General features: G+C 61.5%; 103 protein-coding genes and 2 tRNA genes. 62 read left to right on the forward strand and 43 right to left on the reverse strand.

Going from position 1 to position 112,366, the window contains the following annotated elements:
- The 5 genes from ftsH to pepT form a co-directional block, all read right to left on the reverse strand.
- A partial coding sequence (gene ftsH, locus BLP10_RS19105; RefSeq protein WP_244510703.1) for an ATP-dependent zinc metalloprotease FtsH occupies positions 1-1,688 on the reverse strand: 1,688 nt, incomplete at its 3' end.
- Positions 1,689-1,730: 42 nt separating this feature from the next.
- Positions 1,731-2,138: a DUF4112 domain-containing protein gene (locus tag BLP10_RS19110; protein ID WP_210183644.1), complete on the reverse strand. Its 408-nt coding sequence runs from the start codon at positions 2,136-2,138 to the stop codon at positions 1,731-1,733.
- Positions 2,139-2,313: 175 nt separating this feature from the next.
- Positions 2,314-2,577 (reverse strand): hypothetical protein, encoded by a 264-nt coding sequence (locus tag BLP10_RS19115; RefSeq protein WP_091138252.1) that lies wholly within the window; start codon positions 2,575-2,577, stop codon positions 2,314-2,316.
- Between the two features lie 130 nt (positions 2,578-2,707).
- Positions 2,708-3,364: a TerC family protein gene (locus BLP10_RS19120; protein ID WP_091138255.1), complete on the reverse strand. Its 657-nt coding sequence runs from the start codon at positions 3,362-3,364 to the stop codon at positions 2,708-2,710.
- A gap of 420 nt (positions 3,365-3,784) precedes the next feature.
- On the reverse strand, positions 3,785-5,020 hold the full coding sequence (pepT, locus tag BLP10_RS19125) for a peptidase T (RefSeq protein ID WP_091138258.1): 1,236 nt from the start codon (positions 5,018-5,020) through the stop codon (positions 3,785-3,787).
- 121 nt (positions 5,021-5,141) lie between these two features.
- Here pepT and BLP10_RS19130 point away from each other — a divergent pair, with 121 nt between their 5' ends.
- Positions 5,142-5,732 (forward strand): IMPACT family protein, encoded by a 591-nt coding sequence (locus BLP10_RS19130; protein WP_091138484.1) that lies wholly within the window; start codon positions 5,142-5,144, stop codon positions 5,730-5,732.
- Between the two features lie 529 nt (positions 5,733-6,261).
- Positions 6,262-7,059: a hypothetical protein gene (locus tag BLP10_RS19135; protein WP_483127773.1), complete on the forward strand. Its 798-nt coding sequence runs from the start codon at positions 6,262-6,264 to the stop codon at positions 7,057-7,059.
- A 106-nt stretch (positions 7,060-7,165) separates the two neighbouring features.
- On the opposite strand, the gene BLP10_RS19140 is transcribed toward BLP10_RS19135, so the two are convergent.
- Positions 7,166-8,806, reverse strand: coding sequence for an ABC transporter permease (locus tag BLP10_RS19140; protein ID WP_175493978.1), 1,641 nt, complete (start codon positions 8,804-8,806; stop codon positions 7,166-7,168).
- Between the two features lie 11 nt (positions 8,807-8,817).
- Positions 8,818-9,891, reverse strand: coding sequence for an ABC transporter ATP-binding protein (locus tag BLP10_RS19145; protein WP_091138266.1), 1,074 nt, complete (start codon positions 9,889-9,891; stop codon positions 8,818-8,820).
- Between the two features lie 111 nt (positions 9,892-10,002).
- Between BLP10_RS19145 and BLP10_RS19150 the strand changes: the two genes are divergently transcribed.
- The 6 genes from BLP10_RS19150 (at position 10,003) to BLP10_RS19175 (ending at position 19,288) form a co-directional block, all read left to right on the forward strand.
- Entirely contained in the window at positions 10,003-10,974 is a 972-nt protein-coding gene (locus BLP10_RS19150; protein WP_139165541.1) for an extracellular solute-binding protein, read from the forward strand.
- Between the two features lie 30 nt (positions 10,975-11,004).
- Positions 11,005-11,997: a hypothetical protein gene (locus BLP10_RS19155; RefSeq protein WP_091138271.1), complete on the forward strand. Its 993-nt coding sequence runs from the start codon at positions 11,005-11,007 to the stop codon at positions 11,995-11,997.
- 225 nt (positions 11,998-12,222) lie between these two features.
- Positions 12,223-14,211 (forward strand): autotransporter assembly complex protein TamA, encoded by a 1,989-nt coding sequence (locus BLP10_RS19160; RefSeq protein WP_244510707.1) that lies wholly within the window; start codon positions 12,223-12,225, stop codon positions 14,209-14,211.
- Complete coding sequence (locus tag BLP10_RS19165) at positions 14,211-18,515, forward strand: translocation/assembly module TamB domain-containing protein (RefSeq protein WP_091138274.1); 4,305 nt, start codon at positions 14,211-14,213, stop codon at positions 18,513-18,515. The genes BLP10_RS19160 and BLP10_RS19165 overlap by 1 nt, the downstream gene beginning before the upstream one ends.
- A gap of 64 nt (positions 18,516-18,579) precedes the next feature.
- Entirely contained in the window at positions 18,580-18,978 is a 399-nt protein-coding gene (locus BLP10_RS19170) for a response regulator (protein ID WP_091138276.1), read from the forward strand.
- 61 nt (positions 18,979-19,039) lie between these two features.
- Positions 19,040-19,288, forward strand: a complete 249-nt coding sequence (locus BLP10_RS19175; protein WP_091138278.1) for a PGPGW domain-containing protein — start codon at positions 19,040-19,042, stop codon at positions 19,286-19,288.
- On the opposite strand, the gene BLP10_RS19180 is transcribed toward BLP10_RS19175, so the two are convergent.
- On the reverse strand, positions 19,285-19,764 hold the full coding sequence (locus BLP10_RS19180; RefSeq protein ID WP_091138488.1) for a YidB family protein: 480 nt from the start codon (positions 19,762-19,764) through the stop codon (positions 19,285-19,287). The genes BLP10_RS19175 and BLP10_RS19180 overlap by 4 nt on opposite strands.
- A 227-nt stretch (positions 19,765-19,991) precedes the next feature.
- Between BLP10_RS19180 and BLP10_RS19185 the strand changes: the two genes are divergently transcribed.
- Together BLP10_RS19185 and BLP10_RS19190 are read left to right on the forward strand one after the other, a co-directional pair.
- On the forward strand, positions 19,992-20,687 hold the full coding sequence (locus tag BLP10_RS19185) for a sigma-70 family RNA polymerase sigma factor (protein WP_244510708.1): 696 nt from the start codon (positions 19,992-19,994) through the stop codon (positions 20,685-20,687).
- Positions 20,688-20,873: 186 nt separating this feature from the next.
- Positions 20,874-21,296, forward strand: coding sequence for a hypothetical protein (locus BLP10_RS19190; RefSeq protein ID WP_091138284.1), 423 nt, complete (start codon positions 20,874-20,876; stop codon positions 21,294-21,296).
- A 15-nt stretch (positions 21,297-21,311) separates the two neighbouring features.
- Here the strand turns inward: BLP10_RS19190 and BLP10_RS19195 are convergent, their stop codons facing one another.
- Positions 21,312-22,475, reverse strand: a complete 1,164-nt coding sequence (locus BLP10_RS19195) for an RtcB family protein (RefSeq protein ID WP_091138286.1) — start codon at positions 22,473-22,475, stop codon at positions 21,312-21,314.
- A gap of 275 nt (positions 22,476-22,750) precedes the next feature.
- On the opposite strand from BLP10_RS19195, the gene BLP10_RS19200 reads away from it, so the two are divergent.
- The 5 genes from BLP10_RS19200 (at position 22,751) to BLP10_RS19220 (ending at position 28,659) form a co-directional block, all read left to right on the forward strand.
- Complete coding sequence (locus BLP10_RS19200) at positions 22,751-24,133, forward strand: M10 family metallopeptidase (RefSeq protein ID WP_175493979.1); 1,383 nt, start codon at positions 22,751-22,753, stop codon at positions 24,131-24,133.
- A gap of 118 nt (positions 24,134-24,251) precedes the next feature.
- Positions 24,252-25,631 (forward strand): M10 family metallopeptidase, encoded by a 1,380-nt coding sequence (locus BLP10_RS19205; RefSeq protein WP_091138291.1) that lies wholly within the window; start codon positions 24,252-24,254, stop codon positions 25,629-25,631.
- A gap of 183 nt (positions 25,632-25,814) precedes the next feature.
- Positions 25,815-27,533, forward strand: coding sequence for an ArnT family glycosyltransferase (locus BLP10_RS19210; protein ID WP_091138490.1), 1,719 nt, complete (start codon positions 25,815-25,817; stop codon positions 27,531-27,533).
- Positions 27,534-27,569: 36 nt separating this feature from the next.
- Entirely contained in the window at positions 27,570-28,301 is a 732-nt protein-coding gene (locus BLP10_RS19215) for a glycosyltransferase family 2 protein (RefSeq protein ID WP_091138293.1), read from the forward strand.
- A 13-nt stretch (positions 28,302-28,314) separates the two neighbouring features.
- Complete coding sequence (locus BLP10_RS19220; RefSeq protein WP_091138295.1) at positions 28,315-28,659, forward strand: lipid-A-disaccharide synthase N-terminal domain-containing protein; 345 nt, start codon at positions 28,315-28,317, stop codon at positions 28,657-28,659.
- Here BLP10_RS19220 and metC read toward each other — a convergent pair.
- The gene (gene metC, locus BLP10_RS19225; protein ID WP_091138492.1) at positions 28,656-29,840 is read right to left on the reverse strand and encodes a cystathionine beta-lyase; all 1,185 of its coding nucleotides are present in this window, start codon (positions 29,838-29,840) and stop codon (positions 28,656-28,658) included. The genes BLP10_RS19220 and metC overlap by 4 nt on opposite strands.
- A gap of 228 nt (positions 29,841-30,068) precedes the next feature.
- On the opposite strand from metC, the gene BLP10_RS19230 reads away from it, so the two are divergent.
- The 4 genes from BLP10_RS19230 to BLP10_RS19245 all read left to right on the forward strand — a co-directional run bounded on the left by BLP10_RS19230 (position 30,069) and on the right by BLP10_RS19245 (position 34,556).
- Entirely contained in the window at positions 30,069-31,088 is a 1,020-nt protein-coding gene (locus BLP10_RS19230; protein WP_091138299.1) for an amino acid ABC transporter substrate-binding protein, read from the forward strand.
- 144 nt (positions 31,089-31,232) lie between these two features.
- Positions 31,233-32,435 (forward strand): amino acid ABC transporter permease, encoded by a 1,203-nt coding sequence (locus BLP10_RS19235; protein WP_244510709.1) that lies wholly within the window; start codon positions 31,233-31,235, stop codon positions 32,433-32,435.
- Positions 32,436-32,443: 8 nt separating this feature from the next.
- Positions 32,444-33,763, forward strand: coding sequence for an amino acid ABC transporter permease (locus tag BLP10_RS19240; protein ID WP_091138303.1), 1,320 nt, complete (start codon positions 32,444-32,446; stop codon positions 33,761-33,763).
- Positions 33,764-33,779: 16 nt separating this feature from the next.
- Positions 33,780-34,556 carry an amino acid ABC transporter ATP-binding protein gene (locus tag BLP10_RS19245; RefSeq protein ID WP_091138306.1) on the forward strand — a complete coding sequence of 259 codons (777 nt, stop codon included), beginning with the start codon at positions 33,780-33,782 and terminating at the stop codon, positions 34,554-34,556.
- A gap of 65 nt (positions 34,557-34,621) precedes the next feature.
- Here the strand turns inward: BLP10_RS19245 and sseA are convergent, their stop codons facing one another.
- The 4 genes from sseA to BLP10_RS19265 all read right to left on the reverse strand — a co-directional run bounded on the left by sseA (position 34,622) and on the right by BLP10_RS19265 (position 37,965).
- Positions 34,622-35,476 carry a 3-mercaptopyruvate sulfurtransferase gene (sseA, locus tag BLP10_RS19250; protein ID WP_091138308.1) on the reverse strand — a complete coding sequence of 285 codons (855 nt, stop codon included), beginning with the start codon at positions 35,474-35,476 and terminating at the stop codon, positions 34,622-34,624.
- Positions 35,477-35,517: 41 nt separating this feature from the next.
- Complete coding sequence (locus BLP10_RS19255) at positions 35,518-36,240, reverse strand: alanyl-tRNA editing protein (protein ID WP_091138494.1); 723 nt, start codon at positions 36,238-36,240, stop codon at positions 35,518-35,520.
- Between the two features lie 68 nt (positions 36,241-36,308).
- Positions 36,309-37,823, reverse strand: coding sequence for a cryptochrome/photolyase family protein (locus tag BLP10_RS19260; protein ID WP_091138310.1), 1,515 nt, complete (start codon positions 37,821-37,823; stop codon positions 36,309-36,311).
- Positions 37,824-37,890: 67 nt separating this feature from the next.
- Positions 37,891-37,965: transfer RNA gene (locus BLP10_RS19265), tRNA-Asn, on the reverse strand.
- 199 nt (positions 37,966-38,164) lie between these two features.
- Between BLP10_RS19265 and BLP10_RS19270 the strand changes: the two genes are divergently transcribed.
- From BLP10_RS19270 to BLP10_RS19290, 5 genes are all read left to right on the forward strand, one after another.
- Positions 38,165-38,238: transfer RNA gene (locus BLP10_RS19270), tRNA-Cys, on the forward strand.
- Between the two features lie 25 nt (positions 38,239-38,263).
- Positions 38,264-38,926, forward strand: coding sequence for a protein-L-isoaspartate O-methyltransferase family protein (locus BLP10_RS19275; RefSeq protein ID WP_091138312.1), 663 nt, complete (start codon positions 38,264-38,266; stop codon positions 38,924-38,926).
- 231 nt (positions 38,927-39,157) lie between these two features.
- On the forward strand, positions 39,158-40,540 hold the full coding sequence (locus BLP10_RS19280) for a TolC family outer membrane protein (RefSeq protein ID WP_091138314.1): 1,383 nt from the start codon (positions 39,158-39,160) through the stop codon (positions 40,538-40,540).
- A 155-nt stretch (positions 40,541-40,695) separates the two neighbouring features.
- On the forward strand, positions 40,696-41,223 hold the full coding sequence (locus BLP10_RS23890) for a DUF2497 domain-containing protein (protein WP_175493980.1): 528 nt from the start codon (positions 40,696-40,698) through the stop codon (positions 41,221-41,223).
- A gap of 191 nt (positions 41,224-41,414) precedes the next feature.
- Entirely contained in the window at positions 41,415-44,123 is a 2,709-nt protein-coding gene (locus tag BLP10_RS19290) for a valine--tRNA ligase (RefSeq protein ID WP_091138319.1), read from the forward strand.
- Between the two features lie 48 nt (positions 44,124-44,171).
- On the opposite strand, the gene BLP10_RS19295 is transcribed toward BLP10_RS19290, so the two are convergent.
- A complete protein-coding gene (locus BLP10_RS19295) occupies positions 44,172-45,518 on the reverse strand; it encodes an Nramp family divalent metal transporter (RefSeq protein ID WP_091138322.1) in 1,347 nt (448 codons plus the stop codon).
- 311 nt (positions 45,519-45,829) lie between these two features.
- On the opposite strand from BLP10_RS19295, the gene BLP10_RS19300 reads away from it, so the two are divergent.
- From BLP10_RS19300 to BLP10_RS19320, 5 genes are all read left to right on the forward strand, one after another.
- Complete coding sequence (locus BLP10_RS19300) at positions 45,830-47,860, forward strand: acetyl/propionyl/methylcrotonyl-CoA carboxylase subunit alpha (RefSeq protein WP_091138324.1); 2,031 nt, start codon at positions 45,830-45,832, stop codon at positions 47,858-47,860.
- 55 nt (positions 47,861-47,915) lie between these two features.
- Positions 47,916-48,353: a DUF1489 family protein gene (locus tag BLP10_RS19305; protein WP_091138327.1), complete on the forward strand. Its 438-nt coding sequence runs from the start codon at positions 47,916-47,918 to the stop codon at positions 48,351-48,353.
- 23 nt (positions 48,354-48,376) lie between these two features.
- Positions 48,377-48,628, forward strand: a complete 252-nt coding sequence (locus BLP10_RS19310; RefSeq protein ID WP_091138330.1) for a hypothetical protein — start codon at positions 48,377-48,379, stop codon at positions 48,626-48,628.
- 80 nt (positions 48,629-48,708) lie between these two features.
- Entirely contained in the window at positions 48,709-49,065 is a 357-nt protein-coding gene (locus tag BLP10_RS19315; RefSeq protein ID WP_091138333.1) for a hypothetical protein, read from the forward strand.
- Between the two features lie 126 nt (positions 49,066-49,191).
- Positions 49,192-49,902 carry a DnaJ domain-containing protein gene (locus tag BLP10_RS19320; RefSeq protein ID WP_091138335.1) on the forward strand — a complete coding sequence of 237 codons (711 nt, stop codon included), beginning with the start codon at positions 49,192-49,194 and terminating at the stop codon, positions 49,900-49,902.
- A 91-nt stretch (positions 49,903-49,993) separates the two neighbouring features.
- On the opposite strand, the gene BLP10_RS19325 is transcribed toward BLP10_RS19320, so the two are convergent.
- The gene (locus BLP10_RS19325) at positions 49,994-51,610 is read right to left on the reverse strand and encodes an SPOR domain-containing protein (protein WP_091138337.1); all 1,617 of its coding nucleotides are present in this window, start codon (positions 51,608-51,610) and stop codon (positions 49,994-49,996) included.
- Positions 51,611-51,865: 255 nt separating this feature from the next.
- On the opposite strand from BLP10_RS19325, the gene BLP10_RS19330 reads away from it, so the two are divergent.
- From BLP10_RS19330 to BLP10_RS19350, 5 genes are all read left to right on the forward strand, one after another.
- On the forward strand, positions 51,866-52,201 hold the full coding sequence (locus BLP10_RS19330) for a phasin family protein (protein WP_091138340.1): 336 nt from the start codon (positions 51,866-51,868) through the stop codon (positions 52,199-52,201).
- 273 nt (positions 52,202-52,474) lie between these two features.
- Positions 52,475-52,867, forward strand: coding sequence for an ATP-dependent Clp protease adapter ClpS (gene clpS / locus BLP10_RS19335; RefSeq protein ID WP_175493981.1), 393 nt, complete (start codon positions 52,475-52,477; stop codon positions 52,865-52,867).
- 31 nt (positions 52,868-52,898) lie between these two features.
- The gene (gene clpA, locus BLP10_RS19340) at positions 52,899-55,361 is read left to right on the forward strand and encodes an ATP-dependent Clp protease ATP-binding subunit ClpA (RefSeq protein WP_091138343.1); all 2,463 of its coding nucleotides are present in this window, start codon (positions 52,899-52,901) and stop codon (positions 55,359-55,361) included.
- Positions 55,358-55,618 (forward strand): hypothetical protein, encoded by a 261-nt coding sequence (locus tag BLP10_RS19345; protein ID WP_091138346.1) that lies wholly within the window; start codon positions 55,358-55,360, stop codon positions 55,616-55,618. Before clpA ends, BLP10_RS19345 begins: the two co-directional genes overlap by 4 nt.
- Positions 55,619-55,781: 163 nt before the next feature.
- Positions 55,782-56,354, forward strand: a complete 573-nt coding sequence (locus BLP10_RS19350) for an NADPH-dependent FMN reductase (protein ID WP_091138348.1) — start codon at positions 55,782-55,784, stop codon at positions 56,352-56,354.
- Between the two features lie 3 nt (positions 56,355-56,357).
- Here the strand turns inward: BLP10_RS19350 and BLP10_RS19355 are convergent, their stop codons facing one another.
- The 3 genes from BLP10_RS19355 to BLP10_RS19365 form a co-directional block, all read right to left on the reverse strand.
- The gene (locus tag BLP10_RS19355) at positions 56,358-57,533 is read right to left on the reverse strand and encodes a GNAT family N-acetyltransferase (RefSeq protein ID WP_091138351.1); all 1,176 of its coding nucleotides are present in this window, start codon (positions 57,531-57,533) and stop codon (positions 56,358-56,360) included.
- Positions 57,534-57,594: 61 nt separating this feature from the next.
- On the reverse strand, positions 57,595-58,347 hold the full coding sequence (locus BLP10_RS19360) for a glycerophosphodiester phosphodiesterase family protein (protein ID WP_091138353.1): 753 nt from the start codon (positions 58,345-58,347) through the stop codon (positions 57,595-57,597).
- Complete coding sequence (locus BLP10_RS19365) at positions 58,344-58,814, reverse strand: RidA family protein (protein ID WP_091138356.1); 471 nt, start codon at positions 58,812-58,814, stop codon at positions 58,344-58,346. The genes BLP10_RS19360 and BLP10_RS19365 overlap by 4 nt, the downstream gene beginning before the upstream one ends.
- Positions 58,815-58,937: 123 nt before the next feature.
- Between BLP10_RS19365 and BLP10_RS19370 the strand changes: the two genes are divergently transcribed.
- A complete protein-coding gene (locus BLP10_RS19370; protein ID WP_091138358.1) occupies positions 58,938-59,774 on the forward strand; it encodes a cell envelope integrity EipB family protein in 837 nt (278 codons plus the stop codon).
- Here BLP10_RS19370 and BLP10_RS19375 read toward each other — a convergent pair.
- Both BLP10_RS19375 and BLP10_RS19380 read right to left on the reverse strand, forming a co-directional pair.
- Positions 59,765-61,042: a DNA polymerase IV gene (locus tag BLP10_RS19375; protein ID WP_091138361.1), complete on the reverse strand. Its 1,278-nt coding sequence runs from the start codon at positions 61,040-61,042 to the stop codon at positions 59,765-59,767. The genes BLP10_RS19370 and BLP10_RS19375 overlap by 10 nt on opposite strands.
- A gap of 11 nt (positions 61,043-61,053) precedes the next feature.
- Positions 61,054-61,323 carry a DUF3572 domain-containing protein gene (locus tag BLP10_RS19380; RefSeq protein ID WP_091138363.1) on the reverse strand — a complete coding sequence of 90 codons (270 nt, stop codon included), beginning with the start codon at positions 61,321-61,323 and terminating at the stop codon, positions 61,054-61,056.
- 120 nt (positions 61,324-61,443) lie between these two features.
- Here BLP10_RS19380 and BLP10_RS19385 point away from each other — a divergent pair, with 120 nt between their 5' ends.
- Positions 61,444-61,827 carry a response regulator gene (locus BLP10_RS19385; RefSeq protein WP_091138365.1) on the forward strand — a complete coding sequence of 128 codons (384 nt, stop codon included), beginning with the start codon at positions 61,444-61,446 and terminating at the stop codon, positions 61,825-61,827.
- 505 nt (positions 61,828-62,332) lie between these two features.
- The gene (locus tag BLP10_RS19395) at positions 62,333-64,174 is read left to right on the forward strand and encodes an adenine deaminase (protein WP_091138370.1); all 1,842 of its coding nucleotides are present in this window, start codon (positions 62,333-62,335) and stop codon (positions 64,172-64,174) included.
- 6 nt (positions 64,175-64,180) lie between these two features.
- On the opposite strand, the gene BLP10_RS19400 is transcribed toward BLP10_RS19395, so the two are convergent.
- From BLP10_RS19400 to BLP10_RS19415, 4 genes are all read right to left on the reverse strand, one after another.
- A complete protein-coding gene (locus BLP10_RS19400; RefSeq protein WP_091138373.1) occupies positions 64,181-64,987 on the reverse strand; it encodes an alpha/beta hydrolase in 807 nt (268 codons plus the stop codon).
- A 29-nt stretch (positions 64,988-65,016) separates the two neighbouring features.
- The gene (locus BLP10_RS19405; protein ID WP_091138376.1) at positions 65,017-66,138 is read right to left on the reverse strand and encodes an FUSC family protein; all 1,122 of its coding nucleotides are present in this window, start codon (positions 66,136-66,138) and stop codon (positions 65,017-65,019) included.
- A 55-nt stretch (positions 66,139-66,193) separates the two neighbouring features.
- Positions 66,194-66,373: a hypothetical protein gene (locus BLP10_RS19410; protein ID WP_091138378.1), complete on the reverse strand. Its 180-nt coding sequence runs from the start codon at positions 66,371-66,373 to the stop codon at positions 66,194-66,196.
- A 71-nt stretch (positions 66,374-66,444) separates the two neighbouring features.
- Entirely contained in the window at positions 66,445-66,819 is a 375-nt protein-coding gene (locus tag BLP10_RS19415) for an SPW repeat domain-containing protein (RefSeq protein ID WP_091138380.1), read from the reverse strand.
- Between the two features lie 99 nt (positions 66,820-66,918).
- Here BLP10_RS19415 and BLP10_RS19420 point away from each other — a divergent pair, with 99 nt between their 5' ends.
- The 3 genes from BLP10_RS19420 (at position 66,919) to BLP10_RS23280 (ending at position 68,726) form a co-directional block, all read left to right on the forward strand.
- A complete protein-coding gene (locus BLP10_RS19420; RefSeq protein ID WP_091138382.1) occupies positions 66,919-67,170 on the forward strand; it encodes a hypothetical protein in 252 nt (83 codons plus the stop codon).
- 139 nt (positions 67,171-67,309) lie between these two features.
- The gene (locus BLP10_RS19425) at positions 67,310-67,945 is read left to right on the forward strand and encodes an SGNH/GDSL hydrolase family protein (protein ID WP_091138385.1); all 636 of its coding nucleotides are present in this window, start codon (positions 67,310-67,312) and stop codon (positions 67,943-67,945) included.
- Positions 67,946-68,174: 229 nt separating this feature from the next.
- On the forward strand, positions 68,175-68,726 hold the full coding sequence (locus tag BLP10_RS23280) for a hypothetical protein (RefSeq protein WP_175493982.1): 552 nt from the start codon (positions 68,175-68,177) through the stop codon (positions 68,724-68,726).
- A gap of 86 nt (positions 68,727-68,812) precedes the next feature.
- Here BLP10_RS23280 and BLP10_RS19435 read toward each other — a convergent pair whose 3' ends face one another.
- Together BLP10_RS19435 and BLP10_RS19440 are read right to left on the reverse strand one after the other, a co-directional pair.
- Positions 68,813-70,189: an FAD-binding oxidoreductase gene (locus BLP10_RS19435; protein WP_091138388.1), complete on the reverse strand. Its 1,377-nt coding sequence runs from the start codon at positions 70,187-70,189 to the stop codon at positions 68,813-68,815.
- Between the two features lie 57 nt (positions 70,190-70,246).
- Positions 70,247-71,446, reverse strand: a complete 1,200-nt coding sequence (locus BLP10_RS19440; protein ID WP_091138390.1) for a mandelate racemase/muconate lactonizing enzyme family protein — start codon at positions 71,444-71,446, stop codon at positions 70,247-70,249.
- A gap of 204 nt (positions 71,447-71,650) precedes the next feature.
- On the opposite strand from BLP10_RS19440, the gene BLP10_RS19445 reads away from it, so the two are divergent.
- The 5 genes from BLP10_RS19445 to BLP10_RS23895 all read left to right on the forward strand — a co-directional run bounded on the left by BLP10_RS19445 (position 71,651) and on the right by BLP10_RS23895 (position 76,230).
- Positions 71,651-72,148, forward strand: coding sequence for a TRAP transporter small permease (locus BLP10_RS19445; protein ID WP_091138393.1), 498 nt, complete (start codon positions 71,651-71,653; stop codon positions 72,146-72,148).
- Entirely contained in the window at positions 72,145-73,428 is a 1,284-nt protein-coding gene (locus tag BLP10_RS19450) for a TRAP transporter large permease subunit (RefSeq protein ID WP_091138396.1), read from the forward strand. The genes BLP10_RS19445 and BLP10_RS19450 overlap by 4 nt, the downstream gene beginning before the upstream one ends.
- 38 nt (positions 73,429-73,466) lie before the next feature.
- A complete protein-coding gene (locus BLP10_RS19455; protein ID WP_091138399.1) occupies positions 73,467-74,477 on the forward strand; it encodes a TRAP transporter substrate-binding protein in 1,011 nt (336 codons plus the stop codon).
- A gap of 98 nt (positions 74,478-74,575) precedes the next feature.
- Positions 74,576-75,556 carry a D-erythronate dehydrogenase gene (gene denD / locus BLP10_RS19460; protein ID WP_091138402.1) on the forward strand — a complete coding sequence of 327 codons (981 nt, stop codon included), beginning with the start codon at positions 74,576-74,578 and terminating at the stop codon, positions 75,554-75,556.
- Positions 75,557-75,759: 203 nt separating this feature from the next.
- Positions 75,760-76,230 (forward strand): HU family DNA-binding protein, encoded by a 471-nt coding sequence (locus BLP10_RS23895; RefSeq protein ID WP_091138404.1) that lies wholly within the window; start codon positions 75,760-75,762, stop codon positions 76,228-76,230.
- A gap of 331 nt (positions 76,231-76,561) precedes the next feature.
- On the opposite strand, the gene rpmG is transcribed toward BLP10_RS23895, so the two are convergent.
- From rpmG to parE, 5 genes are all read right to left on the reverse strand, one after another.
- The gene (rpmG, locus tag BLP10_RS19470) at positions 76,562-76,729 is read right to left on the reverse strand and encodes a 50S ribosomal protein L33 (RefSeq protein WP_091138407.1); all 168 of its coding nucleotides are present in this window, start codon (positions 76,727-76,729) and stop codon (positions 76,562-76,564) included.
- Positions 76,730-76,988: 259 nt separating this feature from the next.
- Positions 76,989-77,714, reverse strand: coding sequence for an NUDIX hydrolase (locus tag BLP10_RS19475; RefSeq protein ID WP_091138411.1), 726 nt, complete (start codon positions 77,712-77,714; stop codon positions 76,989-76,991).
- Complete coding sequence (locus tag BLP10_RS19480; protein ID WP_091138413.1) at positions 77,686-78,171, reverse strand: DUF983 domain-containing protein; 486 nt, start codon at positions 78,169-78,171, stop codon at positions 77,686-77,688. The genes BLP10_RS19475 and BLP10_RS19480 overlap by 29 nt, the downstream gene beginning before the upstream one ends.
- Positions 78,172-78,187: 16 nt before the next feature.
- On the reverse strand, positions 78,188-80,515 hold the full coding sequence (gene rnr, locus BLP10_RS19485; protein ID WP_091138417.1) for a ribonuclease R: 2,328 nt from the start codon (positions 80,513-80,515) through the stop codon (positions 78,188-78,190).
- A 453-nt stretch (positions 80,516-80,968) separates the two neighbouring features.
- Positions 80,969-83,032: a DNA topoisomerase IV subunit B gene (gene parE, locus BLP10_RS19490; protein ID WP_091138420.1), complete on the reverse strand. Its 2,064-nt coding sequence runs from the start codon at positions 83,030-83,032 to the stop codon at positions 80,969-80,971.
- A gap of 248 nt (positions 83,033-83,280) precedes the next feature.
- On the opposite strand from parE, the gene BLP10_RS19495 reads away from it, so the two are divergent.
- On the forward strand, positions 83,281-83,463 hold the full coding sequence (locus BLP10_RS19495; RefSeq protein WP_091138422.1) for a hypothetical protein: 183 nt from the start codon (positions 83,281-83,283) through the stop codon (positions 83,461-83,463).
- Here BLP10_RS19495 and BLP10_RS19500 read toward each other — a convergent pair.
- The 3 genes from BLP10_RS19500 to BLP10_RS19510 all read right to left on the reverse strand — a co-directional run bounded on the left by BLP10_RS19500 (position 83,460) and on the right by BLP10_RS19510 (position 88,452).
- On the reverse strand, positions 83,460-83,960 hold the full coding sequence (locus tag BLP10_RS19500) for an MgtC/SapB family protein (RefSeq protein WP_091138425.1): 501 nt from the start codon (positions 83,958-83,960) through the stop codon (positions 83,460-83,462). The genes BLP10_RS19495 and BLP10_RS19500 overlap by 4 nt on opposite strands.
- Position 83,961: 1 nt before the next feature.
- Positions 83,962-86,673, reverse strand: a complete 2,712-nt coding sequence (topA, locus tag BLP10_RS19505; protein ID WP_091138427.1) for a type I DNA topoisomerase — start codon at positions 86,671-86,673, stop codon at positions 83,962-83,964.
- A 138-nt stretch (positions 86,674-86,811) separates the two neighbouring features.
- Entirely contained in the window at positions 86,812-88,452 is a 1,641-nt protein-coding gene (locus tag BLP10_RS19510) for an isovaleryl-CoA dehydrogenase (RefSeq protein ID WP_091138430.1), read from the reverse strand.
- Positions 88,453-88,559: 107 nt separating this feature from the next.
- Between BLP10_RS19510 and BLP10_RS19515 the strand changes: the two genes are divergently transcribed.
- The 4 genes from BLP10_RS19515 to dprA are packed head-to-tail and all read left to right on the forward strand — an operon-like array spanning position 88,560 to position 92,614.
- Positions 88,560-89,507, forward strand: coding sequence for an aspartate carbamoyltransferase catalytic subunit (locus tag BLP10_RS19515; RefSeq protein WP_091138433.1), 948 nt, complete (start codon positions 88,560-88,562; stop codon positions 89,505-89,507).
- Between the two features lie 8 nt (positions 89,508-89,515).
- Complete coding sequence (locus tag BLP10_RS19520; protein WP_091138436.1) at positions 89,516-90,826, forward strand: dihydroorotase; 1,311 nt, start codon at positions 89,516-89,518, stop codon at positions 90,824-90,826.
- Entirely contained in the window at positions 90,819-91,421 is a 603-nt protein-coding gene (plsY, locus tag BLP10_RS19525; protein ID WP_091138438.1) for a glycerol-3-phosphate 1-O-acyltransferase PlsY, read from the forward strand. Before BLP10_RS19520 ends, plsY begins: the two co-directional genes overlap by 8 nt.
- Positions 91,422-91,426: 5 nt before the next feature.
- Positions 91,427-92,614: a DNA-processing protein DprA gene (gene dprA, locus BLP10_RS19530; protein ID WP_091138440.1), complete on the forward strand. Its 1,188-nt coding sequence runs from the start codon at positions 91,427-91,429 to the stop codon at positions 92,612-92,614.
- Positions 92,615-92,617: 3 nt separating this feature from the next.
- Here the strand turns inward: dprA and BLP10_RS22965 are convergent, their stop codons facing one another.
- Both BLP10_RS22965 and BLP10_RS19535 read right to left on the reverse strand, forming a co-directional pair.
- A complete protein-coding gene (locus BLP10_RS22965; protein ID WP_139165542.1) occupies positions 92,618-92,863 on the reverse strand; it encodes a hypothetical protein in 246 nt (81 codons plus the stop codon).
- Between the two features lie 105 nt (positions 92,864-92,968).
- Positions 92,969-93,895, reverse strand: coding sequence for an AEC family transporter (locus tag BLP10_RS19535; protein ID WP_091138443.1), 927 nt, complete (start codon positions 93,893-93,895; stop codon positions 92,969-92,971).
- Between the two features lie 149 nt (positions 93,896-94,044).
- On the opposite strand from BLP10_RS19535, the gene arfB reads away from it, so the two are divergent.
- Positions 94,045-94,464: an alternative ribosome rescue aminoacyl-tRNA hydrolase ArfB gene (gene arfB, locus BLP10_RS19540; protein ID WP_091138445.1), complete on the forward strand. Its 420-nt coding sequence runs from the start codon at positions 94,045-94,047 to the stop codon at positions 94,462-94,464.
- A 33-nt stretch (positions 94,465-94,497) separates the two neighbouring features.
- On the opposite strand, the gene BLP10_RS19545 is transcribed toward arfB, so the two are convergent.
- The 3 genes from BLP10_RS19545 to epmA all read right to left on the reverse strand — a co-directional run bounded on the left by BLP10_RS19545 (position 94,498) and on the right by epmA (position 97,720).
- Positions 94,498-95,511: a hypothetical protein gene (locus BLP10_RS19545; RefSeq protein WP_091138448.1), complete on the reverse strand. Its 1,014-nt coding sequence runs from the start codon at positions 95,509-95,511 to the stop codon at positions 94,498-94,500.
- 110 nt (positions 95,512-95,621) lie between these two features.
- The gene (locus tag BLP10_RS19550; protein WP_091138451.1) at positions 95,622-96,659 is read right to left on the reverse strand and encodes a lysine-2,3-aminomutase-like protein; all 1,038 of its coding nucleotides are present in this window, start codon (positions 96,657-96,659) and stop codon (positions 95,622-95,624) included.
- Positions 96,656-97,720: an EF-P lysine aminoacylase EpmA gene (gene epmA, locus BLP10_RS19555; protein ID WP_091138454.1), complete on the reverse strand. Its 1,065-nt coding sequence runs from the start codon at positions 97,718-97,720 to the stop codon at positions 96,656-96,658. The genes BLP10_RS19550 and epmA overlap by 4 nt, the downstream gene beginning before the upstream one ends.
- A 141-nt stretch (positions 97,721-97,861) precedes the next feature.
- Between epmA and efp the strand changes: the two genes are divergently transcribed.
- The 5 genes from efp to BLP10_RS19580 all read left to right on the forward strand — a co-directional run bounded on the left by efp (position 97,862) and on the right by BLP10_RS19580 (position 102,638).
- Positions 97,862-98,428, forward strand: coding sequence for an elongation factor P (efp, locus tag BLP10_RS19560; RefSeq protein WP_091138457.1), 567 nt, complete (start codon positions 97,862-97,864; stop codon positions 98,426-98,428).
- Positions 98,429-98,546: 118 nt separating this feature from the next.
- Entirely contained in the window at positions 98,547-99,731 is a 1,185-nt protein-coding gene (locus BLP10_RS19565; protein ID WP_091138459.1) for an aminotransferase, read from the forward strand.
- Between the two features lie 142 nt (positions 99,732-99,873).
- Positions 99,874-100,965, forward strand: coding sequence for a Ppx/GppA phosphatase family protein (locus tag BLP10_RS19570; protein ID WP_091138498.1), 1,092 nt, complete (start codon positions 99,874-99,876; stop codon positions 100,963-100,965).
- Positions 100,962-101,657, forward strand: a complete 696-nt coding sequence (locus BLP10_RS19575) for an RlmE family RNA methyltransferase (RefSeq protein WP_091138461.1) — start codon at positions 100,962-100,964, stop codon at positions 101,655-101,657. The genes BLP10_RS19570 and BLP10_RS19575 overlap by 4 nt, the downstream gene beginning before the upstream one ends.
- 45 nt (positions 101,658-101,702) lie before the next feature.
- Positions 101,703-102,638 carry a Gfo/Idh/MocA family protein gene (locus BLP10_RS19580; protein ID WP_091138463.1) on the forward strand — a complete coding sequence of 312 codons (936 nt, stop codon included), beginning with the start codon at positions 101,703-101,705 and terminating at the stop codon, positions 102,636-102,638.
- A 136-nt stretch (positions 102,639-102,774) separates the two neighbouring features.
- Here the strand turns inward: BLP10_RS19580 and BLP10_RS19585 are convergent, their stop codons facing one another.
- Positions 102,775-103,632, reverse strand: a complete 858-nt coding sequence (locus BLP10_RS19585) for a dienelactone hydrolase family protein (protein ID WP_091138501.1) — start codon at positions 103,630-103,632, stop codon at positions 102,775-102,777.
- Positions 103,633-103,670: 38 nt separating this feature from the next.
- Positions 103,671-105,128 carry an MDR family MFS transporter gene (locus BLP10_RS19590; RefSeq protein WP_091138466.1) on the reverse strand — a complete coding sequence of 486 codons (1,458 nt, stop codon included), beginning with the start codon at positions 105,126-105,128 and terminating at the stop codon, positions 103,671-103,673.
- A gap of 176 nt (positions 105,129-105,304) precedes the next feature.
- On the opposite strand from BLP10_RS19590, the gene guaB reads away from it, so the two are divergent.
- A complete protein-coding gene (gene guaB, locus BLP10_RS19595) occupies positions 105,305-106,798 on the forward strand; it encodes an IMP dehydrogenase (protein ID WP_091138468.1) in 1,494 nt (497 codons plus the stop codon).
- 21 nt (positions 106,799-106,819) lie between these two features.
- A complete protein-coding gene (locus BLP10_RS19600) occupies positions 106,820-107,251 on the forward strand; it encodes an MAPEG family protein (protein WP_091138470.1) in 432 nt (143 codons plus the stop codon).
- Between the two features lie 39 nt (positions 107,252-107,290).
- Here BLP10_RS19600 and BLP10_RS23285 read toward each other — a convergent pair whose 3' ends face one another.
- The gene (locus tag BLP10_RS23285; protein WP_175493983.1) at positions 107,291-107,434 is read right to left on the reverse strand and encodes a hypothetical protein; all 144 of its coding nucleotides are present in this window, start codon (positions 107,432-107,434) and stop codon (positions 107,291-107,293) included.
- A gap of 123 nt (positions 107,435-107,557) precedes the next feature.
- On the opposite strand from BLP10_RS23285, the gene BLP10_RS19605 reads away from it, so the two are divergent.
- From BLP10_RS19605 to BLP10_RS19620, 4 genes are all read left to right on the forward strand, one after another.
- The gene (locus BLP10_RS19605; RefSeq protein ID WP_091138473.1) at positions 107,558-108,853 is read left to right on the forward strand and encodes an RsmB/NOP family class I SAM-dependent RNA methyltransferase; all 1,296 of its coding nucleotides are present in this window, start codon (positions 107,558-107,560) and stop codon (positions 108,851-108,853) included.
- Between the two features lie 131 nt (positions 108,854-108,984).
- Positions 108,985-110,541 (forward strand): glutamine-hydrolyzing GMP synthase, encoded by a 1,557-nt coding sequence (gene guaA, locus BLP10_RS19610; protein WP_091138475.1) that lies wholly within the window; start codon positions 108,985-108,987, stop codon positions 110,539-110,541.
- Positions 110,542-110,544: 3 nt separating this feature from the next.
- The gene (locus BLP10_RS19615; protein ID WP_091138478.1) at positions 110,545-110,892 is read left to right on the forward strand and encodes an ArsC family reductase; all 348 of its coding nucleotides are present in this window, start codon (positions 110,545-110,547) and stop codon (positions 110,890-110,892) included.
- Between the two features lie 230 nt (positions 110,893-111,122).
- Positions 111,123-112,319, forward strand: coding sequence for an IS256 family transposase (locus BLP10_RS19620; protein ID WP_091135019.1), 1,197 nt, complete (start codon positions 111,123-111,125; stop codon positions 112,317-112,319).
- The last annotated feature ends 47 nt before the right edge of the window (positions 112,320-112,366 follow it).

Raw genomic sequence — 112,366 nt, forward strand, 5'->3', positions numbered from 1 at the left:
CCCGTCTCCACCAGACGGCGCACCTCCGAGTCGATCTTCTGCGCGGTCGCCTCCGACACGTTCTGCTGACGCCCCATCTGCATCCCCAGAAACACCTCGTCCTGGTTCTCGCCATAGGCCACCGTGCCAAGCTCAGGGCTGAACCCCCACTTGGTCACCATCATCCGCGCCAGACGCGTCGCCTGCTCAATGTCCGACTGCGCCCCCGACGTCACCTTCTCCTTGCCAAAAATCATCTCCTCGGCAATGCGCCCGCCCATCATGATCGCCAGACGCGACGTCATCTGCTCAAAGCTCATCGACAGCTTGTCGCGCTCCGGCAGCTGCATCACCATGCCCAGCGCCCGCCCGCGCGGAATGATCGTGGCCTTGTGCACCGGATCGGTCGCCGGCACGTTCAGCGCCACGATGGCATGGCCCGCCTCATGGTAGGCCGTCAGGCGCTTCTCGTCGTCGGTCATCACCAGGGTGCGCCGCTCGGCGCCCATCATCACCTTGTCCTTGGCGTCCTCGAACTCCTTCATGGTCACGATGCGCTTGCCGCGCCGCGCCGCCAGAAGCGCCGCCTCGTTGACCAGGTTCATCAGGTCAGCGCCCGAGAAGCCGGGCGTGCCGCGGGCAATCACCTTCAGGTCCACGTCGGGCGCCAGCGGCACCTTGCGCACGTGCACCCGCAGGATCTTCTCGCGACCGGTCACGTCCGGGTTGGGCACCACGATCTGGCGGTCGAAGCGGCCCGGGCGCAGAAGCGCCGGATCGAGCACGTCGGGCCGGTTGGTGGCGGCGATGATGATGATGCCCTCGTTGGCCTCAAAGCCGTCCATCTCGACAAGAAGCTGGTTGAGGGTCTGCTCGCGCTCGTCGTTGCCGCCGCCCAGGCCCGCGCCGCGATGGCGGCCGACCGCGTCGATCTCGTCGATGAAGATGATGCAGGGCGCGTTCTTCTTGGCCTGCTCGAACATGTCGCGCACGCGCGAGGCGCCCACGCCCACGAACATCTCGACGAAGTCGGAGCCGGAGATGGTGAAGAAGGGCACGTTGGCCTCGCCGGCGACCGCGCGGGCGGTGAGCGTCTTGCCGGTGCCGGGCGGGCCGACGAGGAGCACGCCGCGGGGGATGCGCCCGCCGAGGCGCTGGAACTTCTGCGGGTCGCGCAGGAACTCCACCACCTCCTGCAAGTCCTCCTTCGCCTCGTCAATCCCCGCAACATCGTCAAACGTGACAGGAGTTTCCGGCTTAATCAGGCGCGCGCGCGACTTGCCCACGGAGAGCAGGCCGCCGCCTCCGCCCTGCTGGCCCATTGCCTTGCGCGACATCCAGACCACGATACCGATCATCAGCGCGAACGGCAGCAGAGACAGCAGCAGGCTGCCCAGCAGGCTCGGGCGCGGCGGCGGCTCGGCCTTGATAGCGACGCCCTTCTGCTGCAGCTGCGCGATCAGATCTGCGCCTTGCGGGACGTAGGTCGTGACACGAGCGCCGGTCGAGCGCTCAGCCACGACTTCCTGTCCTTGGATCGTAACCGAGCGGATCTCGCCCTGATCCACCGCTGTGACGAAGGCGGAATAGGGAAGCTGCTCAGCCTGGGGTGCCGCCGTGTTCTGGAAATAGAACATCGACAGCATGATCATGACCGCAGCCGCGATCGCAAAAGCGCGAAAATTGGATGCGGTGTTCGGGTTGTTCATCTCTGTACTTTCTGAACGGTCAAGAGAACAGGTGAGTTATCGTCAGCGCTGGATAGGGCTTGCCATGGGGTGCGCCTTGTCCAAATGCCTGCGAAGAAGATCCATGTTGCGCAGATTCGAGCGGTAGAAGGCATCGCCGACCCAGCCTACCACAGGGATTGCACTGATCACGAAGTCGACGCCGACGTGTCCGACCATGCGCAGGAGAGTGGGGAGCGGCACACCGAGACGGCGGGCTTCCCAGATCAGATAGGCCGACATGCCTTTCGAAGTCAGCAGACCTACGCCTGGAACGAGATTCAAAAGTGCGTCCGCGCCGAAGCGGATATTCGTTCCTGGAACGCGAATGGCGCTGTCGAGTAGCCTCGCCAGGGCGTCGAGACGCGCTCGGGTCTCGACGGCACGATAAGACGTGTCTCCCAAGGAGGAGGCGTAAGAGTAAGACGTCACAATCGTCTCCCAGATGCGGAGCCAGCCTTATGCTGCTCCTCAGGTGAGAGAGTCCGACATCGCAGCCTGCTCCAGGCTGCCAGAGGGTCCCGGACCCTGGTACTCCCAAGGTGGGGATGGAACGTTTCAAGTTCAAGATTGATCCGCCATTCTCCAGGGCTGGGAGATCTTGTTCCTAACGATGCTCGATAATGGTGTATTCCGCATCGATCACGCCATCATCTCTCTGGCGCTGCTGTGCTTGGCGCAGTTTGCGGCGGATGTAGAAATGCAGGGCAATTCCGCCGACGAGCATCACGGGAAGCACAATGAAGAGGCCGACCAGCATGATGGCGGTGATAACAAGCGCCGCAAGAACGAAGACGGCGAGCTTGATCATCATGCCCCAAAACTGGCCGAGGCCGGCTCTGGTGTTCCCTGAGGCATAGACGATCCGCATAAAAGGTCTCCTTGGCTCCCGGAATGACGCAATTACCAACATATGTTGACGAAGGTGCCCCACGACAATGGCGAGGAGGGCGGACGGCTCCCTTTCGGGTTCGAAAGGGAGCCGCCATTCGCGTTAAGGCTTACCCGCCGTTAATCAGCGGCCAAACCTCGAGTGCCCCGCGATAGATCATCTCAAGGGACACGTAGAGGATGATGGCGAGGCCGACATAGGCAATCCAACGGTGGCGCTGGAGGAGACGGGCAATGAAGCTTGCCGCAATGCCCATGAGGGCGATGGACAGGATCAGGCCGAAGATCAGCACGTTGGGGTGCTCTCGTGCTGCGCCTGCAACGGCAAGCACGTTGTCCAAGGACATGGACACGTCGGCAACAACGATCTGCCAGGCCGCCTGCGCAAAGGTCTTGCGCGGTGCGGTGCCTGCGATCTTGCCATCCTGATCGATGTCGCGCCCTTCCAGCGCTTCCTCGCCCTGGATCTCTTCAGCGTGGCTGATACGCAACTCACGCCACATCTTCCAGCAGACCCATAGCAGGAGGATGCCGCCCGCGAGCAGCAGGCCCACGATCTGAAGAAGTTGGGTCGTTGCGGCCGCAAAGACGATACGCAGCGCCGTGGCGGCGACGATGCCGATCAGGATGGCTTTGGCGCGCTGCTCCTTGGGCAGGCCAGCGGCTGCCAGACCGATGACGATGGCGTTGTCGCCCGCAAGCACCAGGTCGATCATGATGACCTGGAGAAGGGCGGTTAGGGCTTCCGATGTGAAGAATTCGCTCATGTGGCTCCCATTCTCATGAACAGGGCGCCCCTCATGACCTCTGGATTAACCGCTCCACAATCCACGCAGCATCGCACGACCACTGGCATATCGAGGCAATGGAGATCGCTGTGAGGATTACGGTCGGTTGAGCGTCATGAGCCAGGCCACCCAATTGAATGTCCAGTCCGACATCGCAGCTCGCAGGAGCTGCCAGAGGGGCCCGGCCTGGTACCCACGCTGTAAAGCTGTCGGCGAAAATTCACAAGTCCGTTAGCGAACTTTATTCACTAGCAACTGAAGCTCGCGCCTTCGAAGATCATGCTCTCAATATTCCAGGACCCAACGCCCGATATCGATGCGGCCCATCCCAGATCTGTCGGCTCATGACCCGCGAACAATGTCGGTGCCTCGGGGAGGAGGTGCTAATGCAGGGAGGTCCTATGCACGCTCTTCCCAGAGCTTGGCGAGCTCGACGATGGTGCTCACTGCCTTTTCCATGTCCTGGCTGCTGACGAACTCCAGCGGTGAATGGAAGGCGTGGCCTCCGGCGAAGATGTTGGCGCAGGGCAGGCCCATGAAAGAGAGGCGTGAGCCGTCCGTGCCGCCGCGGATGCTGCCGCGCACGGGCTTCATGCCAGCCCGGCTGATGGCTTCCATCGCATACTCAACGATCTCTGGATGCTGGTCGAGCACCACCTTCATGTTGCGGTACTGCTCTCTGACCCTGAAGGTATAGCTGGAACCGGGATAGCTCTCCATGACGTCCTGGGTGATCTTTTCCAGCAGGGCCTCTTTCGTCTTCAGGCCTTCTTCGGTGAAATCGCGGATGATGAAGCCCAGGTGCGCTTTTTCCATTACACCGGAAGCACTTGTGGGGTGAATGAACCCAACGCGATCTTTCGTCGTTTCAGGCGCCATGTCTTTCGGCAATCGGGCGATGATGTCTCCCGCAATCCTGATAGCGTTTTCCATCTTGCCGTAGGCGAAGCCAGGATGGATCGCGACGCCCTTGAGCGTGATGTCCACCGCATCTGCCGAGAAGCTCTCGTCCTCAATGGTGCCTGCGGTCTCGCCGTCCATCGTGTAGCCGAAATCAGCTCCAAGCTTCTTGAGGTCCACCTTGTCGACCCCACGGCCGATCTCCTCATCCGGGGTGAAGAGAATGCGGATCGCCCCATGCTTGATCTCGGGATTTTTTATCAGGAATTCCGCTGCCGTCACGATCTCGGCAATGCCCGCCTTGTCGTCGGCGCCGAGCAGGGTGGTGCCGTCCGACGTGACGATATCATGGCCGATCAGGTCCTTCAGAACAGGGTGATCGGCAACCCGGATGATTTGAGTGGCATCACCCGGCAGTCGGATGTCGCCGCCCTGGTAATTCCTCACAACCTGCGGCTTCACGTTGGTGCCTGAAAAGTCCGGCGCGGTGTCCATGTGGGCACAGAAGCAGATGACCGGCACATTGTTCTTCGGCGTGTTCGACGGGATGGTCGCATAGACATAGCCGTGTTCGTCGAGATGCGCATCGGAGATGCCGATGCCGATGAGTTCTTCGACCAGAAGGCGGCCAAGATTTTTCTGCTTCTCTGTCGAAGGCTGGCTTGGGGACTCGGCGTCTGACTGCGTGTCGATAACGACATAACGGAGAAAACGGTCGGTGACGGTGGCAGCCATAGGATGTGACCCGATTGATAAAAGCAGGGGGACTTTTAGCGAGGTATGGCTGTCTCGTGAAGCCATTCATCGGAGACTTCGCCACCTTGCTCGGATGGCCCTTAGGGCGCTATGTGGTCACATGTTCACGCTTGAGCGCGCCACATCCCTGGAGCAGATCATCAAGAAAAGCCGGTTTGTCGCCATGGCCGGGCCGATTGCGAGCGAGCAGGCGGCAAAGGCATTCATCGCGGCTCACTCGGATCCCACAGCCAATCATAATTGTTGGGCTTGGCGTGTAGGTCAGGGCTATCGTTCCAGTGACGATGGAGAGCCCAGCGGCACGGCTGGCAAACCGATCCTGCAAGCGATCGACTGGCTTCAGCTTGATAATATTGCCGTTGTGGTAACCCGGTGGTTCGGCGGTATTCTTCTTGGAAGCGGCGGCCTTATCAGGGCTTATGGGGGGACTGCTGCAGCTTGCCTGCGCACGGCGACACTGATTGAGATCGTCGCTGTCCAGGACGCGACCATCGTCACATCGTTTTCCGATCTCGCCCTCGTCAAGGCGCGACTTGGCAATATCGCGGGCGTCCAAATTTCGAGTGAGAGCTTTACGGAAACGGGTTCGATCATCAAGGCGTCATTGCCCGAGTCTGCCGCTCAACAGATCGTTCAAATGCTGACGGATATGACCAGCGGACGAGTTTCCATTTCTCTCAGCGAAAGCTGAAGGTCTGCGCATAGCTTTCGAGTTAAGTAACAGACAAAGTTTTCAAGAAACATAGAGCGCACTAATCCTTGCCTAAAGCTGAGCATTAGACGCTCGAATTTATATGTTATTAAGTTTTAAGTGCTGCTATTCTCATTGATATGTAATAAATTCACTAATACGGAATGATTACTCACGATTGGACAATTTTCGGAACAGTAAATGTCTTTTGGATTTCTTTAGAGCAGGGGTTTGGAAAACCGCTGTCTAAAGGAGAGTGGGTATGAATGTGTCTTCGTTATTGGCAAGACGCAAAGAAGTTCTGTGCGGCGTCGCAGTATTGGCGGCTTTATGCATGCTTCCGCAGCCATCTGAAGCTCAGGCAGGTGGATCGCGGGGCAGTCCGGATGGCGGATCGCGAAGCAGCCCGGATGGAGGCTCTGGAAGCAGTTCGAATGAAGGATCGAGGAGCCGCGGGGGACTTGGTGTTGGAGTTGGCCTTGGCAGCGGCGGGTTGGGTGTTGGTGTCAGCCTCGGCGGCTCTGGCGGCATCAATGCCGGTGTGGGCGCCAATCTCGGTGGGTCCCGAGGTATCGGTGCAGGCGTTGGTGCGTCGGTAGGCGGGTCGAGAGGTGTCAACGCAGGCGTTGGCGCGAGCGTCGGCGGGTCTAGAGGCGTCAATGCTGGTGTCGGCGCCAATGTCGGCGGTTCAAGCGGGGTGAGCGCAATCGGTGGTGCCAGCATCGGCGGATCCGATGGTGTGAATGCAGGTCTCGGCGCCAATGTCGGCGGCTCGAATGGCGTCAATGCAGCGGTTGGTGCCAGTGTTGGCGGATCGCGCGGCGTGAATGCCGGTGTCGGCGCGAATGTCGGTGGATCCGGGGGAGTTACGGCGGGCCTGGGCGCTTCGGTAGGCGGCTCGAATGGTATCAATGCGGGCGTCGGCGCCAATGTCGGCGGCTCAAGCGGAGTTGATGTCGGTGTCGGAGTTGGAATAGGCGGCTCGGGCAATACCGGTGGTGGCGGTACTGGGGGCAATCCAGGGAATGGTAACGGTGGCGGTGTCATCGGGCAGCCCAATACACCTGGTCAGCCGAGCACGCCGGCTCTGCCCGGTATCGATCAGCCTGGCACCCGCCCGCCAACGGGTGTCGTGACCAATCCCATCACGGGACCAGCGCGCAATCCCATCTCCCAGACCCGAGTCGCTGCAGAATGGAACTCGATGAGCGCCCGTGAAAAAGCGCAGCTGCGCAGATCTTGCGCCGGTGTGCTGTCTTCTCCGGCGGGTTTTGAAGCCGACATGGTCGCCCTGTGTCAGTTCGTGAGCCGCGTTTCCTCACGATAATCAGCGGTATGAGCGGAGGCATTGCTTCCGCTCATGCTTTCTGGACCGAGAAAAATGAAGCGCCAAGAGGCGCTTCATCTGATCGTTCGTCTTCATGAGCATAAGGTCATAGAAGCGCGCTCTCCTTCCTGCCAGACAGATGGAATGCCGCATAGACCGCTGCCACTGTCATGGTCAGGAGAATTGTCGAGAGGGCTGATGCGGTACCATATTCGCCGTCCATAACCGAGAGATAGATGCGCACCGGCATGGTGATGGTGCTGCCTACATAAAGCACCAGAGACGACGAAAGCTCATTCATGGCTGTGACGAAGCTCATGAGCGCGCCAGCCATGATGCCCGGCACGATCAGGGGCACCGTCACTTTCAGGAATGCCTTGCCCGGCGAGTAGCCGAGGCTCACAGCTGCATCCTCCAGGTTGGGGCCGACCTGCTTCAACGCAGCCGCCACCGAACGGGCCGAGTAGGGCAGGCGCCGGACGAAAACCGCCATGATGATGATGAGGCCGGTTCCGGTCAGAGCGAGCGGCGGTTCATTGAAGCGGGTGATGAAGGCGATGCCCATGACGATGCCCGGCACCACGTAAGGCACCATGAGAAGGGCATCGAGCGCGCCGGTGGCAATGCCGGGCCTGCGCGAGATCAGGTAGCCGATCAGGGTTCCGGTGATGACGATGGCAACCACCGCGATGGAAGAGAAGATCAGCGTGTTCCAGATCGGGTCGGAAACCGTCGAGATGACGCGCTCGTAGCTCTGGAGGCTCAAACCCGGCTGAAACACCGGACCGCTGGTGCGGCGGAACGAGAACAGTACCACGATAATGGCTGGCAAGGCGCCGATGAGCACGATTGCATAGGCCAGAACGTGAAGGCCAAGCGCTTTGAGCCCATGGGCGCGCTTGCGCTCCGGCTTCTTGATCAGGTTGCTGTGGTAGACGTTCTTGCGAAGAACCCAGCGTTGGCCAAATACGACGATCATCGACAGAATGATCAGCACGATGCTGAGCGCCGAAGCCATTCCGGGGTTGCCGCCCACTTCGCTGCCGTAGAGGTTGAAGGCTTCCGTCGCCAGCACGTTGAAGTCGCGTCCGATGATCCGCGGAGTGCCGAAATCTGCAATCGAAAGAACGAAGGTGAGAAGAGCGCTTGCGGAGATCGCAGGCAGGATCAGCGGGAACGTGATCGTAAACAGGCGCTTCGTTGGAGAGACGCCAAGGCTCTCTGCCGCCTCTTCCACGGAGCGGTTGATCGCTGCGAGTGCTCCCGACGTGATCAGAAAGACGTGCGGGAAGAATTTGAAGGCAAAGACCAGGATAACACCTGCAGCGCCGTAGAGCGGCGGAATGGATATGCCGATGGTTGCGAGCCCCTTGCGCACGACGCCACTCGCGCCGAACAGCACGATCCACGCATAAGCCCCGATGAAGGGTGGTGACACTAGAGCCACCACGGCAAGCGTCTGGATGAGCGCACGGCCGTAGATGTGAAACCGTGTCGTCACGAAAGCGAGAGTCACGCCGAGAATGAGCGCTCCGGCCATGCCGCCGAAGCCGGCAAGGAGCGTATTGCCGATGGCTCGCTGATAAGCCTTTATGGTGGCAATCTGAACATAGTGAGTGAGGGAGAACGCTCCCGTCTCATTATCGATCAGGCTGGCGTGCAGGACCGACGAGAGTGGCCAGATCAACAGCGCAATCAGAATGACCCAGGCCGCGATGAGCACGAAGGTCCAGATGTCGAAGCGCATTCGCCTTTTCATCATGCCTGCCCCGCACCGATCACGTCGCCGTTGGAGCGGAAGAGAACGATCTTCGAAAGCGGCAAGCGCACCTCGACGGGGCGGCCTTCCATCTCGATAAAGTCGTGTTCCGGGTCTGCCACTTGGGCCACCACTTCGCCGACTTCCGTCTTAAGAGTATAATGAGCTTCGCGACCGAGGAAGGTGACCTTCAGGACCTCGCCCTTCAAAGCAATCGCCTCGCTATCGGCGTGTCCCAGCGAAAGCTGGACGTTCTCGGGCCGGATTGCGACTTCCACAGGGCCGGACTCATTGGCCGGGGAGGCGGCGGATTGAGTGCCGACGATCAGGCGTCCGCCTTCGATCCGCCCTGGCAGGAAGTTCATGGTGCCGACGAACGATGCCGCGAACTTGCGCAGCGGCTTGCGGTAGATCTCGAACGGCGTGCCGATCTGCTCCACGTTGCCCTTGTTCATCACGCAGATGCGGTCGGAGACGGCCAGCGCCTCTTCCTGGTCATGAGTGACGTAGATCGTCGTGATGCCAAGCCGCCGCTGGATGTCGCGGATATCCTCCCGCAGTTCGATGCGCAGCTTCGCATCGAGGTTGGACAGCGGCTCGTCCATGAGCAGAAGGGTGGGGCGGATCGCCATGGCGCGAGCAAGGCCGATGCGCTGCTGCTGGCCGCCTGACATCTCGGCCGGAAGGCGATTCTGGTAGCCGTCGAGGCGCACCATCTTGAGGCTTTCAGCCACACGTGCCTCGATTTCGCTCTTGGGAAGGGCGCGTGCCTTCAGGCCGAAAGCAACGTTTTCTGCAACCGTCAGGTGCGGGAAGATGGCATAGTCCTGAAACACCATGCCGATATCGCGCTTGTGCGCGGGCTTATGGTCGATGCGCTCGCCATTCACAACGATCTCGCCCCGATCCTGGTGCTGGAAGCCTGCAATGGTGCGCAGGAGGGTGGTCTTGCCGCAGCCGCTGGGGCCCAGAAGCGTGAAAAACTCTCCTGAGGCGATGTCGAGATCGATGCTCTCCAGGACCCGGACGTCCTTATAGCTCTTTGCCAGCCCCTGGATCTTCAAATCGGCCACACTTGACTCCCTTGTTCGTTACTCTGCCCCTTGGCTGGGCCCGACTTTACAAAAGTTACGGGGTTCAGCAACATGCACTTACCTGGCTAATTAAATCCTTGGGAGGATTAAGTGTTGAAAGTCGGACTAACCGCGGGCGTTCTGCTCGCTTCCTTGACCGTTGCGGCCATGGCCCAGGACAAGAAGGTGGTGGTCTACACCGCCCATAAGGCATCCATCGTGGATGCCCTGGTGCCGAAATTCGAGAAGGAAACCGGTATCAAGGTCGATGTGGTGAAGGCTGGCTCCGGCGACATCATCAAGCGCGTGAAGGCCGAATCCGCCTCCGCGAAGGCCGATGTGATCTGGAGCATCGGCGGCGAGCAGCTCGAGGACAGCAAGGATCTGCTGGCGACCTACACGCCGAAGGATGACGCGGCCCTTCTGCCGAACTACAAGGTCAGCCCCGAGTGGATTCCCTACACCGGCATTCTGCTGGTCATGGCTGTCAACAAGAATGAGCTGAAGCCCAACGAATATCCCAAGACCTGGGCAGAGCTCGGCGATGCCAAGTGGAAGGGCAAGGTCTCATCCGCTCGTGCCGATACGTCCGGCTCCAGCTTCCAGCAGCTCGCGACGGTCCTCATCGGCCATGGCGACAAGGGCTGGGATGTCTACAACAAGATCCTCGCGAACATGAACCTGTCGGATTCGTCGGGCGCAGTTCCGCGCTACGTCAATGACGGCGAGGCGCTCGTGGGCCTGACGCTCGAGGACAACGCCCTCGATTATGTGAAGGGCGGCGGCAATATCGCCATCGTCTATCCTGAGGACGGCTCTTCCACGGTTGCTGACGGCGTCGCGCTCGTGAAGGGAGCGCCCAATGCGGAGAATGGCAAAGTCTTCATCGACTGGCTGCTCTCGAAGCCCGTGCAGGAGCAGCTCGTCTCCGAGATCGGTCGTCGCTCCGTCCGCAAGGATGTCACCGGCACTGGCCTCAAGCCGATGAGCGAGATCAAGCTCGTCGAATACGACATCAAGAAAGTGGCGCAGAACCGCAACGACTGGGTTGCCAAGTGGAAGACGGCTCTGCAGAACCGCTGAGCCGCGACCATTTGAAAGTATCTGCCTGACATGCTGATCGAAGCGTTTTCCGAGGGAAAGGATCCGTCCGCGCCTCATCGTAATGAGGATCAACTCGTAATCCTGCCGGGCCGCGCCTACGCGGTCATCGATGGGGTCACGGATCGCCACGGATCCCGATACGATGGAATGCTCTCCGGTCAGTATGCATCCTTGATCGTCAAGCGCGCGCTCGAGCATAAGCTGAGCGCGCGCGATACGCCTTCCGACGGCCTTGAGATCGTCCGGGCGATGACGGAAGCGATTGCCGACGCCTATCGATCACATGGCATGATCGACAGGGCGCGAGCCGACAGCAATGTGCGCTTCTCGGCTGCGCTCGCCCTTGTGCTTGTTCAGCCTGAAACCCTCGACGTGATCCTGGTTGGCGACAGCGGGGTACGCATCAACGGTGAGCGGACCATCCGGTTCGAGAAGGATCTCGATCTGATCACCTCCATCCTGCGCCGGGAGGCCTGGCCCGTGATCGGGCGGAAGACGTCCGATCCGGAGCAGCAGGAGCAGTTGTCGCGCCGCGTCACATGGCATGGCACGCGTCAGCCGCTCGGCGCCGTGGCCGATACCCTTGACGCGGACGACATGGCGCTCATTGAAAACCGTGCCATTGCCGCCAATCTCGAGACACTGCCCCATGTGGCGAAGGCCGACATCGAAAACCTCGTACGAGGCGGCATCGTCAACTCACAGGGGGGCTATCAGAACAATGCCTCGCTGCAACTCGGCTATCCGTGCCTCGACGGGTTCGACGTGCCGGAACATATGATCATGATCGAACGCCTTCCGCGCTCCGAGGTCAGGACAGTCGAGATCTATTCCGACGGCTATTTCAAGCCTGGGGACGGTTTCGGCGTTGCCGCCTGGGAAAAGGCTTTTGCAGACGCTGAGCGTGAGGATCCAGCAAAGGTCCTGCTTCACCACTCTCCCAAGGGATCGACAGCCTCCCTCTGGGCGGATGACAGAACCTACCTCGCCGTCCGATTCTGATAATTCACACGCCTCTCAAAGACGTTTTCTACAGGAATATCTTGCTCATTCCCGGAAGGACATTCCGGAATCTATGCCCAATCTAAAGCGCCAGCCGGTTCCGCAACGGAAATCCTCGGTGAAGTGTGGCAAAGTTTAGGTTAGCCTGTCCTAGTTTTCGCCCTATTTGGACGCAAAGTCTCGCGGAAGGCAAAGTTTCATTTTTAGTTGGTAGTTAGGATTGTCGTGGCTGATACGAGGTGGTCGGGTACCAGAAAATACGCTTCTCTGGCGATCCTTGCAGGACTTCTGTCCGCTGGAGTATCGATCCCATCTGCCGTCGCATTCGATTTCTTCGGCCTCTTCGGAGGAGGCGATGAGGAGCCTCCGCCACCGAATGCGAGCACTTTGCCATATTCCCTCGATTTCACCGTCGTCGGGAACGACAAGAGCATCGTTCAAACCCTCAAGGACGCCTCGACCCTTCAAACTTTGAAGGGGGAGCCACCGCCGGATGCGGAAGCGCTGGTGCGCCGGGCTGAGGCTGACCTCCCGCGCCTGACCGATGCGCTTTGGGGAGCGGGATACTACAATGCCCGCATTGCCGTGGCGGTTGGGGGTGTTCCTCTTTCGCTCCAGGCGCCGCGCTCTGAGACAGCAATTCGCACGGCGGCAGGCTATCGCGCGCGAGCGCTCGTACCTGTTCAAGTTGTCGTCGATCCTGGCCCGCAATTCGTTCTCCAGAATATCGCCATTCTGAATGCAAGGACCGGCCAGCCGTTTTCGCCTGGGGAATTGCCGCCGCGCATCGTCAAAATAAAGCCTGGCGATCCGGCGCGCGCTGCTGACATCGTTGCCGCTCAGGCGCGTATCGTCGATCATTTCCGTGCGCAGTCGCGGCCTTTCGCCAAAGTGACCGGACAGACACCGGTCGTCGTTCACCCCGCGCGGATCATGGATCTCAGCCTCTCGGTCGACCCGGGCCCGCAGGCCGGGATCGGCGCAATCGCCGTGCGAGGGGCGGAGAACGTCGACCCGGCGGTTGTGCGCTCCTTCATCTATACCGAGCCTGGTGACCCATATTCGCCGGCAGCGCTCGCATCGATGCGCAAATCGATCCTGAATATCGAGGCGCTGTCGTCCGTTCGCATTCGTGAGGGAGAATCCCTCGACGCTTATGGAAACCTGCCGCTCTTCGTCGACATCACCGAGCGCCAGCCGCGCGTCATTGGAGCCTCCGTACAATATTCCACCACCGATGGACCGGCAGTGCGAGCTTACTGGGCGCACCGGAACCTGTTCGGGGGCGCCGAGCGGCTGAGGCTTGAGGGGAGCCTGTTCTACCTCACTGAGGATGGCGGCATCCCGAATGAGGACGACGACAAGAGCTTCGATTGGGATGATCTCGGGGGGCGCTTCACTGCGAGCTTCCTCAAGCCCGCTCTTTGGGGAACCCGGAACGACTTTCTCGCCGATGTCATGGTCGAACGCGACCGCACCGAGAGCTACACGAGCCGCCGTGTCAACGGAACGGCGGCGATCCGCCACCGGTTCAGCGAAACTTTCTCGATCCAGGGCGGTATCGAATACGAGAAGGGGCAGGCTTCCGATATTCTCGGGCAGATCGACTATACCCTTGTCGGACTCCCGCTCTCCGTCACCTACGATTCTACGGATAATACCCTCGATCCCACGCGGGGCATGAAGCTGCTCGCGTCGGTCACACCCTATCCGGAGTTTCTGGGCTCCTCGGTTCCCATGACCATCGCGAAGGGAACGGCCTCGGCCTATTGGTCTCTCGATGAGGAAGCGCGCTACGTGCTTGCAGGCCGTCTCGGCCTCGGCTCCATTATCGGAGCGGATCTCGATGAGATACCGGCCAATCGGCGGTTTTATGCCGGCGGCGGCGGCTCGGTGCGCGGTTTCGGCTATCGGACCTTGAGTCCGAAATTCCTGGGAGAGCCCATCGGCGGGCGCAGCCTGCTCGAGGCGTCGCTCGAAGCGCGCATCAAGATCACCGATACCATCGGCATTGTGCCCTTCGTCGACGCGGGCACGGCCTTCGAGTCGAGCTATCCGGATTTCGACGACACGATCCGCGTCGCGGCAGGGCTGGGGCTGCGTTATTATACGGCAATCGGGCCGATCCGCCTGGATGTGGCAACGCCTATCCGCCGCGAGCCGGGAGACGATCGATCCTTCGCAATCTATGTCGGCATAGGGCAGGCGTTCTGATGATGAAATTGCGCCGCCATCTCACTGTCTTCGCCGTCGCCGTGGTTTTAACCCTCGGCGTTCTCTGGATCGCCGCCGGTTCACCGAGCCAAGCCCAGACCGACCAGGGCGTCCTGGCCAATCTGATCTCGCGCCTGATCTCGACGCCCACCACCCGGGTCAGCATCGGCAGCATCGAAGGAGCCCTGTCTTCGAGTGCGGTGATCCGGGATGTGCGTATTTCGGATCGCAATGGTGTCTGGCTGTCGGTGGACAGGGCGCGCCTCGTATGGACGCGGACCGCGCTGCTGCGCGGCCGGCTTGAGGTCAACGAACTTCAGGTCGATCGTTTGGAATTCCCACGCAAGCCGGAAACTACGGAAGAGGAGGAGGTCGCCGTCTCCGACGAGCCGATCCTTCCCGAGTTGCCGGTCAAAGTGATCGTGGAGAAGTTCTCCCTGCAGGAACTGGCCCTTGGGGAGCCTGTCCTAGGCACGGCTGCGGGGCTTTCGGCGCAGGGTTCGGCCAATCTCGGAGATCCGTCGGAAGGGCTGAAACTCGACTTCGCCGCTCAGCGCCTCGACGCGCCCGGACGCCTGTCGATCAATCTCGATTACGTGCCGCAGACCAACCGTTTGGCCCTCGATCTCACTCATCAGGAGCCGGCAGGGGGCATTGCCGCTCATCTGCTCAATCTGCCAGGTCTTCCGCCTGTCGATCTGAAACTCGCCGGCGCAGGGCCTTTGAATAACTTTGCGGCACGTCTCGATTTTTCGGCTGGTCCAACCATTGGAGCCGCAGGGACGACAATCGTCAATCGATCCGGCGCCACGTACAACATAAACGCCAATCTTGCGGCGCGCATCGAAGGATTGCTGCCTTCGCCCATCGCCCCCGTTTTCCCGGGAACGACCCAACTCGTAGGCAATGTCGCGATCGGAGATGACGGCAGCCTGCGCCTTCAGCCGGTTCGCGTCACCTCGAATGTGGCCAGCTTCGACATGGAGGGTACCGTCAGTGCAAGTCAGGTCCTGGACCTGACGCTTCAGGCGCGCGCTTTGCCAACGGATGGTTTCATGACCCGCGCCGGTGATGCGGAGATCCGTCGCCTGGACTTCGACGGCAGGGTGCTGGGGACCATGACGGCTCCGCGCATCAATGGTTCGGTCGATGCTTCAGGCGTTCGGCTGCCGGAGGGAGCCCTGGACTCCCTGACCGCTCGCATCGCCATGAATCCAGTGAGCGACGTGGCGATCCCCGACCGTTTCTCCTTCACGGTCGATGCGCGAGCAAGCGGTATTCAGCCCACCGATCGGGCGTTGGCCCGCGCATTGGGACAGACCCTGTCGCTGACCGCCAACGGCACCTTCAACCGGGATGGGGTCGCCAATGTCGAAACGGCACGCATTGAGACGTCGACAGCGCAAGCTGGCTTTACCGGCCGGGTCGGTTCGACGGTGCTCGATGGAAATCTCAATGCCAACGTTCCCGCACTGGCAGCTTTCTCCGGCATCACTGGCAGGGCACTGCGCGGTTCAGCCGCCCTCAAGGCGCAGCTCTCGGGCAATCCACGCCGAGCGGATATTGCGGCGGTCGTGGATGCCAGCCTTCAGAACCTCTCGACAGGGACACCGTCCCTCGACGGTCTCCTTGGCCGATCGGTCACGGCCAATGGAATCATGCGCCGGGTTCCAGGCGGTTTCGGGTTCGAGAACTTCCGTATCGACGGGGCGCATCTCGACGCGCGTGCGAATGGCCGCGCCACCCAGACTGCGGCGGACTTGCGGCTCGATATCGATATCGACGAGCTCAGGCGGGTCGATGCGCGGATCGGCGCGGGCCGCGCGAATGTAGCAGCCCATCTGACTGGCTCTCTTGAGAAGCCGGATGTTGCGGCGACCGCGACATTGATGGATGTGCGCGCCCTGGAACGACCTATTCCGCGTCTCGTGCTTACGCTCGATGCAAAGGATGTGACCGGCAGTCTCGATGCTACTCTTGGTCTGGACGGACAGGTGGGCGCCAAGCCTGCAACGGGCAGTCTGCATGTTGCTCGTCCAGCCGATGGTGGGTGGCTGCTGGACCGGCTCGATCTCAATATCGGCTCCGTAGCGCTGGACGGAACTCTCCGTCTGGATGCCAATCAGGTGGCGCAGGGACGGCTCACGCTCTCAGCCACCGATCTAGACGATCTCACGCCGTTGCTGCTCACGAAACTCGATGGCTCAATCGATGCAGACATTGCGCTCAGTGCACCGAATGGCCGTCAGGATGTTTCGGTAACGGCGAGAGGCTCTCGCATTGCTGCCGCTAATGTGGCGGTGCAGAATTTCGATGTGCGGCTTGCCGTATCCGACCTCTACAGTCGCCCCGTGATCGACGGTACGGTTCAGGCGGACACCCTGAGGGCTGCCGGTCAAACCTTCAGGACCGTCCGCCTGACAGCCGCAGGCTCACCCAGCGCATCGCGCATTACCGCCTCCGCAACGGGGCAGGGGTTCGATCTGGACGCGCAGGCGAACGTAGTGCCGGGCGATGCAACGCGCATTGAGCTGGAGAGCTTCACGGCCCGACGCGGAGGACGGCGTCTCGCCTTGGCACAGCCTGCTTCCATCGTGCTGCAGAACGGTAACGCCACCATCAGCGGCCTCGTCATCGCCGCCGATCAGGGACGCGTGGGGGTATCGGGCACTGTGGGCAACAGGTTCGACCTGTCGCTCGACATTCGCAGCCTGCCGTTACAGGTCGCAGAGATTGCGCTTCCCAATCTGGGCCTCGCAGGCACGGTGAACGGAAGCGCTGCCATCCGAGGCGAGACAAGCAATCTGAGCGGGAGCTACGATCTGAGGGCAACTGGCCTCGTCACGCCGGAAACCCGTCAGGCCGGATTGCCGCCTCTCACCGTGACGGCTCAGGGCCGCATTGCCGACCAGCGAGCGACTGTCGATGCGGATGTTTCGGCCGGGCGCTTCGGGACGTTGCAGGTTTCAGGCAGCGTGCCACTCGACACCACTGACGACCTTGCGCTCAAAATATCGGGGCGAACCGATCTCGCCGTGGCGAACTCATTCCTCTCAGCAAGAGGCCAACGCCTGACAGGCAGCGCAACGCTCGACCTGTCGGTTGGAGGCGCTGCGACCGCGCCCAGCATTCAGGGCTCGGTTGCGGTCGCAGGCGGCAGCTTCGTGGATTCATTGCAGGGTGTTCAGCTGAGCGAAATCAACGGGCGGTTTTCCGCGCGCGGAGAGAACCTCGTCATCGAGAGCCTGAGCGCCCGTACGCCCAACGGCGGATCACTGACGGCCAGTGGACAGGTCGAGATTGATCCTGCCGCAGGGCTTCCCGCAGATATTCGCATCACAGGCAGCCGCGCCCAACTCGTTTCCAATGAGACGGTAGATGCGAGCGCCGATCTGGATCTCTCAATCTCCGGCCCTCTCACGAGCAGGCCGCGCGTTGCTGGTCGGGTCGGTATCATCACAATGAACGTTTCCGTGCCCGACCGCCTGCCGACGACCTTGAGGCCATTGCCGAACACACGGCACATCCAGCCACCGCCGGCTGCTGCGGCGCGACTTGCCTTGGCGCGAAGGCAGCAGGCCGCCACCTCGCGCGGTCGTCCGTTCAGTGCCGATCTCGATCTCGTCATCACGGCCCAGAACCGCATCTTCGTCCGTGGGCGAGGGATCAACGCCGAACTTGGGGGCGACCTGCGTCTCCAAGGCACATCGCGGGACCCTGTCGCCATCGGTGCGTTCGAGCTTCGGCGAGGCCGCCTCGACCTCATCGGCCGCCGCATCGACTTCGTGCGCGGACGGTTGGATTTTACGGGCGATCTTACCCCGTCGCTCGATTTCTTGGCCGAGACGCAGGCGGGCGACGTAACGGCCCAGATTGCGGTGACAGGGCCAGCTACACAACCTCAATTCGTGTTCAGCTCGAGCCCCGATCTGCCTCAGGATGAGGTGCTGTCCCGCATCCTCTTCCAGCGACCCTCCGGCGGCCTCTCGGCAGGCCAAGCGCTGCAGCTTGCGCAGACCGTCGCCCAGCTCTCCGGCGGCACCGGCGGCGATGCTTTCGAGAGTCTGCGCCGCTCGCTCGGCGTCGACAGCCTCGACATCACGGTTGGAGCCTCCGGCGATCCTGCCGTCGGCGTATCGCGCTACATCAGCGACAATGTCCGCGTGGGCGTGAGGGCGGGAGCAAGACCGGAAGAAAGCGGTGTGACCGTGGATGTGGATCTGACACGCCGCCTCAAGGCGCAAGGAGCAGTCGATGCGGAGGGCGGAACCTCCGTGGGATTAGGCTTCGAGTTGGAGTACTGAGGCCTAACGGGTCATCCATGAACAGGCGTGGGAACCACAAAATGAGTCATCCGTTTCCCGCTGTATGAAGCCGCGTCGCGAGATCCTGAACAGACCTGTCGTCCTCCTGGTGGAGGACGAATTGCTCTTGCGCCTGACGCAGGTGGAAATCCTGCGGGAAGCGGAATTCTGGGTCGTCGAGGCCCAGGACGCGGATGAAGCCTTCGACCTGCTGAAAAGACGTCCCGACATCAATGTGGTTCTCACAGATGTGAACATGCCGGGCTCTATCGACGGCTTCGAGTTCGCGCGTCTGGTTCGCCAGGGGTGGCCGGATGTGGGCGTGCTCGTGATCTCTGGAAAAGTCGCGCCCGGACCCGGCGATCTGCCGGAAGGAACGCATTTCCTTCAAAAGCCGATCCGGTCCGATGCGCTTGTGGAAGCCCTTAGGCAAGCCATGATCTCAAGGACGCTCGAAGCGTGAGAGTTGAGCCTGAGCGGATCAACGCATTAATGCCCGTCATCATGAAAACGGAGGCGTGTGCATGACAAAGCCGCGGGTTGCCTTCGGCGGACGCCATGTTCCCCTGCCACGCTCTAAAGCTCTGCGAGTCTCATTTGGGATCCTTCTGATCCTGGGGGGTGTCGTGGGTTTCCTGCCGGTGCTCGGCTTCTGGATGGTCCCGCTGGGTATTCTTATCCTGTCCTTCGATCTGCACATCGCGCGCAGGCTGCGCCGCCGCACCATTGTCTGGTGGGAGCGGCGCAAAAGGATCAGGCGCGAAAGCCTTTAGGTCGGCAGGCGTCCATCAGGCGTATATTGATCGACCGCATGAGGCAGATCGCGCGAGAGGCGCTCCAGAATTTCCTCCCTTGAGAGGCCGGTCTGCTGGGTCAGGCTGGCCAGCACATCGGGCCCAATCGCCTGCTCGAGCTGCTGCGGGGCGATCTCCTTGTTCTGACCTGTTCCAACCCATGAATCGGCGACATCGCCTTGTCCATTCTGCCGGAAGTTGTCGAGAAGCTCACCAAGGCCTCCGCTCAGCAGCCCGCCGGCTCCTGCGCCGCCAAGGCCACCAAGCAGCCCACCGAGGCCACCAAGTCCTCCAAGGCTTTCAAGGCCGCCGGTTTGCTGGCCGGGCACTTGCCCAGGCGTTCCTGGCTGCTGCCCGCCACGCAGCATCTCCGCGATTTTATCACGGTTCTGATACCCGGCGATGGCGAGAAGACCCAGAAGGGCCGTCATTGAAGGGAAACCACGGTTGCTCATGTTCATTGCTCCTAATGCCGGAACAGGAACAGCAGGAGCGGCCAAAGGGTTCCGGGACAATGCTTTCGAAGGATTGCGGGCTGCAGGAGAGAAGCCCTGGGGGCACGCCGGTCACCCATGCCCTTAGCCTTTTGTCGCAAAAAAACGCATGGTCGAAATGTCGCCCGGAACTTTACATGGACGCAAGGCGCCCCAGATATCCCGGCATGCCCGATAAGTCCAAAACTATGACCCAAAACACTCCCTCGCCAATCTCAGGTGCGGCCCTGAGCGCTGCCGTTCGTCTCCACCTCGGAAAGCAACTTCGCACGCTTTACGGCGACCCTGCTGAGGATAAGCTTCCGCGCGATCTAGCCAAGCTCGCGGAACGCGTCGCACAGGTCATTCGTGCGCATACCGAGCCGGTCGATCAGGCTTTCGTCGACGGCGTCATGGATGCGCTGCCGAACCTGCGCGCCTTTGCGCTGTCGCTTACCGGAAAGCTCGATCAGGCCGAGGATCTGGTGCAGGACACCGTGCTCAAGGCCCTGACCAAGCAGGAAACATTTGAGGCCGGTACGAACCTGCAGGCGTGGCTCTTCACGATTCTGCGCAACGGCTTCTACTCGACCCACCGCAAGACGAGCCGCGAGGTCGAAGATGGCGACGGCGCACATGCTGCCAGCATGGTCGCGATCCCTGACCAGGAGGACAAACTCGCCCTCCAGGACCTTTCGACCGCGCTGCAGAAGCTGCCGCAGGAGCAGCGCGAGGCGATCATCCTGATCGGTGCTGAAGGCATGTCCTATGAGGATGCGGCGGAAGCACTCGGCGTGAAAGTCGGCACCATCAAGAGCCGCGTGAACCGCGCGCGTAACCGGCTCGCAGAACTGATGGGCGTGGCCGGTGACCGGCTTCACAACAGCAGTCACGCCGACGCCTGATCTCATCGACACATCTCCAACATGCGCCGTGCGAAGGAAGCAGGTTATTCCTCCGCACGGCGCATTCGTATGTGGTGCCTAAAATATCAGCGCATTGAAAAGGCAGGGTTCCGAACTTTCGCAGGTCTTCATGGTTGAGCTGACAGCTGGGGTGCTCTCAAACGCTTCTCTGCCAAGGAGGGGAGCATGGAACACAGACCTCTGTCGGAACTCGGCCATGTCGCCGATCTGAAGCCCTCGCAAGTTCCTCAACTGTCGAAACGAGAGCGGCTTGACCGCTGGGCCGAACTGCTTGAGCAGAAGCCAGACCGCCTTCTCAGGACGCTGGATGAAATCGAGTGGAAGCCGAAAGCCGTACGGCATGCCATGCGAGCCGACGATTCCGCTCTGACGGTCGCCTTCAACGATCCGGTTCTGCGCACGGCGGGTCTCGTAAGCGACAGGTTCGGAGACGCGGTCAACTTCTTCCAGATCTCCGAGCATGATGCGCATATCGTTCTCTGCTCCTGCCATGGCGGCGAGTTCATGCGGTCCGAGGAAGCAGCCAGGCGCGTGCGCGGCATTCGCTCCCCGAGGCTATGGTCGCTTTATTTCGGGTGGTTTCGGTAACGGCCGGGTCCCGGCTTAGTCCTTGTAGGGATCGAACTCGCCGGGGCCTGCCATCGCCACTGCGAAGGGCCGTAGACTATGCTCGATGGCAATCGTATCGCCATGATAGGCGAGTACGTCCGTGAGGCGTCGATAGACCATAGGGCTCTCGTCCACGTCGCCGCCTCTGAGCAGGACGCCCTTTTCACGCAGCCACGCATCCATCTCCTCGCGCGTAAAGCGGGGAGGGCGGGTCCATTCTCCTTGCCGGTTCTTCTTGCCCTTCGCCTCCATGCGTCCGAAGAGGCGGCCTGCTCCGTGAACGGTCGAATAGAGACTGTCGGCGCTTTGCTCGCTTTCGACACCGCGCAGGATGACTGCATTGTCGCCCATGGAGCCGCCCACGAAGCCTCTTTGTCCCGGGAAAGCTGGTGTCGCGCCTTTCCTGACCACCCAATAATCGCGCCCGCCGTGGTTCTCGCGCCAGACGAAGTTGTGATGGTTGTGCACCATGTCCGTGATGGAGCCGCCGATGATCTGTCTCACGCGCTCGACGACCCACTCGCGTCCCGCATAAGCGTAGAGCCCGCCTAACGCGACGCCGGCGAGATAGCTGCGTCCGATCTCGCTGTCCTGGTGGACGACAGCAGGATCGACCTCCATGCCATCCTTTGCGCCTGCCAACTCCAGATGCTTCGTCGTGATCTTGTGGCCTAATCCGCGCGAGCCGAAATGCACGCCGATCCACACGAAGCCTTCCTCGTCCTCGAAGAGATCCACATAATGGTTGCCAGAGCCGACGGTCCCCAATTGCTCGGAGGCCATCTTCCTCAAGTCGCGGACGCCTGCTTCGCCCCACAGCGGCGAGTCGAACAGCTCGTGATCCACTTTCACAGCGTTCTTCTGTCCAATGCCGAAACTGATCGTTCTGCCGATATCGCTGAGGATCTTTCCCGCCTTGCCGGATATGTCCTCGTAACGGGTGTCCAGACGGACGGCCATGTTCCCGCAGGCGATGTCGAAGCCAACCCCGCTGATCGAGATATGCTCCTCATAGGCTACGACGCCGCCGATGGGATGAGCATAGCCGAGATGGCCATCCGCGCAGAGCACCCCCTTGGCCGCGCTGCCGACCTGCATGCAGCGGTTCAGCTGCTTGATCGTCTTGTCGTCGTGCTCGCCGTAAATGCGGATGTTCATTCGATCCCCCAGAAGCCTCTTTCATCAAACCGGATGATAAGGCACCCGTTCCGATGGGGTGCCGCCGGTCTGTCTCGAGAGTTGAATGTTCGAGCTGATTGGGCTGCGGAAGCGGCAAATTTCACAACCTGAGCTATTAAGTTAAGACATTGAGCAAATTTGCTTATTGAGAAGATTATAGGTCTACGGAAAATTCCATTCTACCCCTTATGGATTATAAAATCCGGCTTCCTGCCATGCTCTAAATCAAGGATTCCGCTCACATGAGGACAAGCATGGCAGCTACGATTTCAGTCGCCCGCACGGGCAATCAGGATATTGATGGCATTCTTTCCGGTTCGCGCTGGAGCAGCCCGAACCTCACTTATAGTTTTCCTACAAAAGCATCTTACTACGGCAGCAATTACAGTCTGTCGGACGAGCCGCAGTACAACTTCGGTTCCTTGAACGGCAATCAGTCTCGGGTTGCTCGCGAAGTTTTCGCAACGATCGCTTCCGTGTCCAACCTGACATTCGCTGAAATAGCGGAAACCTCTTCAAGCCATGCCACGATACGGCTTGCGGTTTCGGATCGCGCATCGCCCGCTTGGTCCTATTACCCGGATCCCGGAGAGCAGGGAGGCGATATCTGGTTCAGCCGTTCCAACGGATGGTATGATGCGCCAGTGCTGGGCGGTTATGGCTATTATGCCTTCATCCACGAAATCCTGCACTCCGTTGGCCTGAAACACGGCAACGAGACAACCGGATTCGGCGCGATGACGGCCTCCCGGGACTCCATGGAATTCTCAGCGTTGACCTACAGATCTTATGTAGGCGCCGCCGGACAGTATGTGGAGAATGAAACGTGGGGCTATGCCCAGACGCCGATGATGTACGACATCGCGGCCCTGCAGCATATGTACGGTGCAAATTATACGACCCGTGCCGGCAACACCGTCTATCGGTGGAGTTCTTCGACAGGTCAGGAGTTCATCGATGGGGTCGGACAGAGCCTTCCCGGTGGAAATCGCATCTTCGGTACGATCTGGGACGGCGGCGGAAGCGACACGTACGATCTCTCGAACTACGCCACAAATCTCAGTGTGGATCTTCGCCCCGGAGAATGGTCTCGTTTCTCCACGACGCAGATCGCCAAGCTCGGCGATGGGCAATATGCGCGCGGCAACATCGCGAATGCACTCACCTATCAGGGCGATCTCAGATCTCTGATCGAGAATGCCACTGGAGGAACGGGCAGCGACACGCTCACCGGGAACAGTGTCGCCAACACTTTGAGGGGAGGGGGCGGAAACGACCGGCTCTATGGGCGTGAAGGCAACGATGTGCTCACCGGCGGAGCAGGCAACGACACCTTCTATTTCAACACGAAACCGAATCCGATTTCCAACCTCGATCAGATCACGGACTTTTCTGTTCCCAGCGATACGATCTATCTCGCTAGATCGGCGTTCACGACCCTCACGGCCGGAATGCTCCCGTCGGCAGCTTTCTGGATAGGAAGCCAAGCGCACGATTCCTCCGACCGTATCGTCTACGACACGGCGAAAGGCGGACTTCATTATGATGCGGATGGAAGCGGGACGATCGCATCGGTGCAGTTCGCTCAGCTCACCAAGGGACTGAGCATGACGGCGACTGACTTCATGATCGCTTAAAGGAGAACCTCTGCACGGGGTACTCATCCCGAATGGAACGATGAGTACCCCGTGAGGAATAATTTCAACCGCGGTGCGCAAGCTAAACTTGAGGCCATCCCGATAGGGGAGGTCCAAGATGGCATTGACGGCGGATGTCGCGCCGAGCGGCGATCAGAATGTGGATGCTCTGCTGATGAAGACCCGCTGGGATGCACCGGGCCTCAGCTACAGTTTTCCCGCAAGCTCCGTCTTCTACGGTCAGAATTATGGCGGCAACGAACCGCGCAATGGTTTTGCTCCTCTCAACGAGGCGCAGAGTGCAGCAGCGCGGCAAGCCTTTGCGATGATCGCCTCTGTGGCTAATCTCAACTTCACGGAGATCCATGAGGACACGGTCAGGCAGCCCGAACTAAGGCTCGCAGGCGCCGACATTCCGGGTTCCGCTTGGGCGTATGCCCCGGGTTCTATCAGCATCAATGGCGATGCCTGGTTCAGGGCATCGTCGAGTGCATTCGCCGACATGCGACCTGGCGGCTACGGCTTCTATGTCTTCATGCATGAGATCGGCCATTCCGTCGGCTTGAAACATGGACACGACGTGAACGTGTTCGGGCCCATGACAGCAGACCGGGACTCGATGGAGTTTTCGATCATGACCTACCGCTCCTATGTGGGAGCCTCGGGCAGGATGATGGAAAACGAGCCCTGGGGTTATGCCCAGTCGCTCATGATGTACGACATCGCCGCCCTGCAGCACATGTATGGCGCAAACTACACGACCCATGCCGGCAACACCGTCTACAGGTGGGATGCTATGACGGGCCAAGCGTCGATTGACGGCGTCGCACAGGGCAGCCCCATCGGCAATCGTATTCTCATGACCGTGTGGGACGGCGGCGGCAACGACACCTACGATTTCTCGAACTACGCGGTGAGGCTCACCATAGACCTGCGTCCCGGCTCGTGGACGAGCCTCGACACGGCGCAGATCGCCCAGCTTGGTTACGACCGCCCCGCTCGCGGCAATATAGCCAACAGCTTGCTCCATGACGGGGACCTGCGCTCCATAATCGAGAATGCTCTCGGGGGCTCAGGCAATGACCTTATGATGGGAAACCTCGTGCGGAACGTCCTGAAAGGCGGAAGCGGCAATGACCGCCTCTACGGTTTCGAGGGTAACGACGTTCTGACGGGAGGACGGGGGAGGGACGCGTTCGTCTTCGACACCTCTCCGAGCAAGGCCAACGCCGACCGGATTTCCGATTTTTCGGTCCGAGACGACACGATCTATTTCGATAACGTGGTGTTCACGAAGCTGCCTAAGCCGGGAAAGCTCCCGGCTTCTGCCTTCTGGACCGGGGCGAAGGCCCATGATCGGTCGGACCGCGTCATCTATGACAAGAACAGTGGCGCGCTTTATTACGATCAGGACGGGACGGGCAAGGCAACCAAGGCCTTGGTTGCCTGGCTGGACAAGAAGCTCAAGATCACGGCCGACGACTTCCGGATCATCTGAGAAGTTGGAGGGCGCCGCCGCTTTATGAACCAAACTTTCAGGAGTTGGCTGCTTTATTAGGCCAGGGAAGGTGCGGCAGCAGGCCATTGGCTGCCGATTTGACTTCCCGGTGGGTTTGGGGGACACCACCGCCTTTGCGGGAAAATCCCGCCCCGAATGGTGTCCGCACAAGGCATGTCATCGATGGACGGTTCCGTCGCCCAGCAGAATCTATCCCTGCGCCGCTTTTCCGCCGCGCAACTGGCGAGTTTCGTGGAGCGCAGCCATGCCCGGCTCTGCGCCGTTCTCGTGCTGCTGTCGCTGGCCTGCTTTCTGCCGGGCTTTACATCCCTCCAGCCCATGGATCGGGACGAGCCGCGCTACGCCCAAGCCTCCAAGCAGATGCTGGAAAGCCATGATTTCGTGGATGTCCGCTTCCAGGATGAGGCCCGCTATAAGAAGCCCGTGGGCATCTACTGGATGCAGAGCGCAACCGTTACCATAGGTGAGGTCCTCGGCGTGTCCGAGGCGCGCACCACGATAGCGCTTTATCGACTGCCGTCCCTCTTCGGCGCCATTGCCACGGTTCTTCTGACCTACTGGGCTGCCTTGGCCTTCTTCGGCCGGCGAGGGGCCTTCCTGACGGCTGCACTGATGGCCACCTGCGTCATCCTCATGGTGGAGGCGCGCCTCGCCAAGACGGATGCCATGCTCACGGCCTGCTCCGTGGCAGTCATGGGTGGCCTGGCTCGCGCCTATCTAAGCCGGGGCGCGGGAGTCCTGCCGCGCCGGGCCTTGCTGATCTTTTGGGCTGGCTTTGCCCTCGGCATCCTTATCAAGGGGCCGCTGATCTTGATGTTCGCAGGCCTCACAGCGGGCATTCTCTCCTATAAGGAGCGCTCGAGCCGCTGGCTGCTCACCTTGCGGCCATGGATCGGGCTGGGATTCACATTGGCAGTGGTTCTGCCCTGGTTCATTGCCATTGCCATCAAGAGCGGCGGCGCTTTCTATTCTCAGGCGGTCGGCCACGACATGCTCGGGAAGGTCGGTACAGCCCAGAAATATCATTGGGCCCCGCCCGGCTTCTACCTGCTGTCCTTCTTCGCCACCTTCTGGCCCGGCGCAATCCTGGCCGCGATTGCGGTTCCTTTTGCCTGGATACACCGTAAGGAAGAGCCGGTCGCCTTCGCGCTTGCCTGGATTGTTCCATCCTGGCTCGTCTTCGAGGCTGTGCCGACTAAATTACCGCATTACACCATGCCGCTCTTCCCGGCTGTGGCGATCCTGACAGTTATGGCCATATCCCGCCACTTCGTAGGACCGCACCGCCCCTTGGCGAAGCTGTCGACGGTGCTCATCCCCTTTATTCCGCTGGGGCTCACCGTGGGGCTCTCGGCAGTGAATTGGTCTTTCGACGGCACTCTCCCTTATCGGGCGCTTCCGGCGCTGGTGGCGGCTTCCGTAGTCGCGCTTTATGCCTGGTGGCTGTTCATTCGTAACCGGATGCTGAGCTGCCTCTGGGCGGGGTTCATTTCGTCTGTGTTCCTCGCCATAGGCGTGTTCGGCTTCGCGCAGCTCGATCTGCGATCCCTCAAGATTTCCGACCGGCTAGCCGAGACGGTGAAGAACTTCCCGTCCGGTACAGTCAGCGTCGGCACCCTCGGCTATCGTGAGCCGAGCCTTGTCTTCCTCACGAGCACCAATCTCCGGATGCTCGATACGGGGAGCGATGCTTCTTCCTTCCTGAAGAACAATTCCTGCGCCATCGTCTTCGTCGACAGGCGCTTCGAGACCGATTTCCGTATGGAGAATGAGCGCCTTGGTCTGGCTCCTGCACTCTCGACCCGGATCTCAGGTTTCAATATCAACAGCGGGCGGCGTGTCGACATCGGCGTCTATTCCGATGATTCAGGCTGTCCGTAATTTCCTCAAGAGGTGGCCTGTAAGGGCCCTTGATCGATGAACGACTTAAACCCGGTTCCGCGTCTCAGCGTCGTGGTGCCCGTCAAGAACGAAGCCTTGAACATCCTGCCCCTTGTGGAGGAAATCGAGCGCGCCTGCGCGCCGTTTGCCCCATTCGAGGTGATCTACGTGGATGACGGCTCCACCGATGACACCGTCGAGCGGGTGCTTGCCGCTCGCGCCACGCGGCCCTGGCTTCGTCTTATGCGTCATGAGGCGAGCTGCGGGCAGAGCGCCGCCGTGCGCAGCGGTGTTCATGCCGCGCGGGCCCCGATCATCGCCACCCTCGACGGCGACGGGCAGAACGATCCGGCCTTCATTCCGCAAATGGTGGCGGCGCTCGATGACCCAGATGTTGGCATCGTTGCGGGGCAGCGCCTTGGACGCAAAGGTGCCGCCAAACGCTGGCAGTCGAAAATCGCCAATGGCGTGCGCGGACGGGTCTTGAAGGACGGGACCCGGGACACCGGCTGCGGGCTGAAGGTCTTCCGCCGGGACGTCTATCTACGCCTGCCGTATTTCGACGCCTTGCACCGTTTCATGCCAGCTCTCGTGAAGCGCGAAGGCTATCGCATCGCGCATGTGGATGTGGTCGACCGTCCGCGCCATGCGGGACAGTCCAAGTATGGGCTGTTCGACCGCTTGTGGGTCGGCATTCTTGATCTCGCGGGTGTATGGTGGCTGATCCGCCGTCGCCGCCGCGCGCCTGTTGCCCAAGAAATTCTCTGACGGAACCCCTCTGATGCTGATGCGCCTGTCACACGATATCGGGTTGTATTTCTACGATATCGTCATTGCCCGCTTCGACCTCTGGGCCGCTTTCGGCGTGCTGGCGCAGTTCGTTTTCGGCGCACGCTTCATCGTGCAATGGATCGCCAGCGAGAAAGCCGAAAAGAGCGTCATTCCGATGGGCTTTTGGGTCCTGTCCATTGTGGGGGGGCTCATGACCATGGTCTATGGTTTCGTGCGGCGAGACATCGTCATTATCCTGCCCCAGGTGCTGTCGATCTTCATCTATGTCCGCAACCTCATGCTGATTGCGAAAGAGGCGAAGAAAGCCAAAGCCGAAGCCGAAATGCAGACCTAGTCGGTTTCCCGCAGGCGCTTGAACCCCTCGTCGAGATCGCGCTTCAGGTCCTCGACATCCTCGAGTCCGATATGGAAGCGCAAGGCATGGCCGCCTGGTGCCCATTGGGTGGCCGTCCGGTAGGTTGCGCAGTTGAATGGGATCACGAGACTCTCGAAGCCGCCCCAGGAATAGCCCATCCCGAAGAGCGACAACCCGTCGAGCATGGCAGCGAGCGCCTTGTCGGAACATGGCTTGAGGATGACCGAGAACAGGCCGGACGAGCCCTTGAAATCCCGCTTCCAGATCTCATGGCCCTTGTATGTCGGGAGGGCCGGATGGCGCACCTCGGCGACCTCGGGACGATCGACCAGCCAATGAGCCATCTCCAGGGCCTGCTTCTCATGCTCCCGCAAGCGAAGGGCCATGGTACGCAGCCCTCGCAGACCGAGGAACACGTCTTCCGGGCCGGGGCATGAGGCAACGGCCTCGTAAGCGGCGCGCAGGTCCTTGAAGCAGCGCTCGTTGGCCGAGACGAGGCCGAGCAGCAGGTCCGATCCGCCGCTGAGATACTTGGTGCCGGCCTCAATGGCGATGTCGACGCCGCGCTCGTGAGGTGGGAAGAGCAGGGGAGTCGCCCAGGTATTGTCCATGAGCACGACGGCCCCATGCCGGTGCGCGACCTCGGCGATGGCCGGGATGTCCTGCATCTCAAGCGATTGTGATCCTGGAGCTTCCGTGAAGACAGCAGCCGTGTTGGGGCGCATGAGAGATTCGATTCCCGCCCCGATTGACGGATCGTAATAGGTGGTTTCCACACCAAATTTCTTGAGCATCCCGTTACAGAACTGCCGTGTCGGCAGATAGACCGAATCTGTCATCAGCAGGTGGTCGCCGGCCTTCAGGCAGGACATGAGGGCCAGAGTGACAGCAGCAAGGCCCGATGGCGCAAGCACGGTCCCGGCGGCTCCGGTGATCTCCGTCCAGGCTCGTTCCAGCGCTTCCGTGGTGGGAGTCCCCTTCGTTCCATAGGAATAGCGCCCACGCCGGTGCAGCAGGTCGTCCGCATTCTGGTACAGGACCGTCGATCCGCGATAGATCGGCGTGTTCACGAAACCATGCTGTTCAAAGGGTTCGCGGCCTGCATAGATGAGGCGGGTGCGGGCTGCGAGATCGGTCGGCTTGGAGGGAGGCTTGGACATCGGCTCAGGGCTCTCTGGATGGGGCTTGATCTGAAGCTCCGGCGCACCCGCCGTCAAGCCTCTGGGGAAAAAGCGTTCCATCAACACTTGACCAGTGATCAATCATGGAATGTGATGGATCCCGATGCCGTCATCGACCGATGCGGCGTGGAACGGTCTGACCGTGGCTCGGCTGGGGGAATAAAAGAACAGACGAGCCGAATGGAACTATTGGGAGAATATACCAGCATGAAAAAGGCTCTCATCTCGATTGCCTTCGGCCTGACGGCGAGCTTGCTCGCAACGGGCGCTTCCGCACAGGCAACCCTGAACAGCGTGAAGCAGAAGGGCTTCCTGACTTGCGGCTCGAACACCGGCCTCGCCGGCTTCGGCCTTCCGGACGCCCAGGGCAACTGGACCGGCCTCGACGTCGACCTCTGCCGCGCCATCGCTGCGGCCATCTTCGACGATCCGACCAAGGTGCGCTTCATCCCGCTCGCTGCCAAGGACCGCTTCACCGCGCTCCAGTCGGGCGAAGTGGACGTGCTGTCCCGTAACTCGACGGCGACCATGTCGCGCGACACGCAGCTCGGCCTCGACTTCCCGGCCATCAACTACTACGACGGCCAGGGCTTCATGGTCCGCAAGAAGCTCGGCGTTTCCTCCGCTAAGGAGCTGAACGGCGCTTCGATCTGCACGCAGCAGGGCACCACCACCGAACTCAACCTCGCCGACTACTTCCGTGCCAACAACATGAAGTACGAAGTCGTGGCTTTCGCGACCTCGGACGAAACCTTCAAGGCTTACGACGCCGGCCGCTGCGACGCGTTCACCACCGACGCATCGGGCCTCTACGCCGAGCGTCTTCGCGCTTCGGCTCCGGACGACCATATCGTTCTGCCGGAGATCATCTCGAAGGAGCCGCTTGGCCCGGCAGTCCGTCACGGCGACAACCAGTGGGGCGATATCGTCCGCTGGACGCACAACGCCATGCTGAATGCTGAAGAGCTCGGCGTCACCAAGGCAAATGTCGACCAGATGAAGACCTCCGACAACCCGGAGATCAAGCGTCTGCTCGGCACCGAGGGCAAGTTCGGTGAGGCCGTCGGCCTGACGAACGACTGGGCCGTCCGCATCATCAAGCACGTGGGCAACTACGGCGAAGTGTTCGAGAAGAACGTCGGCGAAGGCTCGCGCCTGAAGATCAAGCGCGGTCAGAACGCTCTCTGGACGAAGGGCGGCCTGCAGTACGGCATTCCGGTTCGTTAATCGGATCATTTGAAGACTGGGAGCGCCCGGAAACCGGGCGCTCCTTTATAACGATAAAAACTGCCGCTCGTTCATGGCAGCGACAATTGCATGAACACGGGGGAGGACGGCCTCAATAAACCAGCCGTCAGAGGATTCAGTTCAGTGCAGACCGTTGTCAGCCAGACATCGCCACCCAAAAAGTCGTTTTTATACGACCCGAAGGTCCGAGGCATTTTCTACCAGGTCCTTCTCGTCGCCATCGTCAGCTACCTTTTCTATGTGGCTGCCACCAACGCCATCGAGAACCTGCAGCGGGCGAAGATCGCCTCCGGGTTCGGCTTTCTTGAAAATACTGCCGGTTTCGATATCAGCCAGTCGCTGATCCAGTTCAGCGCGGCGGGATCGACCTACGGCGATGCCTTTATCGTCGGCTTGCTCAACACGCTCATCGTGTCGGCCATCGGCATCTTCTTCACGACGATCCTCGGATTCCTGATCGGCATTGCCCGCTTGTCCAAGAACTGGATGGTGGCGAAGGTCGCCATGGTCTATGTCGAGGTCCTGCGCAATGTTCCGCTGCTCGTGCAGCTGCTGTTCTGGTACATTGCGGTTCTGGGATCGCTGCCGCATCCCCGCGACTCGATCAACATGGGAGCGGGCTTCTATCTGAACGCGCGCGGCCTATTCATGCCCAGCCCGGTCTATGCTTCGGACATCTGGGCGATCCCGGCCGCACTGCTGATCGGCCTTATCGGCACCTTCCTCTATCGCCGCTGGGCCAAGGCCAAGCAGGAAAAAACCGGCGAGCAGTCGCCCGTTGGGCTCGTGACCCTCGGCCTCGTGCTCGGCCTGCCGATCCTGACCTGGGTCGTGCTCGCCATCGTCGGAGCCAATCCGATCAGTTTCGAGCTGCCGCGTAAGGGCACCTTCAACCTGACGGGCGGCATGCAGATCCTGCCTGAATTCGTGGCGCTGTTGCTTGGCCTCACCACCTATACGGCGGCCTTCATTGCCGAGGTGGTCCGCGCCGGCATCCTGGCCGTTTCGAAGGGGCAGACGGAAGCGGCTGGCTCACTCGGGCTCAAGCCGGGTCAGATACTTCGCCTCGTTGTCATCCCGCAGGCGATGCGCGTCATCGTTCCCCCGTTGACGAGCCAATATCTCAATCTGACGAAGAACTCCTCGCTGGCCGTGGCCATTGGCTATCCTGATCTCGTGCAGGTTTTCATGGGCACCGTGCTCAACCAGACGGGTCAGGCCATCGAAGTCATCGTCATCACCATGGGCGTGTACCTCACGATCAGCCTCGTGACCTCGGCCGTGATGAACATCTACAACCGCCGTGTGGCGATCGTCGAACGATAGGAATTACGATGAGCACCGCCGTCGATATGCCTCGTTTCGTCCGCGCCCAGCAGGTGGAGGCCCTGCCTCCTCCGAGCCTGACGCGCGGCCCCATCGCCTGGGTCAGGGAAAACCTGTTCTCGGGCCCCTTCAACACCGTGCTGACCCTTGTGGTGTTCTACCTCCTCTATGTCAGCGTTCCTCCGCTGGTGAAGTTCCTCTTCATCGATGCGGTCTGGAGCGGCACGGACCGTGCCGTCTGCCGCGCCGACATGGGCGGCAGCGAGAGCGGGGCCTGCTGGGCCTTCATTCGCGACAAGATCAACTATTTCACCTACGGCTCCTACACCGTCTCCGAGCGCTGGAGGGTCAACATCTTCTTCGCCCTTCTGGCGATCGGTGTGGTCTGGTTGTTGTGGCTGAAGGCGCCGCGGCGCGATCTGGGAGCCGTCTATTTCTTCTGGCTGTTCCCGATTGCTTCTTACATCCTGCTGACGGGCGGCAATGCCACCTTCAGCGGACGCTTCTGGCTTGGCTTCCTGATCTTCGGCGCTCTGGTGATCGCGTTCTTCGCCTTCGTCGCTGCGATCCTTAAAGTCTCCCTGCGCCCAGCCCTGATCATCGGCGGCGGCATCGTCGGCGTTGTCGGCGTCACGCTCGCCTTGGTGGATATGGATTTCGGTCTGGCTCACGTGCCGACGTCCCTCTGGGGCGGCATTCTCGTGACGCTGCTTGTGGCGACGGTGGGCATCGTGTTCTCGCTGCCCTTTGGCATCGTGCTTGCGCTCGGACGACGCTCCAAGCTGCCCATCGTGCGGATGGCCTCGGTGATCTTCATCGAGTTCGTGCGCGGCGTGCCGCTCATCACAGTGCTCATCATGGCTAACACCATGCTGCCGCTCTTCCTGCCGGGCGACATCACGGTGGATCGCCTGCTGCGGCCTCTCATCGGCACGGCGCTCTTTGCCTCCGCCTACATGGCAGAGGTCGTTCGCGGTGGCCTTCAGGCCATGCCGAAGGGGCAGTATGAGGGCGCGATGTCCCTGGGCCTCAACTATCCGCAGATGATGATCCTCATCATCCTGCCGCAGGCCCTGCGCATCGTGATCCCGGGCATCGTGAACACCTTCATCGGCCTGTTCAAGGACACGTCCCTCGTGGCGATCGTGGGTATCTTCGATCTCGTGAAGACCATCGAGGCTTCACGCATCGATCCCAACTGGGCCGCCCCCAGCATCGGTCTCACGGGCTACGCCTTCGCAGCCCTGTTCTATTTCATCTTCTGCTTCGGCATGTCGCGTTACTCGCTCGGTGTGGAGCGGCGCCTCGCCTCAGGTCAGAAACGCTAAATTCATGGCAACGACAATGACAGCACAAACCGTTCAGACCGCCGTAATCGACCCGAAGGCCGAATCCGCCATCCAGCTGATCGACGTGCACAAGTGGTATGGCGAGTTCCATGTCCTGCGTGACATCAATCTCAATGTGCGACGCAGCGAGCGCATCGTGATCTGCGGACCTTCAGGTTCCGGCAAGTCCACGATGATCCGCTGCATCAACCGCCTCGAAGAGCACCAGAAAGGGCGCATCATCGTTGACGGTACGGAGCTCACGAACGACCTCAAGCGCATTGACGAAGTGCGCAAGGACGTCGGCATGGTGTTCCAGCACTTCAACCTCTTCCCGCATCTCACGATCCTCGAGAACTGCACGCTCGCGCCGATCTGGGTGAAGAAGATGCCCAAGAAGGAGGCGGAAGAGGTCGCCATGCACTACCTGACTCGGGTGAAGATCCCCGAGCAGGCGAACAAGTATCCCGGCCAGCTCTCCGGTGGTCAGCAGCAGCGCGTGGCGATTGCCCGTTCGCTCTGCATGAGCCCCAAGATCATGCTCTTCGATGAGCCGACCTCCGCGCTCGACCCGGAGATGGTGAAGGAGGTGCTCGACACCATGGTCGGCCTCGCGGAAGAGGGCATGACCATGCTCTGCGTCACTCACGAAATGGGCTTCGCCCGCCAGGTCGCCGACCGGGTGATCTTCATGGATTACGGGCAGATCGTGGAAATGAACACGCCCGACGAGTTCTTCAAGAACCCGCAGCACGAGCGCACGAAGCTCTTCCTGTCCCAGATCCTGCACTAAGCGGACTGACAGACACGCAAAAGGCCCCGGAGATTTCCGGGGCCTTTTCGTTTCATGGGTGCGTATCAGGCTTTCTTCGGGGATCCCGTTCCAAGCGGCAGATCTTCACGCGCTCCCCATTCGGCCCAGGCCCCGTCGTAGATCGCTTTCATCGGATGCCCCGCGACTTCAAGGGCAACCCCCACAATGGCGGCCGAGACGCCCGAGCCGCAGGTGGTGATCACGGGCTTCTCGGGATCGATGCCCGCTTCCTTCAGGGCCTGCTCGATCCCTGCCTTGTCCTTCAGCTTGCCGTCCTCGATGATCGCGCTGAAGGGAAGGTTGAGGCTGCCGGGAATGTGGCCGGAACGAAGCCCCGGGCGTGGCTCAGGCGCTTCGCCGCGGAAGCGGTCCGCAGGACGGGCGTCGACCACCTGTGCGTCCTGTGTGCGAAGCGCGTCCTGAACGGCTGCGGCATCCACGACGGCGTTCGGGTTGAAGGATGGCTTGAAGATCTTCGGTTCCCGTTTTCGCTCCGGGCCTGTCTCGATAGGGCGTCCGCCCGCCTTCCATGCCGGAAAGCCGCCCTCGAGGATCGAGACGCTTCTTGCGCCGAAAGCCTGGAAGGTCCAGCGGACGCGCGGCGCGGAGAAAAGCCCCGCGCCATCGTAGACGACGATGGCGGTGTTCTCGTCGATGCCCATATCGCCGGCGATCTTCGCAAATGCTTCCGGGGTCGGCAGCATATGGGGCAGGGAGGACGAGGTGTCCTTCACCTTGTCAATGTCGAAGCGCAGCGCGCCGGGGATGTGACCGGCGAGGAATTCCGCATCCGGATCGCGGTTCTGCGTCGGCAGATACCAGGAGCCGTCGATGATCACGACGTTCGGATCGTCCAGATGCTCCTGCAACCGTTCGGGCGAGACGAAAAGCTGGGTCATGAGCGTGCTCCTGATGATCTATGTCTTGAAAGATAGGGTTATCAGTCGACGAGGGACAGGCGAACGCGCCGGTTCTGCTTGCCCTTCTTCTCGATGTCGGTAATCGCGACTTGGCCGATCTCGCCTGTGCGTCGCACATGGGTGCCGCCGCAGGGCTGAAGATCGATTCCCTCGATCTCAACCAGCCGAACCCGGCCCGATCCGCGTGGCGGCTTCACGGACATGGTTTTCACGAGGCCGGGATTGGCATCGAGTTCCTCATCCGTGATCCAACGATCCGAGACCGGAGCATCGCGTGCAATCAGTGCGTTGAGCTTGTCGGTCAGTTCGGCCTTGTCGAGGCCGGCATCTGGAATGTCGAAATCGAGCCGTCCGTCGCCGTCGCCGATCGCGCCGCCCGTCACAGGGTAGGGCAACACAACACTCAACAGATGCAGAGCCGTGTGAACTCGCATGAGCTTGAAACGCCGTTCCCAATCGAGCTGCAGCTCCACGCTCTCGCCGGGAGTAAAGGTCGCGGCTTCTTCCGTTCCGACGAGATGGACGATCTGTGACCGATCGGAGCCATACACCGTATTCGTGACTTCAATTCTGTCTCCATTGGAACGCACGATGGCACCCACGTCGCCAGGCTGGCCGCCGCCTTGGGCGTAGAACACGGTGCGCTCGAGAATGACGCCGCCTTCCGGGGTGATGGCAAGAACAATCGCCTTGCAGGAGCGGGCATAGGCATCGTCACGAAACAGGAGAGCTGTAGCTGTCATGGTCATTCCGAAAGGGCGGGGCAGATGCAGTTCTGCGCGAGAAACCCCGATGCTGACGGCAAGCAGCACTACGGGTCAAGTTCCTTGCTGGAGATGGTGTTCCGCAGGCTGCGGAAAGCTGCAAGTGCACGCTCCCGCGCCGGGCCATGGGGGACGACAGGATTGGGATAAGTTTTGCCGAGTTCCACGCCGGCGCTCTTCAGAACGGAAACGGGCGCCTCCCAGGGCTTGTGGATGAAGGCGTTGGGAAGGCCGGAGAGTTCCGGCACATAGGTGCGTACATACGCGCCGTCCGGATCGAATTTCTCGCCCTGCGTGACTGGATTGAAGATACGATAAAAGGGTGCGGAATCCGGCCCCGATCCGGCGATCCACTGCCAGCTGAAGGCATTGTTCGCGGGATCGGCATCCACCAGCGTATCCCAGAACCACGCCTCGCCCTGTCGCCAGTCGATGAGCAGGTGCTTTACCAGGAAGGATGCCACGATCATCCTGACCCGGTTGTGCATCCATCCCGTGCGCCAGAGCTGACGCATGCCCGCATCCACGATGGGATAGCCTGTGCGGCCTTTCCGCCAGGCGCTCAGGGTTCTTGAATCGTCTTCCCATGGAAAATTTTCGAACCGTGGAGCGTGAGATTTTTCCGGCAGGTGTGGATAAGTATGCAAAAGCTGATGGGTGAAATCCCGCCAAATCACCTCGCTCAGATATTTTTGCGCGTCCTGGGACAAATCGGGCCGCTCGCCGACGAGGTGTGTGACTGCGTGCCAGACCTGGCGCGGGCTGATCTCGCCGAATCTGAGGTGCGGCGACAGGCGTGATGTGGCGTCCTGTGCAGGTAGATCCCGCCCCAGGGCGTAGCCGTGCAAATTGCTCTCAAGAAAATTTCGCAGTCTTCGCTGAGCGTTTTGTTCCCCGGGCTTCCATATGGGGGCGAACTCGGAGGCCCAATCGGGATTCGTCGGTCGCAGGCCCAGATCGTCGATATCAATGTGAAGACGTGCGAGCTCTTCAGGCCATGGCCCCCCGGGAATCATTTTCGGAGCCGGGGCGGGCGCTGCAACAGGGCGCGCCATGACGGCTCTGAGATAGGGCGTGAAGACCTGAAAATGCTTGCCGGCTTGGTTGAGCACCTGCCAGGGCTCGTTCAGAAGTCGCCCGCTGAAGCTCTGCACCTTGAGGCCACGGTCTGTCAGGCGCGCCTTGATCGTTGAATCGAGGGCGATTTCGGCAGCCCCGTAACGGCGATTCCAGAAGATCGCAGACGCCCCCGTAATCGATGCCACGGTTTCAAGAGCGTTCAGGGCGGGCGCTTTCAGCAGGAGAAGGCGGGAGCCCACCTCATGCAACGATTCGTCCAATGCCAGGAGCGAGCCGTGAAGCCACCAACGGGCAGCGCCACCCATGTGCCGCAGCCCATCTGCCGATTCTTCCAGGATCGCCAGGCACAAAACCGGCGCGCCTGTTTCTACAGCGGCAGAAAGCGCAGGGTTATCGGTCAGGCGGTAATCGTCTCGAAACCAGACCAGGACAGGGGCGGGCACGCGCAATTCTCCTAGGAACGCTGCCGAGCTATGCAGCATGAAAACGCCTAGGCGCCAAGGAGGGCGTCTGCGAGAATAAGCCTGAGTTTCTGAGAGATGGGAAAGTTGGCTCCGGCGGTAGGATTCGAACCTACGACCAACGGATTAACAGTCCGCTGCGCTACCGCTGCGCCACGCCGGAATAAGCCATACCTTCGGGAGACTTGCGCCTCTCTTCGCCGGGCTGTCTGAGCAGCTCTCGTCGGCGACGGTGCGTGGCATATAACACGAGTTTTGCAGGGTGCAAGCCCCTTTCGTAAGCGATCCGACAAAACAGGCAGTTGCTCTTTGGAAAAGCCCTTGCTATGCAGCAGCCGCCGCGTTCGCGGCACGCCCCGGATGGCCTCGTGGCGGAGTGGTTACGCAGAGGACTGCAAATCCTTGCACCCCGGTTCGATTCCGGGCGAGGCCTCCAAGTCGAATTTCTAAAGGCAATCTTCATGGTCGATTTCTCGCAAGCGCGCCGGATGATGGTTGATAGCCAGCTGCGCACTTTCGATGTGAACGACATCCCCCTGCTCGACGCCATGGATAGCGTGCCGCGCGAGATGTTCGTTCTCCCGGGCCGTGAAGAGCTTGCCTATATCGATCAGAATATCCTGGTCAGCGACGGTGCAACGCGCCGCTTCATGCTCTCGCCCATGAACCTCGGCCGTATGATCCAGGCTCTTGAGGTCAATGCCGGTGAGAAGGCCCTGGATGTGGCCTCCGGCCGCGGCTATGCCGCCGCCGTCCTCAATAAGCTGGGCGCCCAGGTTACGGCTCTTGAAGCGGATGAAGCCCTTGCCGCCGATGCCCGGAGCAGCTTGGCGGCTGCCAGCGCCGGCAACGTTCAGGTGGTGGTAGGCGCTCTCGATCAGGGCCATGCCGAGCAGGCTCCGTATGATCTCATTCTCATCAACGGCGCCCTTGATGTCCGCCCGGATGCGCTCCTGCAGCAGCTGGCGGAGGGTGGTCGTCTGGTTTGCGTGAAAGGCCGCGGCCGCGCCGCGCGCGCAACCCTCTATGTGCGCTCGGGCGACGCCTTCGGTGAGCGCACCCTGTTCGATGCGGCAGCCCCTGTGCTTGCGCCGTTCGTCCAGGAACCGGGCTTCACGTTCTAGATCCTTTCTAAATCCTTAATTTGCTTGCGGATAGTGTCGCTTTTTTGCGGCACCTCTCCACTAAAATTGTGCGATCGTCAGCGCGTTGTTGCCGACTCATCCATGATGGGTATTGTTGCGCTTTGAATCGTATGTGTGTCTTGTGAATCGGTTGCGGTCACGAGTTATGGGTATTCAGGGGTCTTTAGGCAGGTGAGCGTGGGCGGGAAACGAACCAATCAATCATATCGCATGCTCCTTGGGGCCATGACTTCGGTTTTCGTCCTCGCGGGGGCGAGCGGTGCTTCTGCCGAGACGCTTGAGAGCGCTCTGGCCAAGGCCTACGGCAATAACCCCAACCTGAATGCCCAGCGCGCCAACGTCCGGGCGACCGATGAGAACGTTGCCCAGGCGAAGTCCGGCTACCGTCCCACGATCACGGGCACGGCCGACGTCGGCCGCTCCTTCTCGCAATATGACAGCCGCCAACCGCCAGGCTTTTTTGGCGGCGGCGGGGAGCAGATCGACCGTCTTACCCCTCGCGGCTTCGGCGTGGAGCTCAACCAGAATCTATTCGACGGTTTCCGGACGGATAATTCCGTGCGCCGCGCCGAGTCGGGCGTCCTCGCCGCTCGTGAGGACCTGAGCACCACCGAGCAGAATACCCTGAATTCCGCAGCAACGGCCTACATGAACGTGCTGCGCGACACGGCCATCCTCGATCTCCAGCGCAACAACGTCGAGGTGATCGACGAGCAACTGCGCCAGACGAGGGACCGTTTCAACGTAGGCGAGGTGACGCGCACGGACGTGGCTCAGGCGGAATCCCGCCTCGCCGCATCCCGCTCTCAAGCGAGCCAAGCCGAGGCGAATCTGCGGGCCAGCATCGCACAGTACCGCCAGTTTATCGGTGTGGAACCTCAGCAGCTGGCGCCTGGCCGTCCCCTCGACAAGCTTACCCCGCGCTCGGTCAACGAGGCGCTCAGGATCGCTTTCGGCGAGCACCCCGCCATCAAGGCCGCCCAGCACGCGGTCGATGCCGCCGAGCTTCAGGTGAAGATTGCGCAGGGCGCATTGGCGCCTCAGGTCGGCGTCCGCGCCTCCGTCGCCCAACGCTATGATGTGCGGGAGGGCAATGACGAGGCGCTGACGGCTTCGGCCGTCGCCACCCTATCGGTGCCGATCTACGAAGGCGGTCAGGCCTATTCAGCGACCCGTCAGGCCAAGGAGCAGGTGGGTCAAGCCCAGCTTCAGGCCGATTGGGTTCGCGATCAGGTGCGGGCAGCCGTTGTCTCCACCTGGGGCGCGCTTGAGGCGGCTCGCGCTCAGATCCAGGCGGCTCAGGCCCAGATCGATGCAGCCGAGACAGCTCTCAGCGGCGTCCGCGAAGAGGCCCGCGTCGGCCAGCGGACCACGCTGGATGTCCTGAATGCCCAGCAGGAATTGCTGACTGCCCGCGTCAACCTGATCCAAGCTCAGCGAGACCGTGTGGTGGCATCCTACCAGCTGGTCCAGTCCATGGGGCGCCTGACCTCGCGTGCCCTGGGTCTCGCGGTGAATCACTACAATCCCAAGATTCATTACGAACAGGTCAAGGATCTTTGGGTTGGCACATCCACTCCGGATGGTCGTTGATAAGTTACGGGGCCAGGACAAATTAGTTCTGGCCCCGCTTGTTTTCTATGTTTCTGCGTTAATACTAAAAACATTCGCAAGAATGAGATTCTAAGAACACTATTTTACTGGGTGGGGCTATGGGTTCGATGAACCTGAAGGTCAATGAGCCATCGATGGAAGATATTTTAGCTTCCATCCGCCGGATTATTTCGGACGAGCAGGAGTCGGCTCAGGAGCCTGCCTTCGCAGATGCCGAGTCGTCGCCTTTGAAGACGGTTTTGGAGATCGCCGAGCGGCATGTTTCGTCCAACCTCTATCCGGAGCATCTGTCCGATGCTCCCGATGACCAGCCGCTCATCCAGGACGATCCCTTCGAGGAAGAGCGCTCCATTGCTCATTTCGCTGAGGCTCGGGAGTTGGCGCGTCCTGACACCCTTGCCACAGCGCAGTCTTCTCAAGTCCTGACCCAGCCATGTGAGCGGGATCCCGGCGATGCCATGATTTCCCGCATGACCGAGACGTCCGTTTCCGAGGCGTTCGGCAAGCTGAACGCGGTCCGGGCAGCCAGCCACTCTCCGACCGTCGAAGACCTGATGAAGGAAATGCTTCGGCCCATGCTCAAGGCATGGCTCGACGAGAATCTTCCGGCACTCGTAGAACGCTTGGTGAAGGCCGAGATCGAGCGAGTCACGAGAGGCTAGGCCGTTTCCGGCGGATAAGCCGCCGGTTGTCGTTCAAAAGCACAGGGTGGCAGGGGCAAGTGCAGCCTCCATGACCTTGGAAAAGGCTTCAGAGACCAACTTTTTCGTCCATCGGTTGACTTCCCTCGATCCGTCCGGTTTGTAGCCCTCTTGCTTGCGCGTTTGGCGCACCAACCGGCCGGTATCGCATCATGATGGATAAGACGTTCGACCCCGCTTCCGTCGAAGCACGCATCACCACTCGCTGGGACGAAGCCGAGGCCTTCAAGGCCGGAAGGCCGGATCGCAAGGGTGCAGACCCCTATACCATCGTCATCCCGCCGCCGAACGTAACGGGCTCGCTCCACATGGGGCACGCTCTCAACAACACGATCCAGGATATCCTCTGCCGCTTCGAGCGCATGCGCGGCAAGGACGTGCTGTGGCAGCCGGGCATGGACCACGCGGGCATCGCCACGCAGATGGTGGTTGAGCGCCAGCTCATGGAAAAGCAGATCCACCGCCGCGATCTCGGGCGCGAGGAATTCATCAACCGGGTCTGGGCGTGGAAGGAAGAATCCGGCGGACGGATCAAGTCGCAGCTTCAGCGGCTCGGGGCCTCGTGCGACTGGTCGCGCGAGCGCTTCACCATGGATGAGGGCCTGTCTCAGGCCGTGCTGAAGGTCTTCATCGATCTCTATAACCAGGGCCTGATCTACAAGGACAAGCGCCTCGTGAACTGGGACCCGAAGTTCCAGACCGCAATCTCTGACCTTGAGGTGATGCAGGTCGAGGTGAAGGGCAGCCTCTGGCATATCCAGTATGCCATCGAAGGCATGCCGGACCGTTCCATCACGGTCGCCACGACGCGTCCTGAGACGATGCTCGGCGACGTGGCGGTTGCGGTGCATCCCGAGGATGAGCGCTACAAGGATCTGATCGGCAAGTTCGCGATCCTGCCGCTGGTGGGGCGCCGCATTCCGATCGTCGCCGATGAATATTCCGACCCTGAAAAGGGCACGGGTGCGGTGAAGATCACGCCTGCGCATGATTTCAACGATTTCGAGGTTGGGAAGCGCCACAAGCTGCGTCTGATCAATATCTTCGGTCCAGAAGCGCAGCTGGCGCTTGCCGCCAATGAGGCTTTCCTCGAAGGCTTGAACCAGACGGACGATCTCCAAGCCGTCATGGCGCTTGACGGTCTCGACCGTTTTGAGGCGCGCAAGCGCATTGTCACCATGCTCGAAGAGCGGGAGATTCTCGTTCAGATCGAGCCGAACACGCACATGGTGCCGCACGGCGACCGTTCGAACGTGGTGATCGAGCCTTATCTCACGGACCAATGGTATGTGAACGTGAAGCCGCTGGCTGACCGGGCGCTGGCCGCCGTGCGCAACGGCAAGACCAAGTTCGTGCCGGAGAACTGGGAGAAGACCTACTTCCAGTGGCTCGAGAACATCGAGCCGTGGTGCATCTCGCGCCAGCTCTGGTGGGGGCATCAGATACCGGCTTGGTACGACGACCAGGGCAACGTGTTCGTCGCGCATTCGGAAGAGGACGCGAAGGCACAGGCACGCGCCAAGCACGGCAAGGATGTGGCCCTCACGCGCGATGAGGACGTGCTCGACACCTGGTTTTCCTCCGCGCTGTGGCCTTTCTCGACCCTCGGCTGGCCGGAGAAGACGCCGGAGCTCAACCGCTATTATCCGACCAACACGCTGGTCACGGGCTTCGACATCATCTTCTTCTGGGTCGCCCGCATGATGATGATGGGCCTGCACTTCATGGACGAAGTGCCCTTCGACACGGTTTATATCCACGCCCTCGTCCGCGACGAGAAGGGCGCGAAGATGTCGAAGTCGAAAGGTAACGTCATCGATCCGCTCGACGTGGCGGAGCAATACGGCGCGGATGCGCTGCGCATGACGCTGACTTCGATGGCCGCTCAAGGCCGCGACATCAAGCTGTCTGTCCAGCGCGTCGAGAACTACCGCAACTTCGCGACCAAGATCTGGAACGCCGCGCGCTTTGCCGAGATGAACGAGTGCAAGCGTGTCGCGGGCTTCGATCCGAAATCGGTGAAGGAGACACTCAACAAGTGGGCACTCAGCGAGTGCGCAAAGGCGATCAACGAGGTTGCTGCCGGTATCAAGGCCTACAAGTTCAACGAGGCGGCAGGTGCGGCTTACCGCTTCGTGTGGAACGTATTCTGCGACTGGACGCTGGAACTCTCGAAGCCGGTGCTGCAGGGCGCGGATTCTCCTGCCAAGGATGAGACCCGCGCCACCATCGCGTTCATCCTCGATGAGATCTGCAAGCTGCTGCATCCCATCATGCCCTTCCTCACGGAAGAACTGTGGGAGGTGAAGGGGCAGGAGGGGCCGAAGCGCGAGACCATTCTTGCTCTGGCGTCATGGTCGAACCTCGACCACCTCATTGATCCGCAGGCCGAGGCCGAGATCGGCTGGGTTGTGGACCTCGTCACGGAAATCCGCTCCGCTCGTTCCGAGACGAACGTGCCCGCTGGAGCCCAGATTCCCCTCGTCCTCGTCGCATCGTCAGCAGATGTGAAGGCCCGCGCCGATCGATGGGGCGATATCGTGAAGCGCCTTGCGCGCATTTCCGACATCTCGTTCTCTGACGCCGCGCCCAAGAGCTCGATCCAGCTCCTCATCCGCGGCGAAGTGGCGGCGCTTCCCCTCGAAGGCGTGATCGATCTCGATGCGGAGCGCGCACGCCTCGCCAAGGAAATCCAGAAGCTCGATGTGGATGTCGGCAAGATCGACGCGAAGCTCGGGAATGCGGATTTCATCAAGCGCGCGCCGGAAGAGGTCGTCGAGGAGCAGCGCGAGCGCCGCGAGGAAGCCCTGACGCGTAAGGCGAAGATGGAAGAGGCGCTTTCCCGCCTCAAGGACGCGTAAAATCTCGTTGTCGTCATGGCCGCAACAGGTGCGGCCATGACGCTGGGCTCAGCCCATTACGAAATCCACGAGCAGCTTGACGTTCAGCACGACGATCACGGCCGCGATCACACCAGCGAAGATAGTGAGCCAGCGGGGCGTTACCAACTCACCCATTTTCTGCTTTGAAGCCGTGAGCGTCACCAGCGGGATCACCGCGAACGGCAATTGCAGGCTCAGGATGACCTGGCTCAGGATGAGCAGTTTCGCTGTGCCTCCCTCGCCATAGGCGATGGTGACGGCGGCGGCAGGAATGATGGCGATACCCCGGGTGATGAGGCGGCGCATCCATGGAGCCATCTTGAAGTTGATGAAGCCCTCCATGACGATCTGGCCCGCCATGGTGGCTGTCACCGTGGAGTTGAGGCCGCAGCAGAGCAGGGACAGGCCGAACAGCATGGGCGCGATCGCGCTGCCGAGGATCGGCTGGAGCAGCGTATGCGCCTCACCGAGTTCCGCGATTTCCGTGCGGCCAGTGCTGTAGAACGCAGCCGCCGCAAGGATTAGCAGGGACGCGTTGATGGTGAGCGCGAACATCAATGCGATGGTGGAATCGAGCGTTGCGAAGCGCATGGCCTCGCGCTTTTCCGTCAACGTCTCACCATAGGCGCGGGTCTGTACGATGCCGGAATGGAGGTACAGGTTATGCGGCATCACCGTCGCGCCTAAGATTCCGAGCGCGAGATAAAGCATGTCGGGGTTGGTGACGATCTCGGTTGTCGGAGCAAAGCCCGTGATCACCGCGCCCCAATTGGGATCGGCCATGGCGATCTGAATGCCGAAACATACGGTAATCACGCCCAGCAATGTGATGATGAACGCCTCAACCCATCGGAACCCGAGATTCTGCAGATAGAGGATGAGGAACACATCCAGCGCCGTGATGACGACGCCGATCTCCAACGGGACGCCGAAGAGAAGATTGAGACCGATGGCCGTGCCGATGACTTCGGCGAGGTCCGTGGCGCAGATGGCGAGCTCCGCCAATAACCACAATCCCCAGGCGACGGGCTTTGAGTAGGCGTCCCGGCACGCTTGGGCGAGATCGCGGCCTGTTGCGACAGCAAGCCGGGCGCATAGCGACTGGAGCACGATGGCCATGATGTTGGAGATCAGCGCCACAGAGAGCAGGGCATAACCGTATTTGGATCCGCCCGCGATGGATGTCGCCCAGTTGCCCGGGTCCATGTAGCCCACGGCCACCAGGTAACCCGGCCCCATGAATGCGGCGGCGCGCCGCCATGTCGAGCCCGAACGAACCTTGATAGAGCGGTTCACTTCCGGGAGAGAGGGCAAGCTTACGTCTCGGCGCCAAGCTGCTTTGCGAACGAGGGAAACGGGGGCTGATTGATCCATGGTCACTTCATGCAGTTGCAAGTCATTTGCAATTAGAAAGTAGCGTGAGTTGCTGATGCTGGCAAGAGGACCTTGCAGGGGAACATTGTGGCAGTGGACAGGCGACTCATGAAACGACGGAACGAGAAGGATATTCGTTCCGTAAGAAAATGGCGTCGCCCGATGATCTGGCGGTAAAGAGGCCAGGGATCGGACCACCTTTGTTTGTCGAGCAAGGCTAAAGGAGAAGCTGTTCCTGCGTGACAAGCGGCCTAGGTTTTGCTCTAGGTTTTGGCAAAACCGAACCAGAATTCGGGTCCAAAGGGATGGCTATGCTTGAGAGTGTCCTCATCGCCAATCGCGGCGAGATCGCCTGCCGGATCATCCGCACCGCCAAGCGGCTGGGAATGCGCACCATCGCGGTCTATTCGGAAGCGGATGCGAATGCCCTCTTTGTCCAGATGGCGGACGAGGCTTATCTGATCGGCCCCGCGCCTGCCCGGGAGAGCTATCTCCAGATCGAGAAGATCATCCAGGTGGCGAAGCACGCGAAGGCGGCCTCCATCCATCCCGGCTACGGCTTCCTGTCCGAACGCGCAGAGTTTGCAGAAGCCTGCGCTGCCAACGGCATCGTCTTCGTCGGACCTCCAGCTTCCGCCATCAAGGCCATGGGCCTGAAGGATGCCGCAAAGGCTCTGGTGCAGCAAGCGAACGTGCCAGTGGTGCCGGGCTATCACGGGTCGAAGCAGGATCCCGACTTCCTGCGCCAGAAGGCTTACGAGATCGGTTACCCGGTTCTCATCAAGGCCGTCGCGGGCGGTGGGGGCAAGGGCATGCGGCGCGTCGAGAAAGCGGCGGATTTCGATGCCGCTTTGGAAAGCGCGCAGCGCGAGGCACAGAACGCCTTCGGCGACCCGCGGGTGCTGGTGGAGAAATACATTCTCTCGCCGCGCCACATCGAGATTCAGGTCTTCGCCGATACGCATGGGAACGTGGTGCATCTCTTCGAGCGCGATTGCTCGCTCCAGCGCCGCCATCAGAAGGTGATTGAGGAAGCTCCGGCCCCCGGCATGACGCCGGAAATGCGCCAGGCCATGGGACAGGCTGCCGTCGAAGCCGCGCGGGCTGTGGGCTATGTGGGCGCGGGCACGGTAGAATTCATCGCCGATGGGCGTGAAGGACTGCGTGCCGACCGGTTCTATTTCATGGAGATGAACACCCGCCTTCAGGTCGAGCATCCTGTAACGGAGGCGATCACGGGGCTCGATCTCGTGGAGCTGCAGTTCCGCGCCGCCTCAGGCGAGAAGCTGCCGTTCACGCAGGATGATCTCACAATCAATGGTCATGCGGTCGAGGCCCGACTTTATGCGGAGGATCCTGAAAAGGAATTCCTGCCTTCGACAGGAAAGCTATGGGCCCTCGAATTCCCCGAAGGCGAGGGCATTCGCGTCGATACCGGCGTTGAAACCGGCGCGGAGGTGACACCTTACTACGATCCGATGATCGCGAAGGTGATCGCGCATGGCGAGACCCGCGAAGAGGCATTATCGAAGCTCGCGGATGCACTCGGCGAGACAATTGTCGCTGGTCCTAAGACCAATGTCGCTTTTTTGAAAAAGCTCTGCGAGGCTGAAGCGTTCAAGGCAGGGAAGTTCGATACGGGCTTCATCGATCGCAATCTCGACGCTCTCGGGGCCGTTCCACAGGCCATCGATGCCGAAGTCGTTGCAGCCGGCATCGTAGACCTTCTGGATCAGCAGGAGACCGCAGTTCGCGCGGGGCCGATGAGAAACGCCCGTCGCGGTGCTGTCAAATGGACCTTGGACCCCTGGACGGCCTTCGACAGCTTCCAGCTCGGCGCCGAACGTCGTCTAGGCCTCAAAGTCCTGGTCGATGGCGAAGTCATGAATGCGGCCCTCAATTGGCAGAAGGGGCAAATGACCATCGCCATTCCTGCTCTCGATTACGTCGGCCACCCGGCAATGGGATGGAACGACGAGAAGCAGCGGCGCAGCTGTAAGAATGAGGTTGGGCAGATCATCCCGGCAGATCGCGAGCTGCTTCTCATTCATGAGGGACGCCAAACGCGTGTGGCCTTGCATGATCCTTTCGACGTCGATCTTGAACACATGGACGAGGGTGGATCGGTAAAAGCGCCGATGCACGGCAAGCTGGTGGCCGTTTTCGTGCAGCCAGGCGACAAGGTAGAGAAAGGCCAGCGCCTTGCCATCGTCGAGGCGATGAAGATGGAGCACGTGCTTGTTGCGCCCTCCGACGGAGAGGTGGCCGAGATCGCCGCCGAGCCGGGTGCGCAGGTGGCGGAAGGCGCGCGCTTGATTGTGCTGAAGGCGGAAGAGGAATAGGAGTGCGGCGGAACGCCGGATTTTCCATCCGCTGCGCGCATGGTTCAACACGCATATGGCTCTTCATCTGATCAAACTCTGCGTGGGTTGCGACTCCATCACCGATCTCGAGGAGTGGATCGAGGAGAACCGGGCGCATCACCAGAGGCTCGGTCGCGCCTACGAGCAGACGCACACCACGCGCATGGTGCCCAAGCGTGTAGAAGAACTCCTCGACGGTGGCTCGCTCTATTGGGTTATCAAAGGGCAGGTTGCCGCGCGCCAGAAGCTGTTGGATGTGCGTCCATTCACCGATGCGGACGGTATCGGGCGTTGCCGGCTCGTGCTGGAAGCTGCTGTGGTTCCCGTGTCGCCACGCCCTTACAGGCCGTTCCAGGGCTGGCGCTATCTCGCCGAGAAGGAAGCGCCGCGCGATATCGGCGGCAAGGGCGGCGATCTTGCCAGCATGCCTGAAGACATGCGACGAGAGCTGGCCGAACTCGGCTTGCTTTAACTTATGTGAATCGGGAGCGCATCATGAGGCGCCTCATCGTCCTTGCATCGTTTCTCCTCACGCTGACCGGATCAGCCGTTGCGAAAGAGTGCCGCATCCCCGAGCCGAAACCCGGACAGGCAATTCAGGTGCCGGATGCATGCAGGGACACGGTTCGCCCAAAAAACAAGCAGGATGAAGCACTCAAGAGCGACAAAGGCGCTATCGATCTCGGCTACGGAACCACGCTGCGCATCGGCGGACGCGTGCGGGCCGAAACCATGTGGAGAGATTAGACTTTTTTGCTGGGGACCGCGCTGGAACTTGGCTGCCTGGATTCGCATTGGCCTAGCAGTTCAGTTGAGTGGAGGTTCCGATGCTCCTGTCTGCATCCGAAGGCCGGCACTGGCGTTATGAAGTGTGTGAGCACGAGGACGGATATCTCGTCCAGATGCGCGATCTGACCACCGGAGAACTGGACGAGGATTTCTCCACGATCTTTCGAACCATGCCTGTCGCTTTCGCCTATGCCGAAATGTCGGCGGCATATGAGCGCTATGCAGCCTGTGAGCTGGAGCAGGTTCAGGACGAGCAGATTGAGTTCGACGTGGAAGCCACCGAGCGCCACTTCATCGATCTCAGCGATCGGCTTCACGATTCCGGGATCAACGGCATCGTCATCCAGGCCTGGGAGCGGGAAAGCCAGCGCGGCACGGCGCGTCTCCTCCACTGACATCACGAAGAAAACTTTCTTCCGGAAGCCGGCGCTTCGAAAGGGGCAGCCGGCTTTCGCTTGAAAAAGGTCTGGTGATTTACAAGCGCCTCGTCCCGGCCCACATCTAAGGGTAGGGATGAACACATGATGCTGCTTTATGGAATTGCCGCCGCTGCTCTCGTCTGGTGGCTGCTCAAAGTCTTCGCTCGCTCAGATACCGCGGCCGTCACCAAAGCTGTGAAAATCGTGGCCGGGATCTCGGCTCTCGGCGCCGCGGTGGTGCTGGGGGCAAAGGGGCAGTGGGCCACGGCGTTGCTGGTGGGCGGTTTTGGGGCCTGGATGCTCGGCTGGGGCGGCCTGCCGGTTCCCGGCTCCTGGGGCTCTTTCCAAAAAACATCGGGCCGCTATTCGCGCATCCGATCCGCCATGATCGAAATGGAGATCGACCATGGCACCGGCGCGGTGGAAGGCAGCGTCCTGGCAGGCAGCTTCGCCGGTCGGCGCCTGTCGAGCCTCGGGCCGGAGAATCTGCGCCGCCTTTACGACGAGTGCAGCATGCTCGATCCCGAGGGTGTGCCTCTTCTAGAGGCTTATCTTGATCGCCGGTTTTCCGGATGGCGTGAAGACGCTCAGGGAGATCGAGACACGCGGACGCGCACTCATGCGCAAGCGGGCATAATGACGAAAGATGAAGCCTACCAGATCCTGGGGCTTAAGCCGGGAGCGAGCCTCGACGAGGTCAGACATGCGCATCGCACGCTGATCAAGAAGCTCCATCCCGACCAGGGAGGGACGGCGTATCTCGCTGCTCGCGTAAACGAGGCGAGAGAAGTCCTGCTGAGCCGACATCGCTGATACTCCACGCGCGATCCGGTTATGAACTGCGACGGTACAAACACACGTACCGTCGCTCACTATTAGAGGCTGCAGAGATTAAAACTTCGTCTCAGCCGCGGGAGGCGAAGCAGGCCACGCCACTTTTCTTCAGCTGCTTGCAGGCCTGCTCGGCAGCACCCGATTCCTTGAAACCGGAGAAGCGGGCGCGGTAGAGCGTAGAGCCATTGGCGCTGACTTTCTCCGTGTAGGGAGAAGCCTTGGTCAGCACCTTGCCGAAGCGGCTGCGCGCCGAGGCAAGCATGTCCTTCGCCTTCTCCTCGTCATCCGTCGCGCCAAGCTGGATCACCCAGCCGCTGACGGCCTTCTTAGCCTCGGGAGCTTCAGCCTTCGGTGCTTCGACCTTGAGCGAGGCAACCTTCACAGGCTCAGCCTGCTGAACCGGGGCGGGTGCCTTGGTTTCGATCTTGGCCTGAAGGGCAGCCCTCTGCGTATCGGAGATCTTGTTCGGTGCGGCCGGAGGAAGAGCAGCATAGGCCTGGGCGTTCAACGGCAGCGGCTCGGAGCCTTTCTGCCAGCGTACTGAAGACGGCGTTGTCGTCGAGCTGGCACCAGATGCCGAAGCTACCACCGGGCGCAGGGTGTTCAGATCGAGAGGCTTGCGCTCCGGCACCGGGACGGAAGGAGCCTGGACTACGACTGCCTGCGGCGTTGCGGATGCCACCTGCACGGGAGCCTGTACAACGGGAGCTTTCTCAGCCACGGCCTCGACCGGACGCCTGACCGGAGCCGGTGCGGGTGCCGCTTCGGCGACCTGGATCGTCTGTGCGCCGCGCTCGACCACCGGCGGCGTGATGCGGGCGCCGGCATAGGCGCGCGGCAGGTGAGCATCGATCAGGCCCGCCATCTTCTGATCGCGGGACGCGCCGGAGCGGCCGCCGAGCACCACGGCGACGACGCTGCGGGTCTCGGTGTTGACCGAGGTCAGAAGATTGAAGCCGGAGAGGCGGGTGTAGCCGGTCTTGATGCCGTCCACGCCGTGCACCTTGCCGAGAAGGCGGTTGTGGCCGCGGATCGTGCGCTTGCCGTATTGGAAGGAGCGGGTGTCGAAATACGCGAAGTATTTCGGGAAACGGTCCTGGATCGCGCGGCCGAGGATCGACAGATCGCGGGCCGTGGTGATGTTCGGCGGCGTGTGGGGCAGGCCGTGCGGGTTGTAGAACTCGGTGGAGTTCATCCCGAGCTCCCGGGCCTTGCGCGTCATCATGCGCGCGAAAGCATCCTCGGAGCCTGCGATGTTCTCAGCGACCACGACGGAGACGTCATTGGCGGAGAGCGTCACCATCGCCTTGATCGCGTCCTCGACTTCGATGGTCGAGCCCGGGCGCAGGCCGAGCTTGGTGGGCGGCTGGCTTGCTGCGTATTCCGATACGGTGAATTGGGTATTCGGGGTGACGCGACCCCGCTCCATCTGCTCGAACAGCAGATAGAGGCTCATCACTTTCGTGATCGAGGCAGGGATGCGGGGCTCGTCGATGCTCTCGCCTTGCAGAATCTTGCCGGTCTTCGCGTCCACGACGATGGATGCGGAGGGAGGGCTGTAGCCGCCACCCTTGGAGCTTACCTTGCGGCGGGCTGCCTCGGCGGGGGAGGAGAAGGCTATGGCGGCTGAAGTGACAATACCAATAAACGTCCAAGCAGTTCGGCGTCGTACGCAAACCGAAGTCATGCTGAAATATCCCTGTTGAGTTTGGTCTCAAACCTCCGCGACCGGTTCCCAGAAAAGGGATTGTTGCCGGCGCAACACATCCTCTGAACGTAAGAGGATGCGGTTACGAGGGCGTTAACAGGGGCTGGTTCGAATGCATGCTTTTTTGTGCGATGCACAAAAACTCTTGACATATATTGTGCAGTGCACATAATGCATTCCGTCACTATTTCCCGGCACTTGGTGCCATTAAACGCCTTATTGTCGAGGTTCACAATGCTTCAGCCGTTTGCAAACTTGCAAAAGCTTGGCCAGGAAAACCTGGAAGCGACCATCAAAGCCGCGGGTGCCTTTTCCAGCAATGCCCAGGCCATTGTCAATGAAACCACCGATTTCGCGCGCAAGTCGTTCGAGCACAACTCGGCGACCGTCGAGAAGCTGATCGGCGCCCAGAGCCTTGATAAGGCCATCGAAGTGCAGACGGCTTACGCGAAGGGCGCTTACGAGAGCCTCGTGGCCCAGTCGACCAAGATGGGCTCGCTCTACACGGCGCTCGCCACGGATATGTTCAAGCCTTTCGAAGGCCTTCTGACCAAGGCTGTGAAGGCCTGAGACCCGGTCTGAACGCTTCAATCTGTTCTGAATGAAACGCCTGGCCGCCCACGGCCGGGCGTTTCATGTTTTAAGCTCTGTCCAGCCCTCGCTCGGTTCAGCCTCACGGGAGAGTGAGAAGATGTCGCGCTTCCCTGGGGCACTTTGCGCCCCCATCTGGTTGATCTAGCGAACCGAATGGAGCGACTATACATAGGACTCAACGCGCTGCGGCCTGAGCGGAAAGGCTGGCTGCAGGGCAGGGGCCAATAAGAAGGGGTCGGTCGGATTATCATGCTGCGGTTAGCTCAGGACACTTTGATCCGGTTGAAGCGGTCTCCACTCTCCGCTGCCGGCGGGTCACAGCCCCCTGGCGGCGATGATGATGGCCGCTCGAACACAGCGATCATCACAAAAGCCAAGCCGCGCACGAAACGGCCGAACCTTTACCGCGTTCTTCTTTTGAACGACGATTACACCCCGATGGAGTTCGTGGTGCATGTGCTGGAGCGCTTCTTCAACAAGAACCGAGAGGATGCGACCCGGATCATGCTCCATGTGCACCAGAACGGCGTCGGGGAGTGTGGAGTTTTTACTTACGAAGTTGCTGAGACCAAGGTGACGCAGGTGATGGATTTCGCCCGCAAGCACCAGCATCCTCTGCAATGCGTGATGGAAAAGAATTAGCCGAGAGACCCGTCTCATAAAGGACAAGCCGTTGCCGAGCTTTTCTCGCAGTCTTGAACAAGCCCTTCACCGAGCCCTCGCTCTTGCTGGCGAGCGCCGCCATGAATACGCAACCCTCGAACACCTTCTCCTCGCACTGATCGACGATCAGGATGCGGCCGCCGTCATGCGCGCCTGCAATGTCGATCTTGAAATTCTTCGCCGGAACCTGGTCGATTATGTCGACAGCGAACTCGCTAACCTTGTTGCGGATGGACGTCAGGACTCCAAGCCGACTGCCGGTTTCCAGCGCGTGATCCAAAGGGCCGTGATCCATGTCCAGTCCTCTGGCCGCGATGAGGTGACCGGCGCCAACGTGCTCGTCGCGATCTTCGCCGAGCGCGAGAGCCATGCCGCCTATTTCCTGCAAGAGCAGGACATGACCCGTTACGACGCCGTGAACTACATCAGCCACGGCATTGCCAAGCGTCCGGGCCTCACCGAGGGCCGCTCGCCGCGCGGCGCGGAGGAGGAAGCCTCCAACGAGCGCCCGACGCAGGATGAATCCGATACCCGCGGCAAGAAGAAGGGCGATGCGCTCGAGGCTTACTGCGTCAACCTGAACAAGAAGGCGAAGGACGGAAAGATCGATCCGCTGATCGGCCGTGAGGGCGAGGTGCAGCGGACGATCCAGGTTCTCTGCCGTCGCCAGAAGAACAACCCGCTCCTCGTCGGCGAGCCCGGTGTCGGTAAGACCGCCATCGCTGAGGGGCTTGCCCGCAAGATCGTGCAGGGCGAGGTGCCCGAGGTTCTGAAGGGCGCGACCGTTTTCTCCCTGGACATGGGCACGCTGCTCGCAGGCACCCGCTATCGCGGTGACTTCGAGGAACGCCTGAAGCAGGTGATGAAGGAAATCGAGCAGCACCCGAATGCGATCATGTTCATCGACGAGATCCATACGGTGATCGGTGCCGGCGCCACCTCGGGCGGCGCCATGGATGCCTCGAACCTGCTCAAGCCCGCGCTGGCTCAGGGCACGCTTCGCTGCATCGGCTCCACGACCTATAAGGAATACCGCCAGTATTTCGAAAAGGACCGTGCGCTCGTCCGCCGCTTCCAGAAGATCGACGTCAACGAGCCGTCTCTGCCGGACGCCATCGAGATCGTGAAGGGCCTGAAGCCTTATTTCGAGGACTTCCACAAGCTCAAGTACACCAATGAGGCCGTCAAGGCTGCGGTGGAGCTGTCGGCTCGCTACATCAACGACCGCAAGCTGCCGGACAAGGCGATCGACGTGATCGACGAGACCGGCGCGTCCCAGATGCTCCTGCCCGAGGGCCGTCGCAAGAAGACCATCGGCATCAAGGAGATCGAGGCGACGATTGCCACCATGGCCCGCATCCCGCCCAAGACCGTCTCGAAGGACGATGCGGAAGTGCTGGCGAACCTTCAGGAAACCCTGAAGCGCGTGGTCTACGGTCAGGACAAGGCCATCGAGGCGCTGTCTTCCGCCATCAAGCTGGCCCGCGCGGGCCTTCGCGATGCGGAGAAGCCCATCGGCTCGTACCTTTTCGCCGGTCCGACCGGTGTTGGTAAGACCGAGGTTGCCAAATCCCTTGCAGCTTCGCTCGGCGTCGAGCTCCTTCGCTTCGACATGTCGGAGTATATGGAGCGCCATACGGTCAGCCGCCTGATCGGCGCGCCTCCCGGCTATGTGGGCTTCGACCAGGGCGGTCTGTTGACCGACGGCGTCGACCAGCATCCGCATTGCGTGCTCCTGCTCGACGAGATCGAGAAGGCGCATCCGGATCTGTTCAACATCCTGCTCCAGGTCATGGATCACGGGAAGCTGACGGACCACAACGGCAAGCAGGTCGACTTCCGCAACGTGATCATCATCATGACCACGAATGCGGGTGCCGCCGACATGGCCCGTCAGGCCTATGGCTTCACCCGATCCAAGCGTGAGGGTGACGATACGGAGGCGATCAACAAGCTGTTCACGCCGGAATTCCGCAACCGTCTCGATGCGACCATTTCCTTCGGTCATCTGCCGAAGGAGGTGGTGCAGAAGGTGGTGGACAAGTTCGTCGCGCAGCTCGATGTGCAGCTCGCTGAGCGAAACGTTTCCATCGAACTCACCGACGAGGCCCGCGACTGGCTGGTGGAGCATGGCTATGACGAAGCCATGGGCGCCCGTCCGATGGGTCGCCTGATCCAGTCGACCATCAAGACGCCGCTGGCGGATGAGGTGCTGTTTGGGCGCCTGAAGAACGGTGGCGCGGTGAAGGTCATCGTCAATACGGACGAAATCGGCTTGCAGAGCCTCGGTTTCGAATATGTCGAAGGCCCGGTGAAGCCGAGGCCCGAGAAGGTTCAGACGGCCGCCAAGAAGAAACCCAAGGCTAAGTCTGCGTCTTCAAAGGCAAAAAAGTCCGTGAAGCCGAAGGGATCCGGTGGTAATGGGGGCGGAGGTATCCGCACCGTTCCTAAGGTTCCATTGGTTAGAGCATGACGAGTGAACTGCATCAGGCCCCCATCGAGGCCACCCGGATCATCGAGCCTCAGCCAAGGCAGCCTAAGCTGTCTTGGCGTGAGCAGCGCGAGTTGCGTCGGCGTCGGCGGGTTTGGTTTGAGGAAATACTCGGCTGGATCCTGGTGCCTGCCATCATCATCGGCTGCTATTGGCTGCTGAATGTGGGGCTTGCCGCCATGGGGAGCTCGCCTGAAGCTCTCATGGACGGGTTCAAGACCATCAGGGATGCTTTCTGACAAGCTCAGGGCATCGAGACTTGGTTCCTCAAAGCCGCATCGGCCCACGCCGATGCGGCTTTTTCGTCGAGGGCGGCCTCCAACCCCTAAAGCCATGAGTCCACTTTCTCTCTGTATGCGGTTACGCTGCGTCATGTGCCCGCAACAGGATTGAGAGGTCATCGTGACGAAACTGGTCGGAATTTCAGGAAGTCTGCGTCAGGCCTCATTCAACTCCGCTCTGCTGCGAGCCGCGGCAGGCCTCATGCCCGAGGGTGCCGAACTCGTCGTCGATACGATCCGTGGCATCCCTCTCTATGATGGCGACCTTGAGGTTGCGGAGGGAATTCCAGAGCGGGCCGCAGCCCTGAAGGAAGCGATTGCCGCGGCCGACGGGCTTCTTCTGGTGACGCCGGAGTACAACAACTCCATTCCCGGTGTATTCAAGAATGCCATCGATTGGCTTTCCCGCCCCGCCTCGGACATTCCGCGCATCTTCGGCGGCAAGCCTGTCGCTCTGATCGGCGCGTCGCCCGGCGGCTTCGGAACTATTCTATCACAGAACGCCTGGCTCCCGGTGCTGCGCACCTTGGGAGCGGATGTCTGGTCTGGAGGGCGCTTGATGGTTTCTCGCGCCCAAACGGTTTTCAACCAGGACGGGACTATTGCCGATCAGAAGATCGAGGGGCAGATCAAGACATACCTTGAGGGGTTCGTTGCCTTCGCCGCTTCTGCGCAGAGGGCTGGAATCCCTTAGGACTCATTGCTCCTCTCGATGCTTGAAAGGGGTGGCCTCTTCCAACTCCCCTGCAGCCTCCGATACGTAGGCACGCTCCTGGTCGAGATAGGCTTTCACGGCTCTGCGCAGCGACGGGTCGGCGATGTCATGGGCCGATGACGTAATCACGGGGCGATACCCGCGTGCGAGCTTGTGCTCTCCTTGCGCACCGGCTTCTACCCGGTCGAGCCCGCGTGCGATGGCGAACTCGATGGCTTGGTAGTAGCAGACCTCGAAATGCAGGAAGGGATGGTCCTCGATGCAGCCCCAGTTGCGCCCATAGAGCCGCTTGTCGCCGATGAAATTGATGGCGCCAGCGATGTAGCGGCCGTCGCGCTTGGCCATCACCAGCAGCACGCGATCGGCCATGCGTTCGCCGACAGCCGAAAAGAAGCGGCGATTGAGGTAGGGCCGGCCCCATTTGCGCGAACCGGTGTCCATATAGAAGGCGAAGAACGCATCCCAATGAGCTTCGGTGATCTCGGAGCCGGTCACCCATTCGATGGTGACGCCGTTCGCCAGCGCATCCCGCCGCTCCCGCTTGATAGCCTTGCGCTTGCGTGAGGCGAGGGCGTTCAGGAAATCATTGAAGCTGCCATAGCCCTCGTTGAACCAATGGAACTGCTGATCGTCCCGGCGCAGGAAGTTCTGGCCAGTCAGCGCTTCAAGATCGTTCTGCTGCAGGAAAGTGGTATGGATCGAAGAAGCGCCGATCTGGCCGCGCAGCGCCCTCAACCCGGCAATCAGGTGAGCACGGACATTCTCCGCCTGCGGTCCATTCGGTACGAGCAGGCGAGGGCCGGTGACGGGCGTGAAAGGTACCGAGACCTGCAGTTTGGGATAGTAGTGCCCGCCCGCGCGCTCATAGGCATCGGCCCAGGAATGGTCGAATACGTACTCGCCCTGGGAATGAGATTTGACATAGCAGGGAGCCGCGCCGAGGAGTTTTCCGCTCTCGTCCTCGACCAGCACATGCACCGGCGCCCAACCGGCCTTTGGTCCGACGCAGTCGGAATCCTCCAGTGCGGACAAGAAGGCATAGGACACGAAAGGGTTGAACGGATCGTCGTCGCCGGAGCCCGTATTCAGGGCACAGGCGTCCCAGGCAGTGGCAGAGACCGCCTTCAGGCCTTGGGCGATTTTGACTTGGAGCGTCACTGAATGGAGGGACCCCGCCTTATGAGCTAGAGCTAGTCACTCGGCGGGATCCTTGCAACACTCAGGGCAGAAAACCCTCGAACACCATCTGGTCCGCGTACTTCTCGGCCTTGGCGCGATCTTCCGGATTGCGCACGGTCCAGGTCATGACGGGCAAATTGCCGAGAAGCCTGCTCAGGTGGGTTGAGGCGCAGGGAAGGTCCTTCACGCGCCAGGACAGGAAGTGCGGCTGCATCGCTTCGAAATCCAGCAGGTTCGCCATCCGGTGCTTCTTCTCGGGCGTCAGGAAGCTGTCGGCTTTCGACGCATATTCGAGCTCGCCAATGAAACCGCGCGTGATATTAGGGGCGTGCTGTCGCAGGTAGGCCACGATCTCCGGATCGAAGGACTTGATCACGAACGGACCTTTGTAGTCACTCATGATCTCGATGACGCACTTTGTCAGGCGCATGTCGCCGTTGAACTTGCTCTTGATCTCGATCACGAGCGGAGTACGCCCGGCGATTTTAGCAAGGTAATCCTTCAGAGAAGGAATCTTGTCGCCGCCCATCGTGCCAGAAATACCAATACCGGTGAGGGTGGAAAGATTGCGCTCGGCAACGAGGCCCGACTCGCCGGTGAGGCGGTCGAGCTCAAAATCGTGGAACACGATGGCTTCGTTGTCGGCGGTCAACTGAACGTCGAGCTCGATGGGGAAGCCGCGCGCTATGGCGGCTTCCGCGGCCGAGATCGTGTTCTCGATGATGCCGTTTGCCTTATCATGGAGGCCGCGATGGGCGATGGGCTTCGCGACGAGCCAGCTGGGCGTGCTCATTTGACTTCAAACATTCCTTCGACTTCGACACAGGCATCGAGCGGCAGCTCCGCAACGCCGATGGTAGAGCGGGCATGGCGGCCCGCATCGCCGAGCACTTCGACCATGAGGTCCGATGCGCCATTCATGACGGGCGCGAGCGCGGCGAAGGTGGGAACGGCATTGATGAAGCCGCCCAGGCGCACGCAGCGCGTGACGTTGTCGAGATCGCCGACAGCGGCTTTGAGCTGAGCGAGCAGGTTGATGGCGCACAGGCGCGCCGCCTGCTGGCCGACTTCCGGAGACACTTCCGCTCCCACCTTGCCCTTGTGGGAATCTGCGAGCTTGCCATCCTGGCCGAGGCAGAGCTGACCGGAGATGATGACGAGGTTGCCGGTGCGCACGAAGGGCACGTAGTTCGCCACTGGGGCGGCGGGGGTCGGCAGGGTGATGCCGAGGTCCTGAAGTTTCTTGTCGACTGCGCTCATGGGAGCCCTCTGCTTGTAACAGTGTGGGGGATTAGTGGCGGATACCAATTAAGGACGCAAGCCGGAACATTGCCCTGTCCTCAAGGTGCGCCTATTTTGGCTCAGGCGACATCAGGAGTAGACATGCGTACCCTCATCGTGGCTGCCAGCCTTTCTTTCGCCATGCTTGGCTCCGCCTCGGCGGAAGCCATGAAGGCGCCGGTCCATCTCGTGCCACACAGGGCCGTGTATGACCTCTCGCTCCTGCGTTCGGGAGGCTCCAAGGGCGTCGAGACGGCGAGGGGGCGCATCGCCATGGAGTTCGCAGGTGATGCCTGCGAGGGCTACACGCTCAAATATCGCCAGGTTACGGTGCTCGAGAGCGGCGAGACAGGTTCACGCACGCTCGATACGCAGACCACGACGTTCGAGTCGGGCGATGGCCTGTCGATGCGCTTCAAGAGCACTTCGACGGCTCAGGGGCTTGTGAGGGATGGCATCGACGGCGATGCTCAGATGCGGCCGGACGGGTCTCTCGACGTGAAGTTCAAGCAGCCCCGCAACGAAACTTTCGAGGCGAAGGGCCAGCCGGTTTTCCCGACCGACCACATGAAGCGCCTTATCGATGTGGCGCGGCAGGGAGAGCGCAGCTATTCCGTCAGGGTCTATGACGGCTCGGGCGATGGCAAGAAAGTCTTCGAGACCTTGAGCCTGATCGGCAATCGGATCGAGCCGGGAGCAGGGACTAATCTGGAGGAGCCTGCCCGTCAGGAGGCAATGGCGAAGAGCGCCCGCTGGCCGATGACCATCAGTTACTTCGAGGAGGGCAGCGCCGACAGGGCGCCTGCCTACACGATCTCCTTCGAACTCTATGACAACGGGATCGCCCGCGCCCTGAAGATCGATTACGGCGACTTCGCTTTGCAGGGCTCCCTCAAGAGCCTCGATGTGCCAGCTGTCACGAGTTCCTGTCAGCGCTGAGGCTTGTTGCGAAGCGCGATGCCTTTCTGAAGGGCTGCAGCTCCGAACTTGTCACGGATCCTGTCGATCGCGGATTCCATCTGCGCCTGCCTGACGACGCTCTGATCGGCGAGGTCGCCGCGGTCTGCTTCGACTCCATCGCAGAGATCCGCCGCGCCGATGCCGATGAGGCGGTAAGCCGTGCCGTCGCAGGCCGCCTTCAGCAGCTGCCGCGCAGGCTCGAACAGACGGACGGCAAGCTGCGTGGGAGCTAAGCCCGAGCGGGTTCGAGTTATGAGGCGGAACTCCCGATCCTTGAGCTTCAGCGTCACGCTGCGGCCCGCAAGCCCTGCGGCCTTCAAACGGCGGGACACCTTCTCTGACAAACGCCAGAGAATCGGTTCGAGGTCGTCAAAAGATTTGAGGTCCGTATCGAAGGTCGTTTCGGCCGAGATGCTCTTGGTTTCGTGCTCCGGCGTCACTCGCCGGCTGTCTTCGCCGATGGCGAGGCGGGAGAGACGTTGGGCATCGCGACCCAGGGCCTCGAAGAGAGCCTTCAGTGGGATGTCCCGCAGATGATGAATTTGCGTCACGCCCACCTTCGCCAAGCGCGCTTGAGCAGCCGCGCCGATGCCGGGTATAATCCCGACAGGCTTGTCGGCGAGAAAGTCCGGAGCCTCCTCGCGTCCGATGATCGAGAAGCCCCGCGGCTTCTGGAAGTCGGAAGCGATCTTGGCGAGGAACTTGTTGTATGAGAGGCCGACCGAGATCGTGATGCCGATCTCCTTCTCGACCTTGTGCGCGAAGCGGGCGAGTGTCAGAGCCGGGCTGCCATGGTGGAGCCGCTCCGTGCCTGTCAGATCGAGGAAGGCCTCGTCGATGGAGACCGGTTCCACGAGGGGCGTCAGCTCCAGCATCAGCTCGCGAACCTCATGACCCGCCTTGCGGTATTTCTCGCCGTTGGGCTTGATCACCACCGCATGAGGGCAGAGCTTCAGCGCCTGGAACATGGGCATGGCCGAGCGCACTCCATAGATGCGCGCCATGTAACAGGCTGTTGACACCACTCCGCGCTTGCCGCCGCCGATGATTACCGGCTTGTCGGCAAGGCTCGGATCGTCCCGCTTCTCCACCGCCGCGAAGAAGGCGTCGCAATCCACATGGGCGATAGAGAGGCTATCACGTTCCTTGTGCCGCAGGAGGCGCGGTGATCCGCATGCATCGCAGCGATCCGCCAGGGGCGAAGCGGCGAGCGTCAGGCAATCGCGACAGAAGGGAGCGGTGCTCATAGGTGAGGATATTACTCGAATTCCGACGGCGAGAGGCTCCAGTGAGCCGCCATGATGTGCTCCGGCTTGGTGTCCAGTTCTTTGGCCAAGGCGAGAAGTAAAGGCTCGTCGGAGGCGACGTAATCCAGAATTCCGGCGAAAAATCCCGGCTGTGAGGCTGCGGAACGGATCGTGTCGGGCTGCAGCCCCGAAACGGCCAGAAAGCGGCTCATACGTTCCTCGTCGCTTGTGATGAAAGCGAAGGCGCTCAGCGCGATGGTCTCGGCCTCGTCCTTGTTCATTCTTTTTAAGGGAGTGTTCATGCTGTTGGTTTGCACTTCATCAATAGGTCGCGACTTAACTATATCATCTGTAGAGGAATTGGGCCGGTAAATGCGTACTTTGGCCCCGGGACAGTACCAATGAAGAAGACCGTGCTCATCGTTGAGGACAACGAACTCAACATGAAGCTCTTCAACGATCTCCTCGAGGCCCATGGCTATGCCACGCTGAAGACCAGCCATGGCATCGAGGCGATGGAGTTGGCGCGCGCCCATAAGCCCGACCTGATCCTCATGGACATTCAGTTGCCCGAGGTTTCCGGCCTGGAGGTGACTCGCTGGCTGAAGGCCGACGAGGAGCTGAAGTCCATTCCCGTAATCGCCATTACGGCCTTCGCCATGAAAGGCGATGAGGAGCGTATTCGGGAAGGGGGCTGCGAAGCCTATATGTCCAAGCCGATTTCCGTGGCGAAATTCATCGCCACTGTGAAAACATACCTAGAGGCGGATGGTGCTTCCTCATAACTGTCAAGCTGGAACAGCGTTGCTTCCCTGAAAAAGAATGCTCTTCAGGTAACTTTTCTGGGAAAATGCGGCTTTTCAGGTACATAGGCGCTTGCATCGGCCAATGTTTCCAATATGTTCAAGTTAACTTTCCGCTCTGGCGGAAGAAATGCCCTACGGATGCTCAGGTCCGCCGCATCTCCTGGGACTTCGTGGGCTCGGCCAAGCTGGAGGCGGATCGTTGCCTCCTCAACACCGCTTCCAGCTGGCCACCTCCAATCGTCTCAAGAGCGCCGCAAGGCGCTTTTTTAATGCCTTGGTTTTGGGCGCTCCGCCCTGTCGCGATCTCCCTCAGGCTCTAGCTTCCTTCTGATGTTGTTTCTCGTTCCGGCCCACGCCTGGAGCGAATCGGAAATGTTCACAGGCCTTTAGGTTGCGGCCCTAGCTTGGCCGTGGCTATTAGGACGGATAGCCGATGCCGCTAGGGAATGTCCTGGTAAGCGTCGCTCTAAAAGGGGATCTGACCATGAACCAGCGCACACCCTCACTGCCGCCGAAATCGGCCCTGACCCGGTTTTCGGTCGCGCCTCTCTCCACCATGACCCGGCGATTGGCGGATGTGGCCTCGGGCCGTGCTCCGGCCGATCTGGTCATTACAGGCGCGCGGGTGCTTTCCACCTACAGCGAGCGCATCGCTGTGGAACGGGAGGTGTGGATTGCAGGCGGACGCATCGCCGCTGTGAAGCCAGCCGGGGCCTACAGGCAGGTGAATGGTGCGCCGGGCAGAGTTTACGACGCCAAGGGCGGCATCATCGCGCCGGGCCTCGTCGATCCGCATATTCATATCGAGAGCAGCATGATCACAGCCTGCGCTTATGCGGAGGCGGCTCTTCTCAACGGCACCACGACGATCTTCTGCGACAGCCATGAAATCGGCAACGTGATGGACGCCGCCGGCATTGAGATGATGCTGGAGGATGCTCGCCACGCGCCTCTCTCGATCTTCCTCACCGTGCCGAGCACCGTGCCGGCCACGTCGCCCGACCTCGAAACCGCTGGCGGCGATCTGACGCCTGAAAAGATCGCCGCGATCTTCGACCGCTGGCCCGAAGCCGCGGCGCTTGGCGAGAAGATGGACTTCGTGCCCGTCACCATGGGTGACGAAAGAAGCCATGCGATCCTCGCCGCCGCTCTGGAGCGCGGCAAGCCTGTCTCCGGTCACATCTACGGACGCGAGTTCGTGGCGGCTTATGCGGCGAGCGGCGTGACCGACACGCACGAAGCCATCGATCGTGACATCGCGGACGATCTGCTCGATGCAGGCATCTGGATCTTCCTGCGCGGCGGCCCGCCGACCACGCCGTGGCATTCGCTGCCGGAAGCCATCAAGACCATTACGGAACTCGGCGCTTCGCACAAGCGCATCTGCGTCTGCACGGACGACCGCGATGCGGACGACCTTATGATGTTCGGCATGGACTGGGTGACGCGCGAAGCGCGCCGCGCGGGCATGAGCCGTGAGCAGGCCTGGAGCATGGGCTCGCTGCACCCGGCAACTCGCTTCGGCATGGAAGGCGAGATCGGCGGTCTAGGCGGTGGACGCCGCGCCGATGTGGTTCTGCTCGACGATGACCTGAAGGTGCAGAACACTTGGTACGGTGGCGAGCTGGTGGTGGAGAACGCGAAGATTACGCCCGTTCTCGATCAGGCGCTTTCCAATCGCTACCGTTATCCGGAAGAAGCCTATCGCACGGTGCATATTCCGAGCGTTCCAAAGCTGGTTCCCGAGCTGCCGAGTGATGCCTGCACCGCCAATGTGATCCGCGTCGCGCTGCCGGGTATCGTGCTCTTCCACGACAAGGTGCAGCTGGAAAAAGCGGATAGCTGGGACGTGCTTCTCTCCAAGAACGATCTCACCTTCGTCACCGTGATCGAACGTCATGGACGCACGGGCGGGGAGGGCGTTGCGTATGGCCTTCTCAAGGATTTCGGCCTGAAGAGCGGAGCGGTGGCGAGCAGCGTGGGACACGACTCTCACAACATCATCGTGGCCGGCACCAACGAAGCCGACATGCGTGTTGCGCTCGATGCGCTCATCCAGTCGCAGGGCGGCGTGTGCGTGGTCGATGGCGGTAAGGTCGTCGCCATGGTCCCTCTGCCGATCGCGGGACTTCTCTCCGACAAGCGCGTGACGGAAGTTGCGGAAGAAACGCGAGCGCTGAAAGCCGCGTGGGAGAAGGCTGGCTGCAAGATCCCCTACATGGGCTTCAACCTGATACCGCTCTCGGTGATCCCGGAGATCCGCATTACCGACAAAGGCCTGGTGCTCGTGCCGGAGATGGAGTTGGTGCCGCTTCTGGAGGGGTGAGAACCATCAAGGCGCATCGGCCTCGAAACGCGCCACAGCCTCGCGCATGGCCTGTGCGAAAGCTGGCTGGTCGTAGAGGTCGTTGTGTCCCACACCTGCGATGGTGCGATCCAGAATGAGGTTCGGGATCGCGCCTCGCAAGGGTTCGCTGCGCCTAGCAGGAATGATCGTATCGCGCTCCGCTGCGATAAGAGCCGTGGGAGTCTGACGATCACGGACAAGATCTATGGTCGGCATATGATGGCGCAGGAGCAGACCTGTCGGAGCCCATGCGAAATGCTCCCGCGCCAAAGCCTTCAATGAATCGAAGGGCGTGACCAGGATCAATCCTGTAAGCGGGCGGTGGTGGGCAAGATAAGCCGCGACCCCGCTTCCGATGCTGAGGCCGACTGCCACGATCTTGCGCGGCCTCGCCTGCTGGAGGTGATCGAAGATCACAATCGAATCGTCGAGCAGGGTCCGTGCACTCGGCTCCCCGCTGCTTGGCGGATAGCCCCTGTAGTGGAAAGCGATGACTTCATGATCGGGGAACAGGCCATGCAGATAAAGCGCCACGGCCTCCGCGTTCCAAGCATTTCCGCCAAATCCCAGGAGGAGGGGCTTTGTTTCCGATGGGGCGCCAAGCCGCACGCCAGCCAGCCTCCCGCCATCCGGCGTCGTCAGCTCTAAGCGCTCCGCTGAACCGGGCAGGAGAGGCCGGTTGGCGGCCGCAATTTGAGCCGGGAAAAGCATCTTTGTCTGGGACAATGCTGCAAAGGACACGAGACCCGCATAAAGAAGGGCGGCCCCAAGGAAGAGATAGAGAAACCACATGTGGTCTGACCTGCGGTGAATAGGCGTTCTCAGTTTCCGGTTGCCTCGCTGGCACGATCCGCAGCCAGTTCCTGCGTGCGGGCGAGAAGGTCCTCCAAGTCTTTCCTGAACTGCTCGAAAGCAAAGCCAAGAGCGAAGACCTGGCCGAAGCTGCCATAGGACAAGTCGTGGGAAAGCGCATGGGAACGCAAGCCTTCCGTTTCGCTCACGAAGGTGTGGAGGGCTGTCTGGAAGCTCGATGCATCGGGAGGGGTTGTGCGGGTTCGCAAAGACTTGGCAAGCCCCCGCAGGAGAAGGCAGGTTTCGTCCCGAAGAGACTTCAGCGCCGGGCCGAGCTTGTCCAGCACAGGTTCGGGCAAGGGGTTGGCCGAAGCGCGGCCAATCATTACGAGGTCGTGCCGCACGCGGTAGAGTGTTCGGATGAGAGGCTCCGGATCGGCAGAATCCGTGAGGTGGCTTTTACGCTCGCGAGCGGCTTCGTCGGCTGCGGACTCCGCTTTCTTGAGAGCAGCCCTGATCTGCGGATGAATAGTCTGCAGCGTGCTTCTGCCCTTCGGCTCCGCCGTGAGTTCTCCAATCAGAATCTCGATCAGGCTGGCATTGAGGGAAACGACTTTTGCCGCGGATTCCATCATCAGCGTATGCGCCCGCGCCGGCAGCACGAACAGGGATACGACAACGCCCACGATGTTGCCGAGCGTGATTTCCACCACCCGGTCGATGGCAGCCGTGAGGGGGCCGATGGCTTGGCCCGTCGGTGGCAGGAGCATGATCAGCGCAGTCACGGGAGCGACCCGGAAACTCGAATTGACGGCTGCGAGAAGGGCCAATGGAAAGAGCGATACTATCATGGCCAGTCCCACACCGGATAGGGAGGTGTGAGGGATGAACGCTGCGATCAGCCCCCCATAGAACGCTCCTGCGAGAGTGCCCATGAACCGCTCGATAGCGGCCTTGAGCGAACCTCCCACACTTGACTGCGTGACCACCACCGCGGTGATGGCCGCCCAATAGCCCTGAGGCAGGTTGAAGGCTTTCGTGATGGCAAAGGCGAGGGTCGCGGCGATGGTGACACGCAGGGCGAGCTTAAGCTCCGCCTGACGCGCTCCGATCCTTCCCATTATCCGCTCGAGCCACCCTGACGATGCCATGCGATTCTCCGAACGCACAGCTTAGAGGGTGGTTCAGGATTTGCGATATACGGGCTTAAGCCTCCAGCACCTGAAGGTCTTCGCCGCAATCGGTGCAGGTGCCGAGTTCCGGCGATGCGATCATCTGCGCGGTGCGGCAATGCAGGCAGCCCTTCAAGGCCATCCGGAGGGTTCCCTGCATCTGACTTGCACCCTGTCGATAGGCTTCGCTCACCTGCACGGCTTGTTCGAACATGGTCGCCTCCCTTGAGGGAAGGCGATGCTGCGCTCTGATGTGCGCTGCCGCAAGGGGAGCATCGGGGTTAGTTAGACAGGCTCCCGGTGCCCCGTAGCCAGGGTGACCTCCATGCGGGTGATGAGGCTTGCCGCAACGGAGAACAGACCGAACAGAAGATGGGGCAGATAGACCTGATCCGAGAAGCCGAGCAGGAAAGGCGAAGCAGCCAACAGAGCGCCTGCAAGGCCATCCAATATGAGATGGAGCGACATGGGCAGAATGCGCAGGGCCCCGAGTTCGTAGGCCGTGAACACGGAATAGAGGATCGCTCCCATGCCGAAAACGATGGCACCCCATCTCGCCACTGGCACATCCGCGAAGCCGAACAGCCAGGGAGACGAGAGAAGGGCGAAGCCCCACAGATAATCGATAACGCCATGAATGCTTGTGGGGAGAAAACGCATGCTCGGTCCTTAGCGTCGAGGTCTGGGGCAACGTGGCTCATGGAGGCCTGTTCCAGGCCCACCGCTTGTGCAGGATCTGGTTTGCCCTAGATCGGGACGATGAGCAGAATTCGGTGGCAGCAGGACAAGGTTGCCGGCGTGCCGCTCAACCGCCACATGGGCTTTGTCGGCCCCGTCGAGGTTGGGAGCGTGGCCTATGACGGCAGTAACAGGTTCTGGATCTGGTCGACGCCCTTGCAGGAGGATGCCTGGGGCTATGGACCAAGCGAGGAGGCTGCCAAGGCAGCGCTCGAATACTGGCTTCAGGCTTGGCTCGAGAATTTCAGGGCGTTCTTTCAGAGCGGCGTTTGAAGCTCCGTCTGCTGTGAAATTTCGGGAGCTTGGCATCGCTGCAAATTCAGCCTGCAGCTATCCTGTCGTTAGATCATTGCCAAGCTCGCTCCTGCGCGCCATGTTGTTGCATTCTTAATTGGACAGATGGGAAGGCCCTATGAATCACGTGGTTCTGCTTGGCGACAGCGTGTTCGACAACGGTGCCTATGTGAAGCCGGGTGAACCCGACGTATTGGCTCAGGTCCAAGCCAAGCTCCCGAAGGACTGGCGTGCTACCATGCGTGCCGAAGACGGCGCTGTAACCACCAGCATTGAACGCCAGCTCGCCCGCCTGCCGGAGGGTGCAAGCCACTTGATTCTCAGCGTCGGCGGAAACGATGCGTTGAGCAGCAGCGGCATTCTCAGCGAGAAGGCCAACTCCGTTGCAGAGGTCATGACCCGCTTGGCCGACGTACGGGACTCCTTCGCCCGCAGTTACCGCAAGATGTTGGATTTGGTTGTCGGCTATCGCCTCCCGACAGCTCTCTGCACGATCTATGACGCTCGTTTTCCCGACCCTGAAGAGCAGCGACGCGTGGTGGCGGCTCTTTCGGTCTTCAACGATGTCATCAGCCGTGAGGCTTTCGCCCGAAGGCTTGCGTTGATCGACTTGCGCTTGATCTGCAGCGAGCACGACGATTACGCGAACCCTATCGAGCCTTCCGCTAAAGGCGGCGACAAGATCGCGGGTACTATTGCGCAAGTGGTGGCAGGGAACAATATTTTTCCGCGTTCACAGGTGTACGCGGAGTAACTTATCTAAGCCATGGGAAACTGTCTTGCTCCGGGGCGGGTTCTTTGGTGCGAATACTGATCCTCCAATGTAGCTTGACTTTAAATTTGTTATCTTACTGCAATATGAATAGAGGATGAATAGTAGTCGCAAGAATTCGCGGGTGCGAACCTTCTCGAATGCAACCTTTTCTCTTCTTCGCAATTAGTTTTGCACGAATGGCGCTCGCCAATTCGGTAAGAGGTTTGTCATGAAAAAGGTGATCCTGCTTTCGAGCGCTGCTTTGATAACTTTCGCAAGCATCGGCTCGGCTGAAGCCCAGAGATATTATCGCGATGGATGGCGCGGCGGTTATTACCATCACCGTGGGTGGAACAACGGCGGCGCGGTGGCTGCCGGCTTGATCGGTGGTGCCGTGCTGGGCGGATTGCTCACGGCTGCGACAACTCCAGCCTATAGCTATCCATATGGTTATCCAGCCTATGGCTACGGATACAGCTATCCATCCTATAGCTATACCTATCCAGCTTATGGATATGGCTACGGCTACTCCCCTTACAACTATGGCTACTACTCGGCCCCGGTTACGCGTGTCGTCTATGCGCCTCCGGTGTACCGCACGCGTGTTGTCTACCGGCAGCCCGCCTATCGCACTCGCGTCGTCTATCGCGAGCCGCGCTATCGCACCCGCGCCGTCTATCGGAGAGAGGTCGTCAGGCCACGCGTCGTGCGCACGATGCGCCGGGATGTCGTCACAACCGGCTCCATCGGCGAGCGGCGCTATATCAGGGTGAACCGCTGAGGCTCATACAGCCGAAGCCCATTAAGAAGAAGGTCGCCTCTCAGCGAGGCGATCTTCCGGTTTTTGCTGCGCAATAGTTCTTGTCGTCACAAGACGCGTCCCGGATTGAGGATACCTTCCGGGTCGAGCGCCTGCTTCATCTTTGTCATCAGGGCCAACTCGGGGGCGGTGCGGCTCAGATGAAGGTAGGGCCGCTTGATGCGTCCAATCCCATGCTCGGCCGAAATTGAGCCGCCAAGGCTGAAGACCAGATCGTAGACGATCTTCTGCACTCTCGTCTTGGTCTCGCTCGTCATGTCCTTGATCGCCACATTGATGTGGATATTGCTGTCGGCCACATGGCCGTACACCACATAGATCGCGTCAGGAAATTGCTTCGGCATTTCTTGACGCAGATGCTCTACGGCTTCCGTCATGCGGTTGAGAGGAACACTCACGTCGAAGCGGATTTCCTCCGGCAGGAAGCGGCCATATTCATAAGGCGTTTCCCTATAGGCCCAGAAGCGGTTTCTTTCGGCGCGAGACTGGGCGACCACCGCATCCTTTATGAGGCCCTGTTCGTAAAAGTCGCTCAGGAGCGCAGAAAACGCTTCCGATCCCGCAGGTTCCGCGCCCATGTCGGCTTCGATCAGCAGGGTCAAATCGTGTTCTTCGGCGAATGCGGGCGACAAGCCGCAGATCTGCGTCGCAACCGTCATGAATTCCCGCCACATGGCTTCGAACACGAGTAGCCGACCGGGATAGGCGTGCTGAAATTTGCGCAGTACGGCGAGGGTCTCGTCGAAGCTGCCGACGGCGCAGAGAGCAGTCTGCAATCCTTGAGGTTTCGGATGAAGGCCGATTACAACGCGCGTGATGATGCCAAGAGTGCCTTCGCTCCCGATGAGGAGCTGTGGCCAGTCGTAACCGGCGTTGTTCTTCAGCATCTTGTTGAGTGAGCGGACGACGGTGCCGTCCGCGAGCACCGCTTCCAGCCCCAGGGCGTTGCGCCGCGCCATGCCATAACGCAGCACCTGGTTTCCACCAGCATTGGTGGCGATGTTGCCGCCGATCGTGCAGGTGCCGCGAGCGCCCAGATCGATCCCGCAGAGAAAGCCCGCATCTTCTGCTGCCTGCTGCACCACCGCGAGCGGCGTGCCCGCAAGGGCCGTGAGTGTGGCGCTGGCGGCGTCGATTTCCTCGATGCCGTTCATGCGCTCCAGCGAGAGAGCAACTTCACCGGCCTGTGGATGCGCGCCGCCGGCAAGTCCCGTCAGTCCGCCCTGCGCCACGACGGGCTGGCGATGCTCGTGACAAATCCGCAGAGCGGTTGCGACGTCCTCGGTGGTTTGGGGAAGGATCAATGCCAGTGGGGCCGTCGGCTGGAGGCCGCTTGCATCCGCATGATTGCGGGGAGGAATGTCGGATCCGACGCGAACCAGCGGTCCCAGGGCTGCGACAAGGGCGTCAATGGCATGGCTCATCGAGGTCACGTTCCACGGAAATGAAAATCGGTTGGATATTGAAAGAGCTTGATGTCATCAGGCATCGTCGGTGACGCGCACGATAGCATCCGGACGCTTCCAGAGGTCGGGCAGGAGTTCCAGCCCGAGGCCGGGCTTCATGTTCACCGTGACCTCTCCCTTCGCGACAATCGGCAGTTCCGTCACCAGTTCCTTGTACCAGCCCGTATAAAAGGCGCGCACACTTTCCTGGATCAGCGCGTTGCGGGCATGCAGGGAGAAATGACAGGAAGCCGCATAAACGACTGGACCTGTGCAATCATGTGGGGCGACGGGCACGTGCCATGCTTCGGCAAGAGCCGCAATCTTGCGCGCTTCCGTCAGGCCGCCGCACCAGGACAGATCGAGCATGGCGACGCCCGCGACGCCGGTTTCGAGATACTCGCGGAAGGCATGCGTGTAGGACAGGGTCTCGGAAGCGCACACCCACGCTTTCGAGTGCCGTGCGTATTCCTTCAGGTCGCCGATATTGTCCAGGCGGAAGGGGTCCTCGTGCCAATAGGTGTCGAATTGCGCCAAGGCTCCTGCGAGCTTCTTGGCCATCGGAAGGCTCCAGAGAGAATGGAACTCCACCATGATGTCCATCCTGTCGCCGACGGCCTTGCGGATCTTGGCGAAAGGTTCGAGCGCGGTGCGCAACTCCTCCGCTGAGATGTCATAGCCATGGCTGCGCTCGGCGGCGACATCGAAGGGCCAGATCTTCATGCCGGTGATGCCCTGCTCGAGGAGGGAGTGAGCCAGATCATCCGCGTGGTTCAGGAAAGCATCGAGATCCTCATAATCGCCCCCGATTGTCCCCACGCCCCAATTGGCTACCTTCTGCGCACGGCTGTCGCGGATATAGCGATAGCCTGCGCAGGTGTTGTAGACCCGGATGCTGTCGCGCGAGCGTCCGCCCAGCATGTCGCAGATGGGCTTGCCGTGCGCCTTCCCGAAGATGTCCCACAGGGCAATGTCGATGGCCGAGTTGCCGCGCGTTTCCACCCCTGCGGAGCGCCAGCCGAGATAATTCTGCAGATCGCGGTTGATCGCTTCGATCTGAAGCGGATCGCGCCCGATCAGCTTCGGCGCCACTGTCTCATGGAGATAGGCTTCGACGGACGCCGCTCCCATGAAGGTCTCGCCGAGGCCGATGATGCCTTCATCCGTATGAAGCCTGACCCAGACGATGTTCGCGAATTCCTGAAGACGGATCGTCTCGACGTGGGTGATCTTCATGGAGCGCTCTCAAGTATATGAACCGACTGCTCGATGTAACAATGTGCTGTATTCGCAGATCATACCATAAGCTGATCTGGCTTCGCGTGTCTCCGACTTGAATAATCCACTCAGGCGAACAGAATAATACAAAATCATAAAGCTAGGGCGGGATGAGATGTGAGCAGGATCGGAGCCTTCTTCTTCAGGGGCCTGGAAGGCGTAATGGTCTTTCTGCTTGCCGGCATGGTTGCCATGGTCTTTGGCAACGTCGTCCTGCGCTATATTTTCGATACCGGAATTGACGTATCGGAGGAGTTGTCCCGCTTCTTCTTCGTCTGGCTGACCTTCATCGGCGCTGTGGTTGTGGGGCGTGAGAATGCGCATCTGGGCGTCGAAACCCTCGTCTCCAAGTTCGGGGAGAAAGGCCGCAAGGTCTGCATGGTCCTTTCGGATATTTTCGTCATCATCTGCTGCGTCATCTTCTTCTGGGGGACTTGGCTGCAGGCAGAGATCAACGCGACGAACTATGCGCCCATTACCGAGATCTCGATGCTCTGGGTGTACGGCATCGGCTATTTCACGAGCGTCGGCTTGGGGCTGATGGCGGCCTATCGGATCTTGAGGGTGCTGACAGGACGTATCAGCGAACGGGAAGTCCGGGTTTTCGCCGGAGATTATAGCGACGATGAAGCCCATGCCCTGAGGGAGCGCCTCGAGTGACGATCGTCGTTTTCCTCGTCTCGCTCCTGGGAGCCATGGCGCTGGGCATGCCGATTGCCTTCGCGCTCATCGTCTGCGCGCTTGCGCTCATGCTCTGGCTCGGCAACTTCGACAGCCAGATCGTGGCGCAGAACCTGATCATCGGGGCGGATAACTTCCAGCTCCTTGCCGTACCGTTCTTCCTGCTGGCCGGCGAGCTGATGAATGTCGGCGGATTGTCCAAGCGCATCGTCAACTTCGCGCTTGCCTGCCTGGGACATATCCATGGCGGCCTCGGCTATGTGGCCATCGTCGCGGCGTTGATCCTTGCCGCTCTTTCGGGCTCCGCTGCTGCCGATACGGCGGCGCTCGCCGCGATTCTCATTCCGATGATGCGCAATGCCGGCTACGACATTCCGCGGTCAGCAGGCCTCATTGCGGCCGGCGGCATCATCGCGCCCGTCATTCCGCCTTCCATCGGCTTCATCATCTTTGGTGTCGCGGCCAATGTATCGATCTCCCAGCTGTTCCTGGCTGGCGTCGCTCCTGGTCTCATGATGGGCTTGGCCCTCGTCGTCGCATGGTGGATCGTGAGCCGGAGGGATAAGTTGAAGACCTCGCCGCGAACGACCATGCGGGAACGCGGGAAGGCCTTCGTCGACGGTTTCTTCGCACTTCTGATGCCTGTCATGATCCTGGGCGGCATCAAGTGGGGCATCGTCACGCCCACGGAAGCGGCGGTGCTCGCGGCGGTCTATGCGCTGATCATCGGCATGTTCGTCTACCGCGAGCTGAAGCCGTCCATGCTCTATGGCGTCTTCTTGACGGCTGCGAAGACAACCGCAGTGGTCATGTTCCTGGTGGCGGCGGCGCTCGTCTCCGCCTGGCTCATCACGCAGGCGAACATCCCAGCCGAGATCAGCACCTTCATCGAACCGCTCATGGGCAACAAGACCCTTCTCATGTTCGCCTTGATGTTCCTAGTGGTGATCGTCGGCACCGCGCTGGATTTTTCGCCGACGGTGCTGATCCTAACGCCGGTCCTTATGCCAATCGTGAAGCAGGCAGGCATCGATCCGGTTTATTTCGGTGTCCTGTTCATCATCAACAACGCAATCGGGCTGATCACGCCACCGGTGGGCATCGTGCTCAATGTGGTGAGCGGCGTCGCCCGCGTGCCTATGGGAGCCGTGATCAAGGGCGTCAATCCGTTCCTGATCGCGCAGCTTGTCGTGCTCGTCCTGCTCATCGTCTTCCCTGATCTCGTGATGGTGCCCCTGTCATGGCTCAGGGGGCGTTGAGCAGAGGGGAAGAAAAAGACACAGGAGAGGAAACAGCCATGAAGACCTTGAAATACGCACTCGCGGCAGGCGTCGCCGTCACGCTTCTGTCGACACTGCCGGCCGCTGCTCAGTTCACGGAGCGCAACATCCGCATCTCCAACGGCGTGAACGAGGATCACCCGAACGGGAAGGGCGTCGACACATTCAAAGCCTGTCTGACCGAGAAGTCCGGCGGCAAGATGAAGGTTCAGGGATTCTGGGGTGGAGCCCTGGGCGGCGATCTTCAGGCCACGCAGGCGCTGCGCTCGGGCACGCAGGAGATGGTCGTCACGTCGAGCTCGCCGCTCATCGGCATCCTGCCGGAACTCGGCGTGTTCGACCTGCCGTTCCTCTTCGCCAATGAGAAGGAGGCTGACGCCATTCTCGACGGCGAGTTCGGCAAGCACATCGACGCGAAGCTCGAAGGGGTAGGGCTCGTCAACCTCGCTTACTGGGAGAACGGCTTCCGCAATCTCACGAACTCACGGCGTCCCGTCGAGAAGTGGGAGGACTTCAAGGGCCTGAAGGTTCGCGTCATGCAGAACAACGTGTTCCTGGACACGTTCAAGAACATGGGTGCGAATGCTGTGCCGATGGCTTTCGGCGAGGTGTTCACCGCGCTTGAGACCAAGGCCATCGACGGTCAGGAGAACCCTTTCGTGACCATCGACACCTCGAAGTTCTACGAGGTGCAGAAGTATCTGTCGGTCACCCGCCATGCCTACACGCCGTTCCTTGTGCTCTACTCGAAGAAATTGTGGGATGGGATGTCGAAGGACGAGCAGGCGGCTCTGCGTGACTGCGCCATCGCCGGTCGCGACGAGCAGCGCAAGGTCTCCCGTGAACTGGGTCAGGCTTCCCTGCAGAAGATCAAGGGCTCGGGCGTCGTGGTCAACGAGCTGAACGAGCAGGAAGCAAACCGCATGCGTGAGCAGGCCAAATCCGTGTGGGAAAAGCACGCGACCACCATCGGTCCTGATACGGTGAAGATGATGCAAGCCGAACTCGACAAGATGCGAAAGAAGTAACATCCTGCAGCGATCCTTATTGCGCCGCCCGGAATGCCGTTGTTCCGGGCGGCGAGCCTCTCTGAAGCGGCAGTATTTCGAGTAAAGATATTCAACCGATGCAGATTCTCATCCTCGGAGCGGCCGGAATGGTTGGCCGCAAGCTCACCGAACGGCTCGTCAAAGATGGTCAGCTGAACGGGCAAGCGATCACTCGTCTCGTGCTGCACGACGTAATCCAGCCCGAGGCCCCGCAGGCTTCATTCGAGATCGCCGCGCTTGCATCCGATTTCTCCCAGCCGGGAGAGGCTGAGAAGCTCATTGCAAGCCGTCCGGACGTCATCTTTCATCTCGCCGCCATCGTATCCGGCGAGGCCGAGGCCGATCTGGAGAAGGGCTATCGGATCAATCTCGACGGCACCCGCTTTCTCTTCGATGCCATTCGCCATGTAGGCGACGGTTACTGCCCGCGCCTGGTGTTCACATCTTCCATCGCGGTCTTCGGCGCTCCGTTTCCCGATGCCATCGGCGACGAGTTCTTCCTTACGCCGCTCACGAGCTATGGCACGCAGAAAGCCATTGGCGAGCTGCTCCTTGCCGATTACACGCGGCGCGGCTTCTTCGACGGCATCGGAATTCGCTTGCCGACGATCTGCGTGCGCCCGGGCAAGCCCAACAAGGCAGCGTCCGGCTTTTTCTCCAGCATCATCCGCGAGCCGCTCAGCGGGCAGGAGGCGGTGCTGCCTGTGGCCGAGGATGTGCGTCACGCCCATGCCTCGCCGCGCTCGGCCGTGGGCTTTCTCATGCACGCTGCAACTCTCGATACCGCAAGGCTCGGCCCCCGGCGCAATCTTACCATGCCCAGCGTTTCGGTGACGGTCGCGGAGCAGATCGAATCCTTGCGACGCATTGCCGGAGAGAAGGTGGCAGCAAGGATCCGCCGCGAACCCGATGCCGATATCATGCGCATGGTGGCGGGCTGGCCGCGCCGGTTCGATGCCGGCCGGGCCCAAAGTCTCGGCTTTCGCGCGGAGACAAGTTTCGACGAGATCATCCGCCTTCATATCGAGGATGAACTCGCCGGAAAGATCGCCGGTTAAGGGCGTGAAGATCCTTCCCTGTACGGCATCTCGTTCGTGTCGTGCGGGGGCGGCAACCTGTGAAAGTCGTTTTTAAAGGCGTTTCATGCAAATTTTCGGCATTTGCCTTGTGGAAACGACCCTCCGACAACTTGGAACTTTGTTCCCAACCACTATGCAGATAGTGCTAAATACGCGCATGGCCTCGTGAAAAGGAGTTTCCAGTGGCAAAGACTGCAACCAAGAAAGCCCCGGCCCGCAAGGCCGCTGCTACCAAAGCAACCAAGGCTCCGGCCAAGAAGGCAGCAGCCAAGACGACTGCGGCTAAGAAGCCTGCCAAGGCTGCAGCCTCCAAGACGTCTGCGAAGACCGCAGCCAAGGCTGTCAAGAAGCCGGTGAAGGCCGCTGCTTCGTCGAACGGCATCCTCACGCTCCGCAACATCGCCGACGTGCTGTCCGAGGCTCATGAGCTTCCGAAGCGTCAGGCGAACGAGATGCTCACCCAGGTGGTTGAGCTTATCGCGAAGAGCCTGAAGAAGGGCGACAAGATCCGCCTGTCCGGCCTCGGCATCCTGCAGGTTCGCAAGCGTGCTGCCCGCATGGGCCGCAACCCGCAGACCGGCGAGCCTGTGAAGATCAAGGCTTCGAAGAAGATCGCCTTCCGGGCCGCCAAGGACCTCAAGGAATCGATCTAAGTCTTGCACAGCGGCGCGGCATCGAATGTCGCGCCGCTGCTCTTTACTCTGCGAGCGTCACTGCTCGTTCGCCCCTCCTGCGCTCTCACGAGAGCGGAAGTGCTGATCGCCAGCCGTGAGGGGACATCGGCTCTCCCGTCGAGACATCCGGGGCCGCGAGAATATACGAACAGAACCTGTAAGCGGCATTCTCCGACGAACTGTGTCCGGCGAACTATCAATGCTGCGCGCTCGTCTCTGGCTTTGTGTCCCAAAATTGCAGCCCGGCTTCAGACAACAAAAAACCGCCCGAGTGGGCGGCTTTTCGAATTCTACGGTGTTGGCAGGAAGCTTACTTAATCTTGGCTTCCTTGAACTCCACGTGCTTCTTCGCGACGGGGTCGTACTTCTTGAACGACATCTTGTCGGTCATGGTACGGGAGTTCTTCTTCGTGACGTAGAAATAGCCCGTGTCGGCGGTGGAGACGAGCTTCACTTTGATTGTTGCGGCTTTGGCCATAGGTCGGGACCTCTTGTTCAGTGTGAACGCGCTCGGTTGGCCCTATGGCGTGGCCGAAACGCAAAGGCCGGGCGAACCCGGCCGGAATATCGTGGGTTTCCCATGCCCGATTATGCCGGTTTCGTCAAGGGTCCGGCATGGCAGGGTGGGAATTTCCCCTTCTGATGTCGCTATCGTGGCCAGCAGGGGGAAGCATGACCGTATCTGGGCCAGGATTTCCGTGCTCTCTGCTCCGCTCGGTTAGGGAATCGGGGAAACCCTAAAGCAGCTCCCGAATGAAATGGCCGCGCTTCTGGTAGAAGAAGGGCACCGGCAGCATGGGGCTGAAGCCTGCGGCGATCCGGGCTTCCAGCTCGCCCAGGAGGACGCCGGTGATCGGGGGGAGGTCCAGCTTTCGGGCCTCGGCCACGGTCACCCAGGCAAGTTCCACCAGTTCGGAATCAGGCCCCACCATGCCTTCGACCTCATGGGTGATGGCGGTGCGATCGACCGCGAAGAATCGGGTGTCGAAGCGTTTGACACGCTTGGGCGGCGTGATGGCTCGGCCGATGAAGTGAAGATCCTCCAGGTCGGGAAAAACCCCATGCTCCCGAAAAGCCTCCCAGGGAGTGCCCGCGGGGACCGAGTCCGGCTTGCCGTAATCCTTGGTGCCCAGCAATAGCCCGGTCTCCTCGAAGGTCTCCCGAATGGCGGCGAGTGCCAGGGCACGGCTGCGCTGGATCGACGGGCGCGTTACCCGGGCCATCAGGGCCGATTCTGCACGCGGATGCAGGGCGCCGGTAACCGTCATCGATCGGTCGCCAGCCTCGATGCGCCCGCCAGGAAAGACGAACTTGCCCGGCATGAACTTATGGCCCTCATGACGCTTGCCCATGAGGACCTTCGGGTGCTTGCCCTTGCGGTCGATGATGATGAGGGTGGAGGCGTCGACGGGGCGGAGAGCAGGGACGTTCGTCTTACGCTCCCCGGCGACCAGAGAATCCATCCTGGCCAATGTTTGCGCGTCCGTCACCCACGTCCTCCTCGACAGAATTCTGCTGGGCCCGAGCGGCCCCGAAACCATGCATCCCTAGCGCGTATTGAAGCCCTACGACAGCGCCTTTGACGGGCTGGAGCAAGGCCAGAGATAGAACAAGGGTCAGCAGGGGCCAGATCGCCAGATGGACCCAGAGCGCCACATCCATCTTCGTTTCTGTCATGAGAATGCCGTAGCCGACCAGATGGCCGACGATGAACATCACGATATAGGGCGGGAAGTCATCGGCGCGATGGTGATGAAATTCCGTACCGCACGCCTCGCAGCGATCAACGACCTTCAGGAACCTGCCGAAAAGGCGACCCTTGTTGCAGGCTGGGCAGCGGCAGAGAAAGCCGCGCCGCATGGCGGTCGTCGCGGATACATCCTCTGCGGGGGCTGAGGCTGTATGAATTGTCAGAGGCATTGCTTCTCGCTTCCTGTCAGCCGCGGCCGCGGCGCTTCACTTTCACCCGGGTGGGGGAGCGGTGGCTCGAGGCCCCAGCCTTCGCCGGTTTCTTCGCGCCGCGCGGCGGACGCTTCCCGCTCTTTCTGCCGCCACCCACTTTGCCGGTGAAGCGGCCCTTGGTGAGCAACTCGAACCGCAAGGCTCCTGCAACAGGTGCTGCTTCTACCAGCTTGACCTCCACCTTGTCGCCGAGGCGGTAGGTTTCACCCGTGTGCTCGCCGCGCATGGAATGGGTCTTCTCATCGAAGCGATAATAGTCGTCACCGATGGTCGCCGCCGGAACGAAGCCGTCCGCGCCGGTCTCACTGAGCTTGATGAAAAGACCGGCCTTCGTCACTCCCGAAATCTGCCCGTCGAATTTGGCTCCGATTCTATCGGCAAGGAAGTGCGCAATGAGGCGGTCGATTGTCTCACGCTCGGCCGCCATGGCCCGCCGCTCCGCCGCAGAGATCTTCGCGCTGATCTCTGCGAGCTCGCCGAAGGTGATGTCGGGCGGAAGCCCGTCCTTGCCGAGCTTCAATCCGCTGATGAGCGCACGGTGGACGATCAGGTCCGCATAGCGGCGGATAGGCGAGGTGAAGTGGGCATAGCGCTTCAGGTTCAGGCCGAAATGCCCGTAATTCTCTGCCGAATATTCCGCCTGCGACTGTGAGCGCAGAACGACTTCATTGATGAAGAGCTGGTGCTCGGAGCCCTCGACGCTGCGGAGGATGCGGTTGAAGAGTTCTGGTTTGAGCGCGCCCTGTGTCGGCAGCTTCAGGCCGATTGAGGCGAGCACCTCGCTCAAGCTCCGCATCTTCTCCAGCGAGGGCTCGTCGTGGACGCGATAGATCAGGCTGGACTGCGCCTTTTCCAGCGCTTCAGCTGCCGCCACGTTGGCGAGGATCATGAACTCCTCGATGAGCTTGTGCGCCTCCAGCCGCTCGGGGACGAACACGCGGTCCACGGTGCCATCCGGCTTCAACACGATCTTGCGCTCGGGCAGGTCGAGATAAAGCGGCTCGCGGACGTCGCGCGCCTTCTTCACAAGGGCATAGCCGGCCCAGAGGGGTTTGAGGATCGTGTCGAGGATCGGCTTCGTCACGTCGTCGGGCCTGCCGTCGATGGCGGCCTGTGCCTGCTGGTACGAGAGTTTTTCCGCCGAGCGCATCATGATGCGGTGGAAGGAGTGGCGAATCTTCCGTCCATCCGGGCCGATTACCATGCGAACTGCAAGGGCAGGGCGGTCCTCACGCGGGCGCAGGGAGCAGAGATTGTTGGAAATCCGCTCCGGCAGCATCGGGACGACACGGTCGGGGAAGTAAACCGAGTTGCCGCGCTCCTGCGCTTCCCGGTCCATGGCCGATCCGGGTCTGATGTAGGCGGCAACATCCGCGATCGCGACAGTCAGGATGTAGCCGCCCACATTGTTCGGATCCGGATCGGGAGCGGCATGGACCGCATCGTCATGATCCTTGGCATCCGCCGGATCGATTGTGATGAGCGGCAGGTCGCGCCAGTCCTCACGGCCTGCGAGCGTGGCGGGCTTGGCCGCTTCCGCCTCGTCGATCACCGCTTTCGGAAACTCGTTCGGGATGTTGTGGGCAAAGATCGCGATGAGGCTGACGGCCTTTTCGGATTTGACGGAGCCGAGGCGCTCCTTGACCTTGGCATGAGGCAGGCCGATGCGACCGTGCTTCACGATGCTAGCTGCGATGAGGTCGCCGTCCTGCGCGCCGTTCTCGTCGCCGGGATTGATCTGGCGTTCATCGCCACGGGATTTCTTGTCCACCGGGATCAAGCGTCCGCCACCCTCGGGCAGGGCGCGGAAAATGCCGAGAACCTGAGCCTGCTTCTTGGCGAGGATCTTGGTCACGCGGCCCGAGTAGCGATGAATGTCCCCCGCCTTCAACGGATCGGCCCGCAACAGCACCCGGTCACCCACGCCTGCGACCGGCATCCCGGGCTTCGGCTTGCGGGCGGGCATGATGATGATCGTAGGGATGGAACCGTGTTCCTCCTCGTCCCACTCGGTCGGCACGGCGATCAACTCGCCATCGCGGTCGCGCTTGATGATATCGGCCATTACCATAGGCGGCAGCTGACCGGCCTTATGGACCCGCTTGCCCCGGCGGTTCACCGCGCCCTGGTCCTCAAGGTCCTTGAGCATCTGCTTGAGCCAAATGCGGTCGCCGCCCTTGATGTTGAAGGCCTGCGCTATCTCGCGCTTGCCCACCTTGCCAGGCGTATTGGCAATGAAGGCCACCAGATCTTCCCGGGACGGGAGGGCGGAGGATGAATGCGGTTTGGAACGTTTGGCCAAGGCAAAAACTCGTTGAGCTCGTCAGGTCTTGTCGCATGCAAGCTTGGCCGCGGCTAGTCCGCGCAGCCCGCCTGTGAATGACGCGCAAGAGCGTCTCAAGATCCATCCAAGGACTAGAAGCCGTTTCGGGCAAAAAAAAAGGCTCCGAGATGGAGCCTTGTGAGGGACCGGCCCGTGGGGGCAGAATGGGCCGGTGATGCCTATCAACGGCTGGGTTCGGCGTTGGTTCCAAATTTTTTTGAGAAAAATTAGAAAAGTTTCAAAAATCGATTAACTTATTGATTTGGCTTGTAAAAATCTGCCTCGAAAATTGCCGGATTTATCTCGGTCATGCACCTCTAGGGACTGTTGGACCTTAAAAACGTAAATCGCGGGTCGGAGCCGATCATGACGCGTGAAAGAAAAAGGCGCGGGAAGATCCCGCGCCTTTGATGATTTCTGTCCATGAATGGCTCAGATATCCAGGTCCGCTTCGTCGGCGAAGACGGCCCGTTCCTGGATGAAGGCGAAGCGGGCTTCGGGCTTGTTGCCCATCAGGCGCTCCACCGTATCATTCGCTTCCGGCCTGTCGTCGGTTTCCACGACCACCTTCAGAAGCAGGCGCTTCTTCGGGTCCATGGTGGTTTCCTTCAGCTGGCCGGGCAGCATTTCGCCGAGGCCCTTGAAGCGGCTGATCTCGACCTTGCCGGAGCCTTTGAAGACCGTCTTCATGAGCTTGTCCCGGTCGGCTTCATCGCGCGCATAGGCGGACTTGGCGCCCTGGCTCAGGCGATAGAGCGGCGGCACCGCGAGATAGAGGTGGCCGCCGTCGATCAGCTTCGGCATCTGGCGGTAGAAGAACGTGATGAGCAGCGTCGCGATATGTGCGCCGTCCACGTCCGCATCGGTCATGATGATGACCTTCTCATAGCGAAGGTCGGCATCGCGATAGGATGAGCCCGTGCCGCAGCCGAGCGCCTGTACGAGATCGGATATCTGTTGGTTCTGGTGCAGCTTGTCACGACCGGCGGAGGCTACGTTGAGGATCTTTCCGCGCAGTGGCAACACCGCCTGGGTGGCGCGATCGCGCGCCTGCTTGGCGGAGCCGCCTGCCGAGTCGCCCTCGACGAGGAACAGCTCGGAGCCCTTCGCGCCCGCATTCGAGCAATCCGCCAGCTTGCCGGGCAGGCGCAGCTTGCGGGTCGCGGTCTTGCGCGCGACTTCCTTCTCCTGGCGGCGGCGCAGGCGCTCCTCGGCGCGGTCGATCACCCAGTCGAGCAGCTTGTTGGCCTGCTGCGGCGAGGCGGCGAGCCAATGGTCGAAGGTGTCGCGGATGCCGTTCTCGACGATGCGGCCCGCTTCGACGGTGGCGAGCTTGTCCTTGGTCTGGCCCTGGAACTCCGGCTCGCGGATGAAGACAGAGAGCATGGAGGCGCAAGTGGCCATCACGTCGTCGGTATTCACCGACGCCATGCGCTTCTGCTGGCCGACACGCTCCGCGTGATCGCGCAGGCCGCGCAGCAGGGCGATGCGAAGGCCGTTCTCGTGCGTGCCGCCTTCGGGCGTCGGCACCGTGTTGCAGTACGAGGTGGAGAAGCCGTCCTCGTTCGACATCCACGCAACCGCCCATTCCAGCGAGCCGTGGCTGCCGGGCTTGGTGATCTTGCCGGAGAAGATCTGGTCCGTGACCAGGTCTTTCCCCTCGATGTCGTGGAGCAGGTAATCCTTCAGGCCGTTCGGAAACTTGAAGACGGCTTCCGGCGGAACGTTGTCGATCCCTTCCAAAAGCGACTGTGCACATTTCCAGCGGATCTCAACGCCGCCGAAGAGGTAGGCCTTCGAGCGCGCCATCTTGAACAGGCGGCGGGGCTGGAAATGAGCATCCTTGCCGAAGATCTGCCAATCGGGCTTGAAGCGCACCTTGGTGCCGCGCCGGTTGAGCACGCGGCCCACCGTCTCCAACTTGCCCTGCGGAAGGCCGCGGGCGAAAATCTGGCGGTAGAGCTGCTGGCCGCGAGCGACCTCGACTTCGAGAATCTCGGAGAGCGCGTTCACCACCGACACGCCGACGCCGTGCAAGCCGCCGGAGGTCTCATAGACCTTCGAATCGAACTTACCGCCCGCGTGCAGGGTGGTCATGATCACTTCGAGCGCGGACTTCTTCGGGAACTTGGGGTGCGGGTCGACCGGGATGCCGCGTCCGTTATCGGTCACGGAGAGCCAGCCGCCTTCCTCAAGCTCCACTTCGATGAAGGTTGCGTGGCCCGCGACCGCTTCGTCCATGGAGTTGTCGATCACTTCGGCGAAGAGGTGATGCAGGGCCTTCTCGTCCGTGCCGCCGATATACATGCCCGGACGGCGGCGGACAGGCTCAAGCCCCTCCAGCACCTCGATGGCGGAAGCGTCATAGCCGGCTTCGCCCGGCGTGCCTTGCTGCGGGGCAGGGGCGGGTTTCGAGGCCTTGACGGCCGCCGTTCTGGCCGAAGCAGGCGCCGCGCGCTTGGCAGCCGCGCCCCCGAAGAGATCGTCGTTATCCATTGGGACCTTGGTCCGTTTCGCTGATTCGCGCTTGTTTACACTATTTCCCATTCCGCTTTTATACGAGAACAAAACGGAAACTGGAAGGTGGCTTAGGGTCACAAGCCACAAAATGTGGAGCCTGAAAACCCTTGTTCTAGACAGTATCCCCTGTGCCTCTAAAGGATGTCTTTAGCCTGTCACAGGAACCGTTTAGCCTTGGTTCACGTTGCTCGTTTAAGCATGAGCTTAACGGAAGCGAGGCAAGGATGCGCACGACGATGGGATCCGCACAGAAACTTCACCTGGACCGCGCCGCGCGCATTGCCGGAGAAGCCTTCGCCTTCGACGAGCCGGATACGGCGCCTGTCACCAAAAGCAGCACCATCGGTTCGAGCCTGCTCTGGCTTTCCATGGCCGCCGCTCTCATTGGCCTCAGCTTCGCTTTCTAACTGTCCTCATCCACGGTTTTCGCCCGGCCTGAAAACAGGCGGACCAGCCAGTCCTCAAGCGATTTTCCGAGAGTCAGTACGATCAGCGTCATCGCGGTTCCGGCGATGGTGATGAACCACGCGCCGAGCGCTGCGCTGACGCCGAGCCCCGCAGCGATCCACACCGTCGCTGCCGTCGTCAGGCCATGAACCTCGCTGTTGTTCCTGCCGCGGATGATCGCGCCAGCACCAAGGAAGCCCAAGCCGGTCATGATGCCTTGGACGACGCGGCTGACCGCATCCTGTCCGAAATGCAACCCTTCATAGATTGAGCCCGAGAGGATCACGGTCGCGGACCCGAGCGCCACGAGGCCGAGGGTCCGCATGCCGATGGGTTTGTTGTGGATGTCCCGATTGAGTCCGACAGCCATGCCGGCCACCGCCGCAAGGACGAGGCGGAGGGCGATCTCCACCTGGTCGGCATGATCCAGCAGGATCCAGGACACCCACTCCGTCATCTCATTCAGCCGCCTTTACCGACTTCTTGGCCGGAGCCTTCTTCGCGGCTGCTTTCTTGGCGGCTGGCTTCTTTGCCGCTGTCTTCTTGGCAGCGGTCTTGGTCGCAGCCTTCGCGGGAGTCTTCTTTGCAGCCGCCTTTTTGGCCGGAGCCTTGCGGCCACGGGCGGACTTCTTCGACGGCCCGGCGGCACGGCGGGCTTTGAGAAGCTCGATCGCTTCTTCCAGCGTCACCGCTTCCGCAGCCATGGTCCGCGGCAGGGTGGCGTTCGTCTCACCGTCAGTCACGTAAGGACCGAAACGACCGGCCTTCACCACGATCGGCTTGCCGGATTCCGGATCGTCCCCTCCAAGCGGGCGGCCTGGATCGGCAGCACCACGACGAGCGCCTCCGCCACCGCTCTCCTTTGTGACGATAAGGTCGATGGCACGGTTCGCGCCAATCTCCAGCACGTCGTCGCCAGGGCCGAGATTGGCGTAGGTCTTGCCGTGCTGCACGTAAGGGCCGTAGCGGCCGATGCTCGCCAGGATCGGTTCACCCGATTCCGGATGGATCGCCACCTGACGCGGGAGCGCGAGGAGCTTGAGTGCCTTTTCGAGATCCACCTGTGACGGGGCCAACCCCTTGGGGAGCGAAGAGCGCTTCGGCTTCTCGCCTTCGCCGAGCTGAACGAACGGGCCGAAACGACCATCGCGCAGGGTGACCTGCTCGCCGGTTTCTGGATCGGTCCCGAGCACCTTCACGCCGGGTTGGCCGCCGTTCTCCGGGGAGCCTTCGCCGTCGCCATCGACGCCTGTCGCGGCGAGCTGGCGGGTGTATTTGCATTCCGGATAGTTCGAGCAGCCGATGAAGGAGCCGAACTTGCCGAGCTTGAGCGAAAGCTGGCCGGTGCCGCAGGTCGGGCAGGTGCGCGGGTTGGAGCCGTCGCCCTTGTCCGGGAAGATGTGCGGGCCGAGGAGCTCGTTCAGAGCATCGAGCACCTCCGTCATGCGCAGCTCCTTCGTCTCGCCGATAGCGGCGGAGAAGTCGCGCCAGAACTCGCGCATCACCTGTTTCCAGTCGATCTCGTTGTTCGAGACGCGGTCGAGCTGCTCTTCGAGGTCGGCCGTGAAATCGTATTCCACGTAACGGCGGAAGAAGCTCTCGAGGAAGGCCGTGACGATGCGGCCCTTGTCCTCGGGGACGAGGCGCTTCTTTTCGATCTTCACGTATTCGCGGTCGCGCAGGGTCTGCAGCACGGCGGCATAGGTGGAAGGACGGCCAATGCCGAGCTCTTCCATGCGCTTCACGAGCGAGGCTTCCGAATAGCGCGGTGGCGGCTCGGTGAAATGCTGGCTCGCATTGATGCGGCGGCGCTCCAGATTGTCGCCCGTCTTCATGGGCGGCAGGCGGCCTTCATCCTCGTCCGCCTCGTCGTCCTTGCTCTCGTTGTAGAGCGTGAGGAAGCCGTCGAACTTGATGACCTGACCGGTGGCGCGAAGATCGAGCTTGCGCGGACCGACCTGGGCCAGGATGTCGGCGGTGGTGCGCTCCAGTTCCGCCGATTCCATCTGGCTCGCCACGGTGCGGGTCCAGATGAGGTTGTAGAGCTTCGCCTGTTCGGGCTCGAGGTACTTCGAGACGTATTTCGGCAGGCGGCTCATATCCGTCGGGCGGATGGCCTCGTGCGCCTCCTGGGCGTTCTTGGCCTTGGTCGAATACTTGCGTGGCACGGACGGCACGTATTGGTCACCGTATTCCTTGCCGATCACCCGGCGCGCGGCCTGCACTGCCTCCGAGGCCATGTCGACGCCGTCGGTACGCATATAGGTGATGAGACCGACCGTCTCGCCGCCGATGTCGACGCCTTCATAAAGGCGCTGCGCGATGCGCATGGTCTGTGCGGGAGCCAGCCCCAGCTTGCGCGAGGCCTCTTGCTGCAGGGTCGAGGTGGTGAAGGGCGGGTAGGGGTGACGCTTGGCGGGCTTCGCCTCGATGTTCGCCACCGAGAAGGTCGCCAGTTCCAGGTCTTTCTTGAAGGCCTCGGCATCTGCGCCGTTGCCGATGTCGAGGCGCGTGATCTTCTTACCGTCGGCGCCGACGAGGCGCGCGTCGAACACCGCGCCGTCCTTCGTGGCGAGGGTCGCGATCAGCGACCAGTATTCGCGCGGCTTGAAGGTCTCGATCTCGAGTTCACGGTCGCAGACGAGGCGAAGCGCCACCGACTGCACGCGACCGGCCGAGCGCGCTCCGGGGAGCTTGCGCCACAGCACGGGGGAGAGCGTGAAGCCCACGAGATAGTCGAGGGCGCGGCGGGCGAGATAGGCATCGACCAGGGCCTGATCGATCTCGCGCGGGTTGCGCAGGGCCGTCTGCACCGCATCCTTGGTGATGGCGTTGAAGGTCACGCGCTCGACCGGCAGGTCCTTCAGCACGCGCTTTTCGCGCAGGGCTTCGAGGACGTGCCAGGAAATGGCTTCGCCTTCGCGATCCGGGTCGGTTGCGAGGATAAGCTTCTCGGCGCCCTTGATCGCCTTGGCGATATCGGTCACCCGCTTCGAACCCCGGTCCTCCAGCGTCCAGATCATGCGGAAATCGGCATCCGGGTCGACCGAGCCGTCCTTGGCGGGCAGATCGCGGATATGCCCGAAGGAGGCCAGGACCTCGTAATCCTTGCCGAGATATTTGTTGATCGTCTTGGCCTTTGCGGGCGACTCGACGACGACGACTTTCATGTGCGACTTTCCCGTAGATGGCCGCGAGCGGATGCTCTCTAATGTCAAGCTAAGAGGCGGCCAGCCCCGCTGACAGCCAAGGCGCGATAAGTGGTGGATCGTGACGGACAAGTCAAATCGGCTGTTCCGCCTAGGCTGTTATATGGTGACGAAAGCCCTGTCCAACAAGGGTTTCACGGCCGCTCCAAGGTCATTTGCTCCCATCATCCGACTAGGGTGGGCGAGCCGAGAGAGGGCATAGGCCTCGGTGATTTGCTCCGGCGCGGAGCGTGCCAGGGCCCCGGCTGCGGCAAGAGTGAACAGGCGCTCGGCAATGAAGCGGGCCCTGGTCTCCGCCTCGGGCGATTGCAGGGCGAGCATGATGTCCCGCGCCGTCTCGGAGGCTCCCGGTAGATTGCCCGCGTCGGCCATCAGGCGCTCCAGAACGGAGGCCGCCAGTTCGGGCTCACGGCTCTCCACACGCAGAAGATCGAGGGCGATCACATTGCCGGATCCTTCCCATATCGCGTTGACAGGAGCCTCCCGGTAGAGCCGGGGCAGGGGGCTCTCCTCCACATAGCCATTGCCGCCGAGGCTCTCCATGGCTTCGTAGAGAAGCCGGGGCGCCGCCTTGCAGATGCCGAACTTGGCGGCAGGCGTGATGAGACGTGCACAGGCCGCCTCATGCTCGTCTGCCTTTGCTAGGTCAAAGCTGCTGGCGGTGCGCAGGGCCAGCGCGGTCATGGCCTCGTTCTCGAGGGCAAGGTCCGCCAGCACCATGCGCATGGCAGGCTGGTCGACGAGTTTCTTCTGGAAGACGCTGCGGTGGTGGGCATGGTGGATGGCAAGCGTCAGCCCCATTCGCATGAGCCCGGCGGAAGCCACCGCACAATCGAGACGGGTGAGTTGCACCATGGTGATGATGGTGCGAATACCCGCGCCTTCCTCCCCGATCCGCCAGCCGAAGGCTTCCGCGAACTCGACCTCGGAGGAAGCGTTGGAACGGTTCCCCAGCTTGTCCTTCAGTCGCTGCAGGCGAAGCGCGTTGAGGGAGCCGTCCGGATGGAAGCGGGGTACGAGAAAACAGGTGAGGCCGCCGGGGGCCTGGGCGAGCACCAGAAAGGCATCGCACATGGGCGCGGACATGAACCACTTGTGTCCCGTGAGGGCATACTCGTCGCCTGAAGCCTGGACAGCGCGGGTGGTGTTGGCGCGGACATCCGTCCCACCCTGCTTCTCCGTCATCCCCATGCCGAGGGTGACGGAGCTTTTCTCCCAGAAGGGGATGAAGCGGGCATCGTAACCCCGCCAGCGGATCTTCGGCAGCCATTCCTTGAGCCGGTCGGGGGCCGCCGACAACGCCGCCACTGAGGCATGGGTCATGGTGACGGGGCAGACATGGCCGCTTTCGACGCCAGCCACCGTATAGATCCGGGCCGCGCGGGCTACGTGCTCATGTCCGCTCTTGGGTTCGTCCCAGGTCGAGCAGTGAAGCCCATCGGCCATGCTGGCCCGCATGAGCGCGTGATAGGCGGGATGGAACTCGACTGCGTCGATGCGATAGCCCCGGGCATCGTGCGTGCGAAGCTTGGGCGGGTTCTCATTGGCAAGCCGCCCGAGGTCGAGCCGCTCCATGCCGCCCCAGGACGCTCCGAAAGCGATCAACCCCTCGGTATCGGGGTCCACGCCGTTGCTCTTGAGCGCATCCAGCAAGGGCTGGTCGCCTGCGATCAGATTCGCATTCCCGAAGGGCGGCGTCTGGTTCACGATGTCATGGGTCTGGAATGCGGTCATGGCCATGGACCCTTCTGCAGCGTCTCAAGCCTTATTCTAGGGTGAAAGTGCATCGAGCGAAGAGAAGCCTGCTTGCCGCCTCAACCGGCAGCGCCTATAGCGATGGCTTTAAGATGACAGACACCCCGCGATCCGTTTTTCCCCACCGGCATCTCCTCGGAATCGAGGGATTGTCTCCTTTGGACATTCAGGCCCTGCTCGACCTGGCCGACCAGAAGGTCGAGGTGAGCCGGCAGATCGAGAAGCGGAAATCCTCCCTTCACGGTCGCACGCAGATCAACCTGTTCTTCGAGCCTTCCACCCGCACGCAATCCTCCTTCGAGATCGCCGGCAAGCGCCTGGGCGCCGACGTGATGAACATGGCGGTGGCGTCGTCTTCGGTAAAGAAGGGCGAGACGCTCATCGATACGGCGGCGACGCTCAACGCCATGCGTCCCGACATCATCGTGGTGCGCCATCATGCGGCGGGCGCGGTGCACCTGCTCGCCCGGAAGGTCGATTGCGCAGTGGTGAATGCGGGTGACGGCGCGCATGAGCATCCCACGCAAGCGCTCCTCGACGCGCTTACCATCCGCCGCAACAAGGGACGGATCGAAGGGCTCGTCGTCGCAATCTGCGGCGATATTCTCCATTCGCGCGTGGCGCGCTCCAACATGATCCTGCTGGCCGCCATGGGCGCGCAGGTGCGCCTCGTCGCGCCGACAAACCTTCTGCCGCCGGGCTTCGCGCGCCTCGGGTTCCCGACCTTCACGAATATGCGCCAAGGTCTGGAGGGGGCCGACATCGTCATGATGCTGCGTCTGCAGCGCGAGCGCATGAACGGCTCCTTCGTACCGTCCGTGAAAGAGTATTTCCGTTTCTACGGCCTCGATCAGGAAAAGCTCTCCTACGCCAAGCCCGACGCGCTGGTAATGCATCCGGGGCCCATGAACAGGGGCGTGGAGATTTCCTCCGACGTTGCGGACGGCGCCCAGTCGCTGATCCGCGAGCAGGTCGAGATGGGCGTGGCCGTCCGCATGGCGGTGCTCGAGGCTCTCGCGAGCCATCTGCCGAACGGGTGAGGCGCGCGATGGGCACGAAACCAACTCTCTTCAAGAACGCACGCCTCGTTGATCCCGATACCGGACGCGAGCAAACGGGCGGCCTTCTCGTCCGTGACGGCGTGATCCAGGATTTCGGTCCGCAACTCGCGCAAGCTGCCGATGCCGAGGTGATCGATTGTGGCGGGCATGTCCTTGCCCCGGGCCTCATCGACATGCGCGCCTTCATCGGCGAGCCGGGCGGGCCTTATCGCGAGACGCTGAAAAGTGCGGGCGAGGCCGCTGCGGCCGGTGGTGTGACCACCGTCGTATCGATGCCGGATACCAGCCCCGCCCTCGACGATCCGGCGGTGATCGACTTCATCGTGCGCCGGGCGCGCGATACCTCCGTCGTCAACATCCTGCCCGCTGCCGCTCTTACCAAGGGCCTGAAGGGCGAGGAGATGGCAGAGATCGGACGGCTGAAGGAGGCCGGCGCGATTGCTTTCACCGATGGCGCGCGCTCCGTCACCAATGCGCAGGTGATGCGACGGGCGCTGACCTATGCCCGCGATTTCGATGCGCTGATCGTCCACCACGTGGAAGACCCGAACCTCGTCGGGCAGGGCGTGATGAACGAGGGAGAGTTCGCCTCCCGCCTCGGACTTCCCGGCATCCCGCGCGAGGCCGAGACGATCATGCTCGAGCGCGACATGCGTCTCGTGCGCCTCACCGGCGCCCGTTACCACGCGGCCATGATCTCCTGCGCCGATTCGGCCGAGATCGTGCGAAACGCGAAGGCCAGGGGCCTGCCTGTCACCTGCGGCGTTTCCATCAACCATCTGTCGCTCAACGAGAACGATATCGGCGATTACCGCACCTTCCTGAAGCTCTCGCCGCCGCTCCGGCACGAGGACGACCGGCAGGCGATGATCGAGGCCTTAGCCGACGGCACCATCGACGTGATCGTCTCGGACCACAATCCACAGGATGTCGAGAACAAGCGTCTGCCGTTTGCGGAGGCTGCCAACGGGGCCGTTGGGCTCGAAACCCTCCTCTCCGCGGCGCTCCGTCTCGTGCATTCCGACCGCATCTCGCTGCCCAAGATACTGCGGGCGCTCTCCACGAAACCGGCGGAAATCCTTGGGTTGCCGTCCGGCCGCCTGAAAGTCGGCGCGCCTGCCGACCTCATTCTGTTCGACCCCGATGCGCCTTACGTGCTCGACAAGCGCGACCTGAAATCCCTGTCCAAGAACTCGCCCTTCGACGAAGCCCGTCTGGAAGGACAGGTGACGATCACGATGGTTGCAGGCAGGATCGTGTTCGATCGCCGCTCAATGTCACAGGAAGCGAATGTCTGAAGAAGCCAATATGCTGTACATGCTGGGGGCCCTGGCCTTCGGCTATCTCCTGGGCTCCATCCCGTTCGGCGTAATCTTCACCCGCATGGCCGGATTGGGGGACATTCGTCAGGTCGGCTCCGGCAATATCGGCGCAACCAACGTTCTGCGGACGGGGCGCAAGGGGCTTGCCGCTGCGACCCTGATCGGGGACGCCCTGAAGGGAACCGCTGCCGTTCTGATCGCCGCCCGCTGGGGTGACCAATTCGCGACGCTTGCCGCATTGGGGGCCTTTCTGGGCCATCTCTATCCGGTGTGGCTCAGGTTCAAAGGCGGCAAGGGTGTCGCCACTTTCATCGGCGTGCTGATCGGCCTGAACTGGATGGTGGCGCTGATCTTCGCCGCCATCTGGCTCGGCGTCGCCTTCGCCTCACGCTACTCGTCCCTTTCGGCCCTTGTGGCCAGCGCCACGACGCCAATCGCCTTCTGGCTGCTCGGGCAGCCGGCCATGGCCGCCATGACGATCATGCTTGTGGCGCTCCTCTGGTGGAAGCACAGCGCGAATATCAGCCGCCTGCTCGACGGCACCGAGGGCAAGATCGGCCAGAAGGGATAACGGCTGTGAACCTCACGGACGAGCAGCGTCTCGATTGGCTCCGGCTGATCCGCTCGGAGAATGTAGGGCCGCGAACGTTCCGAGCCCTCGTCAACCAGTTCGGCGGTGCGGCTGCGGCCCTGGAGGCCTTGCCCGGTCTCGCCCGACGCGGCGGGCGCCTGCTGCTGAAAGTGACGAGCCGCGCCGAGGCCGAGAAGGAAATGGCTGCCGCTGCTCGCCTCGGCGTGCGGTTCATCGCCATGGGCGAACCGGAATATCCGAAGGCCCTGCAGGCCATCGATACCGCGCCGCCGCTGATCGCGGTGCGCGGATCGACGGATGTGCTTGCCCGGCCTTCTGTCGGAATGGTCGGCTCGCGCAATGCCTCTGCCTCCGGTCTCACCTTCACCGAACGCCTTTCGCGGCAGCTGGGCGAAGCGGGTTACGTGGTGGTTTCCGGTCTCGCGCGTGGCATCGATACGCGGGCGCACAAGGCTACACTCGAAACCGGTACCGTCGCCGTCCTCGCTGGCGGTCACGACAAGATCTATCCGTCCGAGAACGAGGCTCTGCTTCGCGCTATCGTCGAGCAGGGCGGCGCCATCGTTTCCGAAATGCCCATGGGCTGGGAGCCGCGCGGACGCGATTTTCCGCGCCGCAACCGCATCGTCTCCGGCCTGTCCTATGGGGTCGTGGTGGTAGAGGCGGCGCGCCGCTCCGGCTCGCTGATTACCGCCCGCTTTGCCTTGGAGCAGGGGCGGGAAGTCTTCGCGGTTCCGGGCTCGCCGCTCGATCCGCGCGCCGAGGGGACGAACGACCTTATTCGCGAGGGCGCGACCCTCTGCTCAAGCGTCGAGCATGTCACAAGTGTTCTGGAGCCGCTGATTGCCACCGGCCCGCGCCTCGATACGGGAGCCGAGGAACCGAACCGCGTGCTCGGCACGGAGGAGTTGTGGGACGAACTGGACCTGCCCGACGTGCCCCGGGCGCCTGAAGGTTCCGTCTTGCCGAATGCCGGTATCGACGACGAGAGTGCGGATGGCGGCACGGATCTCATTCAGCTCCTCGGACCGTCGCCGATTGCCGTGGACGATCTCGTCCGCCAGTCAGGCCTTTCGATCCGTAGCGTCCAGATGACATTGCTGGAATTGGAGATTGCCGGCCGCCTGGAGCGCCATGACGGGAATGCGGTTTCTCTGATCTCGGGACGCTAGTTCCTACTTCCCGCGCTTGCCGGCCTGCACGACCCGCGCCGCTTCGAGGCGCGCCATGTCGAGCAGATAGGCCAGAAGGTCGAGCTTCGTCTGGCGTGAGAGATAGGACAGCTCCGCCGTAAACTCCGCAATATACTGCGCGGTCTCGACCGGGCTCATGCCGCTTGCCGCCGGACGAGGAGCCCTATCGACAATCTCCTGATCGTGGGGAGATGGAACGGTAAAAGCGCGGGGCGGTGACTTGGGCATGGATGAGGCTGAATCCTTGTTTCAGGCGAGCCTCATTATCAACGCAACCATAGATCATACAAGTGCTTATTGATCAATTATTAGTTGTAATGCCGCGTGAGCTTATCAACCCAGAAGGGAGATCATCAGGGGCATCGATCCCAGAGCCAGCAAAGTCTGAAGGGTCAGGATTTCTGCCATGAGGGGGGCGTTGCCGCCCATCTGGCGCGCGAGAACGTAGCCCGCCGCAGCGGAGGGTACGGAGGCTGCGATGATGGTCACGAGAATGTCGTTGCCTCTGACGCCGGCATAATAGGCGAAGGTCACGGCCAGAACCGGCATCAGGAACAGCTTGCAGGCCGTGGCCAGGGCATGGGGAAATCCCGGCTTGGCGAGACGCCGGATATCGAGGCCGGCTCCCACGATCAGCAGGCCCGCGGCGAGGGAAGCGCGTCCCAGAAGGTCGATATAGCCAGCGATGGGCTTGGGCAGCGGCGGCACCAGAAGGTTGAGCAGGAGGCCTACGGCGCAGGACCAGATGAACGGGTTGGTGAGGAAGGAGCGCAGGATCTCCCAAGGGCTCTGCCTGGGCCTGCCCGCGAAGCGGATGAACACGTAGAAGGCGAGCAGGTTCAGAAGGGGCACCATGGCCGCTATCGCCACCGCAATCAGTGCGATGCCGCGCTGGCCGAACAGGCTTCCGGCCACTGCAAGGGCAACGAAGGTGTTCCAGCGCGTGGCACCCTGGAAGATCGAGGTGAAACTCGGCCCGTCAATGCTCGCGTAGCGTTCGAGCAAAGGCCGCAGCGCCAGCATGAGACCTGACATCAGCAGGATAGCGCCGACGAGAGCGCCCCCGACACCGAGGACCGGCACAGAGGAAAGGTCGGCGCGGGAGAGGGTATCGATGATGAGGGCAGGAAAGAAGATCACGTAGGTCGCGCGCTCGAGCCCCCACCATTGCTGCTCGCTGACGAAATTCGTCACCCGGCACAGCCAGCCGGTCGCGATGATCAGGAAGGTCGGGATGAGGCTGGCGAAAACAGCGGACATGGAAGCACTTGAGAGGCCAGGAAAGGCTGGCGAAAGAAGGGTACAAGCCGCTTAAGGCTTAAAGCAGAGGTCGACAAGCTGCGGATAAGCTCTCATTGGACATAAAGCTCCGGTGCTCCACTTAATCTTCCGTCCGGTTTGAAGGCCCCATGATCCACGTCACGAACAGCATCGCGCTCGATGAAGCGGAGCTTCAGGAGAGCTTTATCCGTGCTTCCGGTCCGGGCGGGCAGAACGTCAACAAGGTGGAAACCGCCGTCCAGTTGCGCTTCGACGTGCGTAACTCACCGTCCCTGCCGGATGACGTGAAATCGCGCCTGGAAAGGATTGCCGGCAAACGGCTGACGAACGAGGGCGTGCTGATCATCACGGCGCAGCGCTTTCGTACGCAGGAGCGCAACCGAGAGGATGCGGTGACACGCCTTGTGGAGCTGATCCGTCAGGCGACGGAAAGGCCGAAGCCACGCCGCCCGACGAGGCCGACCCTTGCCTCGAAGAAGCGCAGGCTCGAAGCGAAGGGACGGCGTTCCGAGATCAAGAAGGCGCGGGGCAAGGCGTCGTTCGATTAAGAAAAAGCCGCCTGATGGCGGCTCCGTTTCTTATCAATCCAGTTTCATGGACCAGTCGATCTTCGTTTGCCCACTGCTGGTCACCGTCCAGGATTCACCTTCCTTCACCGTCTTCTTCGGCTGGGAGATAGTCTGCTCTCCGCTATAGGAGCCCCCTGAGACCGACTTGTGCTTCTTGACCATGTAGGGATTGAAGGCCGGGCCAAGCTGCAGTTTGGCATTCTCGGCGCTCGTCGTGGAGCCTTTGGCGATGCTCGCGGGAAACCCGACTGCATCCGACAGGACCAGCTTGAAGCTCATCGTGTTATCGGGGCCGACGGCTACGGTCAGCGTGCAGGCTTGGTTGCCGCTTCTGGGCACGCCGCGGACAGTCCCATTCGTCTTTGTGCTGCTCCGGCTGCTCACGCGGCCTCCACGGTCGGAAGGGAATTCGTCCTCGCGCGCATAATCGATGGCGGCTTCGACGCTGCAGGAATCGCTCGTGTAGTGGCGGAACTTCGTCATGGCCTCCTGAAGCTCGCGCGCTCCGGCTTCGACGCTGCTGACATTGTCCTCGTCCTGCACGTCTTCAATGGCGGCGCAGAGGCTGGGATCCTTCTTGCATTTTTCCTGCATCTGAGCCTGAAGGCCCCCGGCGGCCTTCATCATGCAGGCCTGAATCTCGTCGTCATCCTCCAGATCCGAGCACTTTTCCATCATCTCCATCAGGCCGCCGCCGCCCAGCAGCCCGGAGGACTTGATCTTGTTGGCTGAGCCTTCGAGCGGCTTGAGCTTCTGATGGAGTGCAGCCGAGGCGTCCTTGTAGCCTTCGGCAACGGAGTCATTGGCGTCGGTATGGGTAAACACAAACGTCGCTTTGAGCTTCGCTTCCTGATGGTGCTGGAGCTTGAAGATATTGACGTTGCGCTCCGAATGGCCGCTAGCCGTCTTGTCGCTCACAATACGGATTTCGAACCGACCTTTGGTCGGGCCTGTCTGCGCGACTGATGGTGCAGCAATGAGGATTGCACCGGCCAGAGTGAGAAGTGACTTTGAGAGGATCCGCATGCTCAGCCCCGCTATGTATTTTGTTGTCTGCAATTCAGTGACAAAGTCACCTTTGCTAACTCAATAACGTTGCGTAATGCAAGCCAAGCTGAGAAATTTATTTTCAAGGTCTAGGCTGGTGGATAGAGATGCTCAACACCACGAAAATCCGAGACCGCATAACAACCGTCTCTCATGCTGGCCGCATCGGGAGAGATCACCGCTTTTCCGTATCCTCCGGGAATGTCGAGCACATAGGTCGGCTGGCAGAGGCCCGAGATGCGGCCCCGCAGTCCTGCCACGAGCGCCCGGCCTTCCTCAAGCGAGAGACGGAAATGGCTCGTGCCGGGGGCAAGATCGGGGTGGTGCAAATAATAAGGTTTCACTCTCGTTTCCACGAAGGCCCGCATGAGGGCAGCGAGCGTGTTCGGGTCGTCGTTAATGCCCTTCAGCAATACGGATTGGCTGATCATCACGACGCCGGAATCGACCAGCCGTGCGCAGGCTTCGCGGGCAGCAGGCGTCAGTTCGCGCGGATGATTGGCGTGGAGCGCAACATAGGTCGTCTTGCCGCTTGCCCTAAGAGCCGCGATCAGCGCGGCGTCCACCCGTTCAGGCTCGACCACCGGGACGCGGGTGTGAAAGCGAACGATCTTCACATGCTCAATGGAGGCAAGCCGCTGCATCAGCTCGGAAAGGCGGCGGGGCGAAAGCACCAGCGGGTCGCCTCCGGTGAGGATCACCTCCCAGATTTCCCGGTGCTCCGCGATATAGGCGAAGGCCCTGTCGAGGGCGTCTGGGGAGAGCGTGCCCAAGCCCTGCGGACCCACCATCTCGCGACGGAAGCAGAAGCGGCAATAGACCGGGCAAACATGCACGGCCTTCAGGAGCACCCGGTCGGGATAGCGATGGACGATGCCTTCGACCGGCGAATGGGCGAGGTCGCCGATCGGGTCATTGCGCTCTTCAGGCGTCGTCATCAACTCGGAAACTTGGGGCACGAACTGCAGGGCGATGGGATCGTTCGGGTCATTCCTATCAATGAGCGCTGCCATGGCGGGGCTGATCGCTATGGCGTAATGCTCCGCCACGCGCTCGATCTCGCCAAGCTGTCCAGGCGAGATGAGGTCTCTGTCGGCCAACTCCCTCGGCGTGCGAAGCGTGCTCAATGGCCGGTCTCCGGCACGGGAGCCCAGATCACCTGATCGATCCGCGAGGCGCCGGTGGCGAGCATCACGAGTCGGTCGAAACCGAGCGCGATTCCGCTGGCCTCGGGCATCTGCCTGAGCGCCGCCAGAAAGTCCTCGTCCACAGGGTAGCTTTCGCCGTAAACCCGCATTTTCTCGTGCATCTCCGCTTGGAACCGGCGGCGCTGCTCGTCGGCGTCGGTCAATTCACCGAAGGCATTCGCCAGTTCCACGCCGCAGGCATACAGCTCGAACCGCTCGGCCACACGCGGATCGTGGGCGGTGGGGCGGGCCAGCGCCGCCTCGGCGACTGGGTATTCGTCCAGGATCGTGGCGCGGCCGAGGCCGAGATGCGGCTCGACCCGCTCCACGATGACGCGGCTGAAGAGGTCGGGCCAGGTGTCGTCCTCGGCTACACGGATGCCAGCCTGGAGCATGCTGCTCGCGAGACGGCCACGGTCGGTCGTGCCGCTGGTGTCGATGGAAGCGAGAAGGTCGATGCCCGCAAAGCGCTGGAAGGCATCCGCCACGCTCAGGCGCTCCGGCTCCTGGAAGGGATCGGTCTCCTTGCCGCGATAGGTGAGGGTGCGCGTGCCCGATGTTTCGGCTGCGAGCGCCAGCAGGGCCGCGCAATCCCTCATCAGAGCCTCGTAGCTCTCACCGGCCCGATACCATTCGAGCATGGTGAATTCCGGGTGGTGCAGGGGGCCGCGCTCCCGGTTGCGGTATACGTGGGCGAAACATGAAATCCGTGTCTCGCCTGCGGCCAGCAGTTTCTTGCAGGCGAATTCCGGGGAAGTGTGAAGGTAGAGAGGCGTCCGCGCCCCGCCGAGCCCGACGGCCTCCGTCGCGAACGCATGGAGATGGGCCTCGTTGCCGGGCGAGATCTGAAGCGTGGCGGTGTCCACCTCCACGAAATCATTCCCCGAGAAGAACCCTCGGAAGGCAGCCTGGATCCGGTTTCTCCCCAAGAGAAAAGGGCGTCGGTCCGCATGGATATGCGGCATCCACCAGGGGGAGGGAGCAGGCGTGGCGTTTGCCATGGCGGGGAACTTCCTAACACGTCAGGCTGGCGATTTTCGCCAAGATAGGCTAGTTGCGGCAGCGAAACCGAAATTTCGGCGTCGCCGGGCTGGGCAAGTCGGCCCTGAGACGCACCCTATCTGTCACAAGGAACGCTTCCCGTGAAGGTCATCGCCTCTACGCTCCGCAAAGGCAATGTCGTCGACATCGACGGCAAGCTCTATGTCGTGCTCACTGCCCAGAACATCCACCCCGGCAAGGGCACGCCTGTCACCCAGCTCGACATGCGCCGCATCTCCGACGGGGTGAAGGTCTCCGAGCGTTACCGCACCACCGAACAGGTCGAGCGCGCCTTCGTGGAAGACCGCGAGCACACTTACCTCTACGAGGACGGCGAGGGCTTCCACTTCATGAACCCTGAAACCTTCGATCAGGTGGTCGTGCCCGAGGACATCATCGGCGACCAGAAGCCCTACCTTCAGGAAAACATGTCCGTGATGCTCTCGACCCACAACGGTGTCGCGATCGCCCTCGAACTGCCCGCCCGCGTGACCCTCGAGATCACCGAGACCGAGCCGGTCGTGAAGGGCCAGACGGCTTCTTCTTCCTACAAGCCCGCTATGCTGTCCAACGGCGTGCGTACCCTGGTGCCTCCCCATATTCAGGCCGGCACCCGCGTCGTGATCATGACGGAAGACGGCTCCTACGTGGAACGCGCGAAGGACTAAGATCCGTCCCAGACCTCAGGCCGAAGCAGGTCTGATCCAATAATCCTTGAAGGGCAGGGAATTTCGGTGAAGGCTCACCGGGTTTCCTGCCTTTTTCATTCCGGAGTCCGATTCTCTTATGGCCAGCGGTTCTTTCGCCCCGATCAATTCTCACGTTGCGGATGTCGGCTCTCCTCCGATTCCGGAGGCGCAAAGCTGGACCAGGCGCTACGACGGGTCCTTCGGGCCGCTGATCAATCTGTCCCAGGCCGTACCGGGCAATGCGCCTCATGCGAGCTTCCTGGAGCGCCTCGGTTCCGTCGCTGGCGAGGCTATGACGTCCCAATACGGCCCCATCAACGGCGATGCGAGCCTGAGACAGGCCTACGCGGAGGAGATGTCCCGCCTGTACGAGGGCCGGATCGAGGCCGCCGATACGGCGATCACCGCCGGATGCAACATGGCCTTCTTCGTCGCCATGATGCTGCTCGCCCGCCGCGGCGAGTCGGTGCTTGTGCCGACGCCCTGGTACTTCAATCATCAGATGAGCCTCGACATGCTGGGGATCGAGCCGCGCCCGCTGCCGTGCAGGCCGGAGAACGGATTCGTTCCGCGCATCGAGGATGCGGAGGCGCTGATCGATGAGAAGGTTCGCGCCATTGTTCTCGTGACGCCCAACAATCCCACCGGCGCCGTCTATCCGGCCCATGTCGTTGAGGGCTTTGCCGAGCTGTGCGCCAAGCGCGGCATTTATCTCGTGATCGACGAGACTTACAGGGACTTTCTGCCGCAGGGCATGAACCGCGCGCACGGGCTCTTTACGAGCGATGCGTGGCGCAGAAATGTGATCCAGCTCTATTCCTTCTCGAAATCCTACGCGATTCCGGGGCACCGCATGGGAGCCATAACGGCGGATGCGGCGCTCATCGAGCAGATCGCCAAGATTCTCGACTGCATCCAGATATGTCCCCCGCGCACCGCTCAGGCCGTTCTGCCCTGGGCCATTGAAGGGCTCCGCGGCTGGCGCGAGGAGAACCGGGCCGAGATCAACCGGCGTGCACAGGTTTTTCGGGACGCGCTCGCATCTCTTCCGGAGTGGAAGATCGAGTCGGTCGGCGCGTATTTCGCCTATCTGCGGCATCCCTTCGAGGGGGCGAAGGCGCAAGTCGTAGCGGAGAAACTGGCGACCGAACGCGGCGTATTATGCCTTCCGGGCAGCTATTTCGGCCCCGGGCAGGAAGGTCATCTGCGCATCGCCGTCGCCAATGTGGGCGCCGATGTTCTGGCCACGCTCACGGACCGGTTGAAGGGGCTTGCCCTCTGATAGGGCAAGCGGCGCTGGCACAATCTGCGCCGCAACCCTTGGCAGATGCGGGCAGCGATTGTTACTCTAAAAGGAACACCGGCGTTCTGCGAGAATGCCCAAGGATCTAAGTTTGACCGTGAAAGCCGATGCGACGACCGACATGAGAGATCGACGCGCAGACCCATCCTCCGGGTCTGATAGCGGCTCGTCGTGGGCCTCCAGCGCTCCAGAACCATCGTTCCGGCGGGATCCGAGGCGGCGCTTCCCGCGAAGCTACGCCGCGCTCGATCTCGGTACCAACAATTGCCGCCTTCTCATTGCGGAGCCTGCTCATTTCGGGTTTCGGGTCACTGACGCATTCTCGCGGATCGTGAGGCTTGGCGAGGGCCTCGGGCTCGGCAACAGGTTGAGTGAGGATGCTATCGAGCGCACCATCGATGCGCTGCGCGTCTGCCGCGACAAGATGATCGCCAAGGAAGTGATCCGCGCTCGCCTCGTGGCGACGGAGGCCTGCCGCCTTGCCGATAACGGCACGTCGTTCATCGAACGCGTGCGCAGCGACCTCGACCTCGACCTCGAGATCGTGGATCGCAAGACGGAAGCCTATCTTGCCGTGACGGGCTGCGCGGCTCTCGCGGACCCCAAGGCCCAATCCGTGGTCATCTTCGATATCGGCGGCGGCTCCACGGAAATCGCCTGGCTCGACGGTCAGGCGCCGCATGCCTTTGCCGATCCCTGCAAGCGTATCCGCGCCTGGGATTCGCTCCCCGTAGGTGTCGTGACGCTGGCCGAACGGTACGGCGGCGTCGATGTGACGCCGCAGAGCTTCGAGCTCATGGTCGAGGAGGTCTCCGACCTTCTCACGGAGTTCTCTCTCGCCGCGGCCGAGGCGGGCAGGGCCAGGAATTTCCACCTCCTCGGCACCTCGGGAACCGTCACGACGGTCGGCGGCATTCACCTCGGTCTCGCGCGTTACGACCGGCGCAAGGTCGATGGGATGTGGATGCGCAACGGCGAGATCTCGACAGTGATAAACCGTCTGCTGCATTCCAGCTTTCAGCAGCGGACCGACAACCCGTGCATCGGCAAGGACAGGGCTGATCTCGTCCTGGCCGGCTGCGCCATTCTTGAAGCGATCCGCCGGGCTTTTCCCTCGGATCGCCTGCGTATCGCGGACCGGGGTCTGCGCGAAGGAATTCTGATGAAAATGATGAGAGAGGACAGCGTGTGGCGGGAGGGAAGCCAACGGTGAGCACCAAGTCCGGCTCGGGCACCCGCAACCTCAAGCAGCGCGTGAAAACCGCTCACAAGCGGACCCTCTCTTCGCAGAAATGGCTTGAGCGCCAGCTCAACGATCCCTACGTCGCCCGCGCCAAGCGCGAAGGCTATCGCTCCCGCGCGGCCTTCAAGCTGATCGAGATCGACGAGAAGTACAATATTCTGAAACCCGGCCAGCGCATCGTGGACCTGGGCGCCGCTCCTGGCGGCTGGTCCCAGATCGCGGCGAAGAAGATCGGGGCCAAGGGCAAGGTGGTCGGCATCGACCTTCTTCCCATCGATCCGATGCCGGGCGTGGAATTCATCCAGCTCGACTTTCTGGACGAGAGCGCCCCGAGCAAGCTTATCGAAATGCTGGGCGGGCAGGCCGATATCGTCATGTCCGACATGGCGGCAAACACCACGGGCCATAAGAAGACCGACCATCTGCGCATCATCGGTCTCGCGGAGGCCGCGATCTACTTTGCCCGCGAGATCCTGGCCCCAGGCGGCGTTTTTCTCGCCAAGGTGTTCCAGGGCGGCACCGAAAGCCAACTTCTCAACGACCTCAAGCGTGACTTCGCGGTGGTGCGCCACGTGAAGCCTGCGGCAAGCCGGGCCGATTCAGCGGAACTCTATGTGCTGGCGACCGGTTTTCGGGGTGGAGCAGACCGCAGGGAAGACTAACGGCCGCGCATATGGCGTGGCCTTGTCATATGAAAGGCCACGCACATGACCCCGCACAAGATCGGCATCATCGGCCTCGGCAAGATCGCGCAGGACCAGCACCTGCCGGTCATCAAGGCCAATCCGGATTTCGAGCTTCTGGCCGTGTCGAGCACGCGAGGCCTGACGCACGAGGATGCCCAATACACCTTTCAGGATTACCGCGAGCTGCTGAAGCTCAAGGATGTGGAGGCTGTCGCCATCTGCACCCCGCCGCAGGTGCGCCATCAGATCGCCCGCGAGGCCCTGCTTGCCGGAAAAAGCGTGCTGCTGGAAAAGCCTCCCGCGGCAACCCTGAGCGAGCTGGAAGACCTGCGCCAGCTCGGCGAGAAGGTGGGAAAAACCGTCTTCACCACTTGGCACGCCCAATACAACAAAGGTGTCGAGGAGGCGAAGAAGGCGCTCGCGGGCTGGTCCATCAAACGTCTTCTGGTGACCTGGAAGGAAGATGTGCGCCACTGGCACCCAGGTCAGCAATGGATCTGGCAAGCGGGCGGTTTCGGCGTGTTCGATCCAGGCATCAATGCGCTTTCCATCGTCACCCGGATCATGCCGGAGCCGGTGTTCATCAAGTCATCCATTCTGGAATTTCCATCGAACCGGGATGCGCCGATCGCCGCCAATCTCGAGTTTCAGACAGGCCACACGGACAGCGATCTCCAGGCCGTTTTCGACTGGCGCCAGACCGGCCCGCAGAGCTGGGATATCGAGATCGAGACGGAAGCAGGCTTCACCCTGAAGCTCTCGCATGGCGGCAGCTGTCTCGAGATCGACGGGCGCCTCGTAGTGAAGGAAGACCCCGCCGAGTATCAGGGCATCTATCGCCGCTTCGACGCACTTCTCACCATCGGCACCTCGGAGGTCGACGTCGCCCCGTTCCGCCTCGTGGCGGATGCGTTCATGGTCGGCAAGCGCGTGCAGGTGGACGCATTCGAGGATTGAGCTGCCTCACTATGTCATCACTGGCCTAGTGCCGATGATCCCGCTTCCCTCACACGCGACCTCCTCAGGATGAGGGCAGAGGGAAAGATATCGGGATGGCTGGGACAAGCCCCGCCATGATGTCGAGGAGCACCGTTCAAGCCAAATTCTTCTTCAGGAAACCTACCGTCCGGCTCCATGCCAAATCGGCGGTTTCCTTGTCGTAGCGCGCGGCATTGGTGTCGTTGTTGAAAGCGTGGTTCGCGCCCTCATAGACGTAGATTTCATACGTCTTGCCTGCCTGTTTCAGCGCAGCCTCGTAAGCTGGAATGCCGGCATTGATGCGCTCGTCGAGCCCGCCGTAATGCAGCATGAGGGCAGCCTGAATCTTCGGCACGTCTTCGGCCTTCGGCTGGCCGCCGTAATAGGCGACACCGGCGCTGAGGCCAGGCTCGTTGACGGCGAGATTGTTCACCGCGCCACCGCCCCAGCAGAAGCCGATGGCGCCGACCTTGCCGTTGCTGTCGGGGCGACTTTTCAGATAAGCCACAGCTGCCTTGCCATTGGCGATCACGTCGGGCTGCTTCAGCTGGCCGATCATCTGACGGCCCTTGTCCTCGTCTGCGGGCGTGCCGCCCATGGGCGAGAGATAGTCGACGCCGAGCGCGATGAAGCCTTCTGTCGCCATGCGGCGTGTCACGTCCTTGATGTGCGGGTTGAGACCCCTGTTCTCATGAATGACGATAACGGTCGGGAGCTTTTCCGGGGCGTCCTTCGGCTTCACGAGATAGCCTTTGAGTCCCTGCGCGCCGGGAATTTCGATCATCTCCGCCGTGATGCGCGGGTCGTTCTCCTGGACCGTCTGCGCCATGGCATAGTTGTTCTGGAGGATCGGCAGGATGGCGGCTGCGGCTGCCGAACTGCCGGCGAGCGCCGCCAGCCTGTCGAGGAAGGAGCGGCGGCTCATGCCGCCATGGGTGAAGTCGTCGTAGAGGTCGATGATTTTCTGATCCATGAAGGTCTCCCGATCCTTATGGTCATGGTAGTCCAATCCTATCGACGTTCTACCTCCTCACTGAGATTTGTAGTGCCGTCGCCGAGGCCCGTCGCAGGCGGCTTTCTCTCGACGGCGCGATGGCCCGACATCTCCGCACCCGCCGAGGGCTCGAGCCGCATGAAGGCGAAGCCCGAGAGGGCCGAAACCATTGCGACAGCCCAAAAGGCGGGGCCGAAATCCGCTGCGACGAGGGCGGTCCTGCCGTCCCAATGGGCGGCGGCTTCCACCACATAGGCACCGAAGGCCACGCCGATGCTGAGCGCAACCTGCTGGGCCGCGCTCGACAGGCTCGTGGCATAGCTCATGTCGCGTTTCGAGACCTCTGCATAGGCGATGGCGTTGAGGCTCGTGAACTGGAGCGAGCGGAAGCAGCCGCCGATCAGCAGGACGATCATGATCAGCCAATGGGGCGTCGAGGGTGTGAAGAGCCCGTTGAAGGCCACGAAAGCCGCGCCGATGAAGGCGTTGATCACGAGCACCCTGCGGAAGCCGAACCGCTCAAGAATGCGTTTGGCCATGGTTTTCATGAACAGCGCGCCCACCGCCGCGATGAACGTGAGCGAGCCGGAGGCAACCGGGCTGAGGCCGAAACCTATCTGCAGCATCAGCGGCAGGAGGAAGGGAATTGCGCCGATGCCGATGCGGAACAGGGAGCCGCCGAAAACGCTGACGCGAAAGGTCGGCACCTTGAGCAGATCCAGCCGGAGGACGGGATAGGGCGTCCGCTTGGCGTGCCAGACATAGGCCACCACGCACAGGGTGCCGATGACGACGCAGCCGAGGGAGATCGCTTCCGGGATGAGGTGGCGTCCGCCTGAGGCCAGGCCCAGCATAAGGAGCGCAAGCCCGATGCCCGACAGCAGAAAGCCAGCGATGTCGAGGGGCGGGGTATCCTCTTCGCGAACGTTCGGAACGAACATCGTGGCCAGCACGATCCCAAGGATGCCGATGGGGATGTTGATGAAGAAGATCCAGCGCCAGTGGAAATAGGTGGTGATGAAGCCGCCGAGCGGCGGGCCAACGACGGGGCCGATGAGGGCGGGGATGGTCAAGGTTGCCAGCGCCTGCACCACCTCGTTGCGCGGAACGCTGCGCAGCAGCACGAGGCGTCCTACCGGCACCATCATCGCACCGCCCATGCCCTGGAGGAAACGGGCGATCACGAACCATTCGAGCGAGTTCGCGGCCGCGCAGGCGAGGGAGCCCGCCATGAACACGCCGATGGCGGCGGTGAAGATCGTGCGTGAGCCGTACTTGTCCGCCACCCAGCCCGAGATGGGAATGAAGATAGCAAGGCTGATGAGATAGGAGGTCAGGGCCAGCTTGAGCGCGATGGCATCGGTCCCCAAATCTTGCGCGATCATGGGAAGCGAGGTCGAAATGACCGTCGAATCCATGTTTTCCATGAACAGCGCGGTAGCGATGATGAGGGGGAGGAGGCGGACTTGGCGCATGACCTTTGGCACTTAACCCCCGGACAACGCATTGCATAGCCATTTGATGCACGGCAGATCTTCTGGGAATGCGCTCCTTCGCCCCTTTGCGAAAACGAAACCCCGTGCTACGGACCCGCGTCAACTCGCCAAAGCGTTATCGCTTCACCTGCTGCGCACCATTCAAGGAGTTGACCATGGCCTCAATCGTTACGGATAAGATCATCGAGGGATTGACCTTCGATGACGTGTTGCTCCGGCCCGGCCGCTCCGAAGTCCTGCCGGGCGACGTGAATGTCGCGACACGGCTGACAAAGACCATCCATCTCAACATGCCGATCATCGCTTCCGCCATGGATACGGTGACCGAAGCGCGCATGGCCATCGCCATGGCCCAGAACGGCGGCCTCGGGGTGATCCACCGTAATCTCGAGCCGGAAGTCCAGGCCGAGCAGGTGCGCCTCGTGAAGCGGTATGAATCCGGCATGGTGATGAATCCCATCACGATCCATCCGGATGAGACGCTCGCCGATGCCTTGGCCACGATGAAGCATCACGGCATCTCGGGCATCCCGGTGGTCGAGCGCGGTCCGAACAACACCAAGGGCAAGCTCGTCGGCATCCTTACCAACCGTGATGTGCGCTTCGCCAGCAATCCCGGCCAGCCCGTCTCCGAGCTGATGACCAAGGATCGGCTGATCACCGTTCGCGAGGGCGTGAGCCAGGACGAGGCCCGCCGCCTCCTGCACCAGTTCCGCATCGAGAAGCTGCTCGTCGTCGATGATCACTACCGCTGCATCGGCCTGATCACCGTGAAGGACATCGAGAAGCAGGTGGCTTATCCGAACGCGGCCAAGGACGAGCAGGGCCGCCTTCTCGTCGCGGCTGCTACCACCACGGGCGAGCAGGGCTTCGAGCGCGCGGAGCGCCTCATCGATGCAGGCTGCGACGTGGTCGTTGTCGATACGGCCCATGGCCATTCGGTGAAGGTTCTGGAAAGCGTCGCCCGAGTGAAGAAGCTCTCGAACGCCGTCCAGGTGGTCGCCGGTAACGTGGCGACCCGCGAGGGCGCTCAGGCGCTCATCGACGCGGGCGCGGATGCGATCAAGGTCGGCATCGGCCCTGGCTCGATCTGCACCACCCGTATCGTGGCGGGGGTCGGCGTGCCTCAGCTCACGGCGATCATGGAAGCGGTCGAAGCCGCCCATGCGGCGGGTATCCCTGTGATTGCCGACGGCGGCATCAAGTTCTCGGGCGATCTTGCAAAGGCGCTTGCCGCCGGTGCTTCCTGCGCCATGGTGGGCTCGCTGCTCGCCGGTACGGACGAGACCCCAGGCGAGGTGTTCCTCTACCAGGGCCGTTCCTACAAGTCCTATCGCGGCATGGGCTCGGTGGGCGCCATGGCCCGCGGCTCTGCGGACCGCTACTTCCAGGCGGAAGTGCGCGACACCCTCAAGCTCGTGCCGGAAGGCGTCGAGGGGCAGGTGGCCTATAAGGGCCCTGTCTCCGGGGTGCTCCACCAGCTCACTGGCGGCCTTCGCGCCTCCATGGGCTATGTGGGCGCGGCAACCCTGCCGGAATTCCGCGAAAAGGCGCAGTTCATCCGCATCTCCAGCGCTGGCCTGCGCGAAAGCCACGTCCATGACGTGACGATCACCCGTGAGAGCCCTAACTACCCCACCCGTAGCTAAGGTTCACACGAGTTCTCGCCTATGAGCATCACCGCCATTCTCCTGCCCGTCTATGTTCTCGTCGGGCTCACCTTCGTTCTGCTCTTTCTGATGGGGAGCAAGCGCGTTGCGTCTCTCAAGGGCGGCGAGGTGAAGATGGGCGATATCGCTCTCGGCGAGCGCAACTGGCCCAAGCGCGCGCTGCAGTTCCAGAACGCGTACCACAACCAGTTCGAAGTGCCGGTGCTGTTCTACGTGCTAGTGGTTCTGGCGCTCATCACCCGCAAGGCCGACATGCTCTTCGTGGTCATGTCGTGGATGTTCGTGGCAAGCCGCTTGGTGCACGCGGCGATCCACACGACCTCCAACAAGGTGTCGTGGCGCTTTCAGGCCTTCGTGGTGGGCGTGCTGATCCTCATCGCCATGTGGGTCATCTTCGCCTTCCGCGTCGCTGGCGCAGAAGCTGGAATTTAGGGGCGGGACGGGCCGTTCCGCCCATCCCGCTCTTATCGATCAGTAACGCTTGCCGCTCTCGAGCTGGGTCTTGGCGTCGGTCATCTTGCGTGGGGGCGGGGTCAGGTCGGTGGCCGGAGCCGTGGCGCAGGCAGCGATGGCGAGGGTGAGGCCAAGGGCCACGAGGCGGGAGAGGATCGACATTTTTATGAGCTCCAGGAGAGGAATCGTGCGAATTGCACGTAGCTCTTGAATCCACGTCTGAAGGCGTCGGAAAATAGGAAACAATGTGTCGCTTCCGCGGCCAAGGTTAAGTGTGCTTTCTCGATGACACCTGCAGCCCGCATCTCCGCCGCTATCGAAGTCCTCGCCGATATCGAGGCCCGGCGCCGTCCAGCGACGGACGCCCTGAAGGATTGGGGGCTTTCCCATCGCTTCGCAGGCTCCAAGGACCGGGCGGCCATTGCCAGCCTCGTCTACGATTCGCTCCGCCGCAAGGCATCGGCTGCCTGGATCATGGGCAAGGGCACGCCGCGCTCGCTGGTGCTTGGGATGCTGAGGCTCCAGCGGGGCATGACGCCGGAGGCCATCGCAGCCATTTTCTCGGGCGAGCGGTTCGCGCCGGAGCCGCTGTCCGCGACAGAGCGCGAGAAGCTGGAAGGCGCCAGCCTCGAAGCAGCACCCGCCCCTGTGGCCGGTGACTTCCCTGAATGGATCGAGCCTTCGCTGCAGCGGCTTTTCGGCGAGGATCTCGTTCCCGAAATGCAGGCGCTCACTGCCCGCGCCCCGCTGGATCTCCGCGTGAACACCCTGAAGGTGGCCTCGCGTGGGGAAGCGCACGATGCTCTCCCGCATCTCGGCGCCGTCGAGACGCCGCTGTCGCCCTTGGGCCTTCGCATCGTCCCAAGCGAGGACGGACGCGGTCCGGCCGTTCAATCCGAGCCCGAATTCATCAAGGGGTGGATCGAGATCCAGGATGAGGGCTCGCAGCTTGCGGCCCTGCTGTCTGCGGTGAAGCCCGGCGAGCAGGTGGTCGATCTCTGCGCCGGAGGCGGCGGCAAGACGCTTGCGCTGGCCGCCATGATGGAAAACCACGGCCAGATCTACGCCACCGATGGCGATGCCCGCCGCCTGGCCCCCATCCACGACCGCCTGACCCGCGCGGGCGTTCGCAACGTCCAGGTCCGCACACCGAGGGGCGGGGCCGATGCGGTCACCGACCTGAACGGCAGGATCGATTGCGTTCTCGTCGATGCGCCCTGCACCGGAATCGGCACGTGGCGACGCAATCCGGATGCGAAATGGCGCCTGCGCCCAGGCAGCCTGGAGGTTCGCCGCAAGGAGCAGGCGACCGTGCTGGATCGCGCAGCCGACCTCGTGAAGCCGGGTGGACGGATCGTCTACATCACCTGCTCGATCCTGCCGGAGGAGAACGATGAGGCTCTCTCCGCCTTCATGGAACGGCATGCAGGCTTCAAGCCGATTCCAGCGACCGACATGCTCTCGTCTGCAGGTCTGTCCCGTCTGGGCGAGGTCGTGCGACGGACAAAATACGGGCTCCAGATGACGCCCCTCAAGACCGGTACGGACGGCTTCTATGTGGCCGTGCTGGCGAGAGGATGAGCCTGATATGCGCAACGAAGGCCGTTAAAAATGCCGGGGCTCGCAGGTTGGGGGCTCAAAAGGCATGACAGGCCGGCAGATATGAGGGTAAAGCACGAGGCATCCCCGCGCTCAGTGCCCAGCGATCAATCATGACCCAGACCCACGACAAGATTCTCATCGTCGATTTCGGCTCCCAGGTAACCCAGCTCATCGCCCGCCGCGTGCGCGAAGATGGGGTCTACTCGGAGGTCGTGCCCTTCCAGAAGGCCGCCGAGGCTATCCGGACCATGAAGCCGAAGGGCGTGATCCTGTCGGGTGGGCCGGAATCCGTGACCACGGACGCTTCGCCCCGCGCCCCTCAGGATTTGTTCGAGACCGGCCTTCCGGTCTTCGGCATCTGCTACGGCCAGCAGACCATGGCTGCCCAGCTCGGCGGTCAGGTCGAGAGCGGGCACCATTCCGAGTTCGGCAGGGCGGACGTGAAGGTTCTGTCCGAGAGCCCGCTCTTCCAGGGCGTCTGGCAGGTCGGAAAGTCCTATCCGGTATGGATGAGCCACGGCGACCGCGTCACCAAGCTGCCGGAAGGCTTCGAGGTGCTGGCGGCGTCCGAGAACGCCCCCTTCGCCGTCGTCGCCAACGAGCAGCACAAGTTCTACGGCGTGCAGTTCCATCCGGAAGTGGTTCATACCCCCCAGGGCGCGCAGCTCATCCGCAACTTCGTGCGCGATATCGCGGGCTGCAAGGGCGACTGGACGATGAAGGCCTTCCGCGAGGAAGCCATTGAACGTATTCGCGCCCAAGTGGGCACGGGCCGCGTGATCTGCGGCCTGTCCGGCGGCGTCGACTCGGCTGTGGCGGCAGTGCTGATCCATGAGGCCATCGGCGATCAGCTCACCTGCGTGTTCGTGGATCACGGCCTGCTGCGCGCCTCGGAAGCCGAGCAGGTGGTGACGCTCTTCCGCGATCACTACAACATCCCGCTCGTGCACGTTCAGGCGCAGGATCTCTTCATCGGCGCGCTCGAAGGCGTGTCCGATCCGGAGGTGAAGCGCAAGACCATCGGCAAGCTCTTCATCGACGTGTTCGACGAGGAAGCGAAGAAGATCGGCGGCGCGGACTTCCTGGCCCAAGGCACGCTCTATCCCGACGTGATCGAGAGCGTATCCTTTACCGGCGGTCCTTCCGTCACCATCAAGAGCCACCACAATGTGGGCGGTCTGCCCGAGCGCATGAAGATGAAGCTCGTGGAGCCTTTGCGCGAGCTGTTCAAGGACGAGGTACGCGTGCTCGGCCGCGAGCTCGGCCTGCCGGACGCCTTCGTCGGCCGCCATCCGTTCCCCGGTCCCGGCCTCGCCATCCGCGTGCCGGGCGAGATCACCCGCGAGAAGCTCGACATCCTGCGCAAGGCCGACGCGATCTATCTTGAAGAGATCCGCAATGCCGGTCTCTACGACGAGATCTGGCAGGCATTCGCCGTGCTGTTGCCGGTCAAGACCGTGGGCGTGATGGGCGATGCGCGCACCTACGACCATGTCTGCGCGCTCCGCGCCGTGACCTCCATCGACGGCATGACAGCGGATTTCTACCCCTTCGACATGGCCTTCCTCGGCCGCGTCGCGACGCGGATCATCAACGAGGTGAAGGGCATCAACCGCGTGACCTACGACATCACCTCGAAGCCCCCCGGCACCATCGAGTGGGAATAAGCGATGCCCGCGACGCTCTACGGCATCAAGAACTGCGACACGATGAAGAAGGCGCGGGCCTGGCTCGATGCCAAGGGCGTGCCTTACGCCTTCCACGACTACAAATCGGCAGGCATCGACCGGGCACGGTTGGAAACGTGGGCGCGTGAGGTGGGTTGGGAAACACTGCTCAACCGCGCCGGCACCACGTTTCGTAAGCTATCGGATGCAGACAAGGCCGACATCGATGAGAGCAAGGCCATCGCGCTCATGCTCCATCAGCCTTCGATGATCAAACGCCCGGTTCTTGATCTTGATGGCCGTCTCGTCGTCGGCTTCAAGCCCGAGCAGTACGAAGAGGCGGTTCGGTAGAGCCGAACGATTCAACTCAACGCATGCACTTCTTCGTCGTGGCCGGGCTTGTCCCGGCCATCCCGATGTCCTTCCCTCCGTCCTCATCCTGAGGAGCAGTGCAGCTGCGTCTCGAAGGAGACCTCCAGCGCGCACTCGAAGTAGTGTGGTGAAGGTTCTGCAAATCGCCTGATTGGGGCGGTCATGGCAGGATGGTGATGTCCAAGTCACCCTCCGAGAGGAGCCCCACCATGACCACTGCAAAGGATAAACCTGCTGCCGCTGCCATCAAGGGCCTTCTCAGCCAGAGCCCGGACGGCCTGCGCGAGATCGTGCGCGCCGTCATGCAGGAGATGCTCGAAGCCGAGATGACCGATGCCCTCCAGGCTGAGAAGGGCGAGCGCACCTCGGCTCGCCTGGGCTACCGCTCGGGCTACTATACCCGCACCCTGGTGACCCGGGTCGGCAAGCTCGAGCTGCGCGTGCCGCAGGATCGGGATGGCCGCTTCTCCACCGAGCTGTTCGAGCGCTACCAGCGCTCCGAGCAGGCGCTGGTGGCTACCCTGGCTGAGATGTACGTCCAGGGTGTGTCCACCCGCAAGGTCAAGGCGATCACCGAGGAGCTGTGCGGCCACAGCTTCTCGGCTTCCGCCATCTCGGCCATCAACAAGCGCCTGGACGACAGCCTGGCGCAGTTCGCCTCCCGAAGGCTCGAGGAGCCGTTCCCGTACCTGATCCTGGATGCGCGCTACGAGAAGGTGCGCGAGGGCGGCATCGTTGCCTCGCAAGCCGTGCTGATCGCGGTCGGCATCGACTGGGACGGCAGGCGCCAGATCCTGGGCGTCGAGATGGCCAACCGGGAAAGCCAATCCTCGTGGCGCACCTTTCTCCAGGGCCTGCGCGAGCGTGGGCTCTCAGGGGTGGAACTGGTGGTGGCGGACGACCATGCCGGGCTGAGGGCGGCGATCCGCGAGGTGCTGAGTGAGGCCGCGTATCAGCGCTGCTATGTGCACTTCCTCAGGAACGCGCTCGATCACCTGCCGCGCAAAGCCGACGATGACTGCCTGCAGGAACTGCGCTGGCTCTACGACCGCCGCTCGGTCGAGGAAGCCCGGCGGGATCTGGCCGCCTGGATTGCCAAGTGGGAGGGACGCTACCCGCGCCTGGTCGCCTGGGCCGAGGAGACGATCGAGGAGACCTTCACCTTCTACCGCTTGCCGCGCCAGCATCACAAGCATCTCAAAAGCACCAACATGCTCGAGCGGCTGAACGAGGAGATCAGGAGGCGCACTTACGTGGTGCGGATCTTCCCCAATGCGGCCTCATGCTGCCGGCTGGTGCGGGCGCTGGCGGTCGAGACGCACGAGAACTGGCTGGAAGCCCACCGCTACCTCAACATGGAGGATCTCAAGGAGCACAAGAAAAGCACTCTTCGCGAAGCCGCTTAGCCAGCCTGACCGGCCGCCCCACTTTGCAGAACTTGACGCACACAATC

It is taken from the genome of Microvirga guangxiensis (genome assembly GCF_900102135.1).
GTDB lineage: Bacteria > Pseudomonadota > Alphaproteobacteria > Rhizobiales > Beijerinckiaceae > Microvirga > Microvirga guangxiensis.

What these genes read in the sequence shown, in the direction of transcription:
- BLP10_RS19115 (WP_091138252.1), bottom strand. Translation starts at nt 2,577, where the DNA reads ATGCGGATCGTCTATGCCTCAGGGAACACCAGAGCCGGCCTCGGCCAG.
- BLP10_RS19120 (WP_091138255.1), bottom strand. Translation starts at nt 3,364, where the DNA reads ATGAGCGAATTCTTCACATCGGAAGCCCTAACCGCCCTTCTCCAGGTC.
- pepT (WP_091138258.1), bottom strand. Translation starts at nt 5,020, where the DNA reads ATGGCTGCCACCGTCACCGACCGTTTTCTCCGTTATGTCGTTATCGAC.
- BLP10_RS19130 (WP_091138484.1), top strand. Translation starts at nt 5,142, where the DNA reads ATGTTCACGCTTGAGCGCGCCACATCCCTGGAGCAGATCATCAAGAAA.
- BLP10_RS19140 (WP_175493978.1), bottom strand. Translation starts at nt 8,806, where the DNA reads ATGCGCTTCGACATCTGGACCTTCGTGCTCATCGCGGCCTGGGTCATT.
- BLP10_RS19155 (WP_091138271.1), top strand. Translation starts at nt 11,005, where the DNA reads ATGCTGATCGAAGCGTTTTCCGAGGGAAAGGATCCGTCCGCGCCTCAT.
- BLP10_RS19165 (WP_091138274.1), top strand. Translation starts at nt 14,211, where the DNA reads ATGATGAAATTGCGCCGCCATCTCACTGTCTTCGCCGTCGCCGTGGTT.
- BLP10_RS19170 (WP_091138276.1), top strand. Translation starts at nt 18,580, where the DNA reads ATGAAGCCGCGTCGCGAGATCCTGAACAGACCTGTCGTCCTCCTGGTG.
- BLP10_RS19175 (WP_091138278.1), top strand. Translation starts at nt 19,040, where the DNA reads ATGACAAAGCCGCGGGTTGCCTTCGGCGGACGCCATGTTCCCCTGCCA.
- BLP10_RS19180 (WP_091138488.1), bottom strand. Translation starts at nt 19,764, where the DNA reads ATGAGCAACCGTGGTTTCCCTTCAATGACGGCCCTTCTGGGTCTTCTC.
- BLP10_RS19185 (WP_244510708.1), top strand. Translation starts at nt 19,992, where the DNA reads ATGACCCAAAACACTCCCTCGCCAATCTCAGGTGCGGCCCTGAGCGCT.
- BLP10_RS19190 (WP_091138284.1), top strand. Translation starts at nt 20,874, where the DNA reads ATGGAACACAGACCTCTGTCGGAACTCGGCCATGTCGCCGATCTGAAG.
- BLP10_RS19195 (WP_091138286.1), bottom strand. Translation starts at nt 22,475, where the DNA reads ATGAACATCCGCATTTACGGCGAGCACGACGACAAGACGATCAAGCAG.
- BLP10_RS19200 (WP_175493979.1), top strand. Translation starts at nt 22,751, where the DNA reads ATGGCAGCTACGATTTCAGTCGCCCGCACGGGCAATCAGGATATTGAT.
- BLP10_RS19205 (WP_091138291.1), top strand. Translation starts at nt 24,252, where the DNA reads ATGGCATTGACGGCGGATGTCGCGCCGAGCGGCGATCAGAATGTGGAT.
- BLP10_RS19210 (WP_091138490.1), top strand. Translation starts at nt 25,815, where the DNA reads ATGGACGGTTCCGTCGCCCAGCAGAATCTATCCCTGCGCCGCTTTTCC.
- BLP10_RS19215 (WP_091138293.1), top strand. Translation starts at nt 27,570, where the DNA reads ATGAACGACTTAAACCCGGTTCCGCGTCTCAGCGTCGTGGTGCCCGTC.
- BLP10_RS19220 (WP_091138295.1), top strand. Translation starts at nt 28,315, where the DNA reads ATGCTGATGCGCCTGTCACACGATATCGGGTTGTATTTCTACGATATC.
- metC (WP_091138492.1), bottom strand. Translation starts at nt 29,840, where the DNA reads ATGTCCAAGCCTCCCTCCAAGCCGACCGATCTCGCAGCCCGCACCCGC.
- BLP10_RS19230 (WP_091138299.1), top strand. Translation starts at nt 30,069, where the DNA reads ATGAAAAAGGCTCTCATCTCGATTGCCTTCGGCCTGACGGCGAGCTTG.
- BLP10_RS19240 (WP_091138303.1), top strand. Translation starts at nt 32,444, where the DNA reads ATGAGCACCGCCGTCGATATGCCTCGTTTCGTCCGCGCCCAGCAGGTG.
- BLP10_RS19245 (WP_091138306.1), top strand. Translation starts at nt 33,780, where the DNA reads ATGACAGCACAAACCGTTCAGACCGCCGTAATCGACCCGAAGGCCGAA.
- sseA (WP_091138308.1), bottom strand. Translation starts at nt 35,476, where the DNA reads ATGACCCAGCTTTTCGTCTCGCCCGAACGGTTGCAGGAGCATCTGGAC.
- BLP10_RS19255 (WP_091138494.1), bottom strand. Translation starts at nt 36,240, where the DNA reads ATGACAGCTACAGCTCTCCTGTTTCGTGACGATGCCTATGCCCGCTCC.
- BLP10_RS19260 (WP_091138310.1), bottom strand. Translation starts at nt 37,823, where the DNA reads ATGCTGCATAGCTCGGCAGCGTTCCTAGGAGAATTGCGCGTGCCCGCC.
- BLP10_RS19275 (WP_091138312.1), top strand. Translation starts at nt 38,264, where the DNA reads ATGGTCGATTTCTCGCAAGCGCGCCGGATGATGGTTGATAGCCAGCTG.
- BLP10_RS19280 (WP_091138314.1), top strand. Translation starts at nt 39,158, where the DNA reads ATGCTCCTTGGGGCCATGACTTCGGTTTTCGTCCTCGCGGGGGCGAGC.
- BLP10_RS23890 (WP_175493980.1), top strand. Translation starts at nt 40,696, where the DNA reads ATGGAAGATATTTTAGCTTCCATCCGCCGGATTATTTCGGACGAGCAG.
- BLP10_RS19290 (WP_091138319.1), top strand. Translation starts at nt 41,415, where the DNA reads ATGATGGATAAGACGTTCGACCCCGCTTCCGTCGAAGCACGCATCACC.
- BLP10_RS19295 (WP_091138322.1), bottom strand. Translation starts at nt 45,518, where the DNA reads ATGGATCAATCAGCCCCCGTTTCCCTCGTTCGCAAAGCAGCTTGGCGC.
- BLP10_RS19300 (WP_091138324.1), top strand. Translation starts at nt 45,830, where the DNA reads ATGCTTGAGAGTGTCCTCATCGCCAATCGCGGCGAGATCGCCTGCCGG.
- BLP10_RS19305 (WP_091138327.1), top strand. Translation starts at nt 47,916, where the DNA reads ATGGCTCTTCATCTGATCAAACTCTGCGTGGGTTGCGACTCCATCACC.
- BLP10_RS19310 (WP_091138330.1), top strand. Translation starts at nt 48,377, where the DNA reads ATGAGGCGCCTCATCGTCCTTGCATCGTTTCTCCTCACGCTGACCGGA.
- BLP10_RS19315 (WP_091138333.1), top strand. Translation starts at nt 48,709, where the DNA reads ATGCTCCTGTCTGCATCCGAAGGCCGGCACTGGCGTTATGAAGTGTGT.
- BLP10_RS19320 (WP_091138335.1), top strand. Translation starts at nt 49,192, where the DNA reads ATGATGCTGCTTTATGGAATTGCCGCCGCTGCTCTCGTCTGGTGGCTG.
- BLP10_RS19325 (WP_091138337.1), bottom strand. Translation starts at nt 51,610, where the DNA reads ATGACTTCGGTTTGCGTACGACGCCGAACTGCTTGGACGTTTATTGGT.
- BLP10_RS19330 (WP_091138340.1), top strand. Translation starts at nt 51,866, where the DNA reads ATGCTTCAGCCGTTTGCAAACTTGCAAAAGCTTGGCCAGGAAAACCTG.
- clpS (WP_175493981.1), top strand. Translation starts at nt 52,475, where the DNA reads ATGCTGCGGTTAGCTCAGGACACTTTGATCCGGTTGAAGCGGTCTCCA.
- BLP10_RS19345 (WP_091138346.1), top strand. Translation starts at nt 55,358, where the DNA reads ATGACGAGTGAACTGCATCAGGCCCCCATCGAGGCCACCCGGATCATC.
- BLP10_RS19360 (WP_091138353.1), bottom strand. Translation starts at nt 58,347, where the DNA reads ATGAGCACGCCCAGCTGGCTCGTCGCGAAGCCCATCGCCCATCGCGGC.
- BLP10_RS19365 (WP_091138356.1), bottom strand. Translation starts at nt 58,814, where the DNA reads ATGAGCGCAGTCGACAAGAAACTTCAGGACCTCGGCATCACCCTGCCG.
- BLP10_RS19370 (WP_091138358.1), top strand. Translation starts at nt 58,938, where the DNA reads ATGCGTACCCTCATCGTGGCTGCCAGCCTTTCTTTCGCCATGCTTGGC.
- BLP10_RS19375 (WP_091138361.1), bottom strand. Translation starts at nt 61,042, where the DNA reads ATGAGCACCGCTCCCTTCTGTCGCGATTGCCTGACGCTCGCCGCTTCG.
- BLP10_RS19380 (WP_091138363.1), bottom strand. Translation starts at nt 61,323, where the DNA reads ATGAACAAGGACGAGGCCGAGACCATCGCGCTGAGCGCCTTCGCTTTC.
- BLP10_RS19385 (WP_091138365.1), top strand. Translation starts at nt 61,444, where the DNA reads ATGAAGAAGACCGTGCTCATCGTTGAGGACAACGAACTCAACATGAAG.
- BLP10_RS19395 (WP_091138370.1), top strand. Translation starts at nt 62,333, where the DNA reads ATGAACCAGCGCACACCCTCACTGCCGCCGAAATCGGCCCTGACCCGG.
- BLP10_RS19400 (WP_091138373.1), bottom strand. Translation starts at nt 64,987, where the DNA reads ATGTGGTTTCTCTATCTCTTCCTTGGGGCCGCCCTTCTTTATGCGGGT.
- BLP10_RS19405 (WP_091138376.1), bottom strand. Translation starts at nt 66,138, where the DNA reads ATGGCATCGTCAGGGTGGCTCGAGCGGATAATGGGAAGGATCGGAGCG.
- BLP10_RS19410 (WP_091138378.1), bottom strand. Translation starts at nt 66,373, where the DNA reads ATGTTCGAACAAGCCGTGCAGGTGAGCGAAGCCTATCGACAGGGTGCA.
- BLP10_RS19415 (WP_091138380.1), bottom strand. Translation starts at nt 66,819, where the DNA reads ATGCGTTTTCTCCCCACAAGCATTCATGGCGTTATCGATTATCTGTGG.
- BLP10_RS19420 (WP_091138382.1), top strand. Translation starts at nt 66,919, where the DNA reads ATGAGCAGAATTCGGTGGCAGCAGGACAAGGTTGCCGGCGTGCCGCTC.
- BLP10_RS19425 (WP_091138385.1), top strand. Translation starts at nt 67,310, where the DNA reads ATGAATCACGTGGTTCTGCTTGGCGACAGCGTGTTCGACAACGGTGCC.
- BLP10_RS23280 (WP_175493982.1), top strand. Translation starts at nt 68,175, where the DNA reads ATGAAAAAGGTGATCCTGCTTTCGAGCGCTGCTTTGATAACTTTCGCA.
- BLP10_RS19435 (WP_091138388.1), bottom strand. Translation starts at nt 70,189, where the DNA reads ATGAGCCATGCCATTGACGCCCTTGTCGCAGCCCTGGGACCGCTGGTT.
- BLP10_RS19440 (WP_091138390.1), bottom strand. Translation starts at nt 71,446, where the DNA reads ATGAAGATCACCCACGTCGAGACGATCCGTCTTCAGGAATTCGCGAAC.
- BLP10_RS19445 (WP_091138393.1), top strand. Translation starts at nt 71,651, where the DNA reads ATGGTCTTTCTGCTTGCCGGCATGGTTGCCATGGTCTTTGGCAACGTC.
- BLP10_RS19455 (WP_091138399.1), top strand. Translation starts at nt 73,467, where the DNA reads ATGAAGACCTTGAAATACGCACTCGCGGCAGGCGTCGCCGTCACGCTT.
- denD (WP_091138402.1), top strand. Translation starts at nt 74,576, where the DNA reads ATGCAGATTCTCATCCTCGGAGCGGCCGGAATGGTTGGCCGCAAGCTC.
- rpmG (WP_091138407.1), bottom strand. Translation starts at nt 76,729, where the DNA reads ATGGCCAAAGCCGCAACAATCAAAGTGAAGCTCGTCTCCACCGCCGAC.
- BLP10_RS19475 (WP_091138411.1), bottom strand. Translation starts at nt 77,714, where the DNA reads ATGGATTCTCTGGTCGCCGGGGAGCGTAAGACGAACGTCCCTGCTCTC.
- BLP10_RS19480 (WP_091138413.1), bottom strand. Translation starts at nt 78,171, where the DNA reads ATGCCTCTGACAATTCATACAGCCTCAGCCCCCGCAGAGGATGTATCC.
- parE (WP_091138420.1), bottom strand. Translation starts at nt 83,032, where the DNA reads ATGGATAACGACGATCTCTTCGGGGGCGCGGCTGCCAAGCGCGCGGCG.
- BLP10_RS19495 (WP_091138422.1), top strand. Translation starts at nt 83,281, where the DNA reads ATGCGCACGACGATGGGATCCGCACAGAAACTTCACCTGGACCGCGCC.
- BLP10_RS19500 (WP_091138425.1), bottom strand. Translation starts at nt 83,960, where the DNA reads ATGACGGAGTGGGTGTCCTGGATCCTGCTGGATCATGCCGACCAGGTG.
- topA (WP_091138427.1), bottom strand. Translation starts at nt 86,673, where the DNA reads ATGAAAGTCGTCGTCGTCGAGTCGCCCGCAAAGGCCAAGACGATCAAC.
- BLP10_RS19510 (WP_091138430.1), bottom strand. Translation starts at nt 88,452, where the DNA reads ATGGCCATGACCGCATTCCAGACCCATGACATCGTGAACCAGACGCCG.
- BLP10_RS19515 (WP_091138433.1), top strand. Translation starts at nt 88,560, where the DNA reads ATGACAGACACCCCGCGATCCGTTTTTCCCCACCGGCATCTCCTCGGA.
- BLP10_RS19520 (WP_091138436.1), top strand. Translation starts at nt 89,516, where the DNA reads ATGGGCACGAAACCAACTCTCTTCAAGAACGCACGCCTCGTTGATCCC.
- plsY (WP_091138438.1), top strand. Translation starts at nt 90,819, where the DNA reads ATGTCTGAAGAAGCCAATATGCTGTACATGCTGGGGGCCCTGGCCTTC.
- BLP10_RS22965 (WP_139165542.1), bottom strand. Translation starts at nt 92,863, where the DNA reads ATGCCCAAGTCACCGCCCCGCGCTTTTACCGTTCCATCTCCCCACGAT.
- BLP10_RS19535 (WP_091138443.1), bottom strand. Translation starts at nt 93,895, where the DNA reads ATGTCCGCTGTTTTCGCCAGCCTCATCCCGACCTTCCTGATCATCGCG.
- arfB (WP_091138445.1), top strand. Translation starts at nt 94,045, where the DNA reads ATGATCCACGTCACGAACAGCATCGCGCTCGATGAAGCGGAGCTTCAG.
- BLP10_RS19545 (WP_091138448.1), bottom strand. Translation starts at nt 95,511, where the DNA reads ATGCGGATCCTCTCAAAGTCACTTCTCACTCTGGCCGGTGCAATCCTC.
- epmA (WP_091138454.1), bottom strand. Translation starts at nt 97,720, where the DNA reads ATGGCAAACGCCACGCCTGCTCCCTCCCCCTGGTGGATGCCGCATATC.
- BLP10_RS19565 (WP_091138459.1), top strand. Translation starts at nt 98,547, where the DNA reads ATGGCCAGCGGTTCTTTCGCCCCGATCAATTCTCACGTTGCGGATGTC.
- BLP10_RS19570 (WP_091138498.1), top strand. Translation starts at nt 99,874, where the DNA reads ATGAGAGATCGACGCGCAGACCCATCCTCCGGGTCTGATAGCGGCTCG.
- BLP10_RS19580 (WP_091138463.1), top strand. Translation starts at nt 101,703, where the DNA reads ATGACCCCGCACAAGATCGGCATCATCGGCCTCGGCAAGATCGCGCAG.
- BLP10_RS19585 (WP_091138501.1), bottom strand. Translation starts at nt 103,632, where the DNA reads ATGGATCAGAAAATCATCGACCTCTACGACGACTTCACCCATGGCGGC.
- BLP10_RS19590 (WP_091138466.1), bottom strand. Translation starts at nt 105,128, where the DNA reads ATGCGCCAAGTCCGCCTCCTCCCCCTCATCATCGCTACCGCGCTGTTC.
- guaB (WP_091138468.1), top strand. Translation starts at nt 105,305, where the DNA reads ATGGCCTCAATCGTTACGGATAAGATCATCGAGGGATTGACCTTCGAT.
- BLP10_RS19600 (WP_091138470.1), top strand. Translation starts at nt 106,820, where the DNA reads ATGAGCATCACCGCCATTCTCCTGCCCGTCTATGTTCTCGTCGGGCTC.
- BLP10_RS23285 (WP_175493983.1), bottom strand. Translation starts at nt 107,434, where the DNA reads ATGTCGATCCTCTCCCGCCTCGTGGCCCTTGGCCTCACCCTCGCCATC.
- BLP10_RS19605 (WP_091138473.1), top strand. Translation starts at nt 107,558, where the DNA reads ATGACACCTGCAGCCCGCATCTCCGCCGCTATCGAAGTCCTCGCCGAT.
- guaA (WP_091138475.1), top strand. Translation starts at nt 108,985, where the DNA reads ATGACCCAGACCCACGACAAGATTCTCATCGTCGATTTCGGCTCCCAG.
- BLP10_RS19615 (WP_091138478.1), top strand. Translation starts at nt 110,545, where the DNA reads ATGCCCGCGACGCTCTACGGCATCAAGAACTGCGACACGATGAAGAAG.
- BLP10_RS19620 (WP_091135019.1), top strand. Translation starts at nt 111,123, where the DNA reads ATGACCACTGCAAAGGATAAACCTGCTGCCGCTGCCATCAAGGGCCTT.